This window comes from Massilia sp., assembly GCF_032106685.1.
Taxonomy (GTDB): Bacteria; Pseudomonadota; Gammaproteobacteria; order Burkholderiales; family Burkholderiaceae_D; genus Telluria.
Genome location: NZ_DAMCPG010000014.1, coordinates 1 through 103,077, shown reverse-complemented (window position 1 = coordinate 103,077; position 103,077 = coordinate 1). Strand labels below are relative to the sequence as shown.

Annotated in this window: 84 protein-coding genes, 1 tRNA gene and 1 pseudogene; 48 read left to right on the top strand and 38 right to left on the bottom strand. The window is 66.5% G+C overall.

Annotated features, from left to right (window positions below; all coding sequences use genetic code 11):
• Positions 1–74 precede the first annotated feature (74 nt).
• A tRNA-Asp gene (locus RT688_RS10685) sits at positions 75–151 on the top strand.
• A gap of 113 nt (positions 152–264) precedes the next feature.
• Complete coding sequence (locus RT688_RS10680) at positions 265–2,178, top strand: SurA N-terminal domain-containing protein (protein WP_313704858.1); 1,914 nt, start codon at positions 265–267, stop codon at positions 2,176–2,178.
• A gap of 315 nt (positions 2,179–2,493) precedes the next feature.
• Here RT688_RS10680 and mnmH read toward each other — a convergent pair whose 3' ends face one another.
• Together mnmH and RT688_RS10670 are read right to left on the bottom strand one after the other, a co-directional pair.
• A complete protein-coding gene (gene mnmH, locus RT688_RS10675; protein WP_313704857.1) occupies positions 2,494–3,549 on the bottom strand; it encodes a tRNA 2-selenouridine(34) synthase MnmH in 1,056 nt (351 codons plus the stop codon).
• Positions 3,546–4,172, bottom strand: coding sequence for an arylesterase (locus RT688_RS10670; protein WP_313704856.1), 627 nt, complete (start codon positions 4,170–4,172; stop codon positions 3,546–3,548). The genes mnmH and RT688_RS10670 overlap by 4 nt, the downstream gene beginning before the upstream one ends.
• Between RT688_RS10670 and RT688_RS10665 the strand changes: the two genes are divergently transcribed.
• Positions 4,171–4,887: an ABC transporter ATP-binding protein gene (locus tag RT688_RS10665; RefSeq protein ID WP_313704855.1), complete on the top strand. Its 717-nt coding sequence runs from the start codon at positions 4,171–4,173 to the stop codon at positions 4,885–4,887. The genes RT688_RS10670 and RT688_RS10665 overlap by 2 nt on opposite strands.
• Before the next feature lie 287 nt (positions 4,888–5,174).
• On the opposite strand, the gene RT688_RS10660 is transcribed toward RT688_RS10665, so the two are convergent.
• Entirely contained in the window at positions 5,175–6,668 is a 1,494-nt protein-coding gene (locus tag RT688_RS10660; RefSeq protein ID WP_313704854.1) for an NAD(P)H-hydrate dehydratase, read from the bottom strand.
• A 109-nt stretch (positions 6,669–6,777) separates the two neighbouring features.
• Here RT688_RS10660 and RT688_RS10655 point away from each other — a divergent pair, with 109 nt between their 5' ends.
• Positions 6,778–10,389, top strand: a complete 3,612-nt coding sequence (locus RT688_RS10655) for a hydantoinase B/oxoprolinase family protein (RefSeq protein ID WP_313704853.1) — start codon at positions 6,778–6,780, stop codon at positions 10,387–10,389.
• Between the two features lie 217 nt (positions 10,390–10,606).
• Here RT688_RS10655 and RT688_RS10650 read toward each other — a convergent pair whose 3' ends face one another.
• Positions 10,607–12,238 carry a tetratricopeptide repeat protein gene (locus RT688_RS10650; protein WP_313704852.1) on the bottom strand — a complete coding sequence of 544 codons (1,632 nt, stop codon included), beginning with the start codon at positions 12,236–12,238 and terminating at the stop codon, positions 10,607–10,609.
• A 251-nt stretch (positions 12,239–12,489) separates the two neighbouring features.
• On the opposite strand from RT688_RS10650, the gene purL reads away from it, so the two are divergent.
• On the top strand, positions 12,490–16,515 hold the full coding sequence (purL, locus tag RT688_RS10645) for a phosphoribosylformylglycinamidine synthase (protein WP_313704851.1): 4,026 nt from the start codon (positions 12,490–12,492) through the stop codon (positions 16,513–16,515).
• Positions 16,516–17,271: 756 nt separating this feature from the next.
• Here purL and RT688_RS10640 read toward each other — a convergent pair.
• From RT688_RS10640 to RT688_RS10615, 6 genes are all read right to left on the bottom strand, one after another.
• The gene (locus RT688_RS10640; protein ID WP_313704850.1) at positions 17,272–18,051 is read right to left on the bottom strand and encodes a peptidyl-prolyl cis-trans isomerase; all 780 of its coding nucleotides are present in this window, start codon (positions 18,049–18,051) and stop codon (positions 17,272–17,274) included.
• Between the two features lie 92 nt (positions 18,052–18,143).
• Positions 18,144–18,926, bottom strand: a complete 783-nt coding sequence (locus RT688_RS10635; RefSeq protein ID WP_313704849.1) for a peptidyl-prolyl cis-trans isomerase — start codon at positions 18,924–18,926, stop codon at positions 18,144–18,146.
• 106 nt (positions 18,927–19,032) lie between these two features.
• On the bottom strand, positions 19,033–19,335 hold the full coding sequence (locus RT688_RS10630; RefSeq protein ID WP_313704848.1) for a BolA family protein: 303 nt from the start codon (positions 19,333–19,335) through the stop codon (positions 19,033–19,035).
• Complete coding sequence (locus RT688_RS10625; RefSeq protein WP_313704847.1) at positions 19,332–19,964, bottom strand: septation protein A; 633 nt, start codon at positions 19,962–19,964, stop codon at positions 19,332–19,334. The genes RT688_RS10630 and RT688_RS10625 overlap by 4 nt, the downstream gene beginning before the upstream one ends.
• 25 nt (positions 19,965–19,989) lie before the next feature.
• Entirely contained in the window at positions 19,990–20,385 is a 396-nt protein-coding gene (msrB, locus tag RT688_RS10620; protein WP_313704846.1) for a peptide-methionine (R)-S-oxide reductase MsrB, read from the bottom strand.
• A 78-nt stretch (positions 20,386–20,463) separates the two neighbouring features.
• A complete protein-coding gene (locus RT688_RS10615) occupies positions 20,464–21,927 on the bottom strand; it encodes a protein adenylyltransferase SelO family protein (RefSeq protein WP_313704863.1) in 1,464 nt (487 codons plus the stop codon).
• A gap of 284 nt (positions 21,928–22,211) precedes the next feature.
• On the opposite strand from RT688_RS10615, the gene RT688_RS10610 reads away from it, so the two are divergent.
• Positions 22,212–23,864, top strand: a complete 1,653-nt coding sequence (locus tag RT688_RS10610; RefSeq protein WP_313704845.1) for a 3-(methylthio)propionyl-CoA ligase — start codon at positions 22,212–22,214, stop codon at positions 23,862–23,864.
• Positions 23,865–23,888: 24 nt separating this feature from the next.
• Here RT688_RS10610 and RT688_RS10605 read toward each other — a convergent pair whose 3' ends face one another.
• The 4 genes from RT688_RS10605 to arfB all read right to left on the bottom strand — a co-directional run bounded on the left by RT688_RS10605 (position 23,889) and on the right by arfB (position 27,687).
• Positions 23,889–25,721: a putative bifunctional diguanylate cyclase/phosphodiesterase gene (locus RT688_RS10605; RefSeq protein WP_313704844.1), complete on the bottom strand. Its 1,833-nt coding sequence runs from the start codon at positions 25,719–25,721 to the stop codon at positions 23,889–23,891.
• Positions 25,722–26,318 carry an MEDS domain-containing protein gene (locus RT688_RS10600; RefSeq protein WP_313704843.1) on the bottom strand — a complete coding sequence of 199 codons (597 nt, stop codon included), beginning with the start codon at positions 26,316–26,318 and terminating at the stop codon, positions 25,722–25,724. It lies immediately after the preceding gene.
• A 128-nt stretch (positions 26,319–26,446) separates the two neighbouring features.
• The gene (locus RT688_RS10595) at positions 26,447–27,244 is read right to left on the bottom strand and encodes a hypothetical protein (RefSeq protein WP_313704842.1); all 798 of its coding nucleotides are present in this window, start codon (positions 27,242–27,244) and stop codon (positions 26,447–26,449) included.
• Positions 27,245–27,288: 44 nt separating this feature from the next.
• Positions 27,289–27,687 carry an alternative ribosome rescue aminoacyl-tRNA hydrolase ArfB gene (arfB, locus tag RT688_RS10590; protein WP_313704841.1) on the bottom strand — a complete coding sequence of 133 codons (399 nt, stop codon included), beginning with the start codon at positions 27,685–27,687 and terminating at the stop codon, positions 27,289–27,291.
• A gap of 201 nt (positions 27,688–27,888) precedes the next feature.
• Here arfB and RT688_RS10585 point away from each other — a divergent pair, with 201 nt between their 5' ends.
• From RT688_RS10585 to RT688_RS10575, 3 genes are all read left to right on the top strand, one after another.
• On the top strand, positions 27,889–29,976 hold the full coding sequence (locus RT688_RS10585; protein WP_313704840.1) for a 3-hydroxyacyl-CoA dehydrogenase NAD-binding domain-containing protein: 2,088 nt from the start codon (positions 27,889–27,891) through the stop codon (positions 29,974–29,976).
• Between the two features lie 357 nt (positions 29,977–30,333).
• Complete coding sequence (locus RT688_RS10580; RefSeq protein WP_313704839.1) at positions 30,334–31,557, top strand: MFS transporter; 1,224 nt, start codon at positions 30,334–30,336, stop codon at positions 31,555–31,557.
• On the top strand, positions 31,554–32,174 hold the full coding sequence (locus RT688_RS10575) for a metalloregulator ArsR/SmtB family transcription factor (RefSeq protein ID WP_313704838.1): 621 nt from the start codon (positions 31,554–31,556) through the stop codon (positions 32,172–32,174). The genes RT688_RS10580 and RT688_RS10575 overlap by 4 nt, the downstream gene beginning before the upstream one ends.
• A 282-nt stretch (positions 32,175–32,456) precedes the next feature.
• Here RT688_RS10575 and RT688_RS10570 read toward each other — a convergent pair whose 3' ends face one another.
• Positions 32,457–33,941, bottom strand: coding sequence for a hypothetical protein (locus RT688_RS10570; protein WP_313704837.1), 1,485 nt, complete (start codon positions 33,939–33,941; stop codon positions 32,457–32,459).
• Positions 33,942–34,146: 205 nt separating this feature from the next.
• Positions 34,147–35,847, bottom strand: coding sequence for an MFS transporter (locus RT688_RS10565; protein WP_313704836.1), 1,701 nt, complete (start codon positions 35,845–35,847; stop codon positions 34,147–34,149).
• A 398-nt stretch (positions 35,848–36,245) separates the two neighbouring features.
• On the opposite strand from RT688_RS10565, the gene RT688_RS10560 reads away from it, so the two are divergent.
• From RT688_RS10560 to RT688_RS10545, 4 genes are all read left to right on the top strand, one after another.
• On the top strand, positions 36,246–37,424 hold the full coding sequence (locus RT688_RS10560; protein WP_313704835.1) for an acetyl-CoA C-acyltransferase: 1,179 nt from the start codon (positions 36,246–36,248) through the stop codon (positions 37,422–37,424).
• Between the two features lie 72 nt (positions 37,425–37,496).
• The gene (locus tag RT688_RS10555; protein WP_313704834.1) at positions 37,497–37,799 is read left to right on the top strand and encodes a Dabb family protein; all 303 of its coding nucleotides are present in this window, start codon (positions 37,497–37,499) and stop codon (positions 37,797–37,799) included.
• A 36-nt stretch (positions 37,800–37,835) separates the two neighbouring features.
• Positions 37,836–38,618 (top strand): SDR family oxidoreductase, encoded by a 783-nt coding sequence (locus RT688_RS10550; protein WP_313704833.1) that lies wholly within the window; start codon positions 37,836–37,838, stop codon positions 38,616–38,618.
• Positions 38,619–38,629: 11 nt separating this feature from the next.
• Positions 38,630–39,526, top strand: coding sequence for an SDR family oxidoreductase (locus tag RT688_RS10545; protein WP_313704832.1), 897 nt, complete (start codon positions 38,630–38,632; stop codon positions 39,524–39,526).
• Between the two features lie 163 nt (positions 39,527–39,689).
• On the opposite strand, the gene RT688_RS10540 is transcribed toward RT688_RS10545, so the two are convergent.
• Genes RT688_RS10540 through RT688_RS10530 form a run of 3 tightly spaced genes read right to left on the bottom strand, consistent with a single transcriptional unit; the run spans position 39,690 to position 41,773 of the window.
• On the bottom strand, positions 39,690–40,433 hold the full coding sequence (locus tag RT688_RS10540; RefSeq protein ID WP_313704831.1) for an NRDE family protein: 744 nt from the start codon (positions 40,431–40,433) through the stop codon (positions 39,690–39,692).
• Complete coding sequence (locus RT688_RS10535) at positions 40,424–40,714, bottom strand: DUF4936 family protein (protein WP_313704830.1); 291 nt, start codon at positions 40,712–40,714, stop codon at positions 40,424–40,426. The genes RT688_RS10540 and RT688_RS10535 overlap by 10 nt, the downstream gene beginning before the upstream one ends.
• Positions 40,715–41,773, bottom strand: a complete 1,059-nt coding sequence (locus RT688_RS10530) for a folate-binding protein (RefSeq protein WP_313704829.1) — start codon at positions 41,771–41,773, stop codon at positions 40,715–40,717.
• A gap of 100 nt (positions 41,774–41,873) precedes the next feature.
• Between RT688_RS10530 and mltG the strand changes: the two genes are divergently transcribed.
• From mltG to lpxO, 11 genes are all read left to right on the top strand, one after another.
• Positions 41,874–42,875, top strand: a complete 1,002-nt coding sequence (gene mltG, locus RT688_RS10525; RefSeq protein ID WP_313704828.1) for an endolytic transglycosylase MltG — start codon at positions 41,874–41,876, stop codon at positions 42,873–42,875.
• Positions 42,872–43,486, top strand: coding sequence for a dTMP kinase (gene tmk, locus RT688_RS10520; RefSeq protein WP_313704827.1), 615 nt, complete (start codon positions 42,872–42,874; stop codon positions 43,484–43,486). The genes mltG and tmk overlap by 4 nt, the downstream gene beginning before the upstream one ends.
• Positions 43,477–44,511: a DNA polymerase III subunit delta' gene (locus RT688_RS10515; RefSeq protein WP_313704862.1), complete on the top strand. Its 1,035-nt coding sequence runs from the start codon at positions 43,477–43,479 to the stop codon at positions 44,509–44,511. The genes tmk and RT688_RS10515 overlap by 10 nt, the downstream gene beginning before the upstream one ends.
• 10 nt (positions 44,512–44,521) lie before the next feature.
• Positions 44,522–44,899 (top strand): PilZ domain-containing protein, encoded by a 378-nt coding sequence (locus RT688_RS10510; RefSeq protein WP_313704826.1) that lies wholly within the window; start codon positions 44,522–44,524, stop codon positions 44,897–44,899.
• 25 nt (positions 44,900–44,924) lie between these two features.
• Complete coding sequence (locus tag RT688_RS10505) at positions 44,925–45,446, top strand: N-acetyltransferase family protein (RefSeq protein WP_313704825.1); 522 nt, start codon at positions 44,925–44,927, stop codon at positions 45,444–45,446.
• Between the two features lie 207 nt (positions 45,447–45,653).
• Positions 45,654–46,523 carry a flocculation-associated PEP-CTERM protein PepA gene (gene pepA, locus RT688_RS10500; RefSeq protein ID WP_313704824.1) on the top strand — a complete coding sequence of 290 codons (870 nt, stop codon included), beginning with the start codon at positions 45,654–45,656 and terminating at the stop codon, positions 46,521–46,523.
• Positions 46,524–46,808: 285 nt separating this feature from the next.
• A complete protein-coding gene (locus tag RT688_RS10495; protein WP_313704823.1) occupies positions 46,809–47,594 on the top strand; it encodes a TatD family hydrolase in 786 nt (261 codons plus the stop codon).
• 1 nt (position 47,595) lies between these two features.
• Entirely contained in the window at positions 47,596–48,285 is a 690-nt protein-coding gene (locus RT688_RS10490; RefSeq protein WP_313704822.1) for an ankyrin repeat domain-containing protein, read from the top strand.
• A gap of 185 nt (positions 48,286–48,470) precedes the next feature.
• On the top strand, positions 48,471–48,671 hold the full coding sequence (locus RT688_RS10485) for a hypothetical protein (RefSeq protein WP_313704821.1): 201 nt from the start codon (positions 48,471–48,473) through the stop codon (positions 48,669–48,671).
• A 124-nt stretch (positions 48,672–48,795) separates the two neighbouring features.
• On the top strand, positions 48,796–49,020 hold the full coding sequence (locus tag RT688_RS10480; protein WP_313704820.1) for a DUF6139 family protein: 225 nt from the start codon (positions 48,796–48,798) through the stop codon (positions 49,018–49,020).
• Positions 49,021–49,215: 195 nt separating this feature from the next.
• Positions 49,216–50,115 (top strand): lipid A hydroxylase LpxO, encoded by a 900-nt coding sequence (gene lpxO / locus RT688_RS10475; protein ID WP_313704819.1) that lies wholly within the window; start codon positions 49,216–49,218, stop codon positions 50,113–50,115.
• Positions 50,116–50,394: 279 nt separating this feature from the next.
• Here the strand turns inward: lpxO and xerC are convergent, their stop codons facing one another.
• The 3 genes from xerC to RT688_RS10460 form a co-directional block, all read right to left on the bottom strand.
• Positions 50,395–51,387 (bottom strand): tyrosine-type recombinase/integrase, encoded by a 993-nt coding sequence (gene xerC / locus RT688_RS10470; RefSeq protein ID WP_313704818.1) that lies wholly within the window; start codon positions 51,385–51,387, stop codon positions 50,395–50,397.
• A 219-nt stretch (positions 51,388–51,606) separates the two neighbouring features.
• Entirely contained in the window at positions 51,607–52,044 is a 438-nt protein-coding gene (locus RT688_RS10465; protein WP_313704817.1) for a universal stress protein, read from the bottom strand.
• A gap of 165 nt (positions 52,045–52,209) precedes the next feature.
• Positions 52,210–53,403 (bottom strand): acyltransferase, encoded by a 1,194-nt coding sequence (locus RT688_RS10460; RefSeq protein ID WP_313704816.1) that lies wholly within the window; start codon positions 53,401–53,403, stop codon positions 52,210–52,212.
• A 383-nt stretch (positions 53,404–53,786) separates the two neighbouring features.
• On the opposite strand from RT688_RS10460, the gene RT688_RS10455 reads away from it, so the two are divergent.
• The 17 genes and pseudogenes from RT688_RS10455 (at position 53,787) to RT688_RS10375 (ending at position 76,992) form a co-directional block, all read left to right on the top strand.
• A complete protein-coding gene (locus RT688_RS10455) occupies positions 53,787–55,799 on the top strand; it encodes a hypothetical protein (protein ID WP_313704815.1) in 2,013 nt (670 codons plus the stop codon).
• A gap of 135 nt (positions 55,800–55,934) precedes the next feature.
• Positions 55,935–58,262, top strand: coding sequence for a DUF3141 domain-containing protein (locus RT688_RS10450; protein WP_313704814.1), 2,328 nt, complete (start codon positions 55,935–55,937; stop codon positions 58,260–58,262).
• A gap of 19 nt (positions 58,263–58,281) precedes the next feature.
• Positions 58,282–59,217, top strand: coding sequence for a phosphate acetyltransferase (locus RT688_RS10445; protein ID WP_313704813.1), 936 nt, complete (start codon positions 58,282–58,284; stop codon positions 59,215–59,217).
• Between the two features lie 4 nt (positions 59,218–59,221).
• Positions 59,222–60,411: pseudogene (locus RT688_RS10440) on the top strand (acetate/propionate family kinase).
• Positions 60,408–61,052 (top strand): 3-oxoacid CoA-transferase subunit A, encoded by a 645-nt coding sequence (locus RT688_RS10435; protein ID WP_313704812.1) that lies wholly within the window; start codon positions 60,408–60,410, stop codon positions 61,050–61,052. Before RT688_RS10440 ends, RT688_RS10435 begins: the two are co-directional and overlap by 4 nt.
• A 16-nt stretch (positions 61,053–61,068) precedes the next feature.
• Positions 61,069–61,731, top strand: coding sequence for a 3-oxoacid CoA-transferase subunit B (locus RT688_RS10430; protein WP_313704811.1), 663 nt, complete (start codon positions 61,069–61,071; stop codon positions 61,729–61,731).
• 37 nt (positions 61,732–61,768) lie between these two features.
• Entirely contained in the window at positions 61,769–62,551 is a 783-nt protein-coding gene (fabI, locus tag RT688_RS10425) for an enoyl-ACP reductase FabI (protein ID WP_313704810.1), read from the top strand.
• A 132-nt stretch (positions 62,552–62,683) separates the two neighbouring features.
• Complete coding sequence (locus tag RT688_RS10420; protein ID WP_313704809.1) at positions 62,684–62,956, top strand: RNA-binding protein; 273 nt, start codon at positions 62,684–62,686, stop codon at positions 62,954–62,956.
• On the top strand, positions 62,953–63,993 hold the full coding sequence (locus tag RT688_RS10415; RefSeq protein ID WP_313704808.1) for a hypothetical protein: 1,041 nt from the start codon (positions 62,953–62,955) through the stop codon (positions 63,991–63,993). The genes RT688_RS10420 and RT688_RS10415 overlap by 4 nt, the downstream gene beginning before the upstream one ends.
• 36 nt (positions 63,994–64,029) lie before the next feature.
• Positions 64,030–64,899, top strand: a complete 870-nt coding sequence (gene atpG, locus RT688_RS10410; protein ID WP_313704807.1) for a F0F1 ATP synthase subunit gamma — start codon at positions 64,030–64,032, stop codon at positions 64,897–64,899.
• 72 nt (positions 64,900–64,971) lie between these two features.
• Complete coding sequence (locus RT688_RS10405) at positions 64,972–65,400, top strand: F0F1 ATP synthase subunit epsilon (protein ID WP_313704806.1); 429 nt, start codon at positions 64,972–64,974, stop codon at positions 65,398–65,400.
• 10 nt (positions 65,401–65,410) lie between these two features.
• The gene (locus RT688_RS10400; RefSeq protein ID WP_313704805.1) at positions 65,411–65,773 is read left to right on the top strand and encodes a hypothetical protein; all 363 of its coding nucleotides are present in this window, start codon (positions 65,411–65,413) and stop codon (positions 65,771–65,773) included.
• Between the two features lie 161 nt (positions 65,774–65,934).
• The gene (locus RT688_RS10395) at positions 65,935–67,137 is read left to right on the top strand and encodes an efflux RND transporter periplasmic adaptor subunit (protein WP_313704804.1); all 1,203 of its coding nucleotides are present in this window, start codon (positions 65,935–65,937) and stop codon (positions 67,135–67,137) included.
• The gene (locus tag RT688_RS10390; protein WP_313704803.1) at positions 67,134–70,355 is read left to right on the top strand and encodes a multidrug efflux RND transporter permease subunit; all 3,222 of its coding nucleotides are present in this window, start codon (positions 67,134–67,136) and stop codon (positions 70,353–70,355) included. The genes RT688_RS10395 and RT688_RS10390 overlap by 4 nt, the downstream gene beginning before the upstream one ends.
• Before the next feature lie 142 nt (positions 70,356–70,497).
• A complete protein-coding gene (locus RT688_RS10385) occupies positions 70,498–71,784 on the top strand; it encodes an efflux transporter outer membrane subunit (protein ID WP_313704861.1) in 1,287 nt (428 codons plus the stop codon).
• A 173-nt stretch (positions 71,785–71,957) separates the two neighbouring features.
• A complete protein-coding gene (locus RT688_RS10380) occupies positions 71,958–74,306 on the top strand; it encodes a hypothetical protein (protein ID WP_313704802.1) in 2,349 nt (782 codons plus the stop codon).
• A 451-nt stretch (positions 74,307–74,757) separates the two neighbouring features.
• On the top strand, positions 74,758–76,992 hold the full coding sequence (locus tag RT688_RS10375; RefSeq protein WP_313704801.1) for a patatin-like phospholipase family protein: 2,235 nt from the start codon (positions 74,758–74,760) through the stop codon (positions 76,990–76,992).
• 46 nt (positions 76,993–77,038) lie between these two features.
• Here the strand turns inward: RT688_RS10375 and RT688_RS10370 are convergent, their stop codons facing one another.
• Positions 77,039–77,734, bottom strand: a complete 696-nt coding sequence (locus RT688_RS10370; protein WP_313704800.1) for a lipid-binding SYLF domain-containing protein — start codon at positions 77,732–77,734, stop codon at positions 77,039–77,041.
• Positions 77,735–77,992: 258 nt separating this feature from the next.
• Between RT688_RS10370 and RT688_RS10365 the strand changes: the two genes are divergently transcribed.
• A complete protein-coding gene (locus RT688_RS10365) occupies positions 77,993–78,616 on the top strand; it encodes a hypothetical protein (protein ID WP_313704799.1) in 624 nt (207 codons plus the stop codon).
• Positions 78,617–78,843: 227 nt separating this feature from the next.
• On the opposite strand, the gene RT688_RS10360 is transcribed toward RT688_RS10365, so the two are convergent.
• The 7 genes from RT688_RS10360 to RT688_RS10330 all read right to left on the bottom strand — a co-directional run bounded on the left by RT688_RS10360 (position 78,844) and on the right by RT688_RS10330 (position 84,185).
• Positions 78,844–79,287 carry a nuclear transport factor 2 family protein gene (locus RT688_RS10360; protein WP_313704798.1) on the bottom strand — a complete coding sequence of 148 codons (444 nt, stop codon included), beginning with the start codon at positions 79,285–79,287 and terminating at the stop codon, positions 78,844–78,846.
• Between the two features lie 244 nt (positions 79,288–79,531).
• Complete coding sequence (locus tag RT688_RS10355) at positions 79,532–79,888, bottom strand: copper-binding protein (RefSeq protein WP_313704797.1); 357 nt, start codon at positions 79,886–79,888, stop codon at positions 79,532–79,534.
• A 28-nt stretch (positions 79,889–79,916) separates the two neighbouring features.
• Complete coding sequence (locus tag RT688_RS10350) at positions 79,917–80,360, bottom strand: DUF411 domain-containing protein (RefSeq protein WP_313704796.1); 444 nt, start codon at positions 80,358–80,360, stop codon at positions 79,917–79,919.
• A gap of 22 nt (positions 80,361–80,382) precedes the next feature.
• Positions 80,383–81,774, bottom strand: a complete 1,392-nt coding sequence (locus RT688_RS10345) for a copper oxidase (RefSeq protein WP_313704795.1) — start codon at positions 81,772–81,774, stop codon at positions 80,383–80,385.
• Positions 81,775–81,789: 15 nt separating this feature from the next.
• On the bottom strand, positions 81,790–83,205 hold the full coding sequence (locus RT688_RS10340) for a TolC family protein (RefSeq protein ID WP_313704794.1): 1,416 nt from the start codon (positions 83,203–83,205) through the stop codon (positions 81,790–81,792).
• Between the two features lie 13 nt (positions 83,206–83,218).
• Complete coding sequence (locus RT688_RS10335; protein ID WP_313704793.1) at positions 83,219–83,599, bottom strand: hypothetical protein; 381 nt, start codon at positions 83,597–83,599, stop codon at positions 83,219–83,221.
• Between the two features lie 109 nt (positions 83,600–83,708).
• A complete protein-coding gene (locus RT688_RS10330) occupies positions 83,709–84,185 on the bottom strand; it encodes a hypothetical protein (RefSeq protein WP_313704792.1) in 477 nt (158 codons plus the stop codon).
• A 350-nt stretch (positions 84,186–84,535) separates the two neighbouring features.
• Between RT688_RS10330 and RT688_RS10325 the strand changes: the two genes are divergently transcribed.
• Positions 84,536–86,755 (top strand): NADP-dependent malic enzyme, encoded by a 2,220-nt coding sequence (locus RT688_RS10325; protein ID WP_313704791.1) that lies wholly within the window; start codon positions 84,536–84,538, stop codon positions 86,753–86,755.
• A gap of 137 nt (positions 86,756–86,892) precedes the next feature.
• Here RT688_RS10325 and RT688_RS10320 read toward each other — a convergent pair whose 3' ends face one another.
• Entirely contained in the window at positions 86,893–87,321 is a 429-nt protein-coding gene (locus RT688_RS10320) for a DUF2501 domain-containing protein (RefSeq protein WP_409521904.1), read from the bottom strand.
• A gap of 158 nt (positions 87,322–87,479) precedes the next feature.
• On the opposite strand from RT688_RS10320, the gene RT688_RS10315 reads away from it, so the two are divergent.
• Positions 87,480–88,595 carry a hypothetical protein gene (locus RT688_RS10315; RefSeq protein WP_313704790.1) on the top strand — a complete coding sequence of 372 codons (1,116 nt, stop codon included), beginning with the start codon at positions 87,480–87,482 and terminating at the stop codon, positions 88,593–88,595.
• 22 nt (positions 88,596–88,617) lie between these two features.
• Here RT688_RS10315 and RT688_RS10310 read toward each other — a convergent pair whose 3' ends face one another.
• Positions 88,618–89,451, bottom strand: a complete 834-nt coding sequence (locus RT688_RS10310) for an aldo/keto reductase (RefSeq protein ID WP_313704789.1) — start codon at positions 89,449–89,451, stop codon at positions 88,618–88,620.
• Between the two features lie 134 nt (positions 89,452–89,585).
• Positions 89,586–90,044: a PRC-barrel domain-containing protein gene (locus RT688_RS10305; protein WP_313704788.1), complete on the bottom strand. Its 459-nt coding sequence runs from the start codon at positions 90,042–90,044 to the stop codon at positions 89,586–89,588.
• A 216-nt stretch (positions 90,045–90,260) separates the two neighbouring features.
• Here RT688_RS10305 and RT688_RS10300 point away from each other — a divergent pair, with 216 nt between their 5' ends.
• Positions 90,261–90,626 (top strand): hypothetical protein, encoded by a 366-nt coding sequence (locus RT688_RS10300; RefSeq protein WP_313704859.1) that lies wholly within the window; start codon positions 90,261–90,263, stop codon positions 90,624–90,626.
• Between the two features lie 1,461 nt (positions 90,627–92,087).
• Here RT688_RS10300 and RT688_RS10295 read toward each other — a convergent pair.
• Together RT688_RS10295 and RT688_RS10290 are read right to left on the bottom strand one after the other, a co-directional pair.
• Complete coding sequence (locus RT688_RS10295) at positions 92,088–93,086, bottom strand: hypothetical protein (protein ID WP_313704787.1); 999 nt, start codon at positions 93,084–93,086, stop codon at positions 92,088–92,090.
• 184 nt (positions 93,087–93,270) lie between these two features.
• Positions 93,271–94,338 carry a DNA-binding protein gene (locus RT688_RS10290; protein WP_313704785.1) on the bottom strand — a complete coding sequence of 356 codons (1,068 nt, stop codon included), beginning with the start codon at positions 94,336–94,338 and terminating at the stop codon, positions 93,271–93,273.
• 168 nt (positions 94,339–94,506) lie between these two features.
• On the opposite strand from RT688_RS10290, the gene RT688_RS10285 reads away from it, so the two are divergent.
• From RT688_RS10285 to RT688_RS10275, 3 genes are read left to right on the top strand one after another with little or no spacing between them, the layout of a single operon-like run.
• Positions 94,507–96,207, top strand: a complete 1,701-nt coding sequence (locus tag RT688_RS10285; RefSeq protein ID WP_313704784.1) for an ATP-dependent nuclease — start codon at positions 94,507–94,509, stop codon at positions 96,205–96,207.
• Complete coding sequence (locus tag RT688_RS10280) at positions 96,204–97,475, top strand: ATP-dependent helicase (protein WP_313704783.1); 1,272 nt, start codon at positions 96,204–96,206, stop codon at positions 97,473–97,475. Before RT688_RS10285 ends, RT688_RS10280 begins: the two co-directional genes overlap by 4 nt.
• A gap of 14 nt (positions 97,476–97,489) precedes the next feature.
• Complete coding sequence (locus tag RT688_RS10275; RefSeq protein ID WP_313704782.1) at positions 97,490–98,779, top strand: hypothetical protein; 1,290 nt, start codon at positions 97,490–97,492, stop codon at positions 98,777–98,779.
• 90 nt (positions 98,780–98,869) lie between these two features.
• Here the strand turns inward: RT688_RS10275 and RT688_RS10270 are convergent, their stop codons facing one another.
• The 3 genes from RT688_RS10270 to RT688_RS10260 all read right to left on the bottom strand — a co-directional run bounded on the left by RT688_RS10270 (position 98,870) and on the right by RT688_RS10260 (position 102,879).
• The gene (locus RT688_RS10270) at positions 98,870–100,027 is read right to left on the bottom strand and encodes an acyltransferase (protein ID WP_313704781.1); all 1,158 of its coding nucleotides are present in this window, start codon (positions 100,025–100,027) and stop codon (positions 98,870–98,872) included.
• A 185-nt stretch (positions 100,028–100,212) separates the two neighbouring features.
• A complete protein-coding gene (locus RT688_RS10265; protein ID WP_313704780.1) occupies positions 100,213–102,585 on the bottom strand; it encodes a heavy metal translocating P-type ATPase in 2,373 nt (790 codons plus the stop codon).
• A gap of 87 nt (positions 102,586–102,672) precedes the next feature.
• Positions 102,673–102,879: a heavy-metal-associated domain-containing protein gene (locus tag RT688_RS10260; protein WP_313704779.1), complete on the bottom strand. Its 207-nt coding sequence runs from the start codon at positions 102,877–102,879 to the stop codon at positions 102,673–102,675.
• Between the last annotated feature and the right edge of the window lie 198 nt (positions 102,880–103,077).

Below are 103,077 nucleotides of genomic sequence, written 5' to 3'. Positions count from 1 at the left end.
GAATACCGGCCTGTCACGCCGGGGGTCGCGGGTTCGAGCCCCGTCCGCTCCGCCACTCAAAATACTCCGAATTTGGAGCGGTAGTTCAGTTGGTTAGAATACCGGCCTGTCACGCCGGGGGTCGCGGGTTCGAGCCCCGTCCGCTCCGCCAGATTCAGCATTACCGGAGCGCCACGACGGCGCTTCGACAGAGAAGAGGCGAACGCGAGTTCGCCTTTTTTTTTAACTTGTGCTTTGAAGCCATTTCCAAAGTGATTGGTGACCATGTTTGATTTTGTACGTAACAACAAGCGCGTGATGTACGGTGTGTTGGCACTGCTGATCGTGCCTTCGTTCATTTTCGTCGGTGTCGACAGCTACCAGAACCGTGGCGACAGCGCCGCCGGCGTGGCCGAAGTCGATGGTCGCAGCATCACCCAGCAGGAATGGGACGATGCCCAGCGCCGCCAGATCGACCAGGCCCGCCAGCAGCTCGGCCCGCAGTTCGACCAGAAGATGTTCGACACCCCGGAAGCCAAGCGTGAAGTGCTGGAAAACCTGGTCGCCGAGCGTGCCGTGAATGCCGCCATCGCACGCAATCACCTGACCGTGAGCGACCAGGCCATCTTCAAGGCCATCAACGAGATCCAGGGCTTCCGCAAGCCCGACGGCAGCTTCGACATGGACCAGTACAAGGCCGCGCTGGCCGCCCAGGGCATGACCCCGGAAATGTTCGACGCGCGCATGCGCCGCGACATGGCGATCCAGCAGCTGGCCGGTTCGGTCCAGGCGACCGCCTTTGCGCCGCGCTCGGTCGCCAGCCGCATCTCGGACATCAACGACCAGGAACGCGAAGTCCAGGAACTGCTGTTCCCGATCGCGGCCTACCTGCCGCAGGTCAAGGTCACCGACGAGATGGTGAAAGCCTATTACGACAAGAACGCCCAGCTGTTCCAGATCCCCGAGCAGGTAAAGGCCGAGTACGTCGTGCTGGACCAGGCCGCGGTCGAGAGCCAGGTGTCGGTCAGCGACGCCGAAGTGGAGCAGTTCTACAAGGCCAACGAGAAGCGCTTCGTCACGCCCGAGCAGCGCACCGCCAGCCACATCCTGATCACCAAGGCGCCAGGCGCCAAGCCGGCCGAGGAAGCCGCCGCCAAGGCCAAGGCCGAAGCGGTGCTGGCCGAGGTACGCAAGAACCCGGCCGACTTCGCGGCGATCGCCAAGGCGCAGTCGCAGGATCCGGGCTCGGCGGGCCAGGGCGGCGACCTGGGCGTGGTCGAGAAGGGGCTGTTCGCCAAGCCGGTCGAGGAAGCGATCTATTCGCTCAAGGAAGGTGAAGTCAGCGGCATCGTGCCGTCGGAGTTCGGCTTCCACATCATCAAGGTCACCGCCATCAAGCCGTCGCAGCAAAAGCCGCTGGAGGCAGCGAAGGCCGAGATCGCCGACGAGCTGAAGAAATCCAAGCTGTCGAAGAAGTACTCGGAATTGGCCGAGAGCTTCAACGACATCGTCTACGAACAGTCGGACAGCCTGAAGCCGGCCGCCGACAAGCTGGGCCTGCAGATCCACACCGTCGACGGCTTGGGCCGCAAGCCGAATCCTGCCCTGGGCGCCGAGCCGTACAACAACGAGAAGTTCCTGGCCGCGCTGTACTCGACCGACGCGCTGAAGAACAAGCGCAACACCGAAGCCGTCGAAGTCGCGCCGGCCGTCCTGATCGCCGGCCGCGTCGTCGAATTCAAGCCGGCCACCAAGCGTCCGCTGGCCGAGGTCGAAGCGGCGATCCGCCAGCGCGTGACCCAGGAAGAAGCGCTGCGCCTGGCGCGCGAAGCCGGCGAAGCCAAGCTGAAGGCCGCCAAGGCATCGGGCGACGCCGCCGGTTTCGGCGAGGTCAAGGTCCTGTCGCGCACCAAGGAGCCGGTCATCAACACCGCCGCCGCCCTGGCCGTGTTCAAGGCCGACGTGACCAAGCTGCCGGCCTATGTCGGGGTGGAAGTCCCGAACGTCGGCTATGGCGTCTACCGCATCGGCAAGGTGTCGCAGCCGGCCCAGGTCGACCAGGCGCGCCGCGCGCAGGAAGCGCAGCAGATCAACGGCCTGGTGGGCCAGGCCGAGCTGTACAACTTCGTCGAGGCGGTGAAGGTCAAGGCCAAGGCGAAGATCCATGCGGCGGCCGCGAAGGCAGCGCAGGCCGAGTAAGCCTGTTGTCGGATCGAGAAAGAACCCGGGTGCGCGAGCAGCCGGGTTTTTTTACGTCTGGCGTTGTCGTGGTTTGTACCGGAGTCGGCTGCGCCGATCGTAGGGTGGGCGCCCCGTGCCCACGCGAAAGCATGATCAGTGTTGTCGCAGGATATTGAGGCGGCGGCCGCGTATCGGCGGCGTTCGAGAAGCGGTCCGTTAGCGCTATGTCCATGGCGAGCGCCGCGGAGCGAGGCGTTCCCGATAAGGACTGCGGATAGGCACGTAACGCGTGGGCACGGGTGCCCACCCTACGTCCGGGCGGCATGGCGGTTGTTAGGCCGCCATCAGCGCCTGCGCCGCGTTCGCGAAATCCTCGGGCGCGATGTCGGCCAGTTCCAGCACGCGGGCTTTGTCGTACTGGACGAAATTGCGGTCGATCGAGCGCAGGTAGGCCGGGTCGTAGTGTTCGACCAGCAGCTGGTCGACCAGGGCCGGCATGTCGCCGGCCCTGGCCATCGCGTGCCAGGCGTCGATCTTCACGCGGCCGTGCAGCTGTACCAGGTGCTCGAGCTGGCCGTTCAGGGCCTCGGCGTTGCGCGCGAAGTGCTGGTAGTCCTCCATCAGCAGGCGAACCCGGTTCGGGCGCGACAGGGTGAGGGCGATGCAGGGCGAGGCGCGCATGCGCTCCATCACGGCGTCCGGCACGCGCAGGTTGCCGACCTTCTTGCTTTCCGACTCGACGAACACCGGCCTGGCCGGATCGAAGTGGCGCAGCTTGTTCCAGATCCGGCTCTCGAACATCTTCTGCGAGGGCTGCGGCTCGTCGGGCAGGTGGCCCAGCACCGAGCCGCGGTGGGCCGCCAGGCGCTCCAGGTCGAGCACCTGGGCGCCGGCCGCGTCCAGGGTCTCGAGCAGGCGGCTCTTGCCGCTGCCGGTGGTGCCGCAGATCACGCGGAAGTCGACCGCCGGCGGTTGTTCCAGCGCCGCGCTGACGTAGGCGCGGTAGGCTTTATAACCGCCGTCGAGCTGCACCACCGGCCAGCCGATCCGGGCCAGGATGTGGGCCATCGCGCCGCTGCGGTTGCCGCCGCGCCAGCAATAGACCAGGGGTTTCCAGTCGCGCGGCTTGTCGGCGAACAGCGTATCGATGTGGCGCGCGATGTTGTGCGCGACCAGCGGCGCGCCGAGCTTCTTCGCCTCGAAGGCGCCGACCTGCTTGTACAGGGTGCCGACGCGGATGCGCTCCTCGTCGTTCAGCACCGGGCAGTTGATCGCCCCGGGAATGTGGTCGAGCGCGAACTCGCCCTCGCTGCGCGCGTCGATGATGGTGTCGAAGCTGTCCAGCTCGGGGTAGATGTCGGCGAAGCTCAGTACGGCGGGGTATTTCATCGTGATTGGATCAGGGCCTTGAAGGTGGGCCAGATGTTATTGAGGATAATCGGATGGGCCTGGGCGTTCGGATGCAGGCGGTCGGCCTGGAACAGCGCGGGCTTGTCGGCCACGCCTTCCAGCATGAAGGGCACCAGCGGCGCCTTCACTTCCTTCGCCAGGTTCTCGTACATGCTGAAGAAGCGTTCCGTGTACGCACGGCCATAGTTCGGCGGCATGCGCATGCCGATCAACATGACCTTCGCATCCTGCTTCTGCGACATGGTCGCCATCTGGCGCAGGTTGGCCTCGGCGGCGGCCACCGGCAGGCCGCGCAGGCCATCGTTGGCGCCCAGTTCGATGACGACGACCTGCGGCTTGTGCTGGTCCAGCAGGGCCGGCAGGCGCGCGCGCCCGCCGCTGGTGGTCTCGCCGCTGATGCTGGCGTTGACGATGCGGGCGTCGATCTTCTCGGCTTTCAGCTTTCGTTCGAGCAGGGCGACCCAGCCGGCGCCACGCGCCAGGCCATACTCGGCGGACAGGCTGTCACCCAGCACGAGGACGGTTTTTGGTGCAGAATAGGCGCTCGCCGACGCGGCCAGCATGAGCGCACCGACAGACAATTTCTTGAGAATAGCAAGCATGCGTGATAATCCCGAGGCTTTCAAAAATGACCCTGCCACTGCAAAGGGACGGCCGGCCGCGATCGAAGTCAGCGGCCTGTCGAAGCGGGTGGCGGACGCCAGCGGCGAACTCACCATCCTGCACAACATCGATTTTACCGTGCAACCGGCCGAGACGCTCGCGCTCGTCGGCGCCTCGGGCTCCGGCAAGTCCACGCTGCTCGGCCTGCTGGCCGGGCTCGATACCCCGAGCAGCGGCAAGGTCCTGCTCGACGGCACCGACATCTTCGCGCTCGACGAGGACGGCCGTGCCGCGTTCCGCAAGGCCAAGCTCGGCTTCGTGTTCCAGTCCTTCCAGCTGCTGGCCCACCTGAATGCGCTCGAGAACGTGATGCTGCCGCTCGAGCTGCGCGGCGACGCCGATGCGCGCGCCAGGGCCGAGGCCATGCTCGGGCGCGTCGGCCTGTCGAGCCGGCTGAAGCACTATCCGAAGTACCTGTCGGGCGGCGAGCAGCAGCGCGTCGCCCTGGCGCGCGCCTTCGTGACCGAGCCGCCGCTGCTGTTCGCCGACGAGCCGACCGGCAGCCTGGACGCCGCCACCGGCGAGGCCGTGATCGGGCTGATGTTCGAACTGAACCGCGAACGCGGCTCGACGCTCGTGCTGGTAACCCACGACCCGGCGATGGCGGCGCGCTGCGGGCGGACGCTGACGATTGCGGCAGGCCGCCTGGCCTGACGCTTTTCGTAGGGTGGACCGGGCCACGAAAGGCACCTGTGTCCACGCGGTCGTACGGTGGCGTGCCGCAACGTCACCGGTACGCCAATTCGCCGCTGTACACGACCGTTGGCGATCAAGCCAAAGGCGCAGGCACGCCCGTGGCGAGTCCGCGTGGGCACAGGTGCCCACCCTACAAAATCCGGTCGTGCCGTCGCTTTTCGTAGGGTGGGCTCTTGAGCCCACGCGGTCGTACCGGCGCGCACCTGGCGAGAGCGCGTGGGCACGAGTGCCCACCCTACGAACGCTCAGCGCGCGGACACGAGTCCGTTCAGCACCTTGCGTATCGCCGCCGGCAATTCCCCGGCCGTCATCCCGATCGGGCCGACGCCTTCCTCGACCAGCCGGTCCGCCGCCGCGCCATGCAGCCACACCGCGCCGACGGCCGCTTCCCAGGCCGGCCAGCCCTGGGCCAGCAGGGCGCCGCAGACGCCCGCCAGCACGTCGCCGGTGCCGCCCGTGGCCAGGCCCGGGTTGCCGGTCGGGTTGAGCGCCATGCAGCCTTCCTGGGCCGCGATGACGGTGCCCGAGCCCTTGAGCACGGCGACCGCATTGAAGCGGCGCGCCAGGTCGCGCGCCGCCTTCATGCGGTCGGCCTGGACCTCGGCGGCGCCGATCCCGAGCAGGCGCGCCGCCTCCAGCGGATGCGGCGTGACGATCGTCTCGCCCTGGCGCCGCGCCAGGCGCGCCTGCAGGTCGGTGCTGGCGGCCAGCAGGTTCAGGCCGTCGGCGTCGATCACGAGCGGGGCCGTGCCGTCGATGCCGTGGCCGAGCGCCCGCATCGACTCGACCGAATCGCCCATGCCCGGACCGAGCACCAGCGTTTGCGATTCGAACTTGAAGGCGTTCGAGGCGCGGAACATCAGCTCGGGCTGCAGCTGGTCGAAGCCCGGGCCCGGGTCGACCGTCACGACGAACACCCGGCCGGCGCCCGCGTACAGCGCGCCGCGGCCGGCGAGCACCGCGGCGCCCTGCATCCCGCGCGCGCCGCCGACGATGGCGACGTCGCCGAACATGCCCTTGTGCGAGCCCTGGCGGCGCGGCGCCAGCGAGGCCGCGAACAGCGCCGGCGCCGCCAGCTGGGCCAGCGCCGGCGGGAACAGCTTGGCCTCGATGCCGAGATCGTCGACGTGGACGACGCCCGCGTGGTCGCGTCCGTGCGCGGTGTGCAGGCCAGGCTTGTCGCCGATGAAGGTGATGGTGTGGGTGGCGCGCACGGCGACGCTGCCTTCGCCCACGGGCATGCCGGTGTCGGCGTCGAGCCCGCTCGGCACGTCCAGCGCCAGCACCGGGCAGCGCATGGCGTCCAGCGCCGTCACCAGTTCCAGGTAGCGGCCGACCAGGTTGCGCGCCAGGCCGATGCCGAACAGGCCGTCGACCACCAGCGACCAGTCGCGCGTGTTCGGCGCGACGTCGGCGAAATTGGCGCCGCTGGCGCGCGCCCGGGCCAGGGCCTGGGCGGTTTCCGGCGAGGGCTGGCCGCCCGTCGGGGCGAAGTAGAGCACCACGACGTCGAGGCCGGCCTCGCCGAGGTTGGCGGCGACCTCGAGGGCGTCGCCGCCGTTGTTGCCGGGGCCGGCCAGCACCAGCACCGGCTGGGCGCGCGCCTCGCCGACCAGGCTTAGGGCGAGGTCGGCGGCGGCGCGGCCGGCGCGGCGCATCAGGGTGCCCGTTTCCAGTTCCCGCATCGCGGCCTCCTCGACCGCCCGGATCTGGGCCACACTGTAAAGCTTGCTGTTCATACTGCTTCCTCGCCTTCTGCACATTGATATCGAATGCCTGCATTGTGCCCGATCCGGCGCGGGAGGCGTCTACAATATGCCAAAACCACAACCTGCAAGAGGACACGACATGGATTGGCAGTTCTGGATCGACCGCGGCGGCACCTTCACCGACATCGTGGCGCGCCGCCCGGATGGGCGGCTGGTGACGCACAAACTGCTGTCCGAGAATCCGGAACAGTACCGCGACGCCGCCGTGGCCGGGATCCGCCACCTGCTCGGCGTCGAACCAGGCGCAAGCTTGCCGGCCGCCGCGGTCGAGGCGGTCAAGATGGGCACCACGGTCGCGACCAACGCCCTGCTCGAGCGCAAGGGCGAGCCGACCGTGCTGGCCATCACCCGGGGCTTTCGGGACGCGCTGCGCATCGCCTACCAGAACCGGCCGCGCCTGTTCGACCGCCACATCGTGCTGCCCGAGCTGCTGTACGCCGAGGTGATCGAGGTCGCCGAGCGCGTCGGCGCCCACGGCGAGGTGGTGCAGGCGCTCGACGAGGCGGCCACGCGCGCCGCGCTGCAGGAAGCCTACGACCGCGGCCTGCGCGCGCTCGCGATCGTCTTCATGCACGGCTACCGCTACACGGCGCACGAGGCGGCGGTGGCGCGCATCGCGCGCGAGATCGGCTACACCCAGGTCTCGACGTCGCACCAGACCAGCCCGATGATGAAGCTGGTCGCGCGCGGCGACACCACCGTGGTCGACGCCTACCTGTCGCCGATCCTGCGCCGCTACGTCGACCAGGTCGCCCTTGAGTTGCCCGGCGTGAACCTGCAGTTCATGCAGTCCAGCGGCGGCATGACCGATGCGCGCGCCTTCCAGGGCAAGGACAGCATCCTGTCCGGCCCCGCCGGCGGCATCGTCGGCATGGTGCGCGCCAGCGTGCTAGCCGGCTTCGACAAGATCATCGGCTTCGACATGGGCGGCACCTCGACCGACGTCTCGCACTACGCGGGCGAGTTCGAGCGCGTGTTCGAGACCCAGGTCGCGGGCGTGCGCATGCGCGCGCCGATGATGAGCATCCACACGGTGGCGGCCGGCGGCGGCTCGGTCCTGCACTTCGACGGCAGCCGCTACCGCGTCGGCCCCGACAGCGCCGGCGCCAACCCGGGCCCGGCCAGCTACCGGCGCGGCGGGCCGCTGGCGGTCACCGATTGCAACGTCATGCTCGGGAAGATCCAGCCGGCGCACTTCCCCAAATTGTTCGGCCCGAATGCGAACGAGGCGCTCGACGTCGAGACGGTGCGCGCACGCTTCGCCGACCTGGCGCGCGAGATCGCGCTGGCCACCGGCGACGTGCGCACGCCCGAGCAGGTGGCCGAGGGCTTCATCCAGATCGCGGTCGGGAACATGGCCAATGCCATCAAGCAGATATCGGTGCAGCGCGGGCACGACGTCACCGAGTACGCGCTGACCAGTTTCGGCGGCGCCGGCGGCCAGCACGCCTGCCTGGTGGCCGACGCGCTCGGCATGAAGACCGTCTTCATCCACAGCCTGGCCGGCGTGCTGTCGGCCTACGGCATGGGCCTGGCGGACCAGAGCGCGATGCGCGAGCAGGCGGTCGAGGAAAAGCTGGGCGCGGCAAGCGTCGCGGCGCTGGCGGCGCGTCTCGATGCGCTGGCCGAGGCCGCCCGCGGCGAACTGCTGGCCCAGGGCGTGGGCGCGCAGCGCATCGACGTCATCCGCCGCGTGCACCTGCGCTACGAAGGCACCGACTCGGCCCTGGTGGTCGAGCACGGGAGCGCCGAGGCGATGCAGGCCCAGTTCGAAGCCGCCTACAAGCGCCGCTTCTCCTTCCTGATGCCGTCGCGCGCCCTGGTCATCGAGGCGATCTCGGTCGAGGCCCTGGGCCGCTCCGAAGCGCCGCCGGAGGTCATGGTCGACGGCGCCGTCGACGGCACGGCGGGCCGCGGGGAGCCGGCGCCCTCCGAGCGGGTGCGCATGTTCGGCAACGGCGAATGGCGCGACACCGGCATCTACCGCCGCGCCGGCATCCATCCGGGCGACGTCATCCGCGGCCCGGCCATCGTCGCCGAGGACAACGCCACCACCGTGGTCGAAGCCGGCTGGCAGGCCGAGGTGACGCCCTACAACCACCTGGTGCTGACGCGCGTGGAGGCGCTGCCGGAGCGGCGCGCGATCGGCACCACGGCAGACCCGGTCATGCTCGAGATCTTCAACAACCTGTTCATGTCGATCGCCGAGCAGATGGGCCTGCGCCTGCAGAACACGGCGTATTCGGTAAACATCAAGGAGCGCCTCGACTTCAGCTGCGCCATCTTCGACGCCGAGGGCAACCTGGTGGCGAACGCGCCGCACATGCCGGTGCACCTGGGCTCGATGGGCGAGAGCATCAAGACCGTGATGCGCGAGAACGCCGGTCGGATGCGCGCCGGCGACGTCTACGTGCTGAACGACCCCTACAACGGCGGCACGCACTTGCCGGACGTGACGGTGATCTCGCCGGTGTTCGACGAGTCGGGGCAGGAGATTCTTTTCTACGTCGGCTCGCGCGGCCACCACGCCGACATCGGCGGCACCACGCCGGGCTCGATGCCGCCGGACTCCAGCCACATCGACGAGGAGGGCGTCCTGATCGATAACTTCAAGCTGGTCGACGGGCTTGATGGCGTGCTGCGCGAGGCCGAGGCAAGGGCCTTGCTCGGCGGCGCGCGCTATCCGGCGCGCAATCCGGACCAGAACATGGCCGACCTGCGCGCCCAGGTGGCGGCGAACCGGAAGGGCGTCGAGGAACTGCACCGGATGGTGGCCCATTTCGGGCTCGACGTGGTGCGCGCCTACATGGGCCACGTGCAGGACAACGCCGAGGAGGCGGTGCGGCGCGTGATCGGCGCCCTGAAGGACGGCGCCTTCACGGTGGACCTGGACAACGGCGCGCGCATCCAGGTCGCGATCCGCGTCGACCGCGACAGCCGCAGCGCCGAGATCGATTTCACCGGCACCTCCGGTCAACTGCCGAACAATTTCAACGCCCCGTCGAGCGTGTGCATGGCGGCGGTGCTGTACGTGTTCCGCACCTTGGTCGAGGACGAGATCCCGCTGAACGGCGGCTGCCTGAAACCGTTGAAGGTGATCATCCCGCCGGGCTCGATGCTCAACCCGCATTATCCGGCCTCGGTGGTGTCGGGCAACGTCGAGACCTCGACCTGCATCACCAATGCGCTCTACGGCGCGCTGGGCGTAATGGCGGCCTCGCAGGGCACGATGAACAACTTCACCTTCGGGAATGCGAAATACCAGTACTACGAGACCATCTCCGGCGGCAGCGGCGCCGGCGCGGGATTCGACGGCACCGACGTGGTGCAGACCAACATGACCAATTCGCGGCTGACCGATCCCGAGATCCTCGAGTTCCGCTTCCCGGTGCGGCTGGAGAGCTATGCGATCCGCGCCGGTTCCGGCGGGGCGGGGCGCTGGCACGGCGGGAATGGCGGCGTGCGCCAGGTGCGCTTCCTCGAGCCGATGACGGCGGCGATCCTGTCGAACAACCGGATTTACGCACCGTTCGGCATGGCCGGCGGGGAGGAGGGCGCGCGCGGCGCCAACACGGTGCTGCGCGCCGACGGCAGTGTGGAGCAGGTCGGCCACATCGGCAAGGTCGAGATGGAAGCCGGGGACATGTTCGTCATCGAGACCCCGGGCGGCGGAGGCTACGGCAAACCGTAACGGAGGGACGTGGGGTGGACGGATTCGCCGCCCACGCGTCGATAGCCGGTGCCGGAATCGTCGCGAAGGATCTGGTATCGACGGTAGGGCAGGTGCTCCCTTCGCGACGGATCGGTTCGACCTTGAACGCGTGGACGGGAAACCCGTCCACCCTACGCCCCTGATCTGACGTGAGCGATATGAGCGAGGGCGGCCATATCGGAAGCCGCCCGTATGGTCAGGTCGAGATCCCGTACTTCCTGCGCAGCCCCATGTACTCCTCCAGCAGCGGCTCCAGCCGCGGATGCTGGGCATCGACCGCCCGTATCTTCTCCAGCTGCTCGAAACACAATTCGCCCAGCGGGTGATCCCAGCCCAGCTCGGCGATCTGGCGCAGGATGCCGCCTGCCGCCGCGATCATCACCTGCAAATTGCCCGGGACCATGTGCAGCGCCTCGAGCAGGGTTTGCACCGCCCCACGCACGTCGCCCATGTTGCGCTTCTCGTCGGCCACGCCGAGCAGGATCTGGGCCTGGGCCGCCAGCTGCTGGTGCATGCCGTCGGCCAGGTCGCGCCGACCGCAATCGGCGAAGACCTGCAGCGCGTCCTCGGTGCGCATGCCGCTGGCGGGGTCGTTCACCACCGTCATCATCACTTCCTGGGCCTGGCCATCGAGGCGCTGGGCGAGGCAGGAACGCACCAGGCCGACGCGCAGGCCCGTCGACAGGCCGCTGCTGGCGCGCACCGCCGTCACCGCGGCGTGCAGGTCGCTGACGCTTGCGGCCCGATCGCCGCCGGCTTCGTGCACGGCCGCGTTGGCGATCGCCACGCAGGCGTCGACCTCGGGACTGGCGCGCAGCGAACGTTCGAGGTCGCGCACCACGCCGGCCGCGGCCACGGGGTCGCCGCGCTTGACCAGGGCCTTGGCCAATTTCACGTGGTCCTCGGGGTCGCGAAATTCCGAGTAGCGCGCCTTGGCCACCACCTGCTTGAAGGAGCGCTCGGCGGCCGCGGCGTCGCCCGCTTCGAGTGCGACTTCGCCCAGCTTGCGCAGGCGGCGCACCATGTGCGGCGAGATCGATACCGCTTCCTCGAGGATCTTCTGGGCCTGGGCGTGGGCGCCGGCCGCCTCGTGGCAGCGGGCGAGGAGGTCGTAGGCCGCCATCAGGCGCGGGTTGGCCGAGATCAGCATCTGCAGGGTGTCGCGCGCCTCGTCGATGCGCCCCTGCGCGAACAGCGCGCGCGCCAGGCCCAGTCCGGCCCAGCCTAGCGGCTTGTAGCCGAGCACCTTGCGGTAGATCTGCTCGGCCTCGCCGTGCTCCTTCAGTTGGGCGTGCAGCTCGGCGCGCAGGCGCGCGAAGTCGAGGGCGTGGCGCGGGTGGGCCAGCTCGCTGGCGGCGGCCGAACGGATCGCCTCCCTTACATTGCCCTTGGCTACCAGCTGCCAGGTCGGCAGGAACACCGCGCGCCGGTCGATGGCGCGCGTGATGCGCGCGCCCAGCACCTCGGCGGTGAAGGGCTTCAGGACGTAGTCGGTCGGCGCCAGCTCGGCCGCGCTGACGACCTTGCCGTAGACTGCCTCCGAGGTGAGCATGATGAAGATCGCCCACGGGCTGATGATGCGGTGGTGGCGCAGGTCTTCCAGCAGTTGCTGGCCGTCCTGGCCGTCGCCGGCGCTGCTGTTGCCGAGATCGTATTCGCAGAGGATGATGTCGTAGGCGCGGCGCGTGAGCTGGCGGATCGCGGTGCCGGAATTGACGGCGTAGTCGATCTTGCTGATGCCGCCCAGGTTCAGCATGGTCTGCAGGCTGCCGCGCATGCCGGGATTGGGGTCGATCACCAGTACCGACAGGCTGCTGTTTTCTTGCATCGTTTCTCGTTTGCGCTCAAGCATTCTCGTCTCCTGCCGCTACGATACCGGCAAGCATCCTGCGCGGCAACCGAATCGGGCCCGGCGCGTGCGAAACCACGCGCGCGCGGGCGCCTTCACCCGCCCGCCGCGGTCCGGCCGGGCGCTTCGTGCGCGGGGGCGCCCGCCCGGGGTAGGAAGGTGTTGTCAACCCTGTATAATAGCGGGCTATCTTTCACCCGCAGCCACGCTGCATCAACCGACTTCCAGCCATGTTGATTCTGCCGGGTTCCAACGCCCTTTCGGTATTTCGTAGCCAACGCCTCCTGAACCAGCTGCAAGCAGTCGCTCCCGCGATTGCATCGGTCCAGGCCCGCTTCTACCACTTCATCGACGCCAGCGCGCCGCTGTCCACCGCGGACACCGAACGCCTGAGCGCCATGCTCACCTATGGCGAGCCGGTCCCGGAGACGCTCTACGAGGGCGCCACCGAAGCGTTCTTCGTGATCCCGCGCCTGGGCACGATCTCGCCGTGGGCCTCGAAAGCGACCGACATCGCGCACAACTGCGGCATGCAGCACGTGCACCGCATCGAGCGCGGCGTGGCCTACAAGGTCGTGCTGAAGGGCGGCATCCTGGGCACCGGCATCGGCGCCCCGAAGAAGCTGTCGGACGAGGAAGTCCAGGCGGTGGCAGCCCTGCTGCACGACCGCATGACCGAAACCGTGCTGCGCAGCGCCGACGAGGCCGTGCGCCTGTTCGACGAGCTCGAAGGCAAGGCGCTGGAAGCGATCGACGTGCTGGGCCAGGGCCGCGAGGCCCTGGTGCGCGCGAATACGGAACTCGGCCTGGCGATGTCGGAAGACGAGGTCGACTACCTGTTCGACGCCTTCACCAGGGCCGAGCGGAATCCGACTGATGTCGAGCTCATGATGTTCGCCCAGGCGAACTCGGAACACTGCCGCCACAAGATCTTCAACGCCGACTGGGTGATCGACGGCGTGAAGCAGGACAAGTCGCTGTTCCAGATGATCAAGAACACGCACCAGCTGCAGCCGAAAGGCACGATCGTCGCCTACAGCGACAACTCGTCGATCATGGAAGGCGCAACGGTGACGCGCTTCTTCCCGCGCGCGGGCGGCGAATACGCGCCGTCGAGCGAACTGGTGCACACCCTGATGAAGGTCGAGACCCACAACCACCCGACCGCGATCTCGCCATTCCCGGGCGCCTCGACCGGCGCCGGCGGCGAGATCCGCGACGAGGGCGCGACCGGCCGCGGCGCCAAGCCGAAGGCCGGCCTGACCGGCTTCACGGTCTCGAACCTGCTGCTGCCAGGCGCCCAGCGTCCGTGGGAAAACGCGGCGGACGTGACAGCCAAGGGCGAAAAAGCCGACGCACCGGTCTACGGCAAGCCGGAACGCATCGCCTCGCCGCTGCAGATCATGATCGACGGCCCGCTCGGCGGCGCCGCCTTCAGCAACGAATTCGGCCGTCCGGTCCTGGGCGGCTACTTCCGTACCTACGAGCAGAATGCGCAGGCGGCCGGCGGCGTCTACGGCTACCACAAGCCGATCATGATCGCTGGCGGCATCGGCAACATCGCGGATGAGCACACCCACAAGAACGACATCCCGGTCGGCAGCCTGCTGATCCAGCTCGGCGGCCCGGGCATGCGCATCGGCATGGGCGGCTCGGCCGCGTCCTCGATGGCGACCGGCACGAACACCGCGGATCTCGATTTCGACTCGGTCCAGCGCGGCAACCCGGAAATGGAACGGCGCGCCCAGGAAGTCATCAACGGCTGCTGGCAGCTGGGCGGCGACAACCCGATCATCTCGATCCACGACGTCGGCGCGGGCGGCCTGTCGAACGCCTTCCCGGAAATCGTCAACGACGCCAAGCGCGGCGCGACCTTCGACCTGCGCAAGATCCAGCTCGAGGAGAGCGGCATGGCGCCGAAGGAGATCTGGTCGAACGAATCGCAGGAACGCTACGTGCTGGCGATCTCGCCCGACGACCTGCAGAAATTCGCATCGCTGTGCGAGCGCGAGCGCTGCCCGTTCGCGGTCGTCGGCGTCGCCACCGAAGAGCGCCAGCTGCGCGTGATCGATCCGGAAATGGGCAATAACCCAGTCGACATGCCGATGGAAGTCCTGCTCGGCAAGCCGCCGAAGATGCAGCGCACCGTCGAGCACGTGCGGCGCGACCTGCCGCCGGTCGACCTGACCGGCATCGAGTTGGGCGAGGCCGCGCGCCGCGTGCTGCTGCTGCCGACCGTGGCGGATAAATCCTTCCTGATCACCATCGGCGACCGCAGCGTGGGCGGCATGACCGTGCGCGACCAGATGGTCGGCCCGTGGCAGGTGCCGGTGGCCGACTGCGCCGTCACCGCGATGAGCTACGAGGGTGTCCAGGGCGAGGCGATGTCCATGGGCGAGCGCACGCCGCTGGCCGTGATCGACGCCGCCGCTTCGGGCCGCATGGCCGTGGGCGAGGCGATCACGAATATCGCTGCCGCGCCGATCGCCTCGATCGAAGACATCAAGCTGTCCGCCAACTGGATGGCCGCCTGCGGCCAGCCGGGCCAGGACGCCGCCCTGTTCGACACCGTGAAGGCGGTCGGCATGGAGCTGTGCCCGGCGCTGGGCATCAGCATCCCGGTCGGCAAGGATTCGCTGTCGATGCGCACAACATGGAACGACGACGGCGCAGCCAAGGAAGTGCTGTCGCCGGTCTCGCTGATTGTATCCGCCTTTGCACCGGTGCCCGACGTGCGCCGTTCGCTGACGCCGCAACTGCGCACGGACCTGGGCGAGACCACCCTGATCCTGATCGACCTCGGCCGCGGCAAGAATCGCCTCGGCGCATCGAGCCTGGCGCAGGTCACCCAGCAGTTGGGCGACAGCGTGCCCGACGTCGATTCGCCGGACGACCTGAAGGCCTTCTTCGCCGCCATCCAGCGCCTGAACGCCGAAGGCAAGCTGCTGGCCTACCACGACCGTTCGGACGGCGGCCTGTTCGCCACGCTGTGCGAGATGGCCTTCGCCGGCCGCGCCGGCGTCTCGGTGAATCTCGACATCCTGACCATGGAAGGCGAGCACGCCTCGGACTGGGGCGACGCCAAGAACTGGGCAAGCCAGGTCGGCGAGCGACGCAACGAGATGACGCTGCGCGCGCTGTTCTCGGAAGAGCTGGGCGCCGTGGTCCAGGTGCGCGCGGAAGACAAGAGCGCGGTGATGAACGTGCTGCGCGAGCTGAACCTGGGCGCCTGCAGCCACATCATCGGCAAGGTCAACGATCGCGGCGTGGTCGAGTTCACGCGCGACGCGAAGGTCATCTACATTGAAAAGCGCAGCAGCCTGCACCGCCTGTGGAGCGAGACCAGCTGGCGCATCGCGCGCCTGCGCGACAACCCGGCCTGCGCCGACCAGGAATACGAGCGCCTGCTGGACGAGACGGACCCGGGCCTGTCGCCGAAGCTCACCTTCGACCCGAGCGAGGACATCGCCGCGCCCTTCATCGCGACGGGCGTGCGCCCACGCGTGGCGATCCTGCGCGAGCAGGGCGTCAACTCGCATATCGAGACCGCCTGGGCAATGCACAAGGCCGGCTTCAACGCGGTGGACGTGCACATGAGCGACCTGATCGCCGGCCGCGCCAGACTGGACGACTTCCACGGCGTGATCGCGGTGGGCGGCTTCTCCTACGGCGACGTGCTGGGCGCGGGCGAGGGCTGGGCCAAGACCATCCTGTTCAACGAACAGTTGGCCGAGCAGTTCGCGCGCTTCTTCGCGCGCCAGGACACCTTCGGCCTGGGCGTGTGCAACGGCTGCCAGATGCTGGCCAACCTGAAGCCCATCATCCCGGGCGCCCACGCCTGGCCGAAGTTCACCCGCAACAAGTCGGAGCAGTTCGAGGCCCGCTTCGGCATGGTCGAGGTGCTCGATTCGCCGTCGATCTTCTTCGCCGGCATGGCGGGCACCCAGGCGCCGCTGGCGATCGCCCACGGCGAAGGCTTTGCCGACTTCTCGCAGACCGGCGACCTCTCGCAAGTCGTGCAGTCGCTGCGCTACGTCGACAACCGCGGCGCGGCGACCGAGGTCTATCCGTTCAACCCGAACGGTTCGCCCGGCGGCCTGACCGCGGTCACCACCCCGGACGGCCGCTTCACGGCCATGATGCCGCACGCCGAGCGCGTGTTCCGCACCGTCGTCCACTCCTGGGCGCCGGAAGGCTGGGGCGAGGATAGCCCGTGGATGCGCATGTTCCGCAATGCGCGCAAGTGGGTCGACTAAGTTGCCGCGTTCATTTCGCTGAAGCACAAAAGAGGCGCCCCGGACGGGGCGCTTTTTTTATTTCAAGGTTTCTTCCTAAAAATTCAATGACTTGGATGGCTGAGCTGGGACAACGAGCCGCGGAGTAAGCGGGCTGAGGGCAAATAAGGTGGATAGGGAAGGGCGAGTGGTTCGTCCACGCTCCGTGCGCGCCGCTGGTTTTCGTAGGGTGGGGTCTCGACCCCACGCGGTCTGATCGCTTGATCTGCCGCGACGATCCACGGACTCCGTTGCCTGGGTCTCTGTAGGGTGGGCTCCCGAGCCCACGCTGTCTCACCGCTCGATCTGCCGCGCTGGAAAACGACGCCAGGCCTTTGCGCGCACTCTGCCGGACTTCATTGCCGACGCCTCGTGCGCCGAACGCTTCACGCGTGCTCCGCGGCCTTGCCGCGTGGGGGCGAGACCCGACCCAGCGAAGTTCGCTCCAGGCCGCGTGGCTGATGACGGTGAGACAGCGTGGACACAGGTATCCACCCTACGAAACTGACCCTCCGCTGTGCCGGTGGCGCGTGTGCCGGTTGCTTCGCGGCTGCTTCGCGGCCATACGGCGTGGGGTCGAGACCCCACCCTACGCGCTTTGCTTCAGGTCGCGTGTCTTCAGGTGTTGAAACGGCGTGGACACGGGTGTCCACCCTACGAAATCCCCTGCGGTGCGTGGCACATAAAAAACAAAAAGGCGCTTCCGTGGAAGCGCCTTTTCGTTCGTTCGATCCACGATTACTGGATCTTCGCCTTCTTCATCAGCGACTCGCGGAATTCCGCCAGTTTCTTCTGCTGCAGCGACTCGGCCACTTGCTGCTTGACCTGGTCCAGCGGCGGGACCTGCACCGGACGCACGTCTTCCAGCTTGATGACGTGGTAGCCGAACTGGGTTTTCACCGGGGTGTCGGTGATCGCGCCTTTTTGCAGCGAGGTCATGGCTTTCGAGAACTCAGGAACGAAGCCGCGCGGGTCGGCCCAGCCCAGGTCGCCGCCGTTCTGGGCGGTGCCGTCCTTGCCCTGCTTGGCCAGTTCCTCGAACTTGGCGCCGCCTTTCAGCTTGGCGATGATCGCCTTGGCTTCGTCTTCCTTTTCGACCAGGATGTGGCGGGCGTGGTATTCCTTCTCCGGCGCCTGGGCCTTTGCCTTGTCGTACTCGGCCTTGATCTCGGCATCCTTCACCGGGTTCTTCTTGACGTAGTCGGCCAGCATGGCGTTGATGATGATGCTCTGGCGCGCATTGTCGATCGCCGCCTTGACGTCCGGGCGGGCGCCGACGCCTTGCTTGTCGGCTTCCTGGATCAGGACTTCGCGGCCGATCAGGTCTTTCTTGATCAGTTCGCGCAGCTGCGGCGAATCCGTGGCGCGGCCCTGGGCGACGACCTGCTTGACCACCTGGTCAACCTTTGCCGCCGGGATAGGCTTGCCATTCACGGTCGCGACGTTCTGCGCGAAGACGACAGGCGCGGCGGCCATCGCGGTCATGGCGATCAGCAGGCGGGTGGGCTTCAAAATCATTGTTCGGATCCTATATAAACGCGATAAGTCGCCCGCTGGCGACGAAACCCGGCGCAGGGCGCTGGCAGCGCGCGCGCCGGAGGTACAACATCTTACTGTACCTTTGCCTTTTTGACCATTTCCTCTTGGTACGACGCCAGCTTCTGCTGGGTCAGGCTTTCCGAGATCTGCGACTTGACTTCGTCCAGCGACGGCACCTTCACGGCGCGGGTGTCGTCGACCTTGATGACGTGGTAGCCGGCGCCGGTCTTCACCGGGGTTTCGGTGATGCCGCCTTTTTGCAGCTTGCTGAAGCCGGCTGCGAATTCTTCCGGGAAGGCCGACGGGGGAGCCCAGTCGAGGTCGCCGCCGTTGTTGGCCGAACCGGTGTCCTTGCTCTGCTTGGCCAGGTCTTCGAACTTGGCGCCGCCCTTCAGCTTGGCGATGATGGCCTTGGCGTCTTCTTCCTTGTCGACCAGGATGTGGCGCACGTGGTATTCCTTCTCGGCGCCCTGGGTCTTGGCGAAGCGGTCGTATTCGGCCTTGATCTCGGCGTCGGTCACCGGATTCTTGGCGATGTAGTCGCGCGCCAGTTGGCTGACGACGATGGCCTGGCGGGCGCTGTCGAGGGCCTGCTTGACTTCCGGCTTCTTGTCGTAGCCCTGCTTGATCGCTTCCTGCATCAGCACTTCGCGTGCGATCAGGTCGCGCTTGATGGCCTCGCGCAGTTGCGGGGAGTCCTGGCCCTGGCCTTGCGCGACCACCTGCTTCACGATCGCGTCCACGCGCGAGGTCGGGATGGCCTTGCCGTTGACGACGGCGAGGTTCTGGGCGAATGCGGGTGCTGCGATAACGGCGATCAGGGCTAACAGCAGGCGTGCTGGCTTAAAAGTCATTATGGTGTTCCTGTGGGAGGGAGTTGCTTGGACGGAATTTTGATTTAGTTCTTTTACTGAGCAATCGAATTTTGCGACAGATTTCTTAAGCGGTCCTGAACCGGCCTCAGTCCAGTTCCTCATTGAGCTCGGACGGCGCAAGGGCCGTGATCGCAAGCGCGTGGATCTCGGCCTTCATCATATCGTGCACGGCATCATACACCAGTCGATGGCGCATGACGAGTCTCTGTCCCTCGAAGCGCTCGGACACGATGCGCACGCTGTAATGGCCTCCGCCGGAGGCGGCGCCGGCGTGGCCGGCATGCAGATGCGAGTCGTCGCCGACGGCCAGATCGAGCGGCGCCAGGGCTTCGGTCAGGCGCGCCTCGATGCGCTCCACGCGGGTGTCGACGCGGTTATCCAGGCTCATGCTTCCTCCTGCGGGACGTGTTTAACCAGCAGCATGGCCTGGCCGATGCTGAACAGGAAGAAGATCGCGGTCATGCCGAACACCTTGAAGTTGACCCAGGCGCCGGTATTGCCCTTGAAGACCACGAAGGCCATGACCAGGTTCAGCGCGCCGAGGAAGAACAGGAAGGCCATCCACTGGAAGCCCACGCGCGGCCAGATCTCGTCGGGCAGGGGCAGGGCTTCCTGCATCACCTTCTTCATCAGGTTGTTCTTGAGGAAGACCTGGCTGACGAACAGGGCCGCCGCGAAGATCCAGTACAGCATGGTCGGCTTCCACTTGATGAAGGTCTCGTCGTGGAAATAGATGGTCGCGCCGCCGAACACGACGATCACGAAGAAGGAGACCCAGAGCATGGTGTCGACCTTGCGCCGGCGTACCAGCAGGTAGCCGACCTGGAGCACGGTGGCGATGATGCCGACCACGGTGGCGAGCATGATCGGCGCCTGGCTGGCGATGATCTTGCCGCCCGAGACCATGCCGCCGAGCCAGGTTTCGGCGAGGGCGACGGCGGCGGCCTCGTTGCCGGTGCCGTATTTATAGACCGCGAAGAAGAGAATCAGCGGAAAGAAGTCGAACAGGAATTTCATGGGGTTCCGGTATGGGCAGGAAGACTTACAGCGCTTCGAAACGCAGCGCGGCCGAGTTGATGCAGTAGCGCAGGCCGGTCGGCGGCGGGCCGTCCGGGAACACGTGGCCGAGGTGGGCGTCGCAGACGGCGCAGATGATCTCGGTGCGGACCATGCCGTGGGTGCGGTCTTCCTTCTCGATCACGTTGTCGGGGTCGAGCGCCTTGAAGTAGCTGGGCCAGCCGCAGCCGGACTCGAACTTGGCGTCCGACTCGAACAGCGGGGTGTCGCAGCAGACGCAGTGGTAGATGCCGTGCTCGTGGTGGTCCCAGTACTTGCCGGTGAAGGCGCGTTCGGTGGCGGCGTGGCGCGTCACCTGGTACTCGATCGGGTCGAGCTTGGCACGCCACTCGTCGTCGGTCTTGGTCACTTTATCGGTCATGGTTGTCCTTCTGGTTAATCCTGGTAAAACACGAACGGGCGAAGCATGGCACAGGAAGCGCAAGTCGGGAAGCGCAATTCAGGAAGAGCAGCTCACTTCGAGATGCGCCGCCCAGTCCGGCGGCAGCGCGGCATAGCGCTCGTGTTCGGGCTGCTCGTCGAAGGGTTGCTCGAGGATGGAGAGCAGCTTGTGCACTTCGCTGTAGTCGCCGTTCTGTGCCTGTTCGATGGCCTGCTGGGCCAGATAGTTTCGCAAGACGTACTTCGGGTTGACCCGGTTCATGGCGGCGCGGCGGACGGCGTCGTCGCTCGCTTCGAGGCGCAGGCGGTCGCGGTAGCGCGCGGCCCAGCCGTCGAAGGCGGCGCGGTCGATGAACAGGTCGCGCACGCCTTCCTCGGAACCGGGTTGCTCGACCTTCAGGTCGGCCAGGCGCCGGAACAGCAGGGTGAAGTCGACGTGGCTGGACTGCATGATGGTGAACAGGCTGTCGAACAGGGCGCGGTCGCCCTCGTGCACCGAATGCAGGCCGAGCTTGGCGTGCAGCAGCGCGTCGAGCTGCGCTTCGAACGCCGGCATGTAGACGTCGAGCGCCGCCTGGGCCTCCTCGACCTCGCCGATCAGCGGCAGCAGGGCGTTGCCCAGCGCGTAGCAGTTCCAGTGGCCGATCGCGACCTGGTTCGCATACGAATAGCGGCCGCCCTGGTCCGTGTGGTTGCAGATGTGGTTGACGTCGAAGGCTTCCATGAAGCCGAAGGGGCCGTAGTCGAGGGTCAGGCCGAGGATCGACATATTGTCGGTGTTCATCACGCCATGCATGAAGCCGACCGATTGCCAATGCGCGATCATGCGCGCGGTGCGGCGCGTGACTTCCGCCAGCAGTTCCTTGTAGGGGTTCGCGGCGGCGCGCAGATCGGGATAGAAGCCGTCGATCACGTAGTCGGCGAGCTGGCGCAGCTCCTCCTGCTTGTCGCGGTAGTACCAGTGTTCGAAGGAACCGAAGCGGACAAACGTGGGCGCCATGCGGGTGACGACGGCCGCGGTCTCGAGCGACTCGCGCATCACGCGCTGCTGGGAGCCGGTGACGACCAGGGCGCGGGTGGTCGGAATGCCGAGCGCGGCCATGGCTTCCGAGCACAGGAATTCGCGGATCGAGGAGCGCAGCACGGCGCGCCCGTCGCCCATGCGCGAATATGGTGTCTTGCCGGCGCCTTTCAGCTGCAGCTCCATGCGGCCCTCGGGGCCGGGCAGGTCGCCCAGCAGGATGGCGCGGCCGTCGCCGAGCTGGCCGGCCCAGACGCCGAACTGGTGGCCCGAATACACGGCCGCCAGCGGCTGGGCGCCATCCGGCACCGCGTTGCCGGTGAAGGCCGCGACGAAGTCGTCCTGCGCCAGGCATGCCGGATCGATGCCGACCAGCGCGGCGGCGCCGCTGCTGGCCGCGACGAAGTAGGGCGCGGGCATCGGCGTCGGCATCAGCCGCGTGTAGAACGCGGGCGGCAATACGGCAAAACCGTTGCCGAAGGAGAGCTCGTTGGGCGTAATGGCAGTTCCAGTCCGAAAAGGATTTCTACAAAGGTCGCGGCAAGCGTCGAATCGATACCGCGATTCTACCGTACCGGGCCGATTCTATTCGCGCACGCACGATCGGCAAGCGCGCTTACATCCGGTAACGCATCGTTCCGGCACGCGCAAATGCACCGGCCTGGTGCTTGCTGCGACGCAGCATCGAAACATGTTGACGGCCTGCATGAGCTCGAATCACACTCGTTCGAGCTTGACATATAGATCACGGCCAACGATTACTGCGACGACCACAGGAGACAGCGATGACGCCTTACCCGAAGAGCCCCCTGATGGGCCAGATGATGGACCAGCCCCTGCTCATTTCGAGCATCATCGAGTTCGCCGCCCGCCACTACGGCAACAACGAAATCGTCTCGCGCCGCGTCGAAGGCGACCTGCACCGCTACACCTACCGCGAATGCGAACAGCGCGCGCGCCGCATGGCAAAGGCGCTCGAGGGCCTGGGCGTGCGCATCGGCGACCGCGTCGCCACCCTTGCCTGGAACGGCTACCGCCACATGGAGCTGTACTACGCGGTGTCCGGCTCGGGCGCGGTGCTGCACACGATCAATCCGCGCCTGCATCCCGAGCAGATCGCCTACATCGTCAACCACGCCGAAGACCAGTACCTGTTCTTCGACCTGACTTTCCTGCCGCTGATCGAGGCGGTGGCGCCGCACTGCAAGACCGTCAAGTCCTTCGTGCTGATGAGCGACCGCGCCCACATGCCGCAGGAGACGAAGATCGCCAGCCTGCTGTGCTACGAGGACCTGGTCGCCTCCAGCAGCGACGACTACGTGTGGCCGCAGTTCGACGAGAATTCGGCCGCCTCGCTGTGCTACACCTCAGGCACGACCGGCAACCCGAAAGGCGCGCTATATTCGCACCGCTCGACGATCCTGCACGCCTACGCCTCGAGCATGCCGGGTTCGCTGAACGTGTCGAGCATGGACACGATCGTGCCGGTGGTGCCGATGTTCCACGTGAACGCCTGGGGCCTGCCGTACTCGGTGCCGCTGTCGGGCGCGAAGATGGTGTTCCCGGGCGCGGCCCTGGACGGCAAGTCGCTGTACGAGCTGTTCGAGTCCGAGAAGGTGACCTTCTCGGCCGGCGTGCCGACGGTCTGGCTGGGCCTCATCAACTACGCGCTGCAGAACGACCTCAAATTCTCGACCTTCCGCCGCACCGTGATCGGCGGCTCGGCCTGCCCGCCGGCGATGATGGACACCCTGATCGACAAGCTCGACGTGCACGTGATCCACGGCTGGGGCATGACCGAAATGTCGCCGCTGGGCACCACCGGCGGCCTGCAGGCCAAGCACCTGGAATTGCCGAAGGAAGCCCAGCGCAAGATCCTGCAGAAGCAGGGCCATGCGATCTACGGCGTCGACATGAAGATCGTCGACGACGACGGCAAGGAACTGCCTTGGGACGGCGAGACCTACGGCCACCTGTACGTGAAGGGGCCGTGGATCGTCTCCGGCTACTTCCGCGGCGAGGGCGGCGACGTGCTCAAGGACGGCTGGTTCCCGACCGGCGACGTCGCCACCATCGACGCCGACGGCTACATGCAGATCACCGACCGCAGCAAGGACGTGATCAAGTCGGGCGGCGAATGGATCGGAAGCATCGACCTGGAGAACATCGCGATGGCCCACCCGGCCGTGCTGCAGGCGGCCTGCATCGGCGTGACCCACCCGAAATGGGACGAGCGGCCGCTGCTGGTGGTGGTCAAGCGTCCGGGACAGGAAGTCTCGCGCGAGGAATTGCTGGGCTTCTTCGAGGGCAAGGTCGCGAAGTGGTGGCTGCCGGACGACGTGGTCTTCACCGAGGCGCTGCCGATGGGCGCGACCGGCAAGATCCAGAAGAACCGCCTGCGCGACCAGTACCGCGAGCACCAGCTGCCGAGCGCTTGACGCCCGATCCAGGCGGCGCGCGGGTCAGCCGGCGGGCACGTCCCAGGCCGGCAGGCCCGGCTGCCCGAACAGCGGCAGCAGCGCGTCGGGCGGCATCGGCCGCGCCAGCAGGTAGCCCTGGAGTTCGTCGCAGCCGTGCTTCCTGAGGCAGCTCGCCTGGCCGAGGGTTTCCACGCCCTCGGCGTTTACCCGCATGCCGAGCGTGCGGGCGAACGAGATCACGGCCAGCGCCACCGCGGCCGCGCTCGGCACGGTCTCGATCTCGTGCACGAAGGAGCGGTCGATCTTCAGTTTATCCGCAGGGAAGTTGCGCAGGGCGCTGAGGCTGGAGTAGCCGGTGCCGAAGTCGTCGATCGAGATCGTCACCCCCAGGCGCTTGAGCTCGTGCAGCAGGGCGCTGGCATGGGCGAGGTCGTGCATGATCGAGCTTTCCGTGATCTCCAGTTCGAGCGAGGCCGGCGCCAGGCCGGTATCGCGCAGCACCTGCGCCACGGTGTCGACGATCCGCTCGTCGCGCAGCTGGCGCGCCGCCACGTTCACCGCCACCGTCATCCCCGCGTATCCCGCTTCCTGCCACAGGCGCGCCTGCAGGCAGGCGCGGCGCAGCACATGTTCGCCGAGGGCGACGATCAGCGCCGAATCCTCGGCGATCGGAATGAAGCGGCCGGGCGGCAGCAGGCCGCGCCTCGGGTGCTGCCACCGCACCAGCGCCTCGGCGCCGACGTAGCGGTTGGTGGCGACGTCGAGCTTCGGCTGGTAGTGGAGCATCAGTTCGCCGGCGGGAATCGCCTGGCGCAGTTCGCTTTCCAGCTCCATGCGCTCGGCCACCGGGGCGTCACGGGTGCTGGCGTAGAACTGGACGTTGTCCTTGCCCGAGGCCTTGGCCCGGTGCATCGCCGTGTTGGCGCGCCGCAGCAGGAGCTCGGCCTCGCCGCCGTCGAGCGGGTAGACGCAGGCGCCGATGCTGGCGGTGACCACCACGTCCTTGCCGGCCAGCGGCACCGGTTCGCGCACCGCCGCCAGCATCGCCGACAGGCGCACGCTGCTGCGTTCGATGTTGTCGAGGCCGGCGAGCAGGATCACGAATTCGTCGGAACCGATGCGCGCCACGGTGTCGCTCTCGCGCAGCAGGCGCGACAGGCGGCGCGCCGTCTCGACCAGGAAGCTGTCGCCGCAGGCATTGCCGAGGCCGGTATTCATGAAGGAAAAACTGTCCAGGTCGAGGTAGACGATCGCCACCATGTTGCCGTCGCGCTGGGCGTTGAGGATGGCGTGCTGCAGGCGGTCGATCAGGAGCGCCCGGTTCGCGAGGCCCGTGACCGGGTCGTGGGTCGCCCGGTATTCCAGTTCCCGGGTACGCTCGGCCACGCGCATTTCCAGGGTGTCGCGCGCCTCGCGCAGCTCCTCGTTGAGCTGGGCCAGCCGCGCCTGGTAGCGGCGCGAGACGACGACGCGGTTGATGGCGCTCGAAATATTGCTCAGGAACGGCAGGTAGGGCCGCAGGGCTGCCTGGTCGGCGATGTGGATGACCAGGCAGCCCAGGTGCTGCCCCGGCGCGTCCATCGGGAAGCACTGGATGCCGGGCTCCAGCTCGCGCTGGAGGTTGTGGGTGGGCTGCTCGGGAATGCCGGTCGCGCAGCGCGCCAGCAGGACGGCTAGCTGCGGATCGGGCTGGTTCACGCCTTCGAGGTGCAGGAAAACATCGGCGATGCCGGGCACGCCGGCCAGCGCGCGGCGCACGAAGTCGGCCATGCGGATCTCGTCGGGAATGGCGTCGATCGCCTGCTGGATGACCAGCAGCCGCCCGAGCACCGCGGCGCTCGGTTCTTTCTCGTGGGCGCTGGCCTGGGCATCCATCTAGCTGCGCTGGTAAAACGGATTGCGCAGGATGTGGCCGCCGACGATCATCACCGGATGCACGTTCATCACGTCGAACATCATGGCGCCGTCGAACTTGCGCAGGTCGTACTGGCACATCACGGTGATTGGGGTTTCTTCGACCAATCGATTCAGGCGCGACTCGCATTCGATGATGCGCTCGGTTCCCGGCACGCCGCGCAGCGCCCAGTCCATCTCGCCGGCCACCCGGACGCCGTCCAGGCCGGCGGCGCGCGCCTGGGCATACCTGGCGCGCAGGCCGGCCAGCAGGGTGTCGGGATCGAAGCCGCCGTTCGGGTAATAGCCCTCCATCGCGGTCGACAGGTGGACCTGCCCGGGCGCTCCCTTGAGGAGGGCGCCCAGGTCGAGTTGCTCGATGGCGCCGGGCAGGTCGGCGCGCGCGGGCACGTCGGCCATGTAGCCGAAGGCCTCGTTCTCGCGCAGGGCCTGGCGCGCGAACAGCGGCAGGATGCGCTTGCGCTCCTCGTCGCTGTTGTACAGATAACAGATGTGTATGCCTTCAGGATATCGTTCCTCGGTGAAGCCGAGGCAGATGTGGCGGCATGGGTCCGTCATGCGGCGCTCCTTGTGGTGGCGAGCCCATGAATGGGCGCGATGTGTTCAGGATACACCGGCAGGCGGACCGGCGACGCACGCCGCGGCCAGGCGCGCGCCGCACGGGGCCGTGCGCCCGGCGCGCCGGCTCAGGCCGTGCCCGGGGGCGGGAGCAGGTGGCGGAAGGTGGGCTCGATGTTCAACGCGTGCAGGTGGCGCACGATGTCCTCCAGGGTGGCGTCCTTCAGCAGCAGGCCGTCGGGCGTTGCCGCGCTACGGACCGCGGTCGGGGCCGGAGTGGCGCAGGTCGCCGCCGTTTCGGCAGGCGCGGCCGCGGCGGCATCGGCGGCGGGCGCCGCATCGCGCGCCAGCAGGCGGGCCAGGGCGCGGTCGAACTGGACAGGGGTGATGCTTTCCAGCCCTTCAAGGAAGCCGGCCTGGGCCGCCTGGGGCGGCGCGATCTCGAGCCCGGGCTCGCCGATGAAGGAAGCGCCCATGCCCGGATTGATGAAGGCCGACCAGCGCCCGGTTTCGCGGTTCAGGCAGGGCGGCAGCTCGGCGGGCGTGCCGATCACCGGTTCCATCTCGGCAAAATAAGCCTGGCGCAGCAGCTCGACGAACTGGCCGGCCTGCAGCGAAGGCAGGGGCACGGCCAGCGACAGCCAGAGGCAGAAGCCGTCGACGCTGGCGATGCTGACCGCCGGCGCCGGCAAGTCCAGCTCGCTTTGCAGGGCATGGGCGACCTCGCACAGCAGGGTCCAGTGGCGGCCTTCCTCGAGTTTCGGGATGCGGTGGAAGGGGATGGCGATGGCGCGCGTCAGGCCGCCGGACGTGGTGACGTCCACCGGCAGGGTCTGCTGGCCGAGGATGTGCGCCTGCAGCGCCTCCTCGGTGACCGTTCCTTCCGGCAGGTAGAGCCGCATCAGTTCCTGGATCAGTTTCAGCATGGTTTTCCTCTGGAGGCGGGGCACGCGCCAGCGCGCCACCTGGTTCATTCGATGACTTTGCGGCGCAGCAGCTTGACCGCGCCGCTCTTCGTCTTGGCGTCGAGGCGGCGCCGCTGCGAGCCGCGCGTGGGTCTGGTCGGACGGCGCACGATTGGCGCGACGGCCGCGGCGTCGATGATGTCCTGCAGGCGGCGCAGGGCGTCTTCCTTGTTCTGCTCCAGGCTGCGCGCGGCCTGGGCCTTCAGCACGACCACGCCGTCCTGGGTGATGCGGCTGTCGCGCGCCGCCAGCAGGCGTTCCTTGACAGCCTCGGGCAGGGAGGAAGCGTGGGCGTCGAAGCGCGCATGCACCGCGCACGAGACCTTGTTGACGTTCTGGCCGCCGGGACCCTGGGCGCGGATCGCGCTGAACTCGACTTCGGCCGGGTCAAGCATTATCTTCATGGATCGGTGGGGGAGGCCTGGGCCGCTTTCTTGGCTTGCATGGCCAAATGATAACCGGAAAACCCTTGCGCCCACCCCGGGCGGGTAGCACTGGCCGGCATGACGAAGAAATAAGACGATCGTACTTTTTTGCGTTATAGTTCAGAAGTACGATACACAAAGCGCAGCTCACAGCGGTTCAACTACAAACAAGGAAGAGACATGAGTGCAGACTACGTCGTTCACGGCAGCGTTGCCGTCATCACCCTGAACAATCCGCCGGTCAACGGCCTCGGCCTGGAAACCCGCACGGCGGCCGTGGCGGCGCTGCGCCGCGCGGAAAGCGACGATGCCGTGCGGGCGGTTGTCATCACCGGCGCCGGCAAGGTGTTCTCGGGCGGCGCCGACATCCGCGAATTCAATTCGCCCAAGGCCCTGACCGAACCGACGCTGCACACCCTGATCGCCACCGCCGAGAACCTGGGCAAGCCGGTCGTGGCGGCGATCCATGGCGTCTGCATGGGCGGCGGCCTCGAGCTTTCGCTCGGCTGCCACTACCGCGTGGCGCTGCCTGGCGCCCAGATCGGCCTGCCGGAAGTGAAGATCGGCCTGGTGCCGGGCGCCGGCGGCACCCAGCGCCTGCCGCGCGTGGTCGGCCTGGAGCAGGGCCTGAACATGATCGTCTCGGGCAATCCGGTCATGTCGGAAAAGCTGGCCGAGACGAAACTCTTCGACCGCGTGTTCGATGCAGGCGCCGACCTGGTGGCCGCCGCGGTCGAGTTCGCGAACGGCATCGCCGACGCCCGTCCGCTGCCGAAGGTGCGCGACCTGAAGATCGACTACCCGAACCACGAAGCCTTCCTGCAATTCTCGCGCAATACCGTGAAGGCCATGGCCGGCCCGTTCCCGGCGCCGCTCGAATGCGTCGAGTGCGTGGCGGCCAGCGTCACGAAAAAAATCGAGGACGGCCTGGCCTTCGAGCGCGAGCGCTTCCTGGCGCTGGCCCAGACCAACGAATCGAAGGCGCTGCGCCACGCCTTCTTCGCCGAGCGCGCCGCCAGCAAGGTGCCGGACGTCCCGGCCGACACCCCGACCCGCACGATCGAACGCGCCGCCGTGATCGGCGCCGGCACCATGGGCGGCGGCATCGCGATGAACTTCGCGAACGCCGGCATTCCGGTCACGATCCTGGAAATGAAGCAGGAAGCGCTGGACAAGGGCCTGGCGACCATCCGCAAGAACTACGAGAATACGGTCAAGAAGGGCAAGCTGGCCCAGGACAAGGCCGAACAACGGATCGCCCTGATCACCGGTACGATGGCCTTCGACGACATCGCCGGGGCCGACATCGTGGTCGAAGCCGTGTTCGAGGACATGGAGGTGAAGGCCCAGGTGTTCCGCAAGCTGGACGAGGTGATGAAGCCGGGCGCGATCCTGGCCTCCAACACCTCGACCCTGGACCTGAACCGGATCGCGGACGTCACCTCGCGCCCGCAGGACGTGATCGGCCTGCACTTCTTCAGCCCGGCCAACGTGATGAAGCTGCTGGAGATCGTGCGCGGCGCGAAGACCGGCAAGGATGTGCTGGCGACGGCGCTGGCGCTGTCGAAAAAGATCCGCAAGACCGGCGTGGTCTCGGGCGTGTGCGACGGCTTCATCGGCAACCGCATGGTCGAACAATACCTGCGCCAGGCTTTCTTCCTGCTGGAAGAGGGCGCGCTGCCGGAGCAGGTGGACCGGGCGATCGAGAAGTTCGGCTTCGCCATGGGCCCGTTCCGCATGAGCGACCTGGCCGGCAACGACATCGGCTGGTATATCCGCAAGCGCCGCTATGCCGAGTCGCCGGAACTGGTGTACTCGCCGATCCCGGACCGCCTGTGCGAACAGGGCCGCTTCGGCCAGAAGACCGGCGCCGGCTGGTACGACTACCAGGCGGGCGACCGCAAGCCGCACGCCTCGGCCGCGGTGAACGAGATGATCGCCGGCTATTCGAAGGAGATCGGCGTCGAGCGCCGCACGATTTCGGACGAGGAGATCGTGCAGCGCCTGGTGTTCGCGCTGGCGAACGAGGGCGCGCGCATCCTGGAAGAGGGCATCGCCCTGCGCGCCTCCGACATCGACATGGTCTACCTGACCGGCTACGGCTTCCCGCTGCACCGCGGCGGCCCGATGCTGTACGCGGACACGGTGGGCCTGGCCAACGTGCTCGCCAGGATCCAGCAGTTCGCGCGCGGCCGCCACGGCGAAGCCTGGACCCCGGCGCCGCTGCTGGAACGCCTGGCCGCCGAGGGCAAGGGTTTCAACGGCTGAGGCATTCTTACGCATCGATAAAAAATGGCGGGCCTGCGTGCCCGCCGTTTTTTTTTGCCGTCGCTGTCCGATCATGCCGCGTAGGGTGGACGGCTACACCCGGCGCCATGCTCGCCCGCGGCTGGTGCGCCGCCCACGCGTTCAACTCCCATGTGCATTGACGCGCCGCGCTCCGTTCTCGCGTCCGCCGATATCGGGCGCCGCTGCGCATCCGTGGCCGTACGCGTGGCGTCTGGATAGGCCGGGAACATGCGAATCGAATGGCGAAATGACCCACCAACCAATAAATAAACAAATCCGTTTACTTATCGCGCACTCAGGCATACGATATCGACATTGCCATTCATTCAAGCGGCCATGAAGACCGTCCTCCTGATCGCCAGCGCCTGCCTGCTCGGACTGTTGTCCACCACCGGCGCCTCGCTGCCTTACCCGATCCTGCCGCCGCTGTTCGCCGCTGGCGCCGTCAATGAGCTGACCGGCTTCCTCGGCCTGCCGCCCAAGCTCCTGTTCGGCATCGCCCTGATGATCAACCCGGTCGGCCTGCTGCTCGGCAGCGCGATGCTGGGCCCGGTGTCGGACCGCTTCGGGCGCCGCCGCGTGCTGCTGATGACCGCCATCGGCGCCGCCGTCGGGCATGCGCTGACGGCGGCCGCCCTGGTGGCGCAATCGTATCCGCTGTTCCTGCTGGCGCGTTTCGTCACCGGCCTGCTGGAGGGAAATGGCTCCATCATGCGCGCCATGCTGGCCGAGCGGCTGACGGGCGGCCTGCGCAACCATGCGCTGTCCTGGCTGAACGGCGCCTTCCACCTGGGCTGGCTGGTGGGGCCGCTGCTGGCCGGCTTCACGGTGGACGCCGGGATCACGCTGCCGTTCGCCATCGCCGCCGGTGCGCTGCTGGTCGGCGCCGGCCTGGCGGCGCTGGCGCTGGACCGCGAAACGGTGGCGCCGCAAGCGGGCAGCTGGTGGGCAGTCGCGCGCGAACGCCATGCGCTCACGCTCCTGCGCCATACGCCGCTGCACACCCTGTTCGTGGTCTACTTCGCCTACGCCTGCGGCGTCGCCTCCTTCTACGAATTCTTCCCGCTCTGGCTGGTCGACATCGGCAACTACGACACGCGCCGGATCGCCCTGGTGAACATGGGCATGTGCGCCCTGATGACGTTCGCCGCCCTGTTCGCCGGCCGCGCCAGCACGCTTGAGCCGCGGCGCCGGGCCAGCGGCCACGCGGGGCTGGTCGCGGCGGCGATCCTGGCGGTGGGCCTCGGTAATTTGTGGATCGGCCTGGCGGCGATCGTCCTGTTCGGCCTGCCGCACGCTTACTACAATGCCACGATGCAGGGCTGGGCGGCCGACCGGTTCGCGGCGCACGGCCAGGGCGCGGTCATGGGCCTGCTCTCGACCACCTTCTGCCTGGCGAACATCGTGATGGCGTTGGCGGGCGGCGTGCTGACCCTGCTCGATACGCGGCTGGTGCTGATCGTCGGCGGCCTGCTGGCCGCCTGGGCGGCGCTGGCCATGCGCAACTGGAGTGGACGCGCCGTCGAGGGCGCGGCGGCGCTGGAAGTGGAGGCCAAATGAATACTTTTGACCAGGTACTGATGATGCTGAAGACGCGCGGCGCACAGACCGCGCAAACGCTGGCCGGCCTGCTCGGCATGACGGGGATGGGCGTACGGCGCCAGCTCGAACTCGGTGTTGAAAAGGGGCTGGTGAGCTTTCTCGACACGCCGGGCAAGGTCGGGCGGCCGGTGCGGCGCTGGCAGCTGACCGAGGCCGGTCATGCGCGCTTTCCGGACCGGCATGCGGAGTTGACGCTCGACCTGATCGAAGGGGTGCGTGCGCTGTTCGGCGAAGCCGGGCTGGAAAAACTGATCGTGGCGCGCGAGGAGGGCAGCGAGCGTGCCTATCGCAGCCGTGTCGATCCCACGACGACGCTGGACGAGCAGGTGGCGGCGCTGGCCGAGGCGCGTTCGCTGGAAGGCTACATGGCCGAGGTCGAGCCGCGCGTGGACGGCAGCATGCTCCTGCTCGAAAACCATTGCCCGATCTGCGCGGCGGCCCAGTCCTGCCAGCAGTTCTGCCGCTCCGAGCTGGACGTGTTCCGGCGCGTGCTGGGGCCGGAGGTGAATGTGGTGAGGATCGAGCACCAGCTGGCGGGGGCGCGGCGCTGTGCTTATCTGGTGAGCCAGGCCTAAGGTATGGCGTGCATGCGGCAGAGGCGTTGGGGAGGAATTCACCCAGCTTATGTCGTATTTTTCTATTCTGCATTAGACCAGCTCTAGTGCGCGCACTGGTTGCACATGGGTATCGAGCTCAGCGCGTACCGTGATGGAAGGCAGCAAGATTCGCGGATTCTTATAATTGCGAATAGGAAAGCCTTCGCTCTACGCTAAGCTTTTGTTCGATTTCTGCTTCGACATTCTGCACAAATGCGCTCGACAATCTAAAGGCGTATAGCAGCCAGTAGACGATGATATTTACGGTGTAAAAGGAAATTCTGAATCGTTACGTATTTCGCTGGAGATAACCGAAGGGTTCCAAATTTCGTGTTCACGCAGTCTTGTTCTAATCTCTGCCTGATCAGCTCGCTCGAGTTGCACGCCGTTGGTACGTATATAGAGGAAATCTGCCGAGAAGATATCGCTATCGTAATTCTCGAACGCAATACCTACTATTTCCTCGGCTTCGGGGAACTGCAGCAGTGCGCCTTCACAGTAGACGTAAAGTAGATGCTGGCGATAATTCCGGTATGCGTCGTGGGGTTGTTCAGGAAAATATGGTAAAGCCAGCATTGCATACACGCGGCGCCTATGCCTGTCCGTGATGCTGCGCGTGGATCTAAGTAAATCATTAGACTTGCGACGAAGGTAATGAATCGACTCGCCCAGGATTCTTCTCTTCATGCGCTTCTCACTCGCCATCACGCGAAGCACTATCTCTTCAGACCCTTTTGATGCGGCTACTGCAAGGAAATCCGAGCTCCCACACATCATGTGTGAAGCCTGATATTCGATCAGGTCGTCCCACAAGTAACTGAGTTCGTTGGCTGCGGCTCGCGCACGATATTCGACGCTGGACTTCAGTTTGCTCCAGTTTCCCTCATCCAGGAACACGAGATGATTTTCTGGGAAAGTCGGAAACCGGTGTTCTTTTGTTTTTGGATCAGTGCTGGATAAATAGGTGGCTAAAAGTTCCTCCTCACCCGTGATTAAGAATTCACAGCTGCTCTTTTCGAAAAGCTCCTGTTTTTTGGTCAGGTAATTGACGAAGTCACTCAACGTGTCTAGTTCACCGAGCACAAGCGAAATGGTATGATCGTCGAAAACGTGCACAAACCGCTTGTTCACCAACGGCCAACCGACTGTAAACGGCTTAGCTTCATGTTGTCGCCCAACTAAATGGGTGTCGATGATTGGTGTCCCATTGCTGCCGGGAGCGAATGACTCCCAATATTTGATCGCAGCGTCGCTTGCGCCATGTGCAACTGCTATCAAATGAACTCGCCGTCGTTCTAATGGTGGAAGCTCTACAGGAAGCGTCTTGCCGCATTTCGCGTCAAGGAATATCCTGTTGGGGAAGCGCCGTATCCAGCTTTCTGCTCCCGCAAGCTGCTTCGCTGACTTTTCGACGGCCCGCCGATACCATCGGCTCCAAGCAAGATTCAAGTCGCTTATGGATGGAAACGCGCAGTTTTTATCCGAGAACAACAGGACATCGTCTCCGAAGACGACCATTAAATCGCAAAGTTCCTTCCCGTCACTGCTCGCGCTACGCCTCCCTTCGTCGGTGTAGACGTTTGGGAAACTCCAGAGAGAAAGGAATGTGGTGCGTGCAAGGTGTAATAGCTGGTTTTCTGTTGGTGTGGTGCCGCTTGCATCTTTTAGGGTGCTCCAAGGATTCTCATCGGAAGAGAATGATTTGCTCGCGAACGGAAAAGGCCTAATACGATTGTTTCGATTCATGTTCGAACGGACGTGGAATGAATGCCATGATCGACAGCGAATAATGGAATCTAGCTTATCTTGTTTTCTCGAGAGTGCATAGTAGACCTTGGTCATCCTCGCGATCGCTCCCAAATCGGTTTTTAGGAACAGGTGAAGAGCTATGCATCCATAAAAAATGCCGCTGTCTCCAGCGGCATTTTCATTTCCGACAGTCGCTCCCGCGTCAGTCGGTGGCGTAGATGTTGTTGTCCTTGGTTTCGCGAACGAACAGGGCGCCGATCACGACGGTGATCAGGGCGATGATGATCGGATACCAGAGGCCGTAGTAGATGTTGCCGTTGGCCGCCACCAGGGCAAACGAGATGGTCGGCAGCAGGCCGCCGAACCAGCCGTTACCGATGTGGTAGGGCAGGGACATCGAGCTGTAGCGGATACGGGTCGGGAACATCTCGACCAGCATGGCGGCGATCGGGCCGTAGACCATGGTCACGTAGATGACCAGGATGAACAGCAGCAGGACCAGCATCGGCTTGTTGATCTGGGCCGGGTCGGCCTTTTCCGGATAGCCGGCGGCTTTCAGGGCGGCGGTCACGTCCTTCTTGAGGGCGGCTTCCTTGGCCTTGCTGTCCTTGTCGAAGTCCAGGCCGTCAGGCGTCATGGTGGCGTTGAAGCCCTGGAAGACCTGGTCGCCGACCTTGACGCTGGCCACGGTGCCGGCCGGCGCCTCGACGGTGGTGTAGTTCACCGAGGCGTTGGTCAGCATGCGGCTGGCGATGTCGCAGGAAGCCGGGAATTTGCGGGTGCCGCTCGGGTCGACCTGGAAGTTGCACGATGCCGGGTCGGCGACGACCACGACCGGCGAGCTGTTGATTGCCTGCTCCAGGGCCGGGTTGCCGTAGTGGGTGATGGCCTTGAAGATCGGGAAGTAGGTGGCCGCGGCGATGACGCAGCCGCCCAGGATGATCCACTTGCGGCCGATCTTGTCGGACAGCCAGCCGAAGAACAGGAAGAACGGGGTGGCCAGCAGCAGGGCGATGGCGATCAGGATGTTCGCGGTCGGGCCGTCGATCTTCAGGGTCTGGGTCAGGAAGAACAGGGCGTAGAACTGGCCGGTGTACCACACCACGGCCTGGCCCATCGTCAGGCCGACCAGGGCCAGCAGGACGATCTTGCCGTTCTTCCAGTTCAGGAAGGCTTCCGACAGCGGCGCCTTCGAGGTCTTGCCTTCGGCTTTCATCTTGGCGAAGGCCGGAGACTCGTTCATCGACATCCGGATCCACACCGAGACGCCCAGCAGCAGGACGGAGACCAGGAAGGGGATGCGCCAGCCCCAGGCCGCGAATTCCTCTTCGCCGACGGCGGTGCGGGTGCCCAGGATGACCAGCAGCGACAGGAACAGGCCCATGGTCGCGGTGGTCTGGATGAAGGCGGTGAAGTAGCCGCGCTTGCCCTCAGGCGCGTGCTCGGCGACGTAGGTCGCCGCGCCGCCGTATTCGCCGCCCAGCGCCAGGCCTTGCAGGATGCGCAGGGTGACCAGGATGATCGGCGCCGCGATGCCGATTGAGGCGTGGCCCGGCAGCAGGCCGACGAGGAAGGTCGAGCCGCCCATGATGAGGATGGTGACCAGGAAGGTGTATTTGCGGCCGATCATGTCGCCGAGGCGGCCGAACACGAGCGCGCCGAATGGACGCACGATGAAGCCGGCGGCGAAGGTGAGCAGGGCGAAGATGAAGGAGGTGGTCGGGTCGCCCAGGAAGAACTGTTTGCCGATGATGGCGGCGAGCGAACCGTAGAGGTAGAAGTCGTACCATTCGAACACGGTGCCAAGCGAGGACGCAAAGATCACCTTGCGTTCTTCCTTGGTCATCCCCTGGGAGGAAGGTACTGCCTTCCCGCCCGCGGTCATGCCGGGTGTGATAGCCATTTTGTGTGTCTCCGTATAGTCATGTAGGTCTCGGATAGCCGGACGTGGAACCTGTCTGTGCAGGATTCTGGTCAGCCTGGAACGGAGTGTGGACCGTTAAACTTACGTCATGCTTGCTCCAAACTTACTGCAAACTTACTGCAAACTTACTGATGGTTGACGAGGCTGCTTGCGTAGCGGTGGCAATACGCGTTCGCCGACCTGCGAAGACGGCGACAGGGCGGCACCGTCCCTGCGTTTACCGAACATTCGACCGCTCCCGCGTGCCGGAAAATCCCGGTTGCATATGATGAGGCGCAAGCGTCAAGATTTGCGAACGACCGTACTAATCTTGTGCTATTCTCATCCGGTCGGACATCGCATCGAACACCACATACACCAACACCAGGGAGACCAGAATGCAAGACGCCGTCATCGTATCGACCGCCCGCACCGGCTTGGCCAAGTCGTGGAAGGGAGCCTTCAACATGACCCATGGCGCGACCCTCGGCGGCCACGTGCTCGCCGCCGCCATCGAGCGCGCCGGCATCGCGGCCGGCGAGGTCGAGGACGTGATCATGGGTTGCGCCAATCCGGAAGGCGCCACCGGCGGCAACATCGCGCGCCAGATCGCGCTGCGCGCCGGCTGCCCGGTCACGGTGCCGGGCATGACCGTCAACCGCTTCTGTTCTTCCGGCCTGCAGACCATCGCCCTGGCCGCCCAGCGCGTGCTGGCCGGCGAAGGCGAAATCTTTGCCGCCGGCGGCGTCGAGTCAATCTCCTGCGTGCAGCAGGAAATGAATACCCACATGCTGCGCGACCCGGCGCTGCGCGCCCAGAAACCGGAAATCTACTGGTCGATGCTGCAGACGGCCGAGATGGTCGCGAAGCGCTATGGAGTCGCCAAGGAGCGCCAGGACGCCTACGGCGTGCAGAGCCAGCAGCGCGCAGCCGCCGCCCAGGCCGCCGGCCGTTTCGACGCCGAGATCGTGCCGATGACGACCGTGATGGGCGTGGCCGACAAGGCATCGGGGCGACTGCTGACGCGCGAGGTGACGATCGCCGCCGACGAGGGCATCCGGCTTGACACCACCATCGAAGGCGTGAGCAAGATCCGCAGCGCGCTGCCGGGCGGCGTGATCACCGCCGGCAATGCCAGCCAGTTCTCGGACGGCGCCTCGGTCTCGATCGTGATGAGCCGGCGCATGGCCGAAGCGAAGGGCCTGGCGCCGCTGGGCGTGTTCCGCGGCTTCGCGGTGGCCGGCTGCGAGCCCGACGAGATGGGCATCGGCCCTGTGTTCGCGGTGCCGAAGCTGCTGCAGAAAGCGGGCCTCACGGTCGACGACATCGGCCTGTGGGAGCTGAACGAGGCCTTCGCCGTACAGGTGCTGTATTGCGCCGACAAGCTCGGCATCCCGATGAAGCGCCTGAACGTGAACGGCGGCGCGATCGCGGTCGGCCACCCCTATGGCGTCTCGGGGGCGCGCCTGGTCGGCCATGCGCTGATCGAGGGCAAGCGCCGCGGCGTGAAGTACGTCGTGGTGACGATGTGCATCGGCGGCGGCCAGGGCGCGGCGGGGCTGTTCGAGGTCCTCTGACCGTGCCCGCTTGCTATACAAAACCTTGATATGCAAGAACTTTTGAAACGGTAAGAAAGATTCGAGAAAGATATGATCAAGCACATCGTGATGTGGAAGCTGAAAGAGCATGCCGAAGGCGCCGACCGCGCAGCGAATGCGCGCGAGATGAAGCGGCGCCTGGACGAATGCGCCAACATCGTGCCCGGCATCCACGCCTTCGAGGTCGCGCTGGCCCAGCCGGGCCTGGAGGCGACCTACGACGTGGTCCTGTACTCGGTGTTCGAGAACAAGGAGGCGCTGGAGGCCTACGCGCAGCACCCGACCCACCAGGCCCTGATGCCCTTCTTCAAGGCCGTGCGCGACGAGCGCCAGTGCATGGATTACGAAATCTAAGCCATTACTCACAATAGCAACAACAACGGAGACAGCATGCGCACTACCCAGGAATTATTTTCACTTCAAGGCAAGACCGCACTGGTGACCGGCGGCTCGCGCGGCCTCGGCCTGCAAATGGCCGAGGCGCTCGGCGAGCAGGGCGCGCGGCTGGTGCTTTCCTCGCGCAAGCAGGACGAGCTCGACGCGGCCGTGGCCCACCTGGCGGCCAGGGGCATCGAGGCCTCGGCCATCGCCTGCGACCTGTCGAACGAGGCGAACGTCCAGCCTTTCGTCGAGGAAGCGCTGCGCCGCCTCGGCCAGATCGACATCCTGATCAACAACGCCGGCGCCAGCTGGGGCGCCCCGGCCGAGGAGCATCCGCTCGAAGCCTGGGATAAGGTGATGAACCTGAACGTGCGCAGCATCTTCCTGGTGTCGCAGGCGGTCGGCAAGCTGTCGATGATCCCGCGCCGCTACGGGCGCATCGTCAACATCTCCTCGATCGCCGGCCTGGCCGGCAACCCCCCGGGCACCATGAGCACCATCGCCTACAACACCTCGAAGGGCGCGATCGTGAATTTCACGCGCGCCCTGGCCGGCGAATGGGGCCGCCACGGCATCACCGTCAACTCGATCGCGCCGGGCTTCTTCCCGTCTAAAATGACCAAGGGCGTGTTGTCGACCATCGGCGCCGACGTGCTGGCCAAGGATGCGCCGCTGGGCCGCCTGGGCGACGACGAGGACTTGAAGGGCGCGGTGGTGCTGTTCGCCTCCGACGCCGGCAAGCACATCACCGGCCAGATCCTGGCCGTCGACGGCGGCGTGTCCGCTGTCTGAGGGAGAGTTCCATGCAAGATTTCAACGGCAAGGTGGCCGTCATCACCGGGGCCGGCAGCGGCCTGGGACGCGAATTCGCCGAGACGGCGGCAGGCATCGGCATGAAGCTGGTGCTGGCCGACGTCCAGGCCGACGCGCTCGAGAAGGTCACCGACGACCTGCTGGCGCGCGGCGCCGAGGTGCTGGCCATGGTCTGCGACGTCAGCAAGGCCGCCCACGTGCAGGAATTGGCGGACGCGGCGGTGGCGCGCTTCCACGGCATCCACCTGGTGTTCAACAACGCCGGCGTCGGCTCGGGCGGCCTGGTCTGGGAGAACAGCGAGCAGGATTGGGAATGGGTGCTGGGCGTCAACCTGTGGGGCGTGATCCACGGCGTGCGCATCTTCACCCGCACCATGCTCGAGTGCGCGAAGAAGGATCCGTCCTTCGAGGGGCACATCGTGAACACGGCCTCGATGGCGGGCCTCCTGAACGCGCCGGCGATGGGCGTGTATAACGTTTCCAAGCACGCCGTGGTCTCGCTGACGGAGACGCTGTACCACGACCTGGAACTGGTCGGGGCGCCGATCGGCACCTCGGTGCTGTGCCCGTATTTCGTGCCGACCGGGATCAGCCACTCGCACCGCAACCGGCCGGAAGACCTGCGCGCGGAAGGCGGGCCGACCAACAGCCAGGTCGCGGCGCAGGCGCTGACGGTCAAGGCGGTGGAATCGGGCAAGGTGTCGGCGGCCGACGTGTCGCGCATGACCTTCGAGGCAATCCGCGAGAAGCGCTTCTGGATCTTCTCGCACCCGCAGGCGCTGGGCGGCGTCGAGGAAGGCATGAAGGCGCTCCTCGAAGGGCGCAATCCGCCGGATCCCTACGCGGCCACGCCGCACATCCGCGCGATCCTCAAGGCCAAGCTGTAAGGCCGCCGTAGGGTGGGCTCCCGAGCCCACGCGGGGATACGCGGGGATACGTTACGGGGCCGATCCCGGCGTCGGCAAGCGGTGCGGCGGATCGGCCTTGGGTTGAACGCGTGGACGGCGCAAGAGACGCGTTGTCGCCCGCCGTAAGGTGGAGCCGTCCACCCTACGGCTGCAGGATGCGCTCGTGCAGCTCGGGCGGCGCGTTCTCGTACAGCTTGACCACGGTCGAGGTCCGGGTGCCGTAGCCCGGCGTCTCGATGCACACCGCCGACAGCACGCGCTCCAGGTCGATCGGCACGCCGGTCTCGGGCAGGCGCATGTCGGGCGCGCGCGTGGTGTCGGCCAGCATCTCGAAGTAGGCGTCTTCCGGCGCGCCCTGGCACAGCAGGCTCGCGAACTGGGCCTTGGTGCGGGTGACTTTCGGCCAGGGCGCGTCGAGCAGGCCGTTCGAGATGCCGTAGATGCGGCCGGGCTCCAGCGGCTGGCCGTTGCGCGCGTCGCCGCCGGCGCGGTTCGAGTACCAGTACAGGGCGCTCGCGTCCCCCAGCACCAGGTTGTAGCCGTTGTAGACGTCGCCGCGTGCCGCGACCACCTCCAGGTACTCGGCGGCCGACAGCGAACCCTGCAGGAAGTCGGCCACCAGCGCCCCGCGCGACGGCGCGTCGGGCCGCACCTCGCTGGGAGCGCGGATATTCGTCAGGGCGGCGAACTTCGGGCCGTGCGGGCCCTCGCGCGTCACGCCCATCCAGCTGCCGCCGTGTTCCAGGTCGCGGCCCGCGATCACGTTCGGGTTCTCGGGCCAGGGCGCGGCGGGGGCCGTCGGACGGTCGTAGAACTCGTCGCGGTTGGCGGCGGCGATGACGGGCACGCCGGGGATGACGCGCCAGGCGAAGACGATCAGGCACATGCGGTGAACTCCACGAAAACTTCGGTACGGCGCGGCCCTTCGGTCAGCGGCGCCAGGCCGGCATCGACTGCGGCCGTCTCGAGCAGGGCAGGGAAAGTGTCGGCGACGCAGGGATAGACTTCCATCCAGGTCTGCAGGCCGTCGCGGCCTTCGGGGCGGCGCTTGAGCTGGACCGCCACACCCGCTTCCCGCGCCAGGTGCGCCTGCGTGGCGCGCACCAGCGGCTCCAGGTGGGCGGCATGCTCGTCGCGCACCTTGTAATACACGTACAGGTCGATCATCTAGAGGTCGAGCGCGTCGAGCGGATAGGGCAGGGACGCGAAGCGCAGCGCCGGGCCGGTGGCCGCGCCGAGGCGCACGTCTTCTTCCAGGGCGGCCAGCTTCATCTCGACCAGCATGTCGGCGCCGCCGGCGCCGTTCGGGGCGGCGTTGACCACCATGCCGCAGGGCTGCTCGGGGTCGGCGGCGGAATACAGTTCGTCGCCGGCGCGCGCCGCCGCGTTCTCGACCGTGGCCAGCGTCGTACGGCGTTTGAGCTTGCCGAGGTACTGGCTGCGCGCGACGATCTCCTGGCCCGGATAGCAGCCCTTCTTGAAGTTCACGCCGCCGAGCAGCTCGAGGTTGACCATCTGCGGCACGAACTGCTCCTGGGTCGGTTGCGTCACCTGGGGCACGCCGGCATGGATCGCGGCCAGTTGCCAAGCCTGGTTGCCGCCGAGCGCGAGTGCATCGCGCAGGGGCCCGAATGCGGCCTCGGCATGGGCGGGCGAGGTGATCCAGAGCCAGCGCGGCGCCGCGAAGGCGTCGGCCAGGCGGATCACGGTTCCCTTGTCGCTCGACACCTTGCCATACGGCGCGGCGGGCAGTTCGCCGACCTGGGCGCGCAGCGCCGCTTCGGCTTTCGCGCCGCCCAGGCCGAGCACGGCCGCGAAGGCCTCCTCCTCGGTGGCGTCGCGCAGCTTGGCCTTGGCGCGCAGCACGAACATGGTGAGGCGCTTCTGCAGCGGCGGCTGTATCGCGCGCGGCAATTGCAGGTAGATGGCTTCTGCGTCCCGCCACATCAGGAAGGTCGCCTGCAGGCGGCCCTTCGGGGTGCAGTAGCCGGCCAGCCGGGCTTCGGCGGTGCCGAGGTGCTCGACGTCGTTGGTCAGCTGGTTGTGCAGGAAGCCGGCGGCATCGTCGCCGGCGACCGCGATCAGGCCGAGGTCGGTCACGGGGGCGAGGAAGCCGGCGGCCAGCTCGTCGACGCCCAGCGTGCGGCCGAAATCCTCGACCTGGGTGGCTTCGTCAATGTGGAAGCGGGCGCCGTGCGACGCCAGATAGTCTGTCCAGTTGCTCATAAATCCAATATTCTTCGCAATTAGGCTTTATCATTACGGCCTCATTATAGAGTTGTCGAGCATTTCGCGCCGGAGACGGCCAAAAACACTTAAAGCAAGAATGGCACTGATAAAAAAAATCATGATTACCGGCGCGATCGTGTCAGTCGCGGCGGCCGGCGGTTTCGCCTGGTGGTCCAAGCGTCCCTTGACCACGGCGGAGCCGCCGATCGAATTCACCATCACGCCCGGCAGCGGCGTGAACGCGGCCGCCCAGCAGATGGCCCGGGCCGGCGTGCCCATCGACCCCTTCCTGTTCCAGGTGCTGGCGCGCGTGACCGGCGACGCCGGGCGCATCAAGGCCGGCAGCTACGAGCTGAAACCGAACACCTCGCCGCGGCGCCTGCTCACGCAACTGGTGCGCGGCGAATTCGCCCAAGAAGCCGTCACCATCATCGAGGGCTGGACCTTCCGCCAGATGCGCGAGGCGATTGCCGCCACCAGGACCCTGCGCCACGAGACGACGAAGCTGTCCGACGCCGAACTGATGGCGAAGATCTCGCCCGAGTTCAAGCAGCCCGAGGGCCTGTTCTTCCCGGACACCTACCTGTTCGCGAAGGGGTCGAGCGACATGCAGATCTACCGCCAGGCGCACCAGATGATGCTGAACCGCCTGAACGCGGCCTGGGAGACGCGCGACCCGAACCTGCCCTACAAGAATCCCTACGAGGCCCTGATCATGGCCTCGATCGTCGAGAAGGAAACCGGCCAGAAGAGCGAGCGCGCGATGATCGCGGGCGTCTTCGTGAACCGCCTGCGGGTCGGCATGATGCTGCAGACCGACCCCAGCGTGATCTACGGCATGGGCCTGCGCTACGAGGGCAAGATCGCGAAGAAGGACTTGCAGACCGACACCCCGTACAACACCTACACCCGCTACGGCCTGCCGCCGACCCCGATCTCGCTGCCGGGCGTGCAGTCGATCGCCGCCGCCATGGCGCCGGCCAAGACCGACGCCCTGTACTTCGTATCGCGCAACGACGGCACCAGCCAGTTTTCGGACAACCTGAACGACCACAATCGCGCGGTCAACCAGTACCAGCGCGGGATCGCACGACCATGACGGCCCGCGGCAAGTTCCTTACCGTCGAAGGCATCGACGGCGCCGGCAAGTCGACCCATATCGGCTTCATCGCCGACTTCCTGGCCGCGCGCGGCAGGCAGGTGGTCGCCACGCGCGAACCGGGCGGCACGCCGCTGGGCGAAAAGCTGCGCGCACTGCTTCTGCACGAAAAGATGCACCTGGAAACCGAGGCGCTGCTGATGTTCGCCAGCCGCCGCGAGCACATGGCCCAGGTGATCGAACCGAACCTGGCGGCCGGGGCCTGGGTCCTGTCCGACCGTTTCACCGACGCCAGCTTCGCCTACCAGAGCGGCGGGCGCGGCCTGGACCGCACGAGGCTGGAGGCGCTCGAGGCCTGGGTCCATCCGCACCTGCAGCCGGACCTGACCCTGCTGTTCGACGTACCCCTGGAAGTGGCGCGCGAGCGCCTCGACGCCACCCGCACGCTCGACAAGTTCGAGCGCGAGCAGGGCGAATTCTTCGCCCGCTGCCGTAACGAGTATCTGCGCCGCGCCGCGCAGTTCCCCGGGCGCTTCGTGGTCGTCGATTCGACCCGCAGCATCGAGGCAACGCGCCAGACCATCGGCGAGGCGCTGGAGACATTGTTGTGATTTATCCCTGGCAGCACCAAGCCTGGGAGCAGCTGCAGCAGATGCGCGGCAAGCTGCCCCACGCGATCCTGTTCCACGGCCCGGCCGGCATCGGCAAGGCCGACTTCATCGAACACTTTGCCCAGGCCCTGCTGTGCGAGAACGTCCAGCCCGACGGCCAGGCCTGCGGCGCCTGCGCGTCCTGCGGCTGGTTCGTCCAGCACAACCATCCGGACTACCGCCGCGTGCGCCCGGAAGCGCTGGAGGACGAGCCGGCCGGCGACGGCGAGGAGGGCGGCGACGGCGACAAGAAGTCGAAGTCCACCAAGGCGCCCTCGAAAGAGATCAAGATCGAGCAGATCCGCTCGCTGGCCGACTTCATGAACATCTCGACCCATCGCCAGGGTCTGCGCGTGGTGGTGCTGTATCCGGCCGAGGCGCTTAACATGCCGGCCTCGAACGCCCTGCTGAAGACCCTGGAAGAACCGCCGCCCGGCACCGTGTTCCTGCTCGCCTCGAACGGGCTGGACCGCCTGCTGCCGACCATCCTGTCGCGCTGCCGCAAGTTCGCCCTGCCGATGCCCGGCCATGCGGAGGCGCTGGCCTGGCTCAGGGAGCAGGGCGTGCCGGACGCCGACAGCTGGCTGCGCGAGGAGGGCGGGGCGCCGCTGGCGGCGCGCGCCCAGGCCGAGACCGGCAGCCGGGAAGAACTCGACGCCCTGCTGCATTTCCTGGCGCGCCCGAGCAGCGACGCCGCCCTGCGCAATGCCGAAAAGCTCAGCAAGACGCCGCTGGCCGCCCTGGTGGCATGGCAGCAGCGCTGGCTGTACGACCTGCTCTCGGTGAAGTTGTCCGGCGTGGTGCGCTATTATCCGCGCTACCAGAAGGAACTTGCGGCCCTGGCCGCGAGCGTGCACACTGCGAATCTGTTGCGTGCAGTAAAGTCGACGAACGAGCGGCGCGCGGTGGCGGACCACCCCTTGTCGGCTAAACTGTTTGTCGAAGACATGCTGCTCGATTACACGCGCTGCTGCAGCTCCGCCTGAAAGGAATCCGATGTCCGGCAACACAACCGACCCGAACGCCTCCGTCCTGCCGCGGCCGGCGGTGCTGTCTCTTGCCATCAAGGAAAAGGCGGCGCTGTACGCCGCCTACATGCCTTTCCTGAAGAATGGCGGCATGTTCGTGCCGACCAACAAGCCCTACAGGATCGGCGACGAGATCTACCTGATCCTGTCCTTGATGGACGACGCGAACAAGTACCCGATCGCCGGCAAGGTGGCCTGGATCACACCAAGCGGCGCCAACAACAGCAAGGCGCAAGGCGTCGGCGTGCATTTCCCGGCTGACGAGACCGGCCAGCGCGCCAAGGCCCGCATCGAAGAAATCCTCGGCGCCGCGCTGCGCTCCTCGCGCGCCACCCATACCCTGTAATTTCCCGTCCTGTCCCGCCCTGTTCATGCCGTCCTATATCCACCGCCTCGCCCGCCGCGACGACCTGCCGACCATCGTCGACATCTATAACTCCACTATCGCCTCGCGCGACGTCACCGCCGACACCGAACCGGTCAGCGTCGCTTCGCGCGAGGGCTGGTTCGCCGAGCACACGCCCGAGCGCCGTCCGCTGTGGGTGATCCATGCCGCCGGCGACCAGTCCGACAACCAGGAAGTCATCGGCTGGATGTCGTATTCGAATTTCTACGGCCGCCCGGCCTATGCGGGAACGGCCGAGCTGTCGATCTATATTGCGGAAAGCTGGCGCGGCAAGGGCATCGGCCGCTATTGCCTGGAGCAGGCGATCGCGTTCGCGCCCGAGATCGAGGTGCATACCTTGCTCGGTTTTATCTTCGGTCACAACGCGCCCAGCCTGGCGCTGTTCCGCAGCTTCGGTTTCGATACCTGGGCCCATTTCCCGCGCGTTGCGAACCTCGACGGCGTCGAGCGCGACCTCGTCATCCTGGGCAAGCGGGTCGTCGAATAAAGCGGCGCTATGTGCGCCATTTAACAATTCACGGCACACATTGTTAATTCCTGGCGGACACAGCAACATGTCGAGATTCTTTACAGATCGCCTTTCCACATTACGGTAATAATATAAGTCATTGATTAACAAGCATTAATTCTTCTGGCATGAGTATTGCATACACCTGGGGTCCCACTTACAAAGACCACTTGGTTAAGAGGAATTATGAAATTTGTTAAAAAAATGATGTGCGCAGCAGCCGTCGCAGCTTGCACCATGGGTACCGCTTCCGCAGCACCGGTCCTGAACGACTGGGTCTTCAATCCGACCGGCGGCGGTTTCGACAACGGCCAGGTCATCAACGAATATCTTGACGTCAACGGTAACGCGTTCATCGAGCTGACCTCGACTGGCGCCAACTCCTTCAACTTCAAGGAAACCGCAGTCTTCAACATCCAGCAGGCCGACAGCAACGGTCAGCTGTTCCCGCTTAACTATGCAGGCGGCAACATCACGGCTACCTTCGAAGCCATGGGTAGCGGCACCTTCAACGGCGCCTTCAGCTTCACCGGCGGCACCATCAAGATGTACCAGAACCCGACCAATGGCCAGTACGGCGGCACCGAGGGCTACTTCGGCGCCAACCTGGGCAACCTGATCGCCGAGTTCAACGTGCTGGCCGGCGGCGGCGGCCTGGTCGATGCCAGCGGCAGCCCGACCAACAACGGCCAGGTGACGGTGCTGGCTTCGGCTGCCCCGGGCATGCTCGACGCCGGTTACTTCTTCACCGGCGAGGGCAAGGACCTGTCGGGCTCGTCGGTGCTGTCCTTCGCCTTCACCAACGCCAACACCCTGGGCCGTCCGACCGACCGCCTGGTGGACGAAGTGGCTTGCCAGTTCGGCGGCTTCCAGGGTCCGGGCTGCTCGGGCGGCAGCTACGCCAACGCGCCGGGCCAGTACTTCTTCCTCGGCACCAACGGCCAGTTCAAGCTGGCCGAGGGCGCGGAAGTGCCGGAGCCGGGCTCGCTGGCCCTGTTCGGCATCGCCCTGCTGGGCGCCGGCGCGGTGGTGCGCCGTCGCAAGAACGCGGCGTAATCTTGCCGGCGTGAGGAAAGAGCGGCTACGGCCGCTCTTTTTGTTTGTGGATGGGCACTCGTTGATGCCGGTTTTCGTAGGGTGGGTACTCGTACCCACCTTGTGCGGACCTGGCGTCGCTGCACAGTTTGACACCCGAAAACCGGGGGCCGTTGTCTGACGGTGGCAGGAGAGCATGCGCGGACGCGCAGCGGGACGAACGGGTGGGTACGAGTACCCACCCCACGAGAAGCCTGAACCCACCCGCGCGTGGCAACACAGGCCGCCTGCCCTTACAATGTCGGCATGTACATCGATTCCCACTGCCACATCAATTTCCCCGAACTCGCCGCGCGCATGCCCGAGGTCCTGGCCAAGATGGCCGAGAACCAGGTCACGCATGCGCTGTGCGTCTCGGTCGACCTGCCCGATTTCCCGGGCGTGCTCGCGCTGGCCGAGCAGTATCCGCATATTTACGCCTCGGTCGGCGTGCATCCCGACTACGAGGACACGCCCGAACCGACCGTCCAGCAACTGGTCGAGCTGGCCGACCATCCGAAGATCGTCGCCATCGGCGAGACCGGCCTCGACTACTACCGCCTCGAGGGCGACCTCGAATGGCAGCGCGAGCGCTTCCGCACCCACATCCGCGCCTCGCGCGAGACGCGCAAGCCGCTGATCATCCACACCCGCTCGGCCAGCGAGGACACCATCCGCATCCTGCGCGAAGAGGGCGCGGGCGTCACGGCGGGCGGCGTGGCCGGCGTCATGCACTGCTTCACCGAGTCGCTCGCGGTGGCCGAGGCCGCGATCGAGATGGGCTTCTACATCTCGTTCTCCGGCATCGTCACCTTCAAGAGCGCGAAGGAGCTGCAGGAAGTGGCGCGCGCGGTGCCGATGGAGCGCATGTTGATCGAGACCGATTCGCCCTACCTGGCGCCGGTGCCTTACCGCGGCAAGATGAACGAGCCGGGCTATGTGCCGCACGTTGCCGAGTTCATCGCCAATCTGAAGGGCCTGCCGCTGCGCGAAGTGGCGGACCGCACCAGCGAGAATTTCTTCAACCTGTTCCAGCACGCCAGAAAGGCCTGACATGACCCTTGCGCGCCGCGTTGTCCTGCGCAGCATCCTCGGCGCGACGGTGGCGTCAGCCTGCGCTTGCGCCGGCCTGGCCCATGCGGCCCCGACGCCGCCTGACGGCGCCGCGCTGGCCCGGTTCTTCCGCGCCGTCCAGCTCGACGACGCCAAGACCGTGCAGGGCATGATCGGCGCCACGGTCAACGCCAACCAGCTCAATCCGATCGGCGGCGAGCCGGGCCTGGTGCTGGCGCTGCGCGAGGACGCCATGCGCGTGGTCCAGGTGTTCCTCGACCATCCGGGCACGAACCTCGAAACCAGGGCGGTCAACGGCAACACCGCGCTGATGATGGCCGCCTTCAAGCGCAACCGCGCGGCCGTCGAGCAGCTGCTGGCCAAGGGCGCCTGCATCGATCAGCCCGGCTGGACCGCCTTGCACTACGCGGCCGCCAGCGGGGACGACGAGATCGTGCGTATCCTGCTCGCGCGCGGCGCGAAGATCGACGCCGTCTCGCCGCTGCGCAGCGGCGCCTACACGCCGCTGATGATGGCGGCGCGCGAAGGCAAGGACGGCACCGCGCTGCTGCTGATCGGGCAGGGCGCGAACGCCGCGCTGAAGAACAGCGAGGGCTTGACCGCCGAGCAGCTGGCCGAGCGCGCCGGCAAGACGCGCGTGGCGCAGGCGATCCGCCAGGCCGCGCGCTGATCCGGCGCCGGTCCTCGGGTTCGCCGCGGCCGGGGCAGGGAGGCCCGCGTTGCGCCGCCTGCCCGCGCCGTCCGTCGCCGCAATCGGCAGCCTGGCCCGGCCACGCCGCCGTTCGTCGCAGCCGCATTGCGCGCGGCCGGCGGCCTGCCTAGACTGCGGACATCGATAAGCTGAAGGAGTATGCGATGTTGGGCTTCCTGTTGTGGCTGCTATTGCTGTTCGTGTGCTGGCCGCTGGCCTTGCTGGCCCTGGTGGTCTATCCGCTGGTCTGGCTGCTCCTGCTCCCGTTTCGCCTGCTGGGCATCGGCGTCGAGGCCGTGTTCGAACTGTTGCGCGCCGTGGTGATGCTGCCCGCGCGCGTGCTCGGCCTGTCCTCGGGGCGCTGAGCGCCTTGCCGGACGGGCTCCCGGCAGAGTGTGGGGCAATTAACAGACGCGCGCAGCACGATCGCCTACTGTGGAGTCGTCCGCTTTCACCCGGAAGCGAACTTTTGACTGTAAGGAAAAGATTATGCGCCTGGACATTTACCGCAGAGCCGAAAGCGACGGCAAGTTCTCCTACCTGGCCGTCCCGGAGACCCGCAACATTCCCGAAGAAGCCACCAACACCGACTGGGAAGTGGAGGCCCGCGCCTTCGAAGTCGACGACAACGCCGAGCAATTGCCCGACTATGACATCGACAACCTCAGCCGCCAGCTGGACGAAAAAGGCTATGCGATGACCGCGCTCCACTAAAAAGCGCAGTCCACGGCCGGCGCCCGCCCGCGGGACGTTCGGCTGATCGTCGTGCCGCAGCCTGGGAGCTTCGGCATGGACGCGACAATCTCCTGTCGAATTCGCCGGGGGCCGGACGAGCCCCTGGCGGATATGCTATTCTTGCGCCCTGTTTACAATGATGTTGACCGAGTGGTCAGTTCCTGGGGGTGCGTGATGAAGTGGGCGGTAATCGGTTTTTATTTTCTCTCGATCCTGCACATTCACTTCCGCGGCAAGGTCCGCCTGCCGTTCGGACGCCAGCTGTTCGACCATTCGTCGTTCATGGCGCCGATCAACATCTTCATGCATTACTTCTCGAAGGTGCCGAGCACGCCCTACATCCCGGTGAGCCAGTTCCCCGAGTTGGCGCCGCTGCAGCAGAACTGGCAGGTGATCCGCGCCGAGGCCGAGAACATGCTCGCGCTGAAGAAGATCAAGGCGGCCGAGCAGAATGACGACGCCGGCTTCAACTCCTTCTTCAAGACCGGCTGGAAGCGCTTCTACCTGAAATGGTATGACGCCAGCCACCCGTCGGCCCAGCGTCTCTGCCCCCAGACCTATGCGCTGCTGCAGGCCATCCCGTCGGTGAAGGCGGCGATGTTCGCCGAACTGCCGCCGGGCGCCAAGCTCAATCCGCACCGCGATCCTTTCGCCGGCTCGATGCGCTACCACCTGGGCCTGGCCACGCCGAACGACGATCGCTGCTTTATCGACGTCGACGGCCAGCGCCACAGCTGGCGCGACGGCGAAGGCGTCATCTTCGACGAAACCTACATCCACTGGGCGATCAACGGCAGCGACAGCGACCGCGTGATCCTGTTCTGCGACGTCGAGCGCCCGATGCGCTACCGCTGGATGCAGGCGATCAACCGCTGGCTGGGCCGCACCATGATGACCGCCGCCAGCTCGCCCAACGAAACCGGCGACCAGACCGGCTTCGTCAGCAAGGCGTTCCGCGTGTCGCACGTGATGGGCCAGTACCGCCGCCGCTACAAGGCCTGGAACAAGACCGCGTACAAGGTCACCAAGGTGGCCCTGATCGTCGGCGTGGCCGCGCTGATCTACTGGCTCTGATCCGCTCGCTTCGGGGTATCGCTGCGCCCGGGGCGGAAGGACGCGGCCGGGTTCGTCCCGATTCGCCGGGATTCGGTCCGATGTCCCCTGGCGCTGTCCGATCCCCTCTGACGCCATGATGAAGCGCCGCTGAAAAGCGGCGCTTTTTTTCGGCCCACCGGCATATTTTGTAACTAACCGACAGGGTCGAGCGCCAGCACCATTAGTTGCCAGGACCATTAGCCGCCAGCACCGATCGCCGCCAGGCCCATACACCGCAAGCCCGTTCGTGCCAGCCCGTCAGTCCGTTGGATCCGGCGTCACGCGGGTGAGCTTGTAGTCGGCGGCGGAACGTTCGAGCGCCAGGCCCAGTTCGTCCTTGAGCTCGGCGGCTTTCGCGCCACTCTCGAGGCGGCGCTTCGCAAAGGTATTGCGCAAGGTGCGTCCGCCGGAATGCCACGGGTCCATGCCGGCGCGCTCGAAAGTCGCCCGCATCTGCACGTAGACGGTTTTCCTGGTCATCCGGGCGCCGGTCAGGTTGGCGGGGAAGACCAGCTCGCCCGGAATCGCCATCGCTTCGCGCTCCTGCAGCCAGGCGCGCAGCTCGTCGGCGCCGTCGCGGGGGAGGGCGACCTCGTGCTCGTGGCTGGTGTCGTGCTTGGCCTCGGGGGTGATGGTCAGCACGATCGATCCGTCGAGTGCGGGCTGGCGTCCGACTTCCGGAATGAGCAGGCCGATCGCTTCGGACACCCGCAGGCCGGCCAGCGCCATGACGACCTGCATCGCGCGGTCGCGCCGGCGCTTCCAGCCGTCGAAAGGCGTGCTGCGCCGGCGTCGCGGCGCCGGCGCGGGGAGGGCGGCGAAGAAGCGCTCCAGCTGGTCCTCCGACAGGCTGCGTCCGGCCTCGTCTTTTGCGATGTGGGCACGGTCGATGCCGAGGATGGCCTGCTGCGCCGGATTCGGCACTACCTCGAGGTGTTCGTAGCAGCGTTCCAGCAAGCGCAGGTAGCGGTAGGCGATCTTGCTGTTCAGGACGCGCTTGCCCTTGACCGTGCGGCCGATGAAGCGCAACAGGTCCGCGTGGGTGACGCTGGAGAAGGCGAGACCTTGCTCCATGAACCAGCTGCTCACGTTGTTGAACATGAAGATGTAGATCTTCGCCGAGTCCGCCGACAGCCCCCGGAGCGTGCCGTCGGCGCGGGGGCGCCGGCCGGTTTCGGCAAAGGCCGTGGTGGTCACGAAGTCCTTGAATGCGCGGACGGGATCGGCATCCCACGATGTCGGATAATGCATGGCGAACGAGCCCAAATGGAGATCGCTTACCTTACCATAAAACGTAACTAACCAACGGTTGATTTCACGAAAACCGACCAATCAAACGGCACGGACTACGGAAAGTAGCCCGGAAACGCAACAAGGCCGCCAGGAAAGAGGCCCGGCCGGCCAGGCATTTTTCGACGTCGCTCCGCCTGCGCAGCCGCAACCGTGGCCGCTGCGCGCATGCCGCCGCCGTCAGCGGTACACCAGCACCGGAATGGCGCTCTGCACCAGGACCTTCTGGGTTTCGCTGCCCAGCAAGACGCTGCCGATCCCGTGCCGGCCGTGCGAGGCCATGATGATCAGGTCGCAGCCGCGCTCGCGCGCCGTGTGCAGGATCGCCTCGGCGGGCCGGTCCGAACGCACCAGTACCGTATTGCAGGTGACGCCGGCGGCCCGCGCCGCGTCGACGATCGTCGCCAGGAACTTGTCGCCGCGCCGCTCGCTGGCGGCCAGGTACTCGTCCTCGGTGGTTTCGATCATGTCGGAATCAAGGGTAAAGGTGCGGAACTCGGGCAGGGCGGTAACGCCGGTTACCTGGGCGCCGACTTCCTTGGCAAAGCTGACGCCCGCGAGCACGGCGCGTTCCGACAGCACCGACCCGTCGGTGGGAATCAGAATGTGCTTGAACATGGTGGCTCCTCGATGCGGCCGCGCGACCCCGCACCGCGCGTGGTCGATCGCGTGCAGCCGGCATAAGTCTGACCCTCGGGGCTGCTTCTGTATTTGATCCAGGTCAAATCGCAAGTGCCGCACCTTGTCGGGTTCAGGCCGCGACGGCCCGGCGCGGGCGCCCGCTCAGGAGTCGCGCATCGGCGCACCGGAATAGGACGCGTCGCGCGGTTCGAGCAGGATCCGCTTCATGAAGCGGCGCAGCCGGTTGGTCTGAGCCTCGAAAGGCAGGTGGAACAGCCAGGCAAAGGCGACGATCGCGGCGAACAGCGCGCCGTACACGAGCACCGAAGCGGGATCGGTCGGCGACAGGTGGCTGATGCCATACGGCTGGCCGAGGTGCTTGATCAGGTACAGCAAGGGGTAGTGGATGACGTACAGGGTGAAGGAGAACGGCGCCAGGACGCCCAGCGCGATCGCGATGCGGTTGCCCGGACGCCTGCGCTCGGCCGGAAACTGCAGGCTCGACAGCAGGCAGAGAAAGAGCAGGCTGAACAGCAAGTCCTCGGGAAAGGTCGCCACGATCAGGGTGCCGATGCTGCCGCTCAGCCGCAGGTACGCCGCCAGCGCGAGCAGCACCGCCACCAGTGCCAGGCGCATCGGGCGCGACAGCACGATGCGCACGCGCGAAAACCCCACGCCGAGCAGCCAGATCAGGAAGTAGAGGCTGATGTCGGCCAGCAATTGCGAAGCGATGAAGATGGCGAGGAGCGGGCCCGCCGCCTTCGCGAAACGGGACTTGCCGATGACGGGCAGCAGAAGCAGGGGGAACAGGGCGTAGTACCAGATCTCGTTCGCCAGGCTCCAGAGCGCGTAGTTGCCGCCGAAACGGGGCACGGCCATGCCTTGCAGGCCGAACAAGTTGCCGAGGAAGGTGGTCAGCGAATACGCGTCGTCCGGCGCATAGCTGACCCGGGTCGGATCGACGCTGCCCGTCACGGTGCCCAGCACCAGGGTCAGGACGAAGCCCGGAATCAACACGATCCACAGGCGGGTGACGCGGTCGATCGCATACGAGGCCAGGAGCCGTGGCTGTCCCAGTTTGTTGAGCACGCTGCCGCCCACCAGCCAGCCGCTGAGCAGGAAGAAGATGACGACGGACAGGTGCCCGAACCCGGTCACGAAGGCCAGGGCCTGGTACCAGAGCGCCGGCGCGGACACCGTCCGCAGGCTAGGATAGAACTCGCCGCGCAGATGGGTGGCCAGCACCTGCAGCGCCGCGCAGGTGCGCAGGGCCGAGATGAGGATCGAGTGCTGGCAGGATTCGTCAAGGTTGGTCTTGCCGAGCAGGCTTACGCGCGGCGCGCTTGCGGGATTCATGCTTCCTCCGTCCGGGTCTGGTCGCCTCAAATCCTAGGGCCTTGGCGGCGGGTCGGGCTTGCGAGCGCGCAGGACGGGCCGGATTGTCGGGCCGGTTTTTCCGGTGCTGCAGCACGCGCATTCTGGAAATCACTCTTTGCTGTCCAGTTGGTTCGCGGCGTCAAGTTGCTACACGGTTTTATTTCACTGTGCAATCCGTTGCCACAGGAAAGCTTCGTGTCCGGGACGGGCTTTGCGCGGAGGCTTGTGCCTGATCAGCTCACGGCCGGGCCACGGCCTCTAGAGTAGGTACGAACCGGGGAGAGGCCGCCGCCGGACGACGATGCCGTCCCGGCGCCCGCACCGGCAAACCTTGCACCTACTTCACGGGAAGGGAATCCGTCATGAACCAGCATTCGCTCAGCACCCCCGCCTTCCGCAGAAAAGCCCTGGCCGGTATCCTGCTGCCGCTCCTCGTCGCGGCGGGCGGCGCCGCCAAGGGGGGCGGCGCCGGTCCGAATGTCCTTGCGTCGCCGGCCGGCGCAAGCGCCGCGCAAGCGGAAACCGTCGAGGCGGCCCATGCCGGCGGCACGCCGCCGGTGTACAGCGTGATCAATCTCGCGCCTCCCGGCACCAACGCGCGTCTGAACGAGAAGGGACAGGTGGCCTTCAGCGGCCCGAGCTACGTCGGCGCGGGTTTCTATGACGGCGTGCGCGTCCACGACATGGGCTCGCTCGCGGGCGGCATCGTGCGCGTCGCCGACCTGAACAACCGCGGCGTGGTCGCGGGCACCTCGGCCTTCGCCACGGATCCGTTCGCCATACAGATTCCCTTCACCTGGACCGTCGCCGGCGGCTACCGCGTGTTGCCGGGCCCGCGCGACGGCACCGCGCAGGCGATCAACGACCGCAACCAGGTGGCCGGGACCCTGCCCATCCCCGACGCGCCGTACCCTGGCATTCCCTATCGCGCAGTGCGCTGGGAACCCGACGGGACGATCGTTCCGCTCGGGCCGGTCCCGGCCTTGAGCTCCTGGCCCAACGATATCAACAACGCCGCGCTGGCCGGAGGCTATGCCATCGAAGAGGATGTCCTGGCGACCTTGTGGGGCCGCGACGGCCGCGCCCTGAGCCTGGGTCCTGGCCAGGTCGAGCACGTCAATGAAAGAGGCGATGCCGCCGGCTATCGTCTCACCAGCCCGGAGGGCAGCCCGGACGTGCGCTATCGCGGCTTTTTCCGCGGCGCCGGCAGCCGGCTGGTATGGACCGGCGCCCAGGCCGGCATCGAGAGCGTTTTCGAGCTTGTCACCGACCTGAACGATCGCGGCGAGGTCGTCGGCAACACCAGCAGGCCGGGCGGCACGGCCGCTTACCTGTGGTCGCGCGCGCGGGGGCTGGTCCTGCTGCCGCGCGGTCCGGCAGTCGCGACCGGTGTCGCCGACGTGAACAACCATACGCAGATGGTGGGACGGATCGCGCTCGACGCGCTTGGTGAGCGCGCCGCGCTGTGGCGGGGGGCGAGCAAGCCGATCGACCTGAACGAACTCGTTTACCGGCGCCCGCCCGGGCTGGTATTGACCGAGGGCTTGGCGATCAACGATGCCGGCACCATCGTGGCCGCGTCGAACGCGGGGCTGGTCCTGCTGCGTCCGGGCAGAACGGGAAGCGACGCCCCCGTGCTCGGCCCGGTGAACGGCTTGCCCGATATCGTCACGGTCGGCCAGGAGGTGCGGCCCACCCTCGGCTTCATCGGCACGCCCCGCAACGATGGCTATGGCGCGGTGGCCGAGTGGAGCGACGGCTGCGTGTCGCCGCATCCGTTGGTACGCAGTGCGAACGGCGTGGGTGAGGTTCGCCTGCAGCACCGTTTCTGCGTTTCCGGTCCTGTCAGCCTGACGCTGCGTGTCACCGATTCCGCCGGGCGCAGCACCCGGACCAGCAGGCGCGTGTTCGTGAGCGACCCGGCGGTGGCCGCTGTGAGCGGCCATGGCGCGCTGGCGCGCCCAGCCGGCGCGGGCGGCCAGGCGCTGCGGTTCTCGTTCTGGGCGCCGATCGGCAGACAGGCCGCAACCGGAGCCGACCGCGCCACCGTGGCATTCCAGGGGCCGTTCACGTTCGACGGCCAGAAGCTCAGCAGCGTGGTGCGCGAAGGCCGGCAGGTGCGGCTAGAAGGAACCGGCCAGTTCAACGGCCGGGCGGGCCACCGCTTCCTGGTCGAAGCCGTCGACGGCGACGCGCGGACTGTGGGTAGCGCAGGCAGCGGCGACCGCCTGCGCGTGCGTATCGTCCACACTGGCGCGGCTGGCAAGGAAGTCGTCGACTACGACAGCGCGCCAGCCGCTGAGGGCGCGGCGGCGGCGACCGCGGCGGCAGGCCAGGTCCCGGTGGCGGAGGGAGCGATCGTGCTGAACGATTGAGCGCAAGTCTCATCGGGGACTTCGGCGGGAGCGCGGCCGTCCGGCACCGCGCTCCGGGTAGGACTTTGGTCGCATTGTGCAAGCGCACAAAGCTTGGGAACATGCGACCAACGTCACCCGATAGCGAGGTCATCCATGGATGCCGGAACCCGGATCGCGCGCAGCGCGGACATCGGCGCGAAAGTCGGCCTGTTGCTCCGTAGACGGAGCGAAACTGCGGTCAAACAATTCACCGAGAAGGTGCGCGGTGCGCTGGACGGCGGCGACGGCGCGCACATGGCCGTCGTGCCCGGCAAGCTGGCGGCCCTGCCGACCCCCTGGAACGTGATGAGCTACGCCGTCGACGCGGCGCAGCGCTCGGTGCTGTTCTGGGACACCCTGCGCCAGCGCGGCAACGATTTCGTCGCCAGCGCGGTGCACGACCTGGAGCCGGTGCTGCACTTCGAGAGCGAGACGGTGCTCGACGGGCGCGGATTCGAGCGCCCGGTCAACTACGCGCTGCTGAGGATCAAGCCGCCCGAAGGCGTGACGGTCGACCCGAAACGGCGGCCCTACCTGATCATCGACCCGCGCGCGGGCCACGGGCCGGGCATCGGCGGCTTCAAGGACGATTCCCAGGTCGGCGTCGCGCTGCGCGCCGGCCATCCGGTGTACTTCGTGGTCTTCTTCCGCGACCCGGAACCCGGCCAGACCATGCTCGACGTCTGCGCGGCCGAGCAGCGTTTCGTGCGCAAGGTGCGCGAGCTGCATCCGGACAGCCCCAAGCCCGCCATCATCGGCAACTGCCAGGGCGGCTGGGCGGCGATGATGCTCAGTTCGTCCACGCCAGAGGACACCGGTCCGGTCGTGATCAACGGCGCCCCGATGTCCTACTGGGGCGGGGCCTGGAGCGAAGGCGAGGGCGACAATCCGATGCGCTACAGCGGCGGCATGCTGGGCGGCACCTGGCTGTCCTCCTTCATGGCGGACCTCGGCAACGGCAAGTTCGACGGCGCCTGGCTGGTCTCGAACTTCGAAAACCTGAACCCGGCCAATTCGCTCTGGGACAAGTACTACAACCTGTACGCCAACATCGACACCGAGCCGCCGCGCTTCCTCGAGTTCGAGCGCTGGTGGGGCGGCTACTACCTGATGAACCGCGAAGAGATCGAGTGGATCACGCAGAATCTTTTTGTGGGCAACAAGCTCTGGACCGGCGACGTCAAGTCGGCCTCCGGCACCGCCTTCGACTTGCGCGCGATCCGTTCGCCGATCGTCCTGTTCGCCTCTATGGGCGACAACATCACCCCGCCGCAGCAGGCTTTCAACTGGGTCGCCGACCTCTATGGCAGCACCGAGGAGATCAAGGCGCGCGGCCAGGTGATCGTCGGCCTGGTGCACCATGACATCGGCCACCTCGGCATCTTCGTCTCGGGCAAGGTGGCGAAGAAGGAGCATTCGCAGATCGTGTCGGTGCTGCAGACCATCGAGCACCTGCCGCCGGGCCTGTACGCGATGGAGATCGGCCAGCGTCCCGGCCCCGACGGCAAGCTGGAATACGAGGTCGAGTTCCGCGAGCGCCAGCTCGAGGAAGTCGCCGAGCGCCTGAACCGTTTCCAGCGCAGCGACGAAAAGCCCTTCGAGGCGGTCGAGGCGATTTCGGAGTTCAACCAGCGCGCCTACGAGCTGTTCGCCCAGCCGGTGGTGCAGGCGATGTCGAATGAATTCACGGCCGACCTGATGCGCCGCTTCCATCCGCTGCGGGTGCAGCATTGGGCCTTGTCGGACCTGAATCCCTGGCTGGCCTGGCTCGGCCCGGTGGCCGATGCGGTGCGCCGGCAACGCCATGCGGTCGAGGACGACCATCCGCTGCGCCAGCTCGAACGCACCGGCTCCGAGATCCTCAGCGCGTCGCTCGACCTCTACCGCGGGATGCGCGACGCGGCCACCGAGGCCGCCTTCTTCGGCGTCTACGCCAACGCCTACCTCACCTACCTGGCGGGGCGGCAGCGCGCGGCACTGCCGGCGCCGGCCGAGCCGCGCGAGCTGCCCTTCGTGAAGGAGGCGCTGGCCTCGGTGTCCGAAGGCGGCTATCCGGAGGCGGTGGCGCGCATCGGCTACCTGTTGATGCGCAAGGACGAGCCACTGCCGCTGGCCCGGCTCCAGACCAAGGACGAGCTGGCGCGCGACTACGCGCCCTACCTGCCGCAGGTCGCGCCGGACCAGTTCCGCCGCATCCGCGGCGAGCAGGAGATCATCGCGCGCTACGAGCCGGAGCAGGCGATCGTCTCGCTGGCGCAGCTCTTGTCCGATCCGGCCGACCGTACCCGCCTGCTGACCCTGCTCGACAAGCTGATGGCGGACGAGCGGGTGCAGGCGGTGCAGCCGACCGAGCAGCAGCTCGACATGCTCGATCGCATCCGCGAGGTGCTCGGCCCACGCGAGTCGGGCGGACGGCGGCGCGAAGCGGCCGGGGCCAAATAGCACGCACCGGGGAGGCATCATGGACAACAAGCACGAGAAGTACCAGCGCCTGATCGACTTCTGCAAGACCCTGCCGCCGCTGCCGACCGCGGTCGTCCATCCCTGCGACGAAAGTTCGCTGGGCGGCGCGATCGAGGCGGCCCGGATGGGCCTGATCGCGCCGATCCTGTGCGGCCCGGCCGCGCGCATCGCCGCGGTGGCGCAGCAGCACGGGATCCCGATCGGGGACTACCCGATCGTCGACGCGCCCTACAGCCAGGCGGCCGCCGAGGCGGCCGTCGCCCTGGTGCGCGAAGTCAAGGCCGAGGCGCTGATGAAAGGCAGCCTGCATACCGACGAACTGATGGGCGCGGTGGTGCGCAAGGAATCCGGCCTGCGCACCGGGCGCCGCGTCAGCCACTGCTTCGTAATGTCGGTGCCGGGCCACGAGGATCCGCTGATCATCACGGATGCCGCCGTCAACATCGCGCCCACCCTCGAGGAAAAGCGCGACATCCTGCAGAACGCGATCGACCTTGCCCATGCCATGCAGTTCAAGGAAGTGCGGGTGGCGGTGCTGTCGGCGATGGAGACCATCAATCCCAAGGTGCCCTCGACGATCGAGGCGGCCGCCCTGTGCAAGATGGTCGACCGCAAGCAGGTGACCGGCGCCCTGGTGGACGGCCCGCTAGCGCTGGACAACGCGATCGACCCGGAGGCGGCCCGGATCAAGGGCATCGCCTCGCCGGTGGCCGGGCGCGCCAACGTGCTGCTGGTGCCGGACCTGGAGGCGGGCAACATGCTGGCCAAGAGCCTGTCCTTCCTGGCCTCGGCCGATGCCGCCGGCATCGTGCTCGGCGCGCGCGTGCCGATCATCCTGACCAGCCGCGCCGATTCGGTCATGACCCGGCGCGCTTCCTGCGCGGTGGCGGTGCTGGTGGCCAAGGCCCGGCGCGAACAGCAGCCGATCGGGTGATGCCATGGCCGACCTGATCCTGGTCCTCAACGCCGGCTCCTCGAGCCTGAAGTTCCGGGGCTACAACGCCGAAGGCAGCGCGCCGCAGCTGGTCCTGCGCGGCCAGGTCGAGGGGCTGTACACCGAGCCCCACTTTACCGTCTCCAACGCGGCCGGTGACCGCCACGACGAACACCGCTGGCCGTCCGGCACCCAGCTTGGCCACGACGGCGCCGTCGCCTGGATCGGCGACTTCCTGCGCAGCCACAGCGTCGGCCACCGGCTGGTCGCGACCGGGCACCGCGTCGTGCACGGCGGGCTGCGTTTCACCGGTCCGACCCTGGTCGCGCCGGCGGTGGTCGAGGAGCTGGCGACCCTGGTGCCGCTGGCCCCGTTGCACCAGCCGCACAACCTGGCCCCGATCCGCGCCCTGGCGGCCTTGCGCCCGGACCTGCCGCAGGTCGCCTGCTTCGACACCGCCTTCCACCGCACCCAGCCGGAAGAGGCGCAGGCCTTTGCGCTGCCGCCCGAGATCACCGCGCGCGGCGTGCGCCGCTATGGTTTCCACGGCCTGTCCTACGAATACATCGCGAGCCGGCTCCCGATGCGGCCCCGGCTGCGGCGCAGGGGCGCACCGTTTGCGCCCACCTCGGCAACGGCGCCAGCCTGTGCGCGTTGAAGGCAGGGCGCAGCGTCGCCAGCACGATGGGCTTCACCGCCGTCGACGGCCTGATGATGGGCAGCCGTTGCGGCAGCCTCGACGCCGGCGTGGTCCTGTACCTGATCGACGAGCTGAAGATGGACACGCGGGCGATCGAGGACCTGCTCTACAAGCGCTCCGGCCTGCTCGGCGTCTCGGGCATCTCGAGCGACATGCGCACCTTGCTGGCCAGCGACGATCCACGCGCGCGTTTCGCGGTCGACCTGTTCATCTACCGCATCGGGCGCGAGCTCGGTTCGATGGCGGGGGCGCTCGAAGGACTGGACGCGCTGGTGTTCACTGGCGGCATCGGCGAGCATGCCGCGCTGGTCCGCGACCGGGTCTGCCGCCATGCCGCCTGGCTCGGCATCGAGCTCGATCCCGCCGCGAACGAGGCCGGCGGCCCGCGCATCAGCAAGAAGTCAAGCCGCACCGCCGCCTGGGTGATCCCGACCGACGAGGAGTTGATGATCGCGCGCCATACCTTCGAGCTGCTGGCGGGAGGGCGATCATGAAGACCGTGGCCCTGGAACAGGCGGTCGAGCTGATTCCGGACGGCGCCAGCGTCATGGTCGGCGGTTTCATGGGCGTCGGCACGCCCGAGCGCGTGATGGACGAGCTGGTGCGCCAGGGCCGGCGCGGCCTGACCGTGATCGGGAACGACACGGCGCGCCCGGGGCGCGGCATCGGCAAGCTGGTGACGAACGGCGTGGCGAGCAAGGCAATCGTCAGCCACATCGGGTTGAACCCGCAGACCCAGCAGAAGATGATTGCCGGCGAGCTCGAGGTCGAGCTGGTGCCGCAGGGGACGCTGATCGAGCGCATCCGCGCCGGCGGCTTCGGCCTGGCCGGTTTCCTGACCCCGACCGGGGTCGGCACCCTGGCCGAGGAGGGCAAGCGCAAGATCGAGGTCGACGGCGTACAGTTCCTGCTCGAAGCGCCACTGAAGGCGGATTTCGCCCTGGTCGAAGCCTTCCTGGCCGATTACTACGGCAACCTGACCTATGCGCTGACCGCCCGCAACTTCAACCCGGTGATCGCCATGGCGGCGCGCACCGTCATCGTCGACGCCGCCCATATCGTGCCGGTCGGGATGATTTCGCCCGACCACGTGGTGACGCCCGCGGTGCTGGTCGATTACCTGGTCGCCCACTGAATACGACGCAATCATCATGGACCCGCAAACCCTGATCGCCAAACGCATCGCCCAGGAACTCAAGCCGGGCATGCTGGTGAACCTCGGCGTCGGCATCCCGACCCTGGTCGCCAACTACGTCCCGGCCGGCATGCGCATCTATTTCCAGTCCGAGAACGGATTGATCGGCACCGGACCGCTGCCGGAGGAAGGCATGACCGAAGCCTTCCTGACCGACGCCGCCGGCCAGCCGGTGAGCGCGCTGCCCGGCGCCTGCACCTTCGACAGCGCGGTTTCCTTCGGCCTGATCCGCGGCGGCCACCTCGACGTCACCGTGCTCGGCGGCCTGCAGGTGGACGAGCATGGACGGCTCGCGAACTGGACGATTCCGGGCAAGATGGTGCCCGGCATGGGCGGCGCGATGGACCTGGTGACCGGCGCCAAACGCGTGATCGTGGCGATGCAGCACTCCGCCAAGGGCGCGCCGAAGATCGTCAGGGAGTGCACCCTGCCGCGGACCTCGAGCAGGCCGGTCGACCTGGTGGTCACCGAACTGGCCGTGATCGCCTTCGAGGACGGCGTGGCGACCCTGCGCGAGACCGCGCCCGGGGTATCGGTGCAGCAGGTGCTGGACGCCACCGGCGCCCTGCTGGCCGTCCCCGGCGAGGTGCCGCAGATGCCGGTCGTGTCCAATCCCTGACCCGAGACCCCGACCCATACCCTGAAGGAGCGACATCATGACAATCGAGATTCCGCGCCCGATCCTGAAGGGCGCCAAGGCGCTGGTGACCGGCATCGCCAACGAGCATTCGATCGCCTACGGCTGCGCCAAGGCGTTCCGCGAAATGGGCGCCGACCTCGCCATCACCTACGCCAACGAGAAGACGCGCGGCTACGTCGAGCCGCTCGCCGCCGCGCTCGAGGCGCCGATCTTCATGCAGCTGGACGTGGCCAGGCAGGAGCAGGCCGACGCCGTCTTCGCCCGCATCGGGCAGGAGTGGGGCGGGCTCGACATCATGGTCCATTCGATGGCCTTCGCGCCCAAGGACGACCTGCAGGGCGGGCTGCTGTACTGCTCGGCCGCCGGCTTCGGCCAGGCGATGGACATCTCCTGCCACTCCTTCATCCGCCTGGCGCGCGCCAGCGCGCCCCTGATGAAGAACGGCGGCACCATGTTCACCATGTCCTACTACGGCGCCAACAAGGTGGTCCCGAACTACAACGTGATGGGACCGGTGAAGGCGGCGCTGGAAGCCTGTGCCCGCTACCTCGCGTTCGAGCTCGGCCCGCGCCACATCCGCGTCCATGCGATTTCGCCGGGGCCGCTGCTGACCCGGGCCGGTTCCGGCCTGAAGGACTTCGACCGCATGCTGGCCGAAGCCGCCCAGCGCGCCCCGCTCGGGGAGCTGGTGGACATCATGGACGTCGGCTACACCTGCGCCTTCCTGGCCACGCCGCTGGCGCGCCGGATGTCGGGCGAGACCCTCTACGTCGACGGCGGCGTCAACATCATGGCATAGGGGAGCCTTGAAAAACCTACTGCGCGTTGCATTTCCGTCCTGCGATGCTCGCTGTACATCTCGTACAGCTGCGCTTCTCGGACGGAACTGCCGCCGCTCGCTACGGTTTTCCAAGGCTCCAAGGAGATGAATATGGCCAGCCTTTTGATCGGGAACATCGACAGCAGCGCCTCGGACGAGGACATCCGCGAGCTGCTGGCGCGCTACGGTTTCCCGCCTTTCGACTCGATCGTTCACATGCCCGGCGACGGCAGCCGGCCGTCGGTGCTGTTGCGCTATGCCGATGCCCCGGCCGCGGCGTTGCGCAGCCTGCAACCGCGCGTGCAGGACCTGTTCTGGAAGAACCGCAAGATCCAGGTGTCGGTGATCGACCAGCGCCACGATCCCGGCGTGGAGGGGCGATGATGCTGGAGCGGCTGCGGGCCTGGTGGCGCCCGTCCGGCGCCCCCAAGGGCGGGAACGGCGAGCCGGACCCGGCGCGCGTCGCCCGCATGGTCGACGGCATCGTGGCGCTCAGCCCGCACCTGCGCATGGCGCGCCGCTACGAGGCGCGGCTCGAACCGGCGGTGGCGGCCGCGCTGCGCTACATGGGCGGCGTCGTCGCCGCGATTCCGCCCGCGCGCGAAGCGAGCGCCGCCGCCTGGTCGGTCGATCCCTACATCCACGCCTTCTTCACCGGACCGGATGCAGTCGCGCCGACGCTGTCGCGCTCGCGCGACCTGCGCGCCTTCTTCGAGCAGAACCCCGGCCTGCAGGAAGCGTGGGCCGTGCTCGGGATGGCGATGCAGGAAAAGCGCGTCCTCGGCGCGGTGCTGGAGGGCGAGACCATGCGCCGCGACGTGGTCAAGGAAACGATCAGCTTCAGCGACCACCAGGTGCGCATCTGCGGCCGCAGCGAGCCCGAGCTGCGCGAGGAGGTCGTGCGCCGCCTGGTCATGCAGCTGGGCCTGCAGGGCATGGCGCGCTACGCGGCCGAGCAGAACCGGCGCGGCCTGCTCGAGCGCGAACGGGCCTTGCTCCGGACCCGCCTGCAGCTACTCGAGCGCAAGGGCGTCGGCATGCACGCGATGCTCGGTGCCGAGGGCGAAACCGGGAGCGACGAACTGGCGCGCCTGCAGCAGTCGATCGCGGAAAACGAGGAGTCGCTCGGACAGCTGGGGCTGCGCTCGGAAGCGCTGGACCGCGAACTGTCCGAAGTGTGCGCGGTGCTGGCCGACCCGGCCGCCCACCTGTACGTGAACACGCGCCGCTGCGTGTTGAACAAGATGAACGTGGTGCTGGAGCCGGGCAGCGCCGAGGCCGGCGACGAGGTGGTGTTCGAGGTGGCCCAGGTGCCGACCGTGCCGCCCCGGGCGCGCGCCTTCACGCTGGTGCGCTTCGCGCGCGGCGACCTGGCCTCGCCGCAGGGCCTGCTGGACGAGGCGGCGCGCATGCTGGGCTGAAGGGAGCGGCCGGACCAGGGGAAGCAGGAGGACATCATGCCCGGATTTAAGGAAATTCGCACCAAGATCAAGAGCGTCGAGAACACCCGCAAGATCACCAAGGCGATGGAAATGGTGGCGGTGTCGAAGATGCGCAAGGCGCAGGAGCGGATGCGCGCCTCGCGTCCCTATGCCGAACGCGTGCGCAACATCGCCGGCCACCTGGCCGAGGCCAATCCCGACTATGTCCATCCGTTCATGGTGCGGCACGAGCGCCTGCGCCGCGCCGGGCTGATCGTGATCTCCACCGACAAGGGCCTGTGCGGCGGCATGAACACCAACGTGCTGCGCCTGGTGACCAACCGGATGCGCGATTACGCGGCCGCCGGCGTCACGGTCGACGTGGTCGCGGTCGGCGGCAAGGGCGCCGGCTTCCTGAACCGCTTCGGCGCCCACGTCGTCTCCCAGGTGGTCGCGCTGGGCGACACGCCGCACCTGGAGTCGCTGATCGGCCCGGTCAAGGTGCTGACCGACGCCTACCTGGCGGACGAGCTGGACGAGATCCGCATCTGCTACACGCGCTTCCTCAACACCATGGCCCAGGAGCCGGTCGAGGAGCTCCTGATCCCGATGGGCAGCGAGACCCTGCGCGCCGACCGCAGCGCGCTGTTGCTGGATTACCTCTGCGAGCCGGATGCCCAGACCGTGATCGACGAGCTGGTCGCGAACTACGTGGAGGCGCTGATCTACCGCGCGGTGGCCGAGAACATGGCCTCCGAACAGTCGGCGCGGCGGATGGCGATGAAGGCCGCCACCGACAACGCCGGCAACGTGATCGGCGAGCTGACCCTGCTGTACAACAAGTCGCGCCAGGCCTCGATCACGCAGGAGATTACCGAGATCGTTTCGGGCGCGGCCGCTGTCTAAGCGCACAGGTGGTCCGGCTTGCGGACCAGCTGCGCTGATCCGTATCCGTACCGACAAGCCCGGGAGAACGCCATGGCAGATCCGAAGACCCTGAAGGTGGACGTCGTCTCCCCCGAGGAGGAGATCTTTTCCGGCGTGGCCGAGTTCGTGGCCCTGCCGGGCGAGGTCGGCGAGCTCGGGATATTCCCCCTGCATACCCCGCTGCTGACCCGGATCCGTCCCGGCGCGGTGCGCATCAAGCTGGCCGGGCGCGACGACGAGGAGCTGGTGTTCGTCGCCGGCGGCATCGTCGACGTCCATCCGGATGGGGTGACCGTGCTGGCCGACACCGCGATCCGCGGGCGCGACCTCGACGAGGCGCGCGCCAACGAGGCCAGGAAGCGGGCCGAGGAAATGCTGAACAACAGCACCGCCCAGTTCGACTATGCCAAGGCCCAGTCCGAACTGGCGATCGCGATCGCCCAACTGCAGGCCCTGGCCCGCCTGCGCGAACGGCGTTAGGAGAACGACCATGATCAGTATCGTCGGGGTCTACGACAAGTTCGCGCCCGCCCAGAGCGCGAAGAACGAATTGCTGGTGGCCGGGTTCACATGGCGGCAGGTGCAGCTCACGCCCGACCACGAGGTCCAGGCCAGGCAGCGCACCGACAACCGCCAGGCCGACGACCAGTCGATGAGCGCCACCATGGGCAACCTGTTGCGCGGCCTGTTCGGGGTCAACGACCGCGGCGCGCACAGCGACCTGTACGGCGCGTCGGTGCGGCACGGCGACTACGTGCTGATTGCCGATACCGACACCGAGGAGGAGCGCGCCCACGCCGAGGACATCATGCGCCGCTACCAGCCGGTCGACCTGGCCCGGCGCGAAACCTGAGCGGTGCCGCCACGGTACGACCAAGGTCCAATTCCTGCACGGTCCCGTTGGGATTAACTTGGTGCCAACCTTGGCCGCACCGGCGCGGTCCCCGCACCCGCGCTCGCCGCAGCCGCGCGGGGCGCCCCGGTGGCCCGAAACGATGCGTGAAGGAGTCATCCATGAAACGTCGTCCGTTCCCGCCGCCGGCCGCCCTGGCCATCTGCGTCGCGCTGGCCGGCTGCTCGCGGGAGCAGCAGGCGCCGCCCACGCCGCCGCTGGAGGTGACCGCGGTCAGCGTGACGCCGCGCGACACCCCGGTCCAGTTCGAGTTCGTGGCCCAGACCCAGAGTTCGCGCGAGGTGGAGATCCGGGCCCGGGTCGACGGCTTCCTCGACAAGCGGCTCTACACCGAAGGCGACATGGTGCGGGCCGGACAGCCCTTGTTCCAGATGGACCGCAAGCCCTTCGAGGCCACCTTGCAGTCGGCCGAGGGACAGCTCGAGCAGCAGCGCGCCAAGCTGGCGGTGGCGGAGGCGAACCTGCGCCGGGTGCGGCCGCTGGCGGCGCGCAATGCGGTCAGCAAGAAGGAACTGGACGACGCGATCGGCTTCGAACGCTCGTCGCGGGCGGCGGTGCTGGCGGCGGAAGGGGAAGTGCGCACGGCGCGCCTGAACCTGGGCTACACGACCATCGCCTCGCCGCTCAAGGGCCTGTCGAGCTTCGCCAAGAAGCAGGAGGGCAGCTACCTCACGTCCGGCGACCAGGGCATGCTGACCACCGTGTCCCAGGTCGACCCGATCTGGGTCAACTTCAGCGTTTCCGAAAACGAGCTGCTCAGCTACCGCGACCAGATCGCCAAGGGGCGCCTGAAATTCCCGCAGGGTATGGACTTCGAGGTCGAGGTGATCCTGGCCGACGGCTCGGTGTTTCCCAAGCGCGGCCGGATCAACTTCGCCGAGCCTTCCTTCAATTCCGATACCGGCACCTTCCTGGTGCGCACCGAGCTGGCCAATCCGCAAGGGCAGCTGCGGCCCGGGCAGTTCGTTCGCGCGCGGGTTTTCGGGGCGAGCCGGCCGGGCGCGATCGAGCTGCCGCAGCGCGCGGTGCAGCAGGGCGCGAAAGGGCACTACGTGTGGGTGATCGGGAATGACGGCAAGGCCAGGCAGCGGGTCGTGGAGGTGGGCGACTGGGTCGGCGACGACTGGTTCATCAGCGACGGCCTGAAGGCGGGCGAACAGGTGGTGGTCGACGGCGCCGGGCGGGTGACGCCCACCGCGCCGTTGCGGGTGGCCCGGCTCGCCCCGCAGCCGAAACTGGCCCAGGCCGCGCCAGCGACCGTGCAGCCTCCCGGCGCCGCGGGGCGCCAGGAGGCTCGGCCATGAACGTCTCGCGTTTCTGCATCGACCATCCGATCTTCGCGTCGGTGATTTCGATCGTGATCACGCTCGCCGGCGCGGTGGCGATGTTCAAGTCGCCGGTGGCGCAGTATCCCGACATCACGCCGCCGCAGATCACGGTCAGCGCCACCTATCCCGGCGCCGACGCCAACGTGGTGGCCAACAACGTGGCCGCGCCGATCGAGCAGCAGGTCAACGGCGCCGACAACATGATCTACATGAACTCGTCGAGCTCGTCGACCGGCAACCTGACCCTGAACGTGTTCTTCGAGATCGGCACCGACCCCAACCTGGCCCAGGTGGACGTCCAGAACCGCGTCAACCTGGCGCTGCCGCAACTGCCGTCGGCGGTCTCCGCGCAAGGCGTGCAGGTGCAGAAGAAGTCCTCGGCCTTCATGATGGTGATCGCGGTGTACTCGCCGGGCGAGCGCTATGACCCGGTGTACGTGGCGAACTACACTAACATCTACATCCTGGACGCGCTCAAGCGCATCCCCGGGGCCAACCAGACCAGCATCTTCGGCACGCCCGACTACGCGATGCGGATCTGGCTGAAACCCGACCGCATGGCGCAGCTGGGCGTGACCGCGAACGAGGTCCAGCAGGCGGTGGCGGCCCAGAACCAGCAGTACGCGGTGGGCCGCCTCGGGCAGTCGCCGACCGGGAAACCGGTCGAGCAATCGTTCCCGGTCACCACCTCGGGCCGCATGACCGAACCTTCCGCATTCGATAACATCATCATCCGCGCGGCCAGCGGCGGCGCCGCCATCGTGCGCTTGAAGGACATCGGCCACGCCGAGCTGGGGCAGAAGGATTACTCGATCCGCGGCACCTACCAGGGCCGGCCGGCGACCATGCTGGCGGTGTACCAGCAGCCGGGGGCGAACGCGCTCGACGTCGCCAGGCAGGTGAAGGCGACGCTGGCGTCGATGCAGAAGGGATTCCCGGAGGGCCTGGAATACAAGATCGTGATGGACACCACCAATTTTACGCGCGCCTCGATCGCCGACGTGGTGAAGACCTTCTTCGAGGCGGTGTTCCTGGTGGTGCTGGTGGTCTACTTCTTCCTGCAGAGCCTGCGCGCCACCCTGATCCCGGTGCTGGCGGTGCCGGTGTCGATCGTCGGCACCTTCATCGGCATGCAGGCGCTCGGCTTCTCGATCAACATGCTGACCCTGTTCGGCATGGTGCTGGCGATCGGCATCGTGGTCGACGACGCCATCGTGGTCATCGAGAACGTCGAGCGCAACATGACGGTGCACCACCTGCCGCCCAAGGAGGCGGCGAAGCGCGCCATCGACGAGGTGTCGGGCCCGGTCATCGCGATCGTGCTGGTGCTGTGCGCGGTGTTCGTGCCGGTGGCCTTCCTCGGTGGGATCACCGGCCAGCTGTACAAGCAGTTCGCGATCACCATCGCGATCTCGGTGGTGATCTCTGGGATCGTCGCGCTGACGCTGTCGCCGGCGCTGGCGGCGCTGCTGCTCAAGCCCGCCCATGGCAAGAAGAACCGCTTCTTCCGCTGGTTCGAGCGCGGCTTCGAGCGCATGACGGCCGGCTACACGCGCGGCGTGGCCCTGGCGATCAAGCGCGCCGGCGTCGCGCTGCTGCTGTTCGCCGGCATGATCGCGCTGTCGGTCGGCATGCTGAGCCGGGTGCCGGGCGCCTTCCTGCCGCCCGAGGACCAGGGCTACCTGCTGGGCGCCGTGATCATGCCCGATTCGGCCAGCCTGGACCGCACCGGCGAGGTCGGCAAGCGCGTGACCGAGCATTTCGTGAAGAACCCGGCGGTCGAAGGGGTGGCCGTGATCGACGGCTACAGCCTGCTCGACAACCAGATCAAGAACAACGCAGCCACCTTCTTCGTGGGCTTCAAGGATTTCGACGAACGCTATACCTCGGCCAACATCCGCACCCAGAATGCGCGCGCGTTGCTGCAGGACGCCGCCGCCAAACTGGGCGGCGACACGCGCGCGCTGGTGTTGCCGGTCAATCCGCCCTCGATCCCGGGCCTGGGCACCACCGGCGGCCTCGAGGTCTGGATCCAGAGCAAGGGGGACAAGAACACCCAGCAACTGGGCGCGGCGGTCGCCGACTATCTGGCGCAACTGAAGAAGGCGCCCGAGATCGGGCGCGCCACGGCCACCTTCAACGCCAGTTCGCAGCAGCTGCTGGTCGACGTCGACCGCGACAAGGCCGAGACCCTCGGGGTGCCGGTGGAGGAAGTCTACGGCACCCTGCAGACCATGTTCGGCTCGCTCTACGTGTCGCAGTTCATCAAGTCGAGCCGGCTGTGGCAGGTGATCCTGCAGGCCGAGCCGGGCTACCGCCTGAGGCCGGAAGACCTGGCGCGCCTGTACGTGCGCAGCCGCGACAACGCCATGGTGCCGCTGTCGGCGGTGGTCACCAACCGCTACGTCACCGGGCCCGACCTGATGACGCGTTTTAACAACTTCCCGGCGGTGAAGGTGACCGCGACCGCGGCGCCCGGCTTCAGCTCGGGCCAGACCATCGCCGCGCTCGAACGGGTCGGCGCCCAGGTGCTGCCGTCGGACATGGGCCTGGCCTGGAGCGGCGAAGCCTTCGAGGAGAAAAAGGCCGGCAGCGCCTCGGCCTCGGTGTTCGCCTTCGGCCTGGTGATGGTGTTCCTGATCCTGGCCGCGCAATACGAAAAATGGTCGCTGCCCTTCGGCGTGCTGCTGGCCGTGCCGTTCGCCCTGTTCGGCGCGGTGCTGGCGGTGATGCTGCGCGGCCTGTCGAACGACATCTACTTCCAGATCGGCCTGACCATGCTGGTCGCGCTGGCGGCCAAGAACGCGATCCTGATCTTCGAGTTTGCCGTGCTCAACCGCGAGAACGGGGCCTCGTACTACGATGCGGCCATCACCGCCGCCCGCGAGCGCCTGCGCCCGATCGTCATGACCTCGGTCGCCTTCATCCTCGGCTGCGTGCCGCTGGCGATCGCGACCGGCGCCTCGGCCAACAGCCGGATCTCGATCGGCACCGGCGTGATCGGCGGCATGCTCGCCGCCACCGTCATCGCCGTGTTCTGGATTCCGATGTTCTATTACGTGATCGAGACGATGGCCGAGCGCCTCAAGCGCCGCAAGGCGAAAGGGCAGCCGACACCCGAGGTCGGACCGCAATTGCCGGCCAGCGGGGCCAGCGCCGGCCACGTGCCACGCTCGCGGCCACCGGGGGAGTGACATGATGCGCAAGATGAAACGGCTCCACAGCCTGCTGCTGGGCGCCGGCCTGCTGGCCGGCTGTACGGTCGGTCCCGACTACCGCCGTCCCCCAGTCTAGACGCCGCAGTCGTTCCGCTTCCAGGGCAACGAGGCGCCCGCGCTGGCGAACAGCCCCTGGTGGGAGCAGTTCCACGACCCCACCCTGAACGAACTGATCGCCGTCGCCCTGCGCGAGAACCAGGACGTGAAGATCGCCGCCAGCCGTATCGAGCTCTTCCTCGGGCAGTACGCGAGCACGCGCTCGCTGGCCTTGCCCCAGGTGGGGGCGAACCTCGGCGGGCGCCGCCAGCGCCAGCCCGAAGGCGAGCTCGGCCAGGCGGTCGAGCCGATCCTCGAACAGTACGAGGGCACGCTGTCGATGAGCTGGGAGCTGGACCTGTTCGGCAGGCGCCGGCGCGAGACCGAGGCCGCGCGCGCCCAGGTGCTGTCCAGCGAGGAAGGGCGGCGCGCTACCGTGCTGACCCTGGTGTCGTCGGTGGCGCAGACCTATATCAACCTGCGCGAACTGGAGCGCCAGCTGCAGATCGCGCGCGACACGGCCGGCAGCCGGGAACGTTCCTTCCTGCTGTTCAAGGACAGGTTCGAGGGCGGCACGGTGTCGGAACTGGAACTGGCCCAGACCCAGTCCCTGTATGAAGCCTCGCTGGTCGAGATCCCGCGCCTGGAGGCGCTGATCGGCCAGCAGGAAAACGCGCTGTCGGTGCTGTTGGGGCGCAATCCGGGCCCGATCCGCGCCGGCCAGCCGCTGCAGGCCCTGGCGCTGCCGGCCGTGCCGTCCGGGCTGCCCTCGGAACTGCTCGAGCGCCGGCCCGACCTGCGCCAGGCCGAGCAGGACCTGATCGCCGCCAACGCCCTGATCGGCGCGGCGCGCGCCCTGTATTTCCCGACCATTTCGCTGACCGGACTGTTCGGCTACATCAGCAAGGATTTCTCCAACCTGTTCTCGGGGCCGAGCAAGGTCTGGTCCTACGGGCTGGCGGCGTCGGCGCCGATCTTCACCGGCGGCGGCATCGCCGGCCAGGTCCAGCAGGCCGAGGCCCAGCAGCAGGAGGCGCTGGCGCGCTACCGGAAGGCGATCCAGGTGGCGTTCCAGGAAGTGTCGGACGCCCTGATCTCGCACGCCAAGTCGCGCGAACAGCTCGGCTTCCAGGAACGCCAGGTCGGCACGCTGCGCAACTACCTGGAGCTGGCGCGGCTGCGCTACGACGAGGGCTATACCAGCTACATCGAGGTGCTCGACGCCGAGCGCAACCTGTTCGAGGCCGAGGTGGCGTATGCCCAGACCCAGTCGCAGGTGTACGTATCGTTGGTGAACCTGTACAAGGCGATGGGCGGCGGCTGGGTCCTCGAGGCCGAACGCATGGCGGCGCCGATGGCGGCGCGCTAGCGCCGGGCGTCGACAGCCGCAGGGAGGCACCGGCGCGGCGCCGCGGAGGAGAAGCAGATGAAAACGACGCGATTGTTGGCGTGCGTGATGGCCGCGCAGCTGTCCGCGCTGGCCTGCCTGCCGGCGCAGGCCCAGGCGCAGGCCCGGATCCGGGATGGCCGCGCGAACTGACGGTGGAGCGCGCCCGGCTGGTGTACTACGAGCCCCAGGTCGACGCCTGGAAGGACTTCCGCGAGCTCGATTTCCGGCTCGCCTTCGAGCTGACGCCGGCGGACGGCAAGCCGGCGGTCGGCATCGCCAGGATCCACGCCCGCACCGACGTCGACGTCGATGCGCGCAACGCGGTTATCCGCAACCTGGAGGTGGTCGAGACGCGCTTTCCCGCCGCCGAGCCGGAGCAGCAGAAACGGCTCGACGCGCTGTTCCGGCGCTTCGTGGCCAGCCGCGGCGACATCCCGATCGCGCTCGACCGGCTGGTGGCGCTCGCCGACAAGCCGCGGGCGGCGCCGAAGGGGGTGGCGGTGCGCAACGACCCGCCCGCGATCTTCGTGGCCTACCAGCCGGCGGTGCTGCTGCAGACCGACGGCAAGCCGGTCACCGCGCGCACCGCGAAGGGCGGCGCCGAATTCATCGTGAACGCCAACTGGCCGGTACTGCGCCCGCCCGGCGACGGCAGGTATTACCTGTTCGACGACGTATCCTGGCTGAGCGCCGCGCGGCTGGAGGGACCGTGGGAACCGGCCGGCCGGCTGCCGGGGGCGCTGGTCCAGGCCCTGGACGACCCGCAGTGGGCCGACCTGAAGAAGGCCTCGAACAAGGCGCCCGCCAAGCCGAAGGCGGTGCCGGCCGTGTTCTTCAGCAGCGTGCCGGCCGAGGTCATCGTCTTCGACGGCAAGCCGACCTATGCGCCGATTCCCGGCACCGAACTGGTCTACGCGAAGAACACCGAGGCCGACCTGTTCGTCCACACCCGCACCAACAACTATTACTTCCTGGCGGCCGGACGCTGGTTCCGCGCCGCCAGCCTGGAGGGGCCGTGGCGCTTCGCCTCGGCCGACCTGCCGCCGGACTTCGCCCGCATCCCGCTCGACAGCCCGGCCTCGCGCGTGCTGGCGTCGGTGCCCGGCAGCGAAGCGGCCAAGGACGCGGTGCTGCTGGCCCAGGTGCCGACCCGCGTCACCCTCGATCCGAAGCAGGCCGCCGCGCTGGTCGACGTGAGCTACGACGGCCCGCCCGAGTTCAAGCCGATCGAGGGCACTTCGCTCTCGTACGCGGCGAACTCGCCGGACCGCGTGATCAAGGTGAACAACCAGTACTACCTGTGCGAGAACGGCGCCTGGTTCTACGCGAGCGCGCCGACCGGGCCGTGGACCACGGCGCCCTCGGTGCCGAGCGAGATCTATTCCATACCGCCCAGCTCGCCGGTGTACAACGTCACCTACGTGACCCAGACCACCTCTCCCAGCGGCTACGTCGACGCCAGCTATACGGCCGGCTACTTCGGCACCTTCGTCCTGGGCCTGGCGGCCGGGGCCATCATCGCCGACGGCTCCGGCTACTGGTATCCGCCGTACTACCATTACCCGGCCTACGGCTACCCGGTCTACCGGCCCTACGCCGCCACCTATGGCGTGGGATCGTTCTACAATCCCTACACCGGGGCCTACGGCGCCTCGCGCGGCGTGTATGGCCCGTATCGCGGTGCGACCGGCAGCGCCAGCTACAACCCCTATACCGGCACCTATGCCCGCGCCGGCTCGGCCTACGGCCCCTATGGCAGCCGGGCCTCGGCCGCCGCCTACAATTCCTATACCGGGGCATCGGCGCGCGCCGGCGCGGTGACCGGACCCGGCGGCAGCGCCGCCTGGGCCGGAGGCCGCAACCCGGCCACCGGCGCGGCCGCCGCGACCCGCCAGGCCGGCGGCGTCTACGCGTCCTGGGGCAGCTCGGTGGTGCAGCGCGGCGGGACCACGACGGCGACGCGTCACGCCACTACGGCGAGCGGCCGGGTCGGCGCCGCCCGTTCCTCGAGCGGCGCGGCGGCCGTGGCCGGCCAGGGCGCGCGCGGCAGCGGCGGCGTGGCGCGCACCGCGAGCGGCGACCTGTACGCCGGCCGCGACGGCAACGTCTACCGCCGCAGCGAAGGCAGCTGGCAACGGTACGAGAACGGCAGCTGGAGCAATACCGCGGCCCAGCCGCGGGCCCAGGCGCGCGAGGCGGCCGGACGCGAGCCGCTGCAACGCGATTCGGCGGCGCGCGATTCGAGTGCACGCGGTTCGGTGGGTAGCAGTTCGGCGGGGCGCGAATCCTTCGGCGACCGCGGGGCGGCGCAATCGCGCTCGTTCGAACGGTCCGGGAGCCAGGGCGCATCGCTGCAGCAGAACCTGAACCGGGAGTGGCAGGGCAGGGAGCGCGGGGCGGCCCAGGCCCAGCGCTATTCGAACTTCCGCAGCAGCGGCGTCAGCAGCCGCGGCAGTGCAGGTTTTCGCGGCGGCGGTTTCCGCGGTGGACGGGGGCGCTAGGGCCTATCTGACTGAATTCGAGCTGTTTTGGCCCTGCCAGCAGGGTGGACGGGGACGGTTCGGGTGTTCAGCTAGCTAACGAAGTGCCCACGTGTGGAGCGTGCACATAGCAGCCTGCCTTGCACGCTAACATCGCAGAATCATCTGCGTCGCCACGCGCTGATACGCGAACATGACTTTCCGTTCACGCGTGGGCACGGGGCGCCCACCCTACTCGTCGCGGCAACAATCAGGCGCGGTAATAACCGTCCAGCTGCTGCGACCGTGCCTGCTGGGCGGACCCGTTGCGCGCGGCGCGGCACGTGCTTGCCTGCCATTGTTCTTTGGTCCCACAGGCCAGCGGAGCGGGCGGGTTTGATATGGCTCAGCCGCACTGGAAGCCGAATCGTGCGCGGCCCGGGCGGCCAGTACAGTAGCGCTGTCCACTCCCGGAACCGACCCGACGCTACCGATGCCGCCACTTCGACGCCTGTTCGCGCTTTTGCTTGCCCTCACCGTGACCGCCGCGTCCGGCGGGGCGGCGCCGGCGCAGGCGGACCACGCCACACCCGCGGCCCGGCCCGGCGCCGCCTCCCTGCCCAAACGGCCGCGCATCGGCCTCGTGCTGGGCGGCGGCGGCGCGCGCGGTACCGCCCACATCGGCGTGCTCGAGGTGCTCGAGCGCCTGCGCGTTCCCGTCGATTGCGTGGCCGGCACCAGCATGGGCGCCCTGGTCGCCGGAGCCTCGGCCAGCGGCGTCAGCCCGGGGCAGATGCGCACGCGGCTCGCGGCTGTCGACTGGCGCGACCTGTTCGAGGACAATCCCTCGCACGCAGAGACGAATTACCGCGAGCGCCGCCTGGCCCAAACCTACTACCCCGGCCTGGAGCTGGGCGTCACCAACGACGGGATACGCGCGGCGCACGGCGTCGTCGGCGGACAGAAGATCAAGCTGTTCTTCAATACCCTGGTCGGCGCCGACCGTGGCGAGCGCCGGATCGAAAACCTCGCCTTGCCGGTCGCCATCGTCGCCACCGACATCGGCACCGGCGACAAGCTCGTGTTCCGCAGCGGCGAACTATCCACCGCAATGCGCGCCAGCATGTCGGTACCGGCCTTGCTGTCGCCGGTGCCGTATCAGGGCCGCAGCCTGGTCGACGGCGGCCTGGTCGACAACCTGCCGATCGACGAGGTCATGGCGATCTGCCAGCCCCAGGTCGTGATCGCGGTCGACGTCGGGTCCCCGCTCGCCAAACCGGAAGACGTGACCACCGTGGGGGCGATCACCGGCCAGACCATCGGCGTCTTGACCGAGCAGAACGCCGAAAGGTCGCGCGCGATGCTCAAGCCCGGCGACGTCTATATCCGGGCGGCCCTGCCGGACATCACGGCGGCCGATTTCAACAAGTTCCGCGCGGGCGCCGAAAGCGGCCGCCAAGCCGCCGAGGCCCAGGCGGCGGCGCTGTCCCGCCTTTCCCTGCCGCAGGCGCAGTACGACGCCTGGGCCAACCGGTTCAGGACGCCGCCTGCAGCGCTGCCGCGGGTGGACGAGGTGCAGGTCACCGGCCTGAAGCGGGTCAACCGGCAATTCGTGCTGCGCCACATCCGGGTGCGGCCCGGCGACGCGTTCGACCCGGTCCGGCTCGAGCGCGACCTGGCGCGGGTCTACGGCGACGGCGATGTCGAGAACGTCGACTACAAGCTCGTCGTCGACAAGGGCCGCACCATCCTGCGCATCGCCGTCACCGAAAAGACCTGGGGGCCGGATTACCTGCGCTCGGGTGTCTTCGTCGAGGCCACCGACAAGGAAACCGAGTTCGCCCTGCGCGCCGCCTACCACCGGAAGTGGCTCAATTCGCTCGGCGCCGAGTGGCTGACGGGCTTCCAGCTCGGCGAGCGGTCGAGCCTGTATACGGAGTTCTACCAACCGCTGGACGCGCGGCGACGCTGGTTCGTCGAGCCGGCGGTCGGCATCCGCCGTGACCGCCTGAACGTCTACGAGGACGACGAACGGATCGCGGAATACCTGATCCGCCAGCAACGCGCCTTTTTCAACGTCGGCGCCAACATCGGCGTGCTCGGCGCCCTGCGCGTGGGCTATCTCTACCGCAAGCTCGACGTGTCGGTCGAGACCGGCGCGCCCCGGCTGCCGACTGGCGAGACGACGCGCAAGGGCTGGCAGGCCATCCTCGAGTTCGACCAGTTCAACCGGGCTTTCTTCCCGACCGCCGGCTGGTACGCCCGGCTGGCCTACTACGATGCGCAGGACGAGGATTACAGCCGGCTCAGCGCCGACCTGCGGTTCGTGCGGTCCTGGGACCCCTACGTCGTGAACGCGCGCGTCGGCTACCTCGGCTCACCCAGCGGCCGGCTGCCGCTGGCCGACGTGGGCGGGCTGGGCGGGTTCCTGTCGCTGTCCGGCTACGAGCGCGACCAGATCCTGGCCGGCGACATCCGCTTTGCCAGCATCCGCGGCGAACGGGTCATCGGGCGCATGCCGCTTGGGCTGAGCGGCGACCTGCGGATCGGCGTCTCGCTCGAAGCGGGCAGGGCGCGCGACCGCCTGACCGAGACCCGCCTGGAAGGCTGGCAACAGGCGGCGGCACTCTACCTGGGCGGCGAAACGCCCTTCGGGCCGCTGTATCTCGGTTACGGCTACGCCAAGGGTGGGCGTAACAGCTTCTACCTGTTCCTGGGGTTGCCGTAAGGCTGGCGCGCCTTGCCGCGCCTGGGTCCGCGGCCGCGCTCCCGTCCTAGTGCCCAGCCGACGTGGTCGCGCGCGCCACGCCCTGCGCCAGCGTATTGCCGATCGCGCTGGTGGCGCTGTGCCGGACCAGGATGTCGACCGGCGTCACCTCGCGCCCATAGAAGCCCCGGTTGGCCTTGTCGTCGACCGAGACCACGCTGCCGCTCAGGTTCAGGCCGCCGTACAAGCCCTTGGTGCGGACGTAGACCACCATGTCGGCGGTGACCGGGGCGCCTGTGCCGGCGCCCACCGGACCGGCGGCGACGCTGACTTCGCCGCCCAGCTTGAAATCGGTGGACAGGAAGGAGTTCAGGGCCTTCTCGGTCATCACCAGCGCGACCATCTCCGCCGACTCGGCGCCGGCTTGCAGGCCGATGCTGCCGGTGCCGAGCTTGTAGAAGGCGGGTCCGGTCCAGCCGGGACTGCCCGCAGTGCGGGCGTGGAGGACCGCCTTGCCGCCGGAGCCGCCGACGATGAAGCCGGCTTGCAGTATTTGCGGACTGACCAGGACAGCCTTGGCGCGCGGCAGGTTGTCGTGCAGCCAGGTCATGTCCGGATCCTGGGCAAAACGCTTCAACGTGGCCTGCGCGTTGTCGGCGGTGGCGCGGCTATCGTCGAGCGTGCCGGTGGATGCGCAGCCGCCGAGCAGGAAGGCCAGGCAGATAGCGAAACGGCCGGCCTGGACGGGCTTTATTTCCAACATGATCACCTCCGAACCAGGAAATTGATCGACGCCGGAGGCGGTGTGCATCCCCGGCCAAGGTGTTCAGTTTATGGAAGTTGAACGGCTCTCCCCATTGGCCTTTGGGGCACCATGTGGCGTCCAGGTAGTGCGGACGATCTGCAAAGTCTTTGTGGAGCCTCAAGCCGCACCGATTCCCCGGCTAGCCTCGCGCAAGGGCGTCCTAGAATACGTCGATGGCGATGGCGGTTGGGTGCCGGCCACATGGGCGGGCCTGGCATGGCGCGCATCGCCCAGGATCGCGGCAAGGCGGCGGCGACCGCCCAGGCTTGCGCAGTAGACGCAGGGGAGGAAAACATGGCCCTCGGTTCGATTCCGGCTAGGGCGCGGCTGCGTTGGGTGAGCCTGCGCATGTCGCATCCGCTGCCGCGCCGTCGCGGGCCGATGGCGGCGCGGGGCCGCGTGCGCTGCAAGCCCGACGGCCGGCCGGCCGGCCGCAATCCTGGCCGCCACGCCATCGTCCAGGATGCCGGCGTCGAACGGCGCCGCGGACGCGAACTGCGTGTGCGGCGCGATCAATTGATCCACCTGACGCGCGTCGGCCTGCTCGGCGAACTGAGCGCCGCACTGGTGCACGAACTGAACCTGCCCCTGGCCGCGATCCTCGCCAATGCCCAGGCCGGACGGCGCCGCCTGAAAGGCCCGGCCAGATCCGCTTCCTGCGGCAGCTGGATCGGCACCATGTCCTGGGCCCCGGCACAGGACGATGCCAGTAGGGCGGCTGCTGCAAGGCCTCGACCACACAATGTAAGTTTCCTCATGATTTACCCCGTATCGAAGAACATTGAAGGATGTGACACCCGTTCGCGGTATCGGCACCGCTTGCTGCGAACGCTGGTTTGATTAGCGAGGCATGGCATGGTTCGCTCACAGCGGGAGGGGTATTGATCGAGGCGGTCGTTCAACAACAAAATGGCAAGGATGTGGTGTGGGTCGGACGCTTTTGCCTGCAATGCAGGCGCTAATGTTGGCGATGGACGCCGCTTGGTGGCATGCCGCCAAGCGGCGCAGGCGTGGCGCCGTCCCGCGCCACCGTCCGCTGCGCGGGAGTGCCCGCCCGCGCGAACGGCTTACTTCGCCCGGCGCGACGACCAGTGCACGTGCACGATGCTCCAGTGGTCGCCCTTTTTTTCGAGAACGGCGGTCTCGGTACCCAGGGTGTGGACGGTCCTGCCGCGCCAGGTGCCGCTGGTCTCGGTCTCTTCCCAGACCACGGCGGTGTTGCCGTCGATCCGTTCGGACTGCTTCAGCACCGTGCGCTTGGCCTCCTTGACGAACTCCATGTCGGCGCCCAGGTGGGAAGCCGCATACTCGTCGCGCGAGCGCTCGACGTTGCCGGCTTCGTAGATAGCGATCTCCGGCGCCAGGAAGGCGAGCGCCTTGTCGCGGTCGCCGCTGGCGAGCGCCGCGTGAAAGGCCGCGACGGTTTCTTTCGGCGAGGCGGCCAGGGTGCTTGCGTGCAGGCCGAACATGGCGCCGCCGAGCAGGCATGCCGCCACTGCGTTTTTGAACATGGTGTCTCCTTTGTGTCTTTCTTGTCGAGGAAGCCATCGGTGGCAGGGCGGCAAGGCCCCGCGACGATCGCCACGGCCGGGACCCGGCGAGGACGGGCCGGCCGCGCGCAAGGCGGACCGCTCCCGGCGCGCGCCTGCTGTCCTGGATGCAACACCGAGCTTAGCAGGGAAGGCGCGGCAGGGAAATGGTCGATGGCGCCGGGATGGCCGATTGCGCCCACTCCCGCGCCTGCTTGTGCGCCTGTTACTGCGCTTTTTCCAGCTGCACGATGGCCACGGCGCCGTTGTCGCGGTCGGCCGCGAACCTGATCTTGTCGCCCACGTTCACCTGCTCCAGCATGGCCGCGTCCTTGACGCGAAACACCATGGTCATGGCGGCCATGTTCAGGTTCCTGATCTCGCCGTGACGCAAGGTGATCTTGCCGGTCTCCTTGTCGATCTTTTTCACTTCGCCATCCGTCAGGGCCGGTGCGGCCTGGGACGCATGGGCGGCATGGGCGTCGTGTGCGCCGTGGCCGGCATGTCCGCCTTCCTGGGCCGGGGCGAACGGGGTGGCGGCGGCCATCGCGATGGCCAGGGTCAGCGTCGACAGTGTCTTCATTATTATTCCTCTCTTTGGGTTGGTCGCTTCAGTTGTAGTGCTTGAACACGGTGGTCTTGCCGTCGGCGTGCACCAGCAGCACGTCGTAGGGATCCTGGCGCGGGCCTTCCATCCCGGGCGAGCCGAGCGGCATGGCCGGCACGGCCAATCCTCTGGCCTTGGGCTTTTCCGCCAGCAGGCGCTTGATCTCGGCCGCCGGCACGTGGCCTTCGATGGTGTAGCCGCCGATCGTCGCGGTGTGGCAGGAGCCGAGCTTGTCGGGGATGCCGCCGCGTGCGCGGTAGTCCGAGGGATTCGGAACGTTCGCCACCCGGGGCGCGAAGCCGTTGGCCTTCAAGTGCCCGACCCAGGCCGCGCAGCAACCGCAGTATTCGCTCTTGAAGACCGCGATCACCGGCGCCGCGGCGACGGCGAGCAGGGGGATGGACAGGGCGGCCGCGAGGGCCGAACGTGCGACGAGTCGCTTGATCATGCGTGGTTCTCCTTTTCCGGTGTCAGTGGTGGCCCTGGTGGCCCTGGGGTTTGCGGACGGTGAGTTCGACTTCCGGCGCTTTCGCCGCGGGCATGGCCTGGCCGCCCGCGTCCCGGCTGCGCACGGCGGCCGGTGCCGCGCCCTGCCATTCGTAGGCCACGGTCCCGGCCGGGTGCCGGTACCAGCCCGGATCGCCGTAGTCGCCCCGCTTCTGGTCCTTGCGCACTTTCACGACGGTGAACATGCCGCCCATCTCGATGCCGCCGAAGGGCCCCTGGCCAGTCATCATCGGCAGCGTGTTGTCCGGGAGCGGCATCTCCATGTCGCCCATCGAGCCGCCTTTCTCGCCCATCACCATGTAGTCCGGGACCAGTTTCGCGATCTTCTCGGCCACGCCGCGGTGGTCGACGCCGATCAGGGTCGGCACGTCGTGCCCCATCGCGTTCATCGTGTGGTGCGACTTGTGGCAGTGGAAGGCCCAGTCGCCCGGTTCGTCGGCGACGAATTCGATGGCGCGCATCTGGCCCACCGCGATGTCGGTGGTCACTTCGGGCCAGCGCGATTCGGGCCGCGTCCAGCCGCCGTCGGTGCCGGTCACCTCGAACTCGTGGCCGTGCAGGTGGATCGGGTGGTTGGTCATCGTCAGGTTGCCGGCGCGGATGCGCACGCGGTCGCCCTGGCGCACGTTCATCGAGTCGATGCCGGGGAAGGCGCGGCTGTTGAAGGTCCAGAGGTTAAAGTCGAGCATCTCGTTGACGCGCGGCGTATAGCTGCCCGGCTCGATGTCGTAGGCGTTCAGCAGGAACACGAAATCGCGGTCGACCGCGTGCTGGGCCGGATTCTTCGGGTGGGTGACCCAGAAGCCCATCATCCCCATCGCCATCTGCACCATTTCGTCGGCATGCGGGTGGTACATGAAGGTGCCCGGACGGCGCGCGACGAACTCGTAGACGAAGGTCTTGCCCGGCGCGATGCCCGGCTGGGTCAGGCCGGTGACGCCGTCCATGCCGTTCGGCAGGCGCTGGCCATGCCAGTGGATGCTGGTGTGTTCGGGCAGCCGGTTGGTGACGAAGATGCGCACGCGGTCGCCCTCGACCACCTCGATCGTCGGCCCCGGGCTCTGGCCGTTGTAGCCCCAGAGGTTCGCCTTCATGCCGGGGGCAATCTCGCGCACCACCGGTTCGGCGACCAGGTGGAACTCCTTGACCCCATCCTTCATGCGCCAGGGCAGCGACCAGCCGTTCAGGGTGACGACAGGATGGTAGGGGCGGCCATTCGGCGGCGGTGGCGGCGGCTGGGTGGCCGCGTTCTGCATGACGGGCGCTTCGGGCAGCGTGGCCGCGCCGGCGCGGCTCACCAGCCCGGCGCCGACGAGGGCGGCGGCGCCGGTAAAGAAATCTCGACGGGAACTCATCTCATTCATCCATATTCAATGTTCGGCGGCGGCTTCGCCGGGAGTGGCCGCGGCAAGGCCGGACGTGGCGCCGCCGGCGCCGGTGATGGCGGCCTGCAGCTCGGTGTCGGCAATCCAGTAGTCGCGCTGCGCCTCGATGGCGGCGTTCACGCCGCCGATCTGCGCCCGCGCGTCGGCCAGCAGCTCGAAGACGCTCATCAGCATGCCGTTGTAGCGCAGCAGGGTCTCTTCCGAGATTTTCTTGCGCAGGGGGACGATCTCGTCCCGATAGTGCCGGGCCAGGTCGTGGCTGGTGCGGTAGGCGGAATACGCTTCGCGCACCTGGGAACGGGCGACGATGGCGGTGTCGGCGGTGCGGTGCACGGACTGCATGTAGAGCGCCTCGGCCTTCGCGATGCGGGCTCCGCCCCAGTCGAACAGCGGCAGCGCCAGCTCGATCTCGTACCCGTTCTCGCGCGGCGCCCCGGTCTTGCTCGAGTTGACGTAGCCGGCGTTGAGCACGTTGACGAAGCCGGTCGCTTTCGACAGGCCGAGCGCGCGCGCCGTCGCCTGGGCATTCAGCCTGGCCAGCTGCACGTCCAGGCGTTGGCGCATCGCCAGCGACTCGATGTCGGCGGCTTCGCGCGGCGCGGCCGGCAGATCCGGCAGGCGTTCGGGCAGCGCGATGTCGGTATCGGCGCCCCACAGGCCCAGCAGGCGGACCAGCCGTTCGCGCGCCGCCGTAGCGTTGTGGCGGGCCCGCGCCAGCTGGGCGGTCGCTTCCGCCGAGAAGGCCTGCTCGCGCGCCTGGTCGAGCGCGCTCAGGTTGCCGACCCTGGCCATGCGCGCGGCCAGCTCGGCGCCGGCCTGGGCCGCCTCGCGCACCTGCTCCGCATAGCGCGCGGACTGCACGGCGGCCACGGCATTGAAATATGCCTTGCGCGTGTCGGCGGCAAGGCGCACGGCCTCGGTCGCGGCGACCAGCTTGGCGCCCTCGAAGCGGCGCGCTTCGATGTCGCGGCGCAGGGGCATGGTCAGCAGGCCGACGAGGTCGAACATGATGCTGCGCTCGATCTCGGTCTCGCCGCCGCCGGACATGCGGCTGAACCCGATCGACGGGTTGGCCATGCGCCCCGCCTGCACCAGATCGGCTTCGGCGACGCCCAGCGTCAGGAGCGAGGCATGCAGCCCGCGGTTGTTGAGCAGGGCCACGCGCACCGCGCTGTCGGCCGACAGCGGCTGCTTCAGCAGTTGCGCCAGTTCGGCCTGGGCGGCCGGCGCCTGGCTTGCGGCACGCTGCAGGCGGATATCCTGGCCGATGCGCTCGCTGGTCAGGGTGGAGACGGCGTCCAGGCCGCCGTCCCCGGAAAAGCCGGCGCAGCCGGCCAGGGCGAGGGCGGCGATGCCAATCGCGGTCCGGCGCAGTGCCGGCAGGAGGATTGTTGTTGTCATTGTCCGGCCTCGCTCAGTGATGCTGGTGCTGGTGCTGGTGCTGGTTCGCGGAGGCGGGCGCGGCGCGTTGCGGCGCCGGCCGGGCAGGCGCGGGGGCGGTTGCCGGTGCGGGCGCATGGTTTCCGGTATGGCCGGCGTGGGCGTCGTGGCCGGAGGCGCCGCCGACGGCCGCGTTGGCCGCGCGCCAGGCGCGGTCGGGGGACGGGGCGACGGCCTGCGCGGCCGGCGCATAATCCGCCAGCGCGGACGCATAACCGGCCGCGGGTACCGCGGCGGCGGGATCGGCGGGGTTGTCGGGGTTGGCGGAGGCGGGCGTACGGCCGCCCTGCTGGGCCTGTGCGCCAGCCCCGGCAGCGAGCAGGGCGGCAAGCGCAACCCAAAGCTTGGATGTCATGGTCTATCCTCGAAATCGGTAACAGGGGTGCGCGTGCGCGCACCGAAGCCAGGGATGGAGCGCCGGCGGCAGCTGGCCGCGGTGATCCGTCCCTATCGATCAGGCGGATTTATTGCCGGGGAGGACGCTGGAGACCGTCGGGGATGAAGCCCGCGAGCAGGTCCGCGGGCGGCACGCGCACCGCCTCGGAACCGTCGAGGAAAGGCAGGAAGAGAGAAATGGAGGGCGGCGCCACCGCGCCGGCACAGAATGCCGAGCAGGCGCTGCACGACGAATGCGACAGCTTGCCGGCCTTGGATTGGGAGGTGTCCTGATCGGCGCCGGAATCGGCGCTGGAATGGTGGCCAGACTGGTGACCGGAATCGGCCGCGCTGTCGTGATGGGCGGCATGGGCGACCGGGGCGCCGTGGTGGGCATGGGCATCGGCTGGCGCCGCGTGCAAGCCATGCGCTTCGTGCCCGCCAGGCTGGGCGGCAACGTGCTGTGGAACCGGCGCGCAGGACATGTTGATGGAGGCAGCCGCCGCGTGCAGCGGCAGTGCGGCCATCAGGAGCCAGATCAGCAATGTCGTGAGCAGACGGTTCATAGGTCGAACCAGTATAGCACGGCAGTTTTCGCGTAGTAACAAGTTTGTATTTGACCAACGTCAAGCCACCACCGGGGCCAGGCCCGGATACTCGCCATCCGGCCTGGCGGCCGCATCTTCGTCCGCATCTTCGTCCGCATCTTCGCCCGCTTCTTTGGCCGCTTCTGCCGCCGTTTCTTTCGCCACCCGCGCCGGCCGCCGGGCGCGTTGCGGGAGCAAAGCTTGCCGTTCGGTTAAACTAGCAGACCCGATAGTACTTTGGACGGGCCGCGTCCCGGGTCTTGCGATAACATGGCCTGGCCCGCCAGCCCGAGGTACTTCTGGATAGCCATATCATTTAAGGAAGCAACATGAGCAGTAACACCAAGCGCGACGACAACGACGATACCCAACTGCGCGCTGACGCGCTCGAATACCACCGCAGCCCGGTGCGCGGCAAGATCGAAGTGGTCGCCACCAAACCCCTGTCGAACCAGCGCGACCTGTCGCTGGCCTACTCGCCGGGCGTGGCCTACGCCTGCGAGGAAATCGCGGCCGACCCGGCCCTTGCAGCCGAGTACACCTCGCGCGCCAACCTGGTCGCCGTGATCAGCAACGGCACCGCCGTGCTCGGCCTGGGCAATATCGGCCCGCTGGCCTCGAAGCCGGTGATGGAAGGCAAAGGCTGCCTGTTCAAGAAATTCGCCGGCGTCGACGTGTTCGACCTGGAACTGGCCGAGAACGACCCGGACAAGCTGGTCGACGCCATCGCCATGCTCGAGCCGACCGTCGGCGGCATCAACCTCGAGGACATCAAGGCGCCCGAGTGCTTCTACATCGAGAAGAAGCTGCGCGAGCGCATGAACATCCCGGTCTTCCACGACGACCAGCACGGCACCGCGATCATCTCCAGCGCGGCGCTGATCAATGCCTTGAAGGTCGTCGGCAAGGATATCGGTGCAATCAAGCTGGCCGCCTCCGGCGCCGGCGCCGCCGCCATCGCCTGCCTCGACATGATGGTGAGCCTGGGCGTGAAGCGGGAAAACATCTTCGTCGCCGACTCGAAGGGCGTGATCTGGCAGGGCCGCGAAGCCAACATGGAAGCCAACAAGGCCCGTTATGCCCAGGATACCGCGGCCCGCACGCTGGCCGACATCGTGAACGGCGCCGACGTCTTCCTCGGCTGCTCGACCGCCGGCGTGCTGAGCGCCGAGATGGTCAAGACCATGGCCGAGCGGCCCGTGATCCTGGCCCTGGCCAACCCGGAACCGGAGATCCGTCCGGAAGTGGCCAAGGCCGCGCGTCCGGACTGCATCGTCGCCACCGGCCGTTCGGACTACCCGAACCAGGTCAACAACGTGCTGTGCTTCCCCTACATCTTCCGCGGCGCCCTGGACTGCGGCGCGACCCGCATCACCGACGAGATGAAGCTGGCCTGCGTCGGCGCGATCGCGCGCCTGGCCGAGGCCGAAGCCAACGACACCGTGGCCGAGGCCTATGCCGGCCAGGACCTGACGTTCGGCCCCGAGTACATCATCCCGAAACCCTTTGATCCGCGCCTGATGGCGGCGATCGCGCCGGCCGTCGCCGAAGCCGCAGCAAGCTCGGGCGTCGCCGCGCGCCCGATCGCCGACATGGACGCCTACCGCGCGCGCCTGGGCGAGATGATCTACCATACCGGCTTCTTCATGAAGCCGGTGTTCGCCAAGGCCAAGGCCAAGCTGCGCCGTGTCGCCTACGCCGAAGGCACCGACGGGCGCGTGCTGCGTGCGGTGCAGACCGTGGTCGACGAAGGCCTGGCCAAGCCGGTCCTGATCGGCACGGCGGCAGCGGTGGAGCAGGCCGTCAAGCAGTCCGGCCTGCGCCTGAAACGCGACGTCGACTACGTGCTGGCCGAGCCGGACGGCAGCGCCGACGCCACCCTGCAGGGCACGCGCCTGCTGCAGTCCGGCGAAGTCGATGCGCTGATCTGCGGCATGCAGGGCAGCTACGACAGCCACCTGGCCCACGTGCGCGACGTGATCGGCACCGCGCCGGACGCCGGCGCGCTGGCGGCGATGAACGCCCTGGTGCTCGACAAGCTGACCCTGTTCATTACCGACACCTACGTCAACGACGCGCCGTCGGCCCAGGAGCTGGCCGACATCACGCGCCTGGCCGCGACCGAACTGCGCCACTTCGGCCTGGAGCCGAAGGCCGCGCTGCTGTCGCATTCGATCTTCGGCTCGTCGGAGCGTCCGTCGGCGCGCAAGATGCGCGAAGCGCGCGAGATCCTGGCGCAAAGCGCACCGGAACTGGCCCTGATCGGTGAAGTGCATGGCGACGCCGCGCTGTCCGAGGAGATCCGCCGGCTGTACCAGCCGGCAGGCGAGGAAGCGGGCGGCTTTGCCGGCAGCGCCAACCTGCTGGTCATGCCGTCGCTGGACGCCGCGAACATCCTGTTCAACGTGCTGAAGGTCGCGGCGGGCAAGGGCGTGACTGTCGGCCCGATCCTGCTGGGCGCGGCCAAGCCGGTGCACATCCTCAGCCCGAGCGCGACCGTGCGCCGCATCGTCAACATGACGGCGCTGGCCGTGGCCGGGGTGCGCTGACCGAAACACGCACGCCGGCCGGACCGGCGTGCGTGTTCTAGCCGGCGCATGCCTCGCAACCGCCGGCAAACTCCACACTTTCGTCGGCGAACACGAACGACAGAGCGGGCCCGGACGCCCCGGCCCGCGCACCGGGTTCACAGGAAAGACCTGGCCTGGGCCAGCACCGTATCGCAGGCTTTCCGGGTGACCTCGGCCGTCAGGCCGCCGCCGCTCAGGTCCAGCAGGTTGCCGTTGCTGCCGTGCAGCAGGCCCTTCCGGCCATCGCTGTAGCCCGGGTCCTTGGTCTCGCTGCCGCCGGGGAGCTTGCCCATCAGCTGGTCCTTGACCGAGGACGCGCCTTCGCCGCTCAGGTAATGATTACCGATGCAGTACTGCAGCAGGCCGGCGACATTCCCCATGCTGCCGGACGTCATGGGTCCGCTCGCCATGCCGGCCAGTCCCTTCAGGCCGGTGCCGTGGCCGCCCTTGTTTAACAGGCCTTCGACCTGGGCATCCGCACTGGACGGCAGGAGCGTTGCGGCGAACACCAGCGGCGCCAGCCCCGACATCAGATGTTTCATCATGCACCTCCGCGGATTCTCACCGATATGGTCGGCCCGGAACGCCGTGCGCGCAATGGGTCCTTGGTCCGATTCCCGGCCCCATCGCTGGCAATGCGCCCTTTGTCCCATTGCTAGCGAACGGCGGTTTGCATAATTTGCGGGGGAGGGAGGAAAAAGCGGTGTTCAAGAGAACGAACCCGGCTTCTACCGCGGCCTTCACGTCAGCTTTCACCGTTGCATTTCTCCTCGCCGGACTGGCAGGCTGCGGGACGGCGCCCCTGACGGTCGACGACGGCCGTCCGCTGGACAGCCGGCTCATCGCGAACATGCGGGACTTCAGCGAGGCGGCCATCTCGTTCCGCCCGGCCATCGTCCGGTCGGCCGCGGCCGCCGGCAGCGGTTGCGCCAGCGAGTATGAGTTGCCGTTTGATGCGATGTCCACCTATGGCCTCGACGACGACAGCCGCGTCGCCTGGGTGCGCGCATTGGGCCTGGACGAAAACCTAACGGTGATCGCCGCCGACCCGTCGTCCGGCCTGCGCGCCGGGGACGTGCTCGCTAAAGTCGACGGCTACAAGAGCGGCAACAAGCTGCGGATGGCGGACAGGCTGGTGGAAGCGCGCGACCGGGGCGAGCCTTTCAGCCTGAAGCTCGGCTCCGGCGAGGAGGTCACAGTGTCGCCGTTCAGGCTGTGCCGCGGCCGGGTGCTGGTCGCACCGCCGCTCGATCCGGCGCTGCAGCGCTATCACTGGAGCGAGTCCGTGCATCCGCTCGAGGTCTTTCATCAGCCTTTGAGCGCGGATGAAGCGGAATGGATCGTCCTGTGGACGCAGGGACTGTCCGAGGAGGGCGGCGCGCGCATGAAAAGCTACGCCTTCATGGTTGGCTCTTTCAAATGGCTTTCCGTGCTGGGGCTGGGATTTGCCACCAGCAGCGCGGTCGCAACGGCGCGGGCAGGCGCCGCAGCCGCCGGAACCTCGGCCACCGGCCAGATCGCGGCCGCCGAGCTTGCGGGGCAGGCGGCCTCGCTGATGGCACAGTCGGCGGCAAACCGGGCCTCGCTGACCGGCGTCAGCCATGTGGCGGCGGGCGTGTTCGACCGCGCCGACAAATGGGCGTTCGAGAACATGCGCAGGCTGGGCATGAATCCCGCTGCGGGGCTCAGCCTGCACCGCAAACTGGTGGCGCGAGCGGCGGCCTCGAACGCGTTCCTGCTCGACGAGAAGCGCTTGCGCGCCATGCAGGCGCTGGTGGCCGGCATGCCCGGCGGCCGCGCGCAGCCTCGTGGGAGGTAGCCGGCGATGGCGCCTCGATGCCTCAGATCATTTCCAGCGGCACCTTGCGTTCGGGCGGCGGGAAGACCCGATCCAGCGCCGCCAGGTCCCGCGGCGACAACGGCAGGTCGAGCGCGCTCTGAAGCTCCCTGACGTGGCCAGGCGTGCCGGCCTTCGGCAGGGCGATCGTCGCATCGTCGCGCAGCACCCAGCGCAAGGCGATCTGGGCTGGCGTCGCGGCATATTCCGCGGCAAGGCGCAACAGCTCGGGATCGCCCAGCAAGCGCCCCTGCTCGAGCGGGGAGTACGCCATGACCGGCAGCGTGCGCCGCCGACACCAGGGCAGCAGGTCGAACTCGATGCCGCGCCGCGCCAGGTTGTACAGCACCTGGTTCGCCGCCACGGCAGTCCCGCCACGCAGGGCGAGCAGTTCCTCCATGTCCGCCGTGTCGAAATTGCTGACGCCCCAGTAACGGATTTTCCCCGCGCGCAGCAGCGCATCGAAAGCCTCCAGCGTCTCTTCGAGCGGCACCGCGCCAGGCCAGTGCAGCAGGTACATGTCGATGTAATCGGTGGCGAGCCGGCGCAAGCTGTTCTCGCAGGCGGCGACCGTCCCGCGCCGCGTCGCATGGTGGGGAAGGACCTTGCTGACGATGAAGGCATCGGTCCGGCGCCCGCCCAGCGCCTGGCCGATCAGCTCCTCGGCGGCGCCGTCGCCGTACATTTCCGCGGTGTCGATGAGTGTCATGCCGTTGTCGACGGCGGACAGTAGCGCATCGCGTTCGTCCTGCCGCTTCTCGGGACGTTCGCCCATGTGCCAGGTGCCCAGGCCGAGCACCGGCACGTGCTCTCCGGAGGGAAGTTCGGTGTAGCGCATGACTCTCCTTTTGTGAAAACAACAACCCGCACGATAGAAAGCGCCATTCTGGCACGGGCTCACCATGAAGGGGGCGCACGCCTCGAACTGGCGAAAACCCCCACGGAGTCGTCAACGGTATCCGCAGGCCAATCTTACTTCTTCTGGTACACGAACGGCGGCATGGCCTTCAGCGCTTCCTTCGTCGCACCAGGCAAGGTCAGCTGTTTATTCTGGAGCTTCAACTGCTCGGCCGGGATGGCAACGTCGCGTTTGCCGAGGCCCAGGAACCCGCCAACGCCGATAATCGCATACGAGGCGGCAGGCGTGGTGCCAGCCTTGCCTGGAGAAATGATCAGGTCGTCGATCGTGCCGATCTTGTCGTTCTTGTCGTTGACCACCGTCTTGCCGAGCAGGTCACGCTTGGTGCTCCATCCGACGACGACTTCTTCCATCTGGATCACGGTGACCCCCAGCAGCGCCCGGCCGGCAACCGGGGCGGCTGGCGCTTGCGCGGTCGACTGCGTGGTCGACTGCGCGGGCGCCTGTGCCGATGCGACGCCAGCCCAGAGCGGAGCAAGCGACATCGTCAAGAGTGCGGCGATACGTTTCATGATGTCTCCTTTACGGCGATCCGGTCCCGTTCACCATAGGACCGTTCACCAGGGGAGCGAGTGCACCGCGCGCGGGTGAAGGTGACGCGGCCTTGATCTGGCTCAAGCCTGCCTCGCGCTTTCGCCCCTTCGAGCGCGGCAGCCGCGCCTCGCGCGCGATGATGGACTGCCTTGGCGCGAACTTGAAAACGGCCCGAGGAGGGCGGTTGGCCCGTGATGGCCCCCGGTCCGACGCTGTTCCACCCGGACGATCCGGCACCCGTCGCCCTCGGCGAAACCGGCATCGACGCCATCGGCGACGCCTTCGAGACGGGCGCACGGCGCGTGTTTGCAGCCGGGTTAAGGGCGCTGGAAATCCACACGGCGCACGGATACCTGCTGCACCAGTTCCTGTCGCCCTATGGTAACCAGCGGGACGACCAGGACGGCGGCAGCCTGGAGAACCGGATCATCATTACCGGAGGCGACGGAGACCTGGTGCTGCCCAGGCGCGAACCGTTGCGCGAACCGTATTGGGCTTGGAAGCGCAGCATGCGCTCGAAGAGGAGCCGGATTGGCCGGTTCACTACGGATATGCCGTGAAGCGGCGCGCGAAATGAGCGCGCTTCACCGCCGCGAGCGGCGCCGGGCGCGCGGCTGAAGCAGGCAAACGTCCGGACTGGATCAGTAAGGGGCGAGGCATCGACATCCGGTCGGATGGGGCTTCGCTGTGCGGCAAACGCAGGGTTCGCCGGGTGCGACGTCCATGAACACCAAAGGCCGCATAATCTATATTATGTTAAATCCAGTATGGACTCAGCGGTTCCCGCGTCCCCTGTCGCCTTCCGGCGAACTAAAAGTGTACACTTAGACGAACTAAATTTGAGACTCGCCGGAAGTTGCGAACTAATTTTGAGACATCCATAGGGTTCAGTTGCCTCCTCGGCTCCATAAGAACTTTGGACGTTTCTGTGCGTGGCCTGTAGCCCTGCGTCTGCCGCTCTCTATAAGCGCTTGGAGACGCTTGCGGAAGCCTGCCCCTAGGACTCGTCCCTCCGTGCGTTGTGATCGAGTCCCATGCTGTCAAACTCTGGGCAAATCCAGCAGCCTTTACTTACTTCGAGTGGACGCCGGCGAAGCGCGGATACGCGGCATGACGCCTCGGCAGAATAATCACGAACGCATTCGGCGGCCGCGATTGGCTGAAGTGAGGTGTCCGAGCCTACAGGGGCCACTGGTTGCGCCGCCCAGGCGGCAATCAGTGGCACAGCTCGGGAATTGAAAGTCAGCATCCTCCGTCGTGCCAGTGGACGTAAAGAAGTCGCCGCGGAACAACGCGGGGCTGACGTGCAGCGTAGATTACCGTGCGCTGCCGGATGGTTGCTCGAGTTTGCTTCGCACGAAGGCATCGAGCGGATAATCCGCCATTGTTGTTTGCGTTCGCCGTTTGGCAGAGAGGGAAATGATTGCCTTTCGAGTGGCCCGCGAGAGGCGTTGCCCCGACCACGTCTTGCTCGCTGTAAGGATCCCAACATCTTCGCCAGATTCGAGGTGTCCGCGCACGGTTCGCATGTCACGCGCGTCGAACTGGACAATCAGTTTATGACCGATCGCTTCCGGCATGCTCGCGAGCGACTCATTAGTATATTTAACCTGATCGATGCATACGTAAGGTCGCGTGCCTTTCGCAGCGTCGCCTCGAACTATCTTTTGCTCGACAACGACTTCAAGCCCCGAATTTGACTCAGCGGGCACACCTAACGGTCTCTCTAGCATGATTTCCTCCGGACGAAAGGATTGCGGTCTGGTTCGATGCGACGCTATCGGTTGCGGCCAGGTCGAGTGCTATACGCAATGCGCAATGTTTTGCAAGTGATTCTGATCGCCTGGCCGGTGAACGAGTAAATCCAAAAGCAGTCAAGCGGCCAAAATATCATTACTCAGCAGGGATCACTGCTCCGGTTCCGAATAAAATTTGGAAAATGCCCAACTCGACAATATAAAACCTAATGTCGAGTTCGCATTACGACGCAATTCGATGTAGATCGAGTAATTACTTCCCTTTTAGCAGAGGGCATCTGCTCCATACATTTCGCGGGTCGCGAGCTGGAACAGTTGCTCTTCCCTCCAACCAGATTGCTGCACAGCGCTTTTCCAAAGTTCGCGATCGATAGTGAAGTTTACGTGATCGCGATTGGCGCCGTCGATCAGGGCTTGTTCGACGGTTCTGGCGAAATATAACATCGGCACCTCTGTCAACGTGTCCGGAAAACTTTCCCGACCTTCCTCGACAAATGCCTGCCATAGATCGCGTGCGTGCGTCGCCAGCCGAAACCCGTTCAGATATGCCTGGGGTAGAAAGAAACGGGTGTAACACCAGTCGCTACCGATAGGGAACCAAGCATTATCATAAGTCTCGAGGCAGCGCTCGATTTCCGTTGGGGATCGCAAGCCCCGGAGCTCAAATTCTTCGGCCTGTACGGCTGGGACGATCGTGGGCAAGTCGGATGCAAAGGACACCCGTGTTTGCTTTAGAACCCGTAATCTCTGGTGACCAACATATAGCGTAAGTAATTGGATTTTCCTCGCCTTGGTTTCCTCTTGTACCCGGCGCAAAATGTCGACTGTCGCTGGGTCCAGGCGTTCTGAGTCATCAACCCAGAGCACCGCAAAGCGCTGACCTGCGCGCTCGATGGGCTCCAAAATATGTTTTTCAAGGAACGACCGGTTTGTTCCACGCGCGCTCCGCGGGAAAGACCCGGCGTGTATTGTCACGCAGCCGATATCGGGAAATTGCTGGGATAGATGTTGACTAACATATCGTATGCCTAACGATTTACCCATCCCTGGTCGTGCGAATATAACTGCGTCTTGCACCCCAGCTTTAATCCACTCGTCGACCCGAGCCGCTAATTCTTCCAATTGCATTGTCGGGAAAATATACTCGCGGCGACAGACGGGATGGCTTTCCAGACTCACTGGGTGAGTTGTCGGATGTCGCCCAGACTCCGAAGAGTCCAGCTGCTGATCGGCACGGCGGTTGCTGTCCTTCGAGATCGTCATGGGCCTTCCCTTTCGCCAAGTTTAGGAAATACCTGTGCTGCAGGAGTTCATCTTATGATAACTGCAACCCGCCATTAGTTCAGCTGTTTTTGAATGAAAGCGGGACGGCGGCCTTAGCCCTCCCCTGATGAGGCGCGGAGAAGGTGCTGGCAGGTCCTTGTCGTTTGCTGGGCATCCGCCGCCGTCATGCGGAGGGCTTGGCTTTAGATCGCTGCGCCGCGCGCTTTCGCCGCTGCTGACCTGGTTTGACTGTGCGCGTCCGCTTCGACGAGAGACGGTTGAGTTGCTCGTCGAGCACCTCCGCGCGGGCGCGCTCTGCTGCGACCTGAACCGTTAAGTCCGAGATGGTAGCTCGTAACTGGGGAGCCAAATCCCGCGCATTGTTTCGCTCTTCGATTGCGCTCCGGAGGTTTTCTTCAAGCGCGGCGAAGTCCCTTGCCTGCTTCGCGGCGTCGATCTGAGCATGCGTTAGCTCGGACTGAAGTCGTTGCAACGATGCCGCAGACGAAGACCGCTCTGACTCGAGCGCTTTCTCCAATCTGGTCGCGGCAGTACGTTCACGATCAATTTCGAGCAGGGCGCGATGTTCCGATGCGGCATAGCGCTCTTCGGCTTGGGTAATCCTTGCCGTGATCTTCTCGATCTCAGCCGCGTGCTCGGTACGGATCCCCTCCAGCCGGGCGGCCGCTTCTGAGGCAGCCTGGCGCGCATCGGAAAGCTTGCTACTCATCTCCACAGCCGCTGCCGCACTCACAGCTGCTTCTTCACGCAAGGTCGCGTTCTCTCGGGATGCAAGCTCCAACTTCGCTGCTAATTCCTGCAGTTCTCGTTTCACGGCGTCGAGTTGACCTTGGATGGACTGCTTGTCGCGGAGTGCCGAATCGCGTTCTTGCCCCGCAGCCTTCCGTAGCTCTTCAAGGGACTCGCTCGCGGCGGCCTGGGCCGAGCTCCAGAGCTTTGACACCAGGTCGCCGGCGGCATGCGCCAGGTCTTCTGGTAGATCCGCTTGGCCGAGCTCCACCTTGCCCGACCGCCGTAGGCCGGCCCAGAAAGCGCGCAACGCCTCGGTCGGGGCCGACATGCTTCCCTTGCGGACTAGCTGATACAGCTTATTCGCGGTTGGCGTCATGCCATACCGGAAAAACATGACGACGCACACCTCTTTATAGAGGTCGAGTGTCCGGGGATATTCTCCCCGCAGCTTTTCCACATCTACTTGTAATGCAGCATCCAGATCATTGTGCTCAAGCATGGGAGCCTCTCTCGTAATGAATATTACTACGTAATATGTACGAACTCAGACGCCCTGCTTTGAAAATATGACATTATTCTTATAATGTCAAATAGCGTCGTGTTGCCATATCTTTCACTTCGTCTTTGGATGGAGTAAAGTGATTGCTTCTTGTCAACCGACGTCGCCATGCATATCGCCACCCTCAAGATCAAGAATTTCCGCGGGATTCGCGAGGGCTTCATCTTTTTCCGCAAGCACTCGATGCTCGTCGGTGGAAGCAACTTCGGCAAGAGCACGATTATCGAGGCCTTGACCTTGCTGTTCGGACGGGACCGGCTAGTGCGCGAGCTGACCGAACATGACTTCTACGGGTCGGACCCTCAGCCACAAGACCGCATCGAGCTCGTCGCGACTATCACGGGATATCCTGGCGACGATCCCGAGCAGAATATCGATTGGTTCAGGGATGGCCGCGCGATACCGAAGTGGTTCGACGAAACCACCGGGCTCGTACACCCGGTACGAACCGATGCCGCGTGGCGCCTGTGCTGCCAAATTGGGTGCCAGGCATATTTCGACCGCGATACGCTTTCGGTTGACATCGCTCGATATTTCCACGATCACGATCAGCAAATCGATCCATTCGCCGAGGATGCGCCTGTCACCGTGCCCAACAGGCTTATTCAGCAGCTGGGACTGTTCGTGGTGCGGTCGAACCGAGCATGGGACAAGACCTTGTCTTGGGGCAGCGAGCTGTTCAGGCGCGCGGTCGATGTCGCCGCCGCCCAGCCTGCGGATGCGATCCTGGCCGAGCGCGACCGGCTGCGCGTACCTGGCAACCCGATCGAATCCGATGCGCGTATCGCTCCCCTGCTCCAGCGCGTCAATGCCGAGCTCGCACGTTGCATTCCAGGTGCGCCAGAGGTTCAGTTGCGCATTACCGGCACCGACAGCCGTTCCGTACTCGATGCCGTTTCCGCGCATTTCACCACACGAGGCGTTGCGATACCAGCAGGCCGCCATGGCGCGGGGCTTGTGTCACTGCAGGGTGTTCTTCTGTTGCTTGAGCTTGGACGGACTCGAGCCGAACAGGGCGAAGGATTCGCCATGGCGCTCGAGCATCCTGAACTGCACTTGTCACCGGCAACCCAACTGCAGCTGGTGCACCGAATACAGGGACTCTCCACGCAGACGTTCATCACTACCCATTCGCCTACGGTCGCCGCGTTGGCCGATCCGACCGAGGTGCTGGTGCTGCAGAATCAGGACGGCCTCTTGAGCGTCAGCCCATTCCTGGCAGCCCCCCTCCTGATTCCGGAGGGGAAAGCAGACTACCACCTATTGCGTACGATCCTGCGCCCGCTTCTGCTCACAGAGGGATGGGTTGCGGACATGGACCGACCGTTCGGCCTTGAGGTCGGTATCTTGCCAACCGAGGATGCAAAGGTGGTGGAAACCTATCAGATCCTGTACCCGGTGCATCCGCGCGCATGTTGCCTGGTCGACGGTGACCAGGACGGATTGCGTTATATTGCCGGGCTGCAGGCGCTACCCTCGCCTCCGCCGTCGGTCATTCGTTGGAACGACGGCGCAATGGTCGAAGACGCAGTCGGATGGATTCTTTCTGCCGACGAGGCGGGATGTGTTCCGCTGCTGGCCGACATCGGCGGAAACGTGCCGGCCAGCGTAGCCGATGTCGTGGCGCGGCTCAAGGTGCGCAAGATGGATATCGTCGCTTATGAGATGGTCGCTGACGCCATCGTTAATATTCCGGCCTGCCGGAACCGCGCGGTCGAATTGTTCAACGCTATAGCCTGCGCTTGCGCCGATATCGAGACAGGCCGCTTCGTACGCGACGCCGGCGGCACCTGGGTGTTCCGGCCATGAGCATTCACGCTTTTACCGGCGCTGCTGGCTGCGGGAAAACCCATCAGCTGATGGCCCGGTTGAAGGAGCACCTTCACGAGCACCCGCTAAGCGATGGGCAGAAGGTTCTGGCCCTGACCTTCATGCACGGATCGCGGCGCCGCCTTGACGAGCGGCTGGCGTCCGCTGCGATACCGGGTCGCGCATACGAATCCGCGACGATCGACAGCTTCGCCTGGCGTATCGCGCACCGTTGGCAGTCACTGCTGGGCGCACTCGGCATCCGCGCTCCCGCCGTCGGCGACTACGCCGGCATCTGCGCCGCTGCAGCAGTCCTGTTGGGGCAAGACGGCGTTGCCGGCTGGGTCGCCAGGTCCTTTCCGGTCATTCTTCTCGACGAGGCCCAGGACCTGAACCAGGATCGGCTCGCTATCCTGGGCGCACTCGCTCCCCACGTCTGCATGTTCGTCGCCGCCGACGAGTTCCAGTGCCTCGACGAGGCTTTGCGACCGAGCCCCGCCGCTGCCTGGCTTGCGCAGGCAGACCAGAAAATCGAGCTTAAGCTGCCTCGACGCACGACCGTTCCGTCCCTGCTTGCAGCAGCGGCGGCGCTGCGCGCGGGAGCGGCTCCGCTCTCGGCAGGCGTGTTTGCGATCAAATCCGCATTCAATACGGCGCTGGCCGGGACCTTTCTCGCCAACGAGCTCGGCTGGTATGCACGCCACAAGAGCGTCGCTGTGATCACGCCTTCGGGCGGGCAGTTCGCTACCGCGGTCGTCGATTGGGTCGCCGAACGCACTACGAAGCAGAACAATGGCCCCTATACGATTCCCTGGGAACGTTCGGAAGACAAAATGCAGACCGAGTACCTGGAGCAGCTTAAGCTCGACCGGGACCTGTCGGCGATCGAGGCGAAGGCCATGATCGGCAATGCCGGCGACGGCCGCATCCTCAGCGACGTGGCCGACTACCTGGACCGGCAGCGCCGCGCAAAGGGACGCCACCTGTTCACGGCGCAGGAACTGGAATTCGTGATCCGCCAGTCGTTCGCCAACCGGCGCCGGTTCGCCTTTGACAACGCACGGGGCTTTCGGGCAATGACTGTTCACGGCGCGAAAAACAGGGAGTTCGACAATGTCATTGTACTGTGGCCCGCCGCAGTCAAGGGGGATGCGGAACACAAACGACGGCTCCTCTACAACGCGACGACCCGCGCAAAGTCGCGCTGCCTAGTCCTCGTGCAGTCAAAGGACTCGCTCGCCAAGCCGCCGTTCGTCGCCGTGCAATAGAAGGATTTCTAAAGATGTTGGAAAGTTACACCTGGAGGCTCGCGCAGGCGACACTCTTGCTGCACACGATTTACGAGGACAAGGAGCGCCTCGACTTGGTCCTCGAGCTGCAGCGGTTCCTGATCCGCCGCATTACTGCGGCGGAAGGCAGGGTACGGCGGCTGAAGGCACTGGGTGCCGCTCGAAAGAAGCGGCTGTCTGCAGTTCCACGCCCGACGAGAGACCAGGCGAAGTCGATCAAGGACGATATCGCGCGGGGCGAGCGGGCCGTCGCCGAGCAGCGTCACTTGATGTTCCTCTGGCGTTGCTTCGGCGATGGCATCGCGTTCACGTACCAAGACAAATACAGCCTGAAGCACCTGTACTACGACGCGCAATATCAGGTTAAGGAAGATGCCGGCTTCCTCACCGTAAATGGCCGCCTGAAGCCGGGCTTTCGGCAGGAGTACAAGTATCTGAAAATGGGGATCCGCATGGACGTCCCGGTTGTGATGGCTGACTTGACGAACGTCGTGCGTCACGGCGACCTATGCGCACTCGCCGGCCCAGATCCCCTACCCCTCGAAATCAAGTCTTCGAGCAACCAGAATGCCCGTACCATTAGGCAGGCCGAGAACCTTCGCGCGATCACCGACTTCTACGCCAACGACGGCGCGGCAGTATTCAGGGGGATACCAAGCGTCGAGCGCGTTTCGCTGCTGAACTCTGAAGTCAGCTTCCAGGAGGCGGCCAATGCCTGCATTGCCGAGGCTTTACAAACCGGGCTTGCCATTGTCTCTCCTGAACCCGGCCTCCACTACATCGCAAGCCGACAGCCGGAGCGATTCGCCGAACTGTCGCTCGTGTTCACCCCATCAACGCTGGCCGTGCAGCTCGTACCCGACGCAACCTGGCTGCATTACTATCCCTTCACGCTTTCGCTGACTTCTCTGCATTTACTTCGCTTTTTGCGGAAGGAGATTTTTATTCTGGTCCTGATCGATCTCGCTCAGCTCAAGGTTCTCTTCGCACAACAAGGCATTCACGCAACCATGCTGCTTGACGGGATGTCCGCGATCCAGATCTGCCACGACCCAGCTGACCTCATGAAAGGAGTGTTTCGGATTTCCGAAAGCCTGTTCGGTCGCATTGCGCTCGAGTTCCAGTCCCTGGCATGGTTTGCCGCCGAATTCAGCTCCCCTCTAAAGCAAACACCGAGGACCGTCTCAGCAGAAGAACTAGCTGCGATGACCGTTACCTTCTCCGGCATTCCTCAAGAATGGTACAACGTGCGTGACTGCTACGACAACGCGCCACCGAGCTAAGCTCCAGCAATCTTCGCAACACCCCACTGGTTAAATCCAAGTAGGCGCATCGATGCGAGCGCCCCAATCCCTCCCCCGGCCGCCCTACCATCAAGTCCGAACCGTACCGACACGCGTAAACAGCTGCCCCTTCACCCATCGGCGCACGCGACCCGTATTCGCCTCAAACGGCAGATGGAACAGGTAACTGCCAACCACGAGGACCAGGAACATCGCCACGTAGACGAGGTAATGGGACAGGATGTGGGGCGAGAGCTTGCTGGTTCCGAGCAGCGACGGCATCAGATACACCATCACGAGAATCAGCGGCACGTGCAGCACATACAGGGTAAAGGAGAAATCGGCGAAGAATTTCCCGGTGCGGTCCAGCCGGTCCAGCTTGGGAGACGGCTGGCGTTTGAACTGCATGCTGCACAGGAACAGTCCGAAGAGTAAGCTAAACATCAGGAATTGCGGATAGCTTTCCAGATTAAATTCGTTTGTGCCCTTCAGGCGGATGAGGACGGCGCTGCCGGCGGCCAGGATCAGCAGTACCCACCGCAGGAGAAGTCCCGCCTCGATCTTCACCCGCGAGAAGGCGACGCCGAGCAGCCAGATCGAGAAGTACAGGATGATCTCGGGCGTGACCAGTTGGACGATGGCGCCGATCGCCAGCAGCGCTGAAGCCCGCCACGCGATCGATCTGCCTCGAAACACCAGTACCAGCAGCGGGAATAGCACGTAATACCAGGTCTCGTTGGCCAGGCTCCACAGCGGGAAGTTCTCGCCGAACGAAGGCACGAGGATCGTCTGCAGGCCAAACATGTTGCCGATGAAGGCGCTGACCGAATACGGGTTGTCTGCCGAAAACGAAACCCGGGCCGGATCGACCACGCCGACGGCGACGCCCGCGAGCAGCGCGACCACGAAGGTCGGCACCAGCACGACCCACAGGCGCGAAACCCGATCGACCGCGTAATGCTGGAGCGCACGCTCCGAGTCCATCTTGTTGAGGAAACTTCCGCCGACCAGCCAGCCACTGAGCACGAAGAAAACCATCACGGCCAGGTAAGCGAAGCCCGTGCTGAAAGCCAGCCCCACGAACAGCACGGGCGGATTCGCTACCTCACCGAAGCCGGGATAGGTCATGGCACGCAGATGCGCCGCGGCCACCTCCAACGCCGCCCATCCCCTGAACAGCGAGATCAACATCGAATGCCAGCTGTCTTCCTGCAGATTTGTTTTCTTCAGTATCGTGATTTTCGGCATGACCGCCGCTCCTTAGTGAACAAGTTCGGAGTGACGATATAACCCAACCGATGTTGATATTCTGAGGAGTCCCAAGCTGCAGGCCGTTGGCCGAGCCAAGCCGCCAAAAACGCGATGCCCGGATGCATGTTCTTGTATCGCGGCACCAAACGCCTACGTTTCCTTCTACTTACAAGCGGCTCCTGTTACTTTGCTGTTCCGCGCAGCCGAAGCGCGTTGGTGATTACGGACACGGAGCTCAGGCTCATCGCCAGCGCCGCAATCATCGGCGACAGCAGGCGGCCGGTGAATGGGTAAAGCAGTCCTGCGGCGAGAGGAATCCCGAGCGCGTTATAGACAAACGCGAAGGCCAGGTTCTGCCGCATGTTGCGTACCGTCTGCAGCGACAGCAGACGCGCCCGCGCGATGCCGCGGAGGTCGCCCTTCACCAGTGTGACGTGCGCGGAGTTGATGGCGACGTCGGTGCCCGTCCCCATCGCGATGCCGACATTGGCCTTGGCCAGCGCCGGGGCGTCGTTGATGCCGTCGCCGGCCATCGCGACCGTCTTGCCCTGCCCCTGCAGGCGTTCCACCAATGCCAGCTTGTCCTGCGGCTTAACCTCGCCATAGACTTCCGCGATGCCGAGCATTGTGCCCACCGATTTCGCGGTAGTAAGGCCGTCGCCGGTCGCCATCACGACCGTGATCCCGGCCTCCTTCAATGTAGCCAGCGCTTCCGGGGTAGTCTGCTTGATCGGATCGGATACGGCGACAAGTCCAAGGAGCTGGCGGTCCGCCGCCAAGTACATGACGCTTGCGCCTTCGAGACGCAAGCTTTCCGCCTGGTCTGCGAGCGGTTGCCATGCGACCTTTTCGATATCCATGAGCGCGGTGTTGCCCAGGGCGATATGCTTACCTTCGACCACTCCGCGCACGCCGATGCCGCTGGAGGACTCGAAGGTCTCCGGCTTTGCCAGAGCCAGTCCGCGGGTGCGCGCCTCGGTGACGATCGCGTGGGCCAGCGGGTGTTCGCTGCCCTGGTCGATGCTGGCGGCAATCCGCAGAACTTCCTGCTCGTTCACGCCCGGGGTTGCGGCAGCGGAGTGGAACGCGGGCTTGCCTTCGGTGAGCGTGCCGGTCTTGTCGACGATCAGGGTATCGACCTTGCGCAGGCCCTCGATGGCGGCCGCATCACGGAACAGGATGCCCTGCGTGGCCCCACGGCCAGTCGCTGCCATGATCGACATTGGCGTCGCCAACCCGAGTGCGCATGGACAGGCGATGATCAGCACGGAGACCGCGTTGACGAAGCCGTATACCCAGCTCGGTTCCGGCCCGAAAAAACCCCAGCCAAGCAGCGTCAGCACGGCGATGGCCACCACGATCGTCACGAAGTAGCCGGCAACCACGTCCGCCAGGCGCTGCATTGGTGCACGTGAGCGCTGTGCCTGCGCCACCATCTGGACGATTTGCGACAGCATCGTCTGCGCCCCCACCTTTTCCGAGCGGATGACCAGGCTGCCGCTGGTATTGATGGTGGCGCCGATCGCCTTGTCGCCTGGTCGCTTGGTAACGGGCAGCGGCTCGCCGGTCAGCATGGATTCATCGACTGCGCTTTCGCCTTCAAGGACGACGCCGTCGACAGGGACCTTTTCCCCGGGACGCACGCGCAGCGCGTCCCCGACGTGGACATGGGTCAGTGGAATGTCTTCTTCGCTGCCGTCGGCATTAATGCGGCGCGCCGTCTTCGGCGCCAGGCCAAGCAGCGATTTGATCGCAGCGGATGTCTGGGAGCGCGCACGCAGCTCCAGAATCTGACCCAGCAGGGTCAGTGAAATGATGACCGCGGCCGCCTCGTAGTAGACCCCGATACGCCCGTGCATCAGAAAAGTCCGCGGAAAGAGCCCAGGCGCGACGGTCGCGACCACGCTGTAGCCGTAGGCGGCTGCAACGCCGAGTCCGATCAGCGTCCACATGTTGGGGCTGCGATTGCGGAGCGACTGCACACCACGCGCGAAGAACGGCCACCCGGCCCACAGCACGACGGGCGTACTCAGTACGAGCTCGATCCAGCTCTGTCCCGCCAGGCCAGCCGGGAAGAGCCGGTGTCCGGCCATCGCAAGCACGGTCACAATGACGGTCAGCGGCAGGGTCCACCAGAAGCGGCGCCTGAAATCCACCAGCTCCGGATTTTCTTCTTCTTCCAGCGACGGCAGCATGGGCTCGAGCGCCATGCCGCAGATCGGACAGTTGCCGGGCTGCGACTGCTGGACTTCGGGGTGCATCGGGCAGGTGTAGATCGTTCCTTCCGGTGCGGCCGCCGCCGGCGCGGGCTTTGCGCCACCGACGTACTGCCGGGGCGCCGCGCGGAACTTGTCCATGCATTTCGTGCTGCAGAAGTGATAGGTCGCCTCTTCGTACTGGATCTCTTTGGCTGGATCGGCTCCGACTTTCATGCCGCAGACCGGGTCGGTGAACGGCTTCTCGCCGCCCCCGTTCCCATGGTCGGCGCCGTGCCCTGAGCCATGGCCGGGATGATGTTTGGGTCCCTCGTGATCATGCTGCGACAGGTCGTTCATATTGGAATCTTTCCTGGTCTCGTACATCGAACTCGCTTCATACGTGTAGTCGATGTGTGCCGGAACTACTCCGGCACACATTCTTGCTCAAGTCCGCGCGGCTTGGCTCGCCGGATATCCGGCAGCGGTTACGGCTTCTGCGATTGCATCCGCCGTCTCCGCACTATCCACCTGGACGAGGCCGTCGTTCAGCAATACCTCGACTTTTGCCTCGGGGTCCATCGACTGCACGGCACGGGTAACCCGGGCGGCGCATCCACCGCACGACATCTTTTCTACCTTGAACGTATGCATAGCGTACCTCCTGTTTGAACGGTCTGTAAGCACTGTAAACCTTCCCATCATCGGAAGGTCAAGCGCCATGAGCGGTGACGGTCAATCTTTTTCGCCCGTCCCTCATTGCCGCCGCACGGCCTGGTAATGCGGCGGCACTGGGGGCCATTAACGTCAGGACGGTCGCTTAGAACTCGTGGTCCTTCCGCTTGTCGCCCG

Bases quoted from the DNA above. Each gene is read 5' to 3' on its own strand.
- RT688_RS10600 (WP_313704843.1), bottom strand. From the start codon at position 26,318: ATGACGGACCCATGCCGCCACATCTGCCTCGGCTTCACCGAGGAACGA.
- RT688_RS10395 (WP_313704804.1), top strand. From the start codon at position 65,935: ATGAAACGTCGTCCGTTCCCGCCGCCGGCCGCCCTGGCCATCTGCGTC.
- RT688_RS10570 (WP_313704837.1), bottom strand. From the start codon at position 33,941: ATGAATCGAAACAATCGTATTAGGCCTTTTCCGTTCGCGAGCAAATCA.
- RT688_RS10260 (WP_313704779.1), bottom strand. From the start codon at position 102,879: ATGCATACGTTCAAGGTAGAAAAGATGTCGTGCGGTGGATGCGCCGCC.
- RT688_RS10450 (WP_313704814.1), top strand. From the start codon at position 55,935: ATGGATGCCGGAACCCGGATCGCGCGCAGCGCGGACATCGGCGCGAAA.
- lpxO (WP_313704819.1), top strand. From the start codon at position 49,216: ATGAAGTGGGCGGTAATCGGTTTTTATTTTCTCTCGATCCTGCACATT.
- RT688_RS10650 (WP_313704852.1), bottom strand. From the start codon at position 12,238: ATGCAAGAAAACAGCAGCCTGTCGGTACTGGTGATCGACCCCAATCCC.
- RT688_RS10580 (WP_313704839.1), top strand. From the start codon at position 30,334: ATGAAGACCGTCCTCCTGATCGCCAGCGCCTGCCTGCTCGGACTGTTG.
- RT688_RS10505 (WP_313704825.1), top strand. From the start codon at position 44,925: ATGCCGTCCTATATCCACCGCCTCGCCCGCCGCGACGACCTGCCGACC.
- RT688_RS10415 (WP_313704808.1), top strand. From the start codon at position 62,953: ATGATGCTGGAGCGGCTGCGGGCCTGGTGGCGCCCGTCCGGCGCCCCC.
- RT688_RS10300 (WP_313704859.1), top strand. From the start codon at position 90,261: ATGGCCCCCGGTCCGACGCTGTTCCACCCGGACGATCCGGCACCCGTC.
- RT688_RS10575 (WP_313704838.1), top strand. From the start codon at position 31,554: ATGAATACTTTTGACCAGGTACTGATGATGCTGAAGACGCGCGGCGCA.
- RT688_RS10340 (WP_313704794.1), bottom strand. From the start codon at position 83,205: ATGACAACAACAATCCTCCTGCCGGCACTGCGCCGGACCGCGATTGGC.
- msrB (WP_313704846.1), bottom strand. From the start codon at position 20,385: ATGACCGATAAAGTGACCAAGACCGACGACGAGTGGCGTGCCAAGCTC.
- RT688_RS10585 (WP_313704840.1), top strand. From the start codon at position 27,889: ATGAGTGCAGACTACGTCGTTCACGGCAGCGTTGCCGTCATCACCCTG.
- RT688_RS10330 (WP_313704792.1), bottom strand. From the start codon at position 84,185: ATGAACCGTCTGCTCACGACATTGCTGATCTGGCTCCTGATGGCCGCA.
- RT688_RS10285 (WP_313704784.1), top strand. From the start codon at position 94,507: ATGCATATCGCCACCCTCAAGATCAAGAATTTCCGCGGGATTCGCGAG.
- atpG (WP_313704807.1), top strand. From the start codon at position 64,030: ATGCCCGGATTTAAGGAAATTCGCACCAAGATCAAGAGCGTCGAGAAC.
- RT688_RS10670 (WP_313704856.1), bottom strand. From the start codon at position 4,172: ATGCTTGCTATTCTCAAGAAATTGTCTGTCGGTGCGCTCATGCTGGCC.
- RT688_RS10530 (WP_313704829.1), bottom strand. From the start codon at position 41,773: ATGAGCAACTGGACAGACTATCTGGCGTCGCACGGCGCCCGCTTCCAC.
- RT688_RS10295 (WP_313704787.1), bottom strand. From the start codon at position 93,086: ATGACGATCTCGAAGGACAGCAACCGCCGTGCCGATCAGCAGCTGGAC.
- RT688_RS10345 (WP_313704795.1), bottom strand. From the start codon at position 81,774: ATGAGTTCCCGTCGAGATTTCTTTACCGGCGCCGCCGCCCTCGTCGGC.
- RT688_RS10480 (WP_313704820.1), top strand. From the start codon at position 48,796: ATGCGCCTGGACATTTACCGCAGAGCCGAAAGCGACGGCAAGTTCTCC.
- RT688_RS10270 (WP_313704781.1), bottom strand. From the start codon at position 100,027: ATGCCGAAAATCACGATACTGAAGAAAACAAATCTGCAGGAAGACAGC.
- RT688_RS10545 (WP_313704832.1), top strand. From the start codon at position 38,630: ATGCAAGATTTCAACGGCAAGGTGGCCGTCATCACCGGGGCCGGCAGC.
- RT688_RS10485 (WP_313704821.1), top strand. From the start codon at position 48,471: ATGTTGGGCTTCCTGTTGTGGCTGCTATTGCTGTTCGTGTGCTGGCCG.
- RT688_RS10420 (WP_313704809.1), top strand. From the start codon at position 62,684: ATGGCCAGCCTTTTGATCGGGAACATCGACAGCAGCGCCTCGGACGAG.
- RT688_RS10305 (WP_313704788.1), bottom strand. From the start codon at position 90,044: ATGAAACGTATCGCCGCACTCTTGACGATGTCGCTTGCTCCGCTCTGG.
- RT688_RS10275 (WP_313704782.1), top strand. From the start codon at position 97,490: ATGTTGGAAAGTTACACCTGGAGGCTCGCGCAGGCGACACTCTTGCTG.
- RT688_RS10370 (WP_313704800.1), bottom strand. From the start codon at position 77,734: ATGTTGGAAATAAAGCCCGTCCAGGCCGGCCGTTTCGCTATCTGCCTG.
- RT688_RS10435 (WP_313704812.1), top strand. From the start codon at position 60,408: ATGAAGACCGTGGCCCTGGAACAGGCGGTCGAGCTGATTCCGGACGGC.
- purL (WP_313704851.1), top strand. From the start codon at position 12,490: ATGTTGATTCTGCCGGGTTCCAACGCCCTTTCGGTATTTCGTAGCCAA.
- RT688_RS10625 (WP_313704847.1), bottom strand. From the start codon at position 19,964: ATGAAATTCCTGTTCGACTTCTTTCCGCTGATTCTCTTCTTCGCGGTC.
- tmk (WP_313704827.1), top strand. From the start codon at position 42,872: ATGACGGCCCGCGGCAAGTTCCTTACCGTCGAAGGCATCGACGGCGCC.
- RT688_RS10660 (WP_313704854.1), bottom strand. From the start codon at position 6,668: ATGAACAGCAAGCTTTACAGTGTGGCCCAGATCCGGGCGGTCGAGGAG.
- RT688_RS10550 (WP_313704833.1), top strand. From the start codon at position 37,836: ATGCGCACTACCCAGGAATTATTTTCACTTCAAGGCAAGACCGCACTG.
- RT688_RS10630 (WP_313704848.1), bottom strand. From the start codon at position 19,335: ATGAGCCTGGATAACCGCGTCGACACCCGCGTGGAGCGCATCGAGGCG.
- RT688_RS10375 (WP_313704801.1), top strand. From the start codon at position 74,758: ATGCCGCCACTTCGACGCCTGTTCGCGCTTTTGCTTGCCCTCACCGTG.
- RT688_RS10365 (WP_313704799.1), top strand. From the start codon at position 77,993: ATGGCGCGCATCGCCCAGGATCGCGGCAAGGCGGCGGCGACCGCCCAG.
- RT688_RS10495 (WP_313704823.1), top strand. From the start codon at position 46,809: ATGTACATCGATTCCCACTGCCACATCAATTTCCCCGAACTCGCCGCG.
- RT688_RS10655 (WP_313704853.1), top strand. From the start codon at position 6,778: ATGGATTGGCAGTTCTGGATCGACCGCGGCGGCACCTTCACCGACATC.
- RT688_RS10290 (WP_313704785.1), bottom strand. From the start codon at position 94,338: ATGCTTGAGCACAATGATCTGGATGCTGCATTACAAGTAGATGTGGAA.
- mltG (WP_313704828.1), top strand. From the start codon at position 41,874: ATGGCACTGATAAAAAAAATCATGATTACCGGCGCGATCGTGTCAGTC.
- RT688_RS10265 (WP_313704780.1), bottom strand. From the start codon at position 102,585: ATGAACGACCTGTCGCAGCATGATCACGAGGGACCCAAACATCATCCC.
- RT688_RS10560 (WP_313704835.1), top strand. From the start codon at position 36,246: ATGCAAGACGCCGTCATCGTATCGACCGCCCGCACCGGCTTGGCCAAG.
- pepA (WP_313704824.1), top strand. From the start codon at position 45,654: ATGAAATTTGTTAAAAAAATGATGTGCGCAGCAGCCGTCGCAGCTTGC.
- RT688_RS10535 (WP_313704830.1), bottom strand. From the start codon at position 40,714: ATGATCGACCTGTACGTGTATTACAAGGTGCGCGACGAGCATGCCGCC.
- RT688_RS10445 (WP_313704813.1), top strand. From the start codon at position 58,282: ATGGACAACAAGCACGAGAAGTACCAGCGCCTGATCGACTTCTGCAAG.
- RT688_RS10360 (WP_313704798.1), bottom strand. From the start codon at position 79,287: ATGTTCAAAAACGCAGTGGCGGCATGCCTGCTCGGCGGCGCCATGTTC.
- RT688_RS10320 (WP_409521904.1), bottom strand. From the start codon at position 87,321: ATGATGAAACATCTGATGTCGGGGCTGGCGCCGCTGGTGTTCGCCGCA.
- RT688_RS10665 (WP_313704855.1), top strand. From the start codon at position 4,171: ATGCGTGATAATCCCGAGGCTTTCAAAAATGACCCTGCCACTGCAAAG.
- RT688_RS10490 (WP_313704822.1), top strand. From the start codon at position 47,596: ATGACCCTTGCGCGCCGCGTTGTCCTGCGCAGCATCCTCGGCGCGACG.
- RT688_RS10310 (WP_313704789.1), bottom strand. From the start codon at position 89,451: ATGCGCTACACCGAACTTCCCTCCGGAGAGCACGTGCCGGTGCTCGGC.
- arfB (WP_313704841.1), bottom strand. From the start codon at position 27,687: ATGAAGATAATGCTTGACCCGGCCGAAGTCGAGTTCAGCGCGATCCGC.
- RT688_RS10350 (WP_313704796.1), bottom strand. From the start codon at position 80,360: ATGATCAAGCGACTCGTCGCACGTTCGGCCCTCGCGGCCGCCCTGTCC.
- RT688_RS10325 (WP_313704791.1), top strand. From the start codon at position 84,536: ATGAGCAGTAACACCAAGCGCGACGACAACGACGATACCCAACTGCGC.
- RT688_RS10540 (WP_313704831.1), bottom strand. From the start codon at position 40,433: ATGTGCCTGATCGTCTTCGCCTGGCGCGTCATCCCCGGCGTGCCCGTC.
- RT688_RS10405 (WP_313704806.1), top strand. From the start codon at position 64,972: ATGGCAGATCCGAAGACCCTGAAGGTGGACGTCGTCTCCCCCGAGGAG.
- mnmH (WP_313704857.1), bottom strand. From the start codon at position 3,549: ATGAAATACCCCGCCGTACTGAGCTTCGCCGACATCTACCCCGAGCTG.
- RT688_RS10355 (WP_313704797.1), bottom strand. From the start codon at position 79,888: ATGAAGACACTGTCGACGCTGACCCTGGCCATCGCGATGGCCGCCGCC.
- RT688_RS10680 (WP_313704858.1), top strand. From the start codon at position 265: ATGTTTGATTTTGTACGTAACAACAAGCGCGTGATGTACGGTGTGTTG.
- RT688_RS10390 (WP_313704803.1), top strand. From the start codon at position 67,134: ATGAACGTCTCGCGTTTCTGCATCGACCATCCGATCTTCGCGTCGGTG.
- RT688_RS10455 (WP_313704815.1), top strand. From the start codon at position 53,787: ATGAACCAGCATTCGCTCAGCACCCCCGCCTTCCGCAGAAAAGCCCTG.
- RT688_RS10335 (WP_313704793.1), bottom strand. From the start codon at position 83,599: ATGACATCCAAGCTTTGGGTTGCGCTTGCCGCCCTGCTCGCTGCCGGG.
- RT688_RS10610 (WP_313704845.1), top strand. From the start codon at position 22,212: ATGACGCCTTACCCGAAGAGCCCCCTGATGGGCCAGATGATGGACCAG.
- RT688_RS10595 (WP_313704842.1), bottom strand. From the start codon at position 27,244: ATGCTGAAACTGATCCAGGAACTGATGCGGCTCTACCTGCCGGAAGGA.
- RT688_RS10640 (WP_313704850.1), bottom strand. From the start codon at position 18,051: ATGATTTTGAAGCCCACCCGCCTGCTGATCGCCATGACCGCGATGGCC.
- fabI (WP_313704810.1), top strand. From the start codon at position 61,769: ATGACAATCGAGATTCCGCGCCCGATCCTGAAGGGCGCCAAGGCGCTG.
- RT688_RS10460 (WP_313704816.1), bottom strand. From the start codon at position 53,403: ATGAATCCCGCAAGCGCGCCGCGCGTAAGCCTGCTCGGCAAGACCAAC.
- RT688_RS10510 (WP_313704826.1), top strand. From the start codon at position 44,522: ATGTCCGGCAACACAACCGACCCGAACGCCTCCGTCCTGCCGCGGCCG.
- RT688_RS10565 (WP_313704836.1), bottom strand. From the start codon at position 35,847: ATGGCTATCACACCCGGCATGACCGCGGGCGGGAAGGCAGTACCTTCC.
- RT688_RS10400 (WP_313704805.1), top strand. From the start codon at position 65,411: ATGATCAGTATCGTCGGGGTCTACGACAAGTTCGCGCCCGCCCAGAGC.
- RT688_RS10280 (WP_313704783.1), top strand. From the start codon at position 96,204: ATGAGCATTCACGCTTTTACCGGCGCTGCTGGCTGCGGGAAAACCCAT.
- RT688_RS10635 (WP_313704849.1), bottom strand. From the start codon at position 18,926: ATGACTTTTAAGCCAGCACGCCTGCTGTTAGCCCTGATCGCCGTTATC.
- RT688_RS10430 (WP_313704811.1), top strand. From the start codon at position 61,069: ATGGACCCGCAAACCCTGATCGCCAAACGCATCGCCCAGGAACTCAAG.
- RT688_RS10605 (WP_313704844.1), bottom strand. From the start codon at position 25,721: ATGGATGCCCAGGCCAGCGCCCACGAGAAAGAACCGAGCGCCGCGGTG.
- RT688_RS10555 (WP_313704834.1), top strand. From the start codon at position 37,497: ATGATCAAGCACATCGTGATGTGGAAGCTGAAAGAGCATGCCGAAGGC.
- xerC (WP_313704818.1), bottom strand. From the start codon at position 51,387: ATGCATTATCCGACATCGTGGGATGCCGATCCCGTCCGCGCATTCAAG.
- RT688_RS10465 (WP_313704817.1), bottom strand. From the start codon at position 52,044: ATGTTCAAGCACATTCTGATTCCCACCGACGGGTCGGTGCTGTCGGAA.